Annotated in this window: 106 protein-coding genes (2 of these 106 running past the window's edge); 60 read left to right on the forward strand and 46 right to left on the reverse strand. The window is 71.9% G+C overall.

Features of this window, described 5'->3' with window-relative positions; translation table 11 throughout:
* Positions 1-293 carry the 3' portion of a hypothetical protein gene (locus MKK53_RS11575; RefSeq protein WP_243928844.1) on the forward strand. 151 nt of this gene lie to the left of the window's left edge, so 293 of the gene's 444 nt are visible here — the last part of the coding sequence; its start codon lies beyond the left edge, outside the window; its stop codon occupies positions 291-293.
* Between the two features lie 3 nt (positions 294-296).
* Here the strand turns inward: MKK53_RS11575 and MKK53_RS11580 are convergent, their stop codons facing one another.
* On the reverse strand, positions 297-2,213 hold the full coding sequence (locus tag MKK53_RS11580) for a propionyl-CoA synthetase (RefSeq protein WP_243928845.1): 1,917 nt from the start codon (positions 2,211-2,213) through the stop codon (positions 297-299).
* A 284-nt stretch (positions 2,214-2,497) separates the two neighbouring features.
* Complete coding sequence (locus MKK53_RS11585; protein ID WP_243928846.1) at positions 2,498-2,677, reverse strand: YdcH family protein; 180 nt, start codon at positions 2,675-2,677, stop codon at positions 2,498-2,500.
* A 173-nt stretch (positions 2,678-2,850) separates the two neighbouring features.
* Between MKK53_RS11585 and MKK53_RS11590 the strand changes: the two genes are divergently transcribed.
* The 4 genes from MKK53_RS11590 (at position 2,851) to MKK53_RS11605 (ending at position 5,897) form a co-directional block, all read left to right on the forward strand.
* Positions 2,851-3,069, forward strand: a complete 219-nt coding sequence (locus MKK53_RS11590; protein WP_243928992.1) for a YdcH family protein — start codon at positions 2,851-2,853, stop codon at positions 3,067-3,069.
* 77 nt (positions 3,070-3,146) lie between these two features.
* Positions 3,147-3,641 carry a 5-(carboxyamino)imidazole ribonucleotide mutase gene (gene purE, locus MKK53_RS11595; RefSeq protein ID WP_243928847.1) on the forward strand — a complete coding sequence of 165 codons (495 nt, stop codon included), beginning with the start codon at positions 3,147-3,149 and terminating at the stop codon, positions 3,639-3,641.
* Positions 3,638-4,732 carry a 5-(carboxyamino)imidazole ribonucleotide synthase gene (locus MKK53_RS11600; protein WP_409564314.1) on the forward strand — a complete coding sequence of 365 codons (1,095 nt, stop codon included), beginning with the start codon at positions 3,638-3,640 and terminating at the stop codon, positions 4,730-4,732. The genes purE and MKK53_RS11600 overlap by 4 nt, the downstream gene beginning before the upstream one ends.
* A gap of 292 nt (positions 4,733-5,024) precedes the next feature.
* Positions 5,025-5,897, forward strand: a complete 873-nt coding sequence (locus tag MKK53_RS11605) for a tetratricopeptide repeat protein (protein ID WP_243928849.1) — start codon at positions 5,025-5,027, stop codon at positions 5,895-5,897.
* Positions 5,898-6,030: 133 nt separating this feature from the next.
* Here the strand turns inward: MKK53_RS11605 and MKK53_RS11610 are convergent, their stop codons facing one another.
* From MKK53_RS11610 to MKK53_RS11625, 4 genes are all read right to left on the reverse strand, one after another.
* Entirely contained in the window at positions 6,031-7,185 is a 1,155-nt protein-coding gene (locus MKK53_RS11610) for an acyl-CoA dehydrogenase family protein (protein ID WP_243928850.1), read from the reverse strand.
* A 244-nt stretch (positions 7,186-7,429) separates the two neighbouring features.
* Positions 7,430-8,626, reverse strand: coding sequence for an acyl-CoA dehydrogenase family protein (locus tag MKK53_RS11615; RefSeq protein WP_243928851.1), 1,197 nt, complete (start codon positions 8,624-8,626; stop codon positions 7,430-7,432).
* A gap of 2 nt (positions 8,627-8,628) precedes the next feature.
* Positions 8,629-9,813, reverse strand: coding sequence for an acetyl-CoA C-acyltransferase (locus MKK53_RS11620; protein ID WP_243928852.1), 1,185 nt, complete (start codon positions 9,811-9,813; stop codon positions 8,629-8,631).
* 241 nt (positions 9,814-10,054) lie between these two features.
* On the reverse strand, positions 10,055-12,118 hold the full coding sequence (locus tag MKK53_RS11625; protein ID WP_243928853.1) for a 3-hydroxyacyl-CoA dehydrogenase NAD-binding domain-containing protein: 2,064 nt from the start codon (positions 12,116-12,118) through the stop codon (positions 10,055-10,057).
* Between the two features lie 576 nt (positions 12,119-12,694).
* Here MKK53_RS11625 and MKK53_RS11630 point away from each other — a divergent pair.
* The 3 genes from MKK53_RS11630 to MKK53_RS11640 are packed head-to-tail and all read left to right on the forward strand — an operon-like array spanning position 12,695 to position 15,589.
* Positions 12,695-13,594 carry an NAD(P)H-dependent flavin oxidoreductase gene (locus MKK53_RS11630; RefSeq protein WP_243928993.1) on the forward strand — a complete coding sequence of 300 codons (900 nt, stop codon included), beginning with the start codon at positions 12,695-12,697 and terminating at the stop codon, positions 13,592-13,594.
* Complete coding sequence (locus MKK53_RS11635) at positions 13,591-14,379, forward strand: IclR family transcriptional regulator (protein WP_243928854.1); 789 nt, start codon at positions 13,591-13,593, stop codon at positions 14,377-14,379. The genes MKK53_RS11630 and MKK53_RS11635 overlap by 4 nt, the downstream gene beginning before the upstream one ends.
* Before the next feature lie 10 nt (positions 14,380-14,389).
* Complete coding sequence (locus MKK53_RS11640; RefSeq protein ID WP_243928855.1) at positions 14,390-15,589, forward strand: CaiB/BaiF CoA transferase family protein; 1,200 nt, start codon at positions 14,390-14,392, stop codon at positions 15,587-15,589.
* Positions 15,590-15,776: 187 nt separating this feature from the next.
* On the opposite strand, the gene MKK53_RS11645 is transcribed toward MKK53_RS11640, so the two are convergent.
* Positions 15,777-16,967 carry a complex I NDUFA9 subunit family protein gene (locus tag MKK53_RS11645; RefSeq protein ID WP_243928856.1) on the reverse strand — a complete coding sequence of 397 codons (1,191 nt, stop codon included), beginning with the start codon at positions 16,965-16,967 and terminating at the stop codon, positions 15,777-15,779.
* Between the two features lie 197 nt (positions 16,968-17,164).
* Between MKK53_RS11645 and MKK53_RS11650 the strand changes: the two genes are divergently transcribed.
* Positions 17,165-17,359, forward strand: coding sequence for a hypothetical protein (locus MKK53_RS11650; protein WP_243928857.1), 195 nt, complete (start codon positions 17,165-17,167; stop codon positions 17,357-17,359).
* A gap of 19 nt (positions 17,360-17,378) precedes the next feature.
* On the opposite strand, the gene MKK53_RS11655 is transcribed toward MKK53_RS11650, so the two are convergent.
* From MKK53_RS11655 to MKK53_RS11665, 3 genes are all read right to left on the reverse strand, one after another.
* On the reverse strand, positions 17,379-18,326 hold the full coding sequence (locus MKK53_RS11655) for an MBL fold metallo-hydrolase (protein ID WP_243928858.1): 948 nt from the start codon (positions 18,324-18,326) through the stop codon (positions 17,379-17,381).
* Positions 18,327-18,599: 273 nt separating this feature from the next.
* Positions 18,600-19,766: a murein L,D-transpeptidase family protein gene (locus MKK53_RS11660; protein WP_243928859.1), complete on the reverse strand. Its 1,167-nt coding sequence runs from the start codon at positions 19,764-19,766 to the stop codon at positions 18,600-18,602.
* Positions 19,767-19,862: 96 nt separating this feature from the next.
* Positions 19,863-22,451 (reverse strand): ABC transporter ATP-binding protein, encoded by a 2,589-nt coding sequence (locus MKK53_RS11665; protein ID WP_243928860.1) that lies wholly within the window; start codon positions 22,449-22,451, stop codon positions 19,863-19,865.
* A 299-nt stretch (positions 22,452-22,750) separates the two neighbouring features.
* Here MKK53_RS11665 and MKK53_RS11670 point away from each other — a divergent pair, with 299 nt between their 5' ends.
* The 16 genes from MKK53_RS11670 (at position 22,751) to MKK53_RS11745 (ending at position 37,632) form a co-directional block, all read left to right on the forward strand.
* On the forward strand, positions 22,751-23,359 hold the full coding sequence (locus MKK53_RS11670; protein WP_243928994.1) for a cytochrome c3 family protein: 609 nt from the start codon (positions 22,751-22,753) through the stop codon (positions 23,357-23,359).
* Entirely contained in the window at positions 23,356-26,319 is a 2,964-nt protein-coding gene (locus MKK53_RS11675) for a TAT-variant-translocated molybdopterin oxidoreductase (RefSeq protein ID WP_243928861.1), read from the forward strand. The genes MKK53_RS11670 and MKK53_RS11675 overlap by 4 nt, the downstream gene beginning before the upstream one ends.
* Before the next feature lie 169 nt (positions 26,320-26,488).
* Complete coding sequence (locus tag MKK53_RS11680) at positions 26,489-28,468, forward strand: quinol:electron acceptor oxidoreductase subunit ActD (RefSeq protein ID WP_243928862.1); 1,980 nt, start codon at positions 26,489-26,491, stop codon at positions 28,466-28,468.
* The gene (locus MKK53_RS11685) at positions 28,465-29,001 is read left to right on the forward strand and encodes a c-type cytochrome (protein ID WP_243928863.1); all 537 of its coding nucleotides are present in this window, start codon (positions 28,465-28,467) and stop codon (positions 28,999-29,001) included. The genes MKK53_RS11680 and MKK53_RS11685 overlap by 4 nt, the downstream gene beginning before the upstream one ends.
* Entirely contained in the window at positions 28,998-30,068 is a 1,071-nt protein-coding gene (locus MKK53_RS11690; RefSeq protein WP_243928864.1) for a hypothetical protein, read from the forward strand. Before MKK53_RS11685 ends, MKK53_RS11690 begins: the two co-directional genes overlap by 4 nt.
* Positions 30,065-30,553 carry a hypothetical protein gene (locus tag MKK53_RS11695; protein WP_243928865.1) on the forward strand — a complete coding sequence of 163 codons (489 nt, stop codon included), beginning with the start codon at positions 30,065-30,067 and terminating at the stop codon, positions 30,551-30,553. The genes MKK53_RS11690 and MKK53_RS11695 overlap by 4 nt, the downstream gene beginning before the upstream one ends.
* The gene (coxB, locus tag MKK53_RS11700) at positions 30,550-31,518 is read left to right on the forward strand and encodes a cytochrome c oxidase subunit II (protein ID WP_243928866.1); all 969 of its coding nucleotides are present in this window, start codon (positions 30,550-30,552) and stop codon (positions 31,516-31,518) included. The genes MKK53_RS11695 and coxB overlap by 4 nt, the downstream gene beginning before the upstream one ends.
* Positions 31,515-33,191, forward strand: coding sequence for a cbb3-type cytochrome c oxidase subunit I (locus MKK53_RS11705; RefSeq protein WP_243928867.1), 1,677 nt, complete (start codon positions 31,515-31,517; stop codon positions 33,189-33,191). The genes coxB and MKK53_RS11705 overlap by 4 nt, the downstream gene beginning before the upstream one ends.
* Positions 33,188-33,847 (forward strand): cytochrome c oxidase subunit 3, encoded by a 660-nt coding sequence (locus MKK53_RS11710; RefSeq protein ID WP_243928868.1) that lies wholly within the window; start codon positions 33,188-33,190, stop codon positions 33,845-33,847. The genes MKK53_RS11705 and MKK53_RS11710 overlap by 4 nt, the downstream gene beginning before the upstream one ends.
* A 17-nt stretch (positions 33,848-33,864) precedes the next feature.
* A complete protein-coding gene (locus MKK53_RS11715; protein WP_243928869.1) occupies positions 33,865-34,083 on the forward strand; it encodes a hypothetical protein in 219 nt (72 codons plus the stop codon).
* Positions 34,080-34,619, forward strand: coding sequence for a hypothetical protein (locus tag MKK53_RS11720; RefSeq protein ID WP_243928870.1), 540 nt, complete (start codon positions 34,080-34,082; stop codon positions 34,617-34,619). Before MKK53_RS11715 ends, MKK53_RS11720 begins: the two co-directional genes overlap by 4 nt.
* Entirely contained in the window at positions 34,616-34,924 is a 309-nt protein-coding gene (locus MKK53_RS11725) for an oxidase (protein WP_243928871.1), read from the forward strand. The genes MKK53_RS11720 and MKK53_RS11725 overlap by 4 nt, the downstream gene beginning before the upstream one ends.
* Positions 34,925-34,991: 67 nt before the next feature.
* Positions 34,992-35,789 carry a class II glutamine amidotransferase gene (locus MKK53_RS11730; protein ID WP_243928872.1) on the forward strand — a complete coding sequence of 266 codons (798 nt, stop codon included), beginning with the start codon at positions 34,992-34,994 and terminating at the stop codon, positions 35,787-35,789.
* Between the two features lie 151 nt (positions 35,790-35,940).
* Positions 35,941-36,675: a NepR family anti-sigma factor gene (locus MKK53_RS11735; protein ID WP_243928873.1), complete on the forward strand. Its 735-nt coding sequence runs from the start codon at positions 35,941-35,943 to the stop codon at positions 36,673-36,675.
* Between the two features lie 195 nt (positions 36,676-36,870).
* Positions 36,871-37,284 carry a DUF1236 domain-containing protein gene (locus tag MKK53_RS11740; RefSeq protein WP_243928874.1) on the forward strand — a complete coding sequence of 138 codons (414 nt, stop codon included), beginning with the start codon at positions 36,871-36,873 and terminating at the stop codon, positions 37,282-37,284.
* Positions 37,285-37,362: 78 nt separating this feature from the next.
* Entirely contained in the window at positions 37,363-37,632 is a 270-nt protein-coding gene (locus tag MKK53_RS11745; RefSeq protein WP_243928875.1) for a hypothetical protein, read from the forward strand.
* 30 nt (positions 37,633-37,662) lie between these two features.
* Here MKK53_RS11745 and mscL read toward each other — a convergent pair whose 3' ends face one another.
* From mscL to MKK53_RS11770, 5 genes are all read right to left on the reverse strand, one after another.
* Positions 37,663-38,091 carry a large conductance mechanosensitive channel protein MscL gene (gene mscL, locus MKK53_RS11750; protein WP_243928876.1) on the reverse strand — a complete coding sequence of 143 codons (429 nt, stop codon included), beginning with the start codon at positions 38,089-38,091 and terminating at the stop codon, positions 37,663-37,665.
* Positions 38,092-38,163: 72 nt separating this feature from the next.
* Positions 38,164-39,000, reverse strand: a complete 837-nt coding sequence (locus MKK53_RS11755; RefSeq protein ID WP_243928877.1) for a CDP-alcohol phosphatidyltransferase family protein — start codon at positions 38,998-39,000, stop codon at positions 38,164-38,166.
* 12 nt (positions 39,001-39,012) lie between these two features.
* Positions 39,013-39,723, reverse strand: coding sequence for a phosphatidylserine decarboxylase (locus tag MKK53_RS11760; RefSeq protein WP_243928878.1), 711 nt, complete (start codon positions 39,721-39,723; stop codon positions 39,013-39,015).
* Between the two features lie 61 nt (positions 39,724-39,784).
* Positions 39,785-40,099 (reverse strand): type II toxin-antitoxin system RelE/ParE family toxin, encoded by a 315-nt coding sequence (locus tag MKK53_RS11765; protein ID WP_243928879.1) that lies wholly within the window; start codon positions 40,097-40,099, stop codon positions 39,785-39,787.
* Positions 40,096-40,329 (reverse strand): hypothetical protein, encoded by a 234-nt coding sequence (locus tag MKK53_RS11770; RefSeq protein WP_243928880.1) that lies wholly within the window; start codon positions 40,327-40,329, stop codon positions 40,096-40,098. The genes MKK53_RS11765 and MKK53_RS11770 overlap by 4 nt, the downstream gene beginning before the upstream one ends.
* Positions 40,330-40,390: 61 nt before the next feature.
* On the opposite strand from MKK53_RS11770, the gene MKK53_RS11775 reads away from it, so the two are divergent.
* Positions 40,391-41,287, forward strand: a complete 897-nt coding sequence (locus MKK53_RS11775) for an NAD(P)-dependent oxidoreductase (protein WP_243928881.1) — start codon at positions 40,391-40,393, stop codon at positions 41,285-41,287.
* 16 nt (positions 41,288-41,303) lie between these two features.
* Here MKK53_RS11775 and MKK53_RS11780 read toward each other — a convergent pair whose 3' ends face one another.
* From MKK53_RS11780 to MKK53_RS11800, 5 genes are all read right to left on the reverse strand, one after another.
* A complete protein-coding gene (locus tag MKK53_RS11780) occupies positions 41,304-42,098 on the reverse strand; it encodes an ABC transporter ATP-binding protein (protein ID WP_243928882.1) in 795 nt (264 codons plus the stop codon).
* 5 nt (positions 42,099-42,103) lie between these two features.
* Complete coding sequence (locus tag MKK53_RS11785) at positions 42,104-42,913, reverse strand: ABC transporter permease (RefSeq protein WP_243928883.1); 810 nt, start codon at positions 42,911-42,913, stop codon at positions 42,104-42,106.
* Positions 42,914-42,917: 4 nt separating this feature from the next.
* On the reverse strand, positions 42,918-43,889 hold the full coding sequence (locus tag MKK53_RS11790; protein WP_409564317.1) for an ABC transporter substrate-binding protein: 972 nt from the start codon (positions 43,887-43,889) through the stop codon (positions 42,918-42,920).
* Positions 43,890-44,025: 136 nt separating this feature from the next.
* Complete coding sequence (locus MKK53_RS11795; protein WP_243928885.1) at positions 44,026-45,387, reverse strand: hypothetical protein; 1,362 nt, start codon at positions 45,385-45,387, stop codon at positions 44,026-44,028.
* Positions 45,388-45,469: 82 nt separating this feature from the next.
* Positions 45,470-47,395, reverse strand: a complete 1,926-nt coding sequence (locus tag MKK53_RS11800) for an ABCB family ABC transporter ATP-binding protein/permease (protein WP_243928886.1) — start codon at positions 47,393-47,395, stop codon at positions 45,470-45,472.
* Between the two features lie 306 nt (positions 47,396-47,701).
* On the opposite strand from MKK53_RS11800, the gene MKK53_RS11805 reads away from it, so the two are divergent.
* Positions 47,702-48,541, forward strand: a complete 840-nt coding sequence (locus MKK53_RS11805; protein ID WP_243928887.1) for a DUF3658 domain-containing protein — start codon at positions 47,702-47,704, stop codon at positions 48,539-48,541.
* Here the strand turns inward: MKK53_RS11805 and MKK53_RS11810 are convergent.
* Positions 48,496-49,899: a LysM peptidoglycan-binding domain-containing protein gene (locus tag MKK53_RS11810; RefSeq protein WP_243928888.1), complete on the reverse strand. Its 1,404-nt coding sequence runs from the start codon at positions 49,897-49,899 to the stop codon at positions 48,496-48,498. The two genes, MKK53_RS11805 and MKK53_RS11810, sit on opposite strands and share 46 nt — an antisense overlap.
* Before the next feature lie 229 nt (positions 49,900-50,128).
* Between MKK53_RS11810 and MKK53_RS11815 the strand changes: the two genes are divergently transcribed.
* Both MKK53_RS11815 and MKK53_RS11820 read left to right on the forward strand, forming a co-directional pair.
* Positions 50,129-50,725: a TIGR00730 family Rossman fold protein gene (locus tag MKK53_RS11815; RefSeq protein WP_243928889.1), complete on the forward strand. Its 597-nt coding sequence runs from the start codon at positions 50,129-50,131 to the stop codon at positions 50,723-50,725.
* 225 nt (positions 50,726-50,950) lie between these two features.
* On the forward strand, positions 50,951-54,217 hold the full coding sequence (locus tag MKK53_RS11820) for an autotransporter domain-containing protein (protein WP_243928890.1): 3,267 nt from the start codon (positions 50,951-50,953) through the stop codon (positions 54,215-54,217).
* Between the two features lie 63 nt (positions 54,218-54,280).
* Here the strand turns inward: MKK53_RS11820 and MKK53_RS11825 are convergent, their stop codons facing one another.
* Positions 54,281-55,498, reverse strand: coding sequence for an ABC transporter substrate-binding protein (locus MKK53_RS11825; RefSeq protein WP_243928891.1), 1,218 nt, complete (start codon positions 55,496-55,498; stop codon positions 54,281-54,283).
* 221 nt (positions 55,499-55,719) lie between these two features.
* Between MKK53_RS11825 and MKK53_RS11830 the strand changes: the two genes are divergently transcribed.
* Positions 55,720-57,852, forward strand: a complete 2,133-nt coding sequence (locus MKK53_RS11830; RefSeq protein ID WP_243928892.1) for a molybdopterin-dependent oxidoreductase — start codon at positions 55,720-55,722, stop codon at positions 57,850-57,852.
* Positions 57,853-57,907: 55 nt separating this feature from the next.
* Here the strand turns inward: MKK53_RS11830 and MKK53_RS11835 are convergent, their stop codons facing one another.
* The 5 genes from MKK53_RS11835 to MKK53_RS11855 all read right to left on the reverse strand — a co-directional run bounded on the left by MKK53_RS11835 (position 57,908) and on the right by MKK53_RS11855 (position 63,119).
* The gene (locus MKK53_RS11835; protein ID WP_243928893.1) at positions 57,908-58,798 is read right to left on the reverse strand and encodes a 3-keto-5-aminohexanoate cleavage protein; all 891 of its coding nucleotides are present in this window, start codon (positions 58,796-58,798) and stop codon (positions 57,908-57,910) included.
* 217 nt (positions 58,799-59,015) lie between these two features.
* Positions 59,016-60,014, reverse strand: coding sequence for a nickel/cobalt transporter (locus tag MKK53_RS11840; protein ID WP_243928894.1), 999 nt, complete (start codon positions 60,012-60,014; stop codon positions 59,016-59,018).
* Positions 60,005-60,661 carry a DUF1007 family protein gene (locus MKK53_RS11845; protein ID WP_243928895.1) on the reverse strand — a complete coding sequence of 219 codons (657 nt, stop codon included), beginning with the start codon at positions 60,659-60,661 and terminating at the stop codon, positions 60,005-60,007. The genes MKK53_RS11840 and MKK53_RS11845 overlap by 10 nt, the downstream gene beginning before the upstream one ends.
* 229 nt (positions 60,662-60,890) lie before the next feature.
* Entirely contained in the window at positions 60,891-61,799 is a 909-nt protein-coding gene (locus MKK53_RS11850; protein ID WP_243928896.1) for an amino acid ABC transporter substrate-binding protein, read from the reverse strand.
* Between the two features lie 39 nt (positions 61,800-61,838).
* Positions 61,839-63,119, reverse strand: a complete 1,281-nt coding sequence (locus MKK53_RS11855; RefSeq protein WP_243928897.1) for a dicarboxylate/amino acid:cation symporter — start codon at positions 63,117-63,119, stop codon at positions 61,839-61,841.
* 236 nt (positions 63,120-63,355) lie between these two features.
* Between MKK53_RS11855 and MKK53_RS11860 the strand changes: the two genes are divergently transcribed.
* The 10 genes from MKK53_RS11860 (at position 63,356) to MKK53_RS11905 (ending at position 73,107) form a co-directional block, all read left to right on the forward strand.
* Entirely contained in the window at positions 63,356-64,273 is a 918-nt protein-coding gene (locus MKK53_RS11860; RefSeq protein WP_243928898.1) for a branched-chain amino acid ABC transporter permease, read from the forward strand.
* Positions 64,273-65,670, forward strand: a complete 1,398-nt coding sequence (gene livM / locus MKK53_RS11865) for a high-affinity branched-chain amino acid ABC transporter permease LivM (protein ID WP_243928899.1) — start codon at positions 64,273-64,275, stop codon at positions 65,668-65,670. Before MKK53_RS11860 ends, livM begins: the two co-directional genes overlap by 1 nt.
* The gene (locus MKK53_RS11870) at positions 65,670-66,530 is read left to right on the forward strand and encodes an ABC transporter ATP-binding protein (RefSeq protein WP_243928900.1); all 861 of its coding nucleotides are present in this window, start codon (positions 65,670-65,672) and stop codon (positions 66,528-66,530) included. Before livM ends, MKK53_RS11870 begins: the two co-directional genes overlap by 1 nt.
* A 205-nt stretch (positions 66,531-66,735) precedes the next feature.
* Positions 66,736-67,545: an ABC transporter ATP-binding protein gene (locus tag MKK53_RS11875; protein ID WP_243928901.1), complete on the forward strand. Its 810-nt coding sequence runs from the start codon at positions 66,736-66,738 to the stop codon at positions 67,543-67,545.
* Complete coding sequence (locus MKK53_RS11880; RefSeq protein WP_243928902.1) at positions 67,538-67,885, forward strand: DUF6867 family protein; 348 nt, start codon at positions 67,538-67,540, stop codon at positions 67,883-67,885. The genes MKK53_RS11875 and MKK53_RS11880 overlap by 8 nt, the downstream gene beginning before the upstream one ends.
* A gap of 62 nt (positions 67,886-67,947) precedes the next feature.
* Positions 67,948-69,069, forward strand: coding sequence for a branched-chain amino acid ABC transporter substrate-binding protein (locus MKK53_RS11885; RefSeq protein WP_243928903.1), 1,122 nt, complete (start codon positions 67,948-67,950; stop codon positions 69,067-69,069).
* 382 nt (positions 69,070-69,451) lie between these two features.
* Positions 69,452-70,375: a transporter substrate-binding domain-containing protein gene (locus MKK53_RS11890; protein ID WP_243928904.1), complete on the forward strand. Its 924-nt coding sequence runs from the start codon at positions 69,452-69,454 to the stop codon at positions 70,373-70,375.
* Positions 70,376-70,756: 381 nt separating this feature from the next.
* Positions 70,757-71,479: an amino acid ABC transporter permease gene (locus tag MKK53_RS11895; protein ID WP_243928905.1), complete on the forward strand. Its 723-nt coding sequence runs from the start codon at positions 70,757-70,759 to the stop codon at positions 71,477-71,479.
* Between the two features lie 58 nt (positions 71,480-71,537).
* Positions 71,538-72,230: an amino acid ABC transporter permease gene (locus MKK53_RS11900; RefSeq protein WP_243928906.1), complete on the forward strand. Its 693-nt coding sequence runs from the start codon at positions 71,538-71,540 to the stop codon at positions 72,228-72,230.
* Between the two features lie 148 nt (positions 72,231-72,378).
* Entirely contained in the window at positions 72,379-73,107 is a 729-nt protein-coding gene (locus MKK53_RS11905; protein ID WP_243928995.1) for an amino acid ABC transporter ATP-binding protein, read from the forward strand.
* A 546-nt stretch (positions 73,108-73,653) separates the two neighbouring features.
* Here the strand turns inward: MKK53_RS11905 and MKK53_RS11910 are convergent.
* Positions 73,654-74,676, reverse strand: a complete 1,023-nt coding sequence (locus tag MKK53_RS11910) for a gamma carbonic anhydrase family protein (RefSeq protein WP_243928907.1) — start codon at positions 74,674-74,676, stop codon at positions 73,654-73,656.
* 133 nt (positions 74,677-74,809) lie between these two features.
* Between MKK53_RS11910 and MKK53_RS11915 the strand changes: the two genes are divergently transcribed.
* Positions 74,810-75,283 (forward strand): molybdenum cofactor biosynthesis protein MoaE, encoded by a 474-nt coding sequence (locus MKK53_RS11915; RefSeq protein ID WP_243928908.1) that lies wholly within the window; start codon positions 74,810-74,812, stop codon positions 75,281-75,283.
* A 16-nt stretch (positions 75,284-75,299) separates the two neighbouring features.
* On the opposite strand, the gene MKK53_RS11920 is transcribed toward MKK53_RS11915, so the two are convergent.
* Positions 75,300-75,443 carry a hypothetical protein gene (locus tag MKK53_RS11920; RefSeq protein ID WP_243928909.1) on the reverse strand — a complete coding sequence of 48 codons (144 nt, stop codon included), beginning with the start codon at positions 75,441-75,443 and terminating at the stop codon, positions 75,300-75,302.
* A gap of 125 nt (positions 75,444-75,568) precedes the next feature.
* Here MKK53_RS11920 and MKK53_RS11925 point away from each other — a divergent pair, with 125 nt between their 5' ends.
* The gene (locus MKK53_RS11925; RefSeq protein ID WP_243928910.1) at positions 75,569-76,714 is read left to right on the forward strand and encodes an AI-2E family transporter; all 1,146 of its coding nucleotides are present in this window, start codon (positions 75,569-75,571) and stop codon (positions 76,712-76,714) included.
* 10 nt (positions 76,715-76,724) lie between these two features.
* Here the strand turns inward: MKK53_RS11925 and MKK53_RS11930 are convergent, their stop codons facing one another.
* Positions 76,725-77,954, reverse strand: coding sequence for an amidase (locus tag MKK53_RS11930; RefSeq protein WP_243928911.1), 1,230 nt, complete (start codon positions 77,952-77,954; stop codon positions 76,725-76,727).
* A 131-nt stretch (positions 77,955-78,085) separates the two neighbouring features.
* Between MKK53_RS11930 and MKK53_RS11935 the strand changes: the two genes are divergently transcribed.
* The 8 genes from MKK53_RS11935 (at position 78,086) to MKK53_RS11965 (ending at position 83,596) form a co-directional block, all read left to right on the forward strand.
* Complete coding sequence (locus MKK53_RS11935; protein WP_243928912.1) at positions 78,086-79,108, forward strand: extensin family protein; 1,023 nt, start codon at positions 78,086-78,088, stop codon at positions 79,106-79,108.
* A gap of 28 nt (positions 79,109-79,136) precedes the next feature.
* On the forward strand, positions 79,137-79,268 hold the full coding sequence (locus MKK53_RS25420; RefSeq protein WP_279598974.1) for a hypothetical protein: 132 nt from the start codon (positions 79,137-79,139) through the stop codon (positions 79,266-79,268).
* Between the two features lie 87 nt (positions 79,269-79,355).
* Positions 79,356-79,616, forward strand: a complete 261-nt coding sequence (locus MKK53_RS11940) for a type II toxin-antitoxin system ParD family antitoxin (protein WP_243928913.1) — start codon at positions 79,356-79,358, stop codon at positions 79,614-79,616.
* A complete protein-coding gene (locus MKK53_RS11945; RefSeq protein ID WP_243928914.1) occupies positions 79,609-79,905 on the forward strand; it encodes a type II toxin-antitoxin system RelE/ParE family toxin in 297 nt (98 codons plus the stop codon). Before MKK53_RS11940 ends, MKK53_RS11945 begins: the two co-directional genes overlap by 8 nt.
* 148 nt (positions 79,906-80,053) lie before the next feature.
* Positions 80,054-80,518 carry a hypothetical protein gene (locus MKK53_RS11950; RefSeq protein ID WP_243928915.1) on the forward strand — a complete coding sequence of 155 codons (465 nt, stop codon included), beginning with the start codon at positions 80,054-80,056 and terminating at the stop codon, positions 80,516-80,518.
* 10 nt (positions 80,519-80,528) lie between these two features.
* Positions 80,529-81,200 carry a ribonuclease T2 gene (locus MKK53_RS11955; RefSeq protein WP_243928916.1) on the forward strand — a complete coding sequence of 224 codons (672 nt, stop codon included), beginning with the start codon at positions 80,529-80,531 and terminating at the stop codon, positions 81,198-81,200.
* A gap of 70 nt (positions 81,201-81,270) precedes the next feature.
* A complete protein-coding gene (locus MKK53_RS11960) occupies positions 81,271-82,125 on the forward strand; it encodes a 23S rRNA (adenine(2030)-N(6))-methyltransferase RlmJ (protein WP_243928917.1) in 855 nt (284 codons plus the stop codon).
* A 202-nt stretch (positions 82,126-82,327) separates the two neighbouring features.
* Positions 82,328-83,596, forward strand: coding sequence for an outer membrane beta-barrel protein (locus tag MKK53_RS11965; protein ID WP_243928918.1), 1,269 nt, complete (start codon positions 82,328-82,330; stop codon positions 83,594-83,596).
* Positions 83,597-83,658: 62 nt separating this feature from the next.
* Here MKK53_RS11965 and MKK53_RS11970 read toward each other — a convergent pair whose 3' ends face one another.
* A complete protein-coding gene (locus tag MKK53_RS11970; RefSeq protein WP_243928919.1) occupies positions 83,659-84,192 on the reverse strand; it encodes a GNAT family N-acetyltransferase in 534 nt (177 codons plus the stop codon).
* Positions 84,193-84,408: 216 nt separating this feature from the next.
* Between MKK53_RS11970 and MKK53_RS11975 the strand changes: the two genes are divergently transcribed.
* Positions 84,409-85,947, forward strand: coding sequence for a peptidoglycan DD-metalloendopeptidase family protein (locus tag MKK53_RS11975; RefSeq protein ID WP_243928920.1), 1,539 nt, complete (start codon positions 84,409-84,411; stop codon positions 85,945-85,947).
* 61 nt (positions 85,948-86,008) lie between these two features.
* Here the strand turns inward: MKK53_RS11975 and MKK53_RS11980 are convergent, their stop codons facing one another.
* Positions 86,009-86,419 carry a YidB family protein gene (locus MKK53_RS11980; RefSeq protein ID WP_243928996.1) on the reverse strand — a complete coding sequence of 137 codons (411 nt, stop codon included), beginning with the start codon at positions 86,417-86,419 and terminating at the stop codon, positions 86,009-86,011.
* Between the two features lie 122 nt (positions 86,420-86,541).
* On the opposite strand from MKK53_RS11980, the gene MKK53_RS11985 reads away from it, so the two are divergent.
* Entirely contained in the window at positions 86,542-87,441 is a 900-nt protein-coding gene (locus tag MKK53_RS11985; RefSeq protein ID WP_243928921.1) for an alpha/beta fold hydrolase, read from the forward strand.
* 93 nt (positions 87,442-87,534) lie between these two features.
* Here MKK53_RS11985 and MKK53_RS11990 read toward each other — a convergent pair whose 3' ends face one another.
* Complete coding sequence (locus MKK53_RS11990; RefSeq protein WP_243928922.1) at positions 87,535-88,893, reverse strand: sensor histidine kinase; 1,359 nt, start codon at positions 88,891-88,893, stop codon at positions 87,535-87,537.
* Between the two features lie 4 nt (positions 88,894-88,897).
* Positions 88,898-89,635, reverse strand: a complete 738-nt coding sequence (locus MKK53_RS11995) for a response regulator (protein ID WP_243928923.1) — start codon at positions 89,633-89,635, stop codon at positions 88,898-88,900.
* A 146-nt stretch (positions 89,636-89,781) separates the two neighbouring features.
* Between MKK53_RS11995 and MKK53_RS12000 the strand changes: the two genes are divergently transcribed.
* Positions 89,782-90,831 (forward strand): HpcH/HpaI aldolase/citrate lyase family protein, encoded by a 1,050-nt coding sequence (locus MKK53_RS12000; RefSeq protein WP_243928924.1) that lies wholly within the window; start codon positions 89,782-89,784, stop codon positions 90,829-90,831.
* 235 nt (positions 90,832-91,066) lie between these two features.
* Here the strand turns inward: MKK53_RS12000 and MKK53_RS12005 are convergent, their stop codons facing one another.
* Entirely contained in the window at positions 91,067-91,984 is a 918-nt protein-coding gene (locus tag MKK53_RS12005; RefSeq protein ID WP_243928925.1) for an ROK family protein, read from the reverse strand.
* A complete protein-coding gene (locus MKK53_RS12010; RefSeq protein ID WP_243928926.1) occupies positions 91,984-93,363 on the reverse strand; it encodes a dicarboxylate/amino acid:cation symporter in 1,380 nt (459 codons plus the stop codon). The genes MKK53_RS12005 and MKK53_RS12010 overlap by 1 nt, the downstream gene beginning before the upstream one ends.
* A gap of 246 nt (positions 93,364-93,609) precedes the next feature.
* On the opposite strand from MKK53_RS12010, the gene MKK53_RS12015 reads away from it, so the two are divergent.
* Positions 93,610-94,041 (forward strand): L,D-transpeptidase, encoded by a 432-nt coding sequence (locus MKK53_RS12015; protein WP_243928927.1) that lies wholly within the window; start codon positions 93,610-93,612, stop codon positions 94,039-94,041.
* Between the two features lie 46 nt (positions 94,042-94,087).
* Here MKK53_RS12015 and MKK53_RS12020 read toward each other — a convergent pair whose 3' ends face one another.
* The 3 genes from MKK53_RS12020 to MKK53_RS12030 form a co-directional block, all read right to left on the reverse strand.
* Positions 94,088-95,071, reverse strand: coding sequence for a hypothetical protein (locus MKK53_RS12020; RefSeq protein WP_243928928.1), 984 nt, complete (start codon positions 95,069-95,071; stop codon positions 94,088-94,090).
* A gap of 310 nt (positions 95,072-95,381) precedes the next feature.
* Positions 95,382-95,789: a peptide-methionine (R)-S-oxide reductase MsrB gene (gene msrB / locus MKK53_RS12025; protein WP_243928929.1), complete on the reverse strand. Its 408-nt coding sequence runs from the start codon at positions 95,787-95,789 to the stop codon at positions 95,382-95,384.
* A 44-nt stretch (positions 95,790-95,833) separates the two neighbouring features.
* Positions 95,834-97,015, reverse strand: coding sequence for a YihY/virulence factor BrkB family protein (locus MKK53_RS12030; protein ID WP_243928930.1), 1,182 nt, complete (start codon positions 97,013-97,015; stop codon positions 95,834-95,836).
* Positions 97,016-97,139: 124 nt separating this feature from the next.
* Between MKK53_RS12030 and MKK53_RS12035 the strand changes: the two genes are divergently transcribed.
* From MKK53_RS12035 to MKK53_RS12045, 3 genes are all read left to right on the forward strand, one after another.
* Entirely contained in the window at positions 97,140-98,216 is a 1,077-nt protein-coding gene (locus MKK53_RS12035) for a UV damage endonuclease UvsE (protein ID WP_243928931.1), read from the forward strand.
* Between the two features lie 54 nt (positions 98,217-98,270).
* Positions 98,271-98,822 (forward strand): RBBP9/YdeN family alpha/beta hydrolase, encoded by a 552-nt coding sequence (locus MKK53_RS12040; protein WP_243928932.1) that lies wholly within the window; start codon positions 98,271-98,273, stop codon positions 98,820-98,822.
* Positions 98,823-98,989: 167 nt separating this feature from the next.
* Complete coding sequence (locus MKK53_RS12045) at positions 98,990-99,214, forward strand: hypothetical protein (protein ID WP_238247770.1); 225 nt, start codon at positions 98,990-98,992, stop codon at positions 99,212-99,214.
* 25 nt (positions 99,215-99,239) lie between these two features.
* Here MKK53_RS12045 and gyrA read toward each other — a convergent pair whose 3' ends face one another.
* Entirely contained in the window at positions 99,240-101,957 is a 2,718-nt protein-coding gene (gene gyrA / locus MKK53_RS12050; protein WP_243928933.1) for a DNA gyrase subunit A, read from the reverse strand.
* A gap of 218 nt (positions 101,958-102,175) precedes the next feature.
* A complete protein-coding gene (locus tag MKK53_RS12055) occupies positions 102,176-102,490 on the reverse strand; it encodes a hypothetical protein (RefSeq protein ID WP_243928934.1) in 315 nt (104 codons plus the stop codon).
* Between the two features lie 250 nt (positions 102,491-102,740).
* On the opposite strand from MKK53_RS12055, the gene MKK53_RS12060 reads away from it, so the two are divergent.
* Positions 102,741-103,604, forward strand: a complete 864-nt coding sequence (locus MKK53_RS12060) for a S49 family peptidase (protein WP_243928935.1) — start codon at positions 102,741-102,743, stop codon at positions 103,602-103,604.
* Positions 103,605-103,623: 19 nt separating this feature from the next.
* Here the strand turns inward: MKK53_RS12060 and MKK53_RS12065 are convergent, their stop codons facing one another.
* Complete coding sequence (locus MKK53_RS12065; protein WP_243928936.1) at positions 103,624-104,496, reverse strand: NAD(P)-dependent oxidoreductase; 873 nt, start codon at positions 104,494-104,496, stop codon at positions 103,624-103,626.
* A gap of 103 nt (positions 104,497-104,599) precedes the next feature.
* Between MKK53_RS12065 and MKK53_RS12070 the strand changes: the two genes are divergently transcribed.
* Complete coding sequence (locus MKK53_RS12070; protein WP_243928937.1) at positions 104,600-105,637, forward strand: P1 family peptidase; 1,038 nt, start codon at positions 104,600-104,602, stop codon at positions 105,635-105,637.
* Positions 105,638-105,807: 170 nt separating this feature from the next.
* Here the strand turns inward: MKK53_RS12070 and MKK53_RS12075 are convergent, their stop codons facing one another.
* The 4 genes from MKK53_RS12075 to MKK53_RS12090 all read right to left on the reverse strand — a co-directional run bounded on the left by MKK53_RS12075 (position 105,808) and on the right by MKK53_RS12090 (position 110,402).
* Positions 105,808-106,086, reverse strand: coding sequence for a hypothetical protein (locus MKK53_RS12075; RefSeq protein ID WP_243928938.1), 279 nt, complete (start codon positions 106,084-106,086; stop codon positions 105,808-105,810).
* Entirely contained in the window at positions 106,083-108,452 is a 2,370-nt protein-coding gene (locus MKK53_RS12080) for a PAS domain-containing hybrid sensor histidine kinase/response regulator (RefSeq protein ID WP_243928939.1), read from the reverse strand. The genes MKK53_RS12075 and MKK53_RS12080 overlap by 4 nt, the downstream gene beginning before the upstream one ends.
* Positions 108,453-108,543: 91 nt before the next feature.
* Positions 108,544-109,416, reverse strand: coding sequence for an EamA family transporter RarD (gene rarD, locus MKK53_RS12085; RefSeq protein WP_243928940.1), 873 nt, complete (start codon positions 109,414-109,416; stop codon positions 108,544-108,546).
* Positions 109,417-109,463: 47 nt separating this feature from the next.
* On the reverse strand, positions 109,464-110,402 hold the full coding sequence (locus tag MKK53_RS12090; RefSeq protein WP_243928941.1) for a LysR substrate-binding domain-containing protein: 939 nt from the start codon (positions 110,400-110,402) through the stop codon (positions 109,464-109,466).
* 132 nt (positions 110,403-110,534) lie between these two features.
* Between MKK53_RS12090 and MKK53_RS12095 the strand changes: the two genes are divergently transcribed.
* A protein-coding gene (locus MKK53_RS12095) for an MFS transporter (protein ID WP_243928942.1) crosses the window boundary here: on the forward strand, positions 110,535-111,135 show its 5' portion. The gene runs 704 nt beyond the window's last position; only the first 601 of its 1,305 coding nucleotides appear in the window; it begins with the start codon at positions 110,535-110,537; its stop codon lies off the right edge, out of view.

Below are 111,135 nucleotides of genomic sequence, written 5' to 3' on the forward strand. Positions count from 1 at the left end.
CACCGGTCGATGCCCTCGACGCGGCTTGCGCCCGTCACGATGCCTGCACGCCCGAGGGCGGCCTGCCCTCCCGCGCCTGCAACCTGCGCCTGCTGCGGGAGGCGGAGGCCATCTCCCACGATCCCAGGGCGCCGGAGAAGGAGCGCTCCATGGCCGAGATGATCGCGATGGGCGCGTCGATGATGCCCACGAGCCCCCAGGGTGCGCCGACGGCCACCGGCTCGATCACCGCCGCGCCGGCGCGGGTCCCGGCCACCGTCCTGCGGGACGAGGGTGACGACGACGGGGAGTGAGGCTCACGCCGGGCCGATCCCCCGGTCCTTGAGGCTGTCGCCGATCTCCTCGAGGACCGACGCATCGTCGATGGTGGCCGGCATCGTCCACGGCTCGTCGTCGGCGATGCGCTTCATCGTGGCCCGCAGGATCTTGCCCGAGCGGGTCTTGGGCAGGCGCGGCACGGTGAGCGCCAGCTTGAAGGCGGCCACCGGGCCGATCTCGTCCCGGACCTTGGCGACGAGCTCGCGCTCGATCTCCGCCGGGTCCCGGTCGACCCGGGCCTTCAGCACCACGAAGCCGCAGGGCACCTCCCCCTTCAGCGCGTCGCGGATGCCGATCACCGCGCACTCGGCCACGTCGGGGTGGGAGGCCAGCACCGCCTCCATGCCCCCGGTGGAGAGCCGGTGCCCGGCGACGTTGATGATGTCGTCCGTGCGCCCGAGGACGGTGATGTAGCCGTCCGCATCGATGATCCCGGCATCCGAGGTGTCGTAGTAGCCGGGGAAGGTGGAGAGGTAGCTCTCCCGCATCCGCTGATCGGAGCCCCACAGGGTCGGCAGGCAGCCGGGCGGCAGGGGCAGGCGGATGGCGATGGTGCCCATGGTCCCCGCCGGCACCTCCCTGCCGCCCTCGTCGAGGACGCGGACGTCGTAGCCCGGCATCGGCACGCAGGTGCTGCCGCGCTTCACCGGCAGGAGGCCGAGGCCGATCGGGTTGCCGGCGATCGGCCAGCCGGTCTCCGTCTGCCACCAATGGTCGATGACCGGCCGGTCCAGCACCCGCTCGGCCCAGGCGACGGAATCGGGGTCCGCCCGCTCGCCCGCCAGGAACAGGGAGCGGAACGACGACAGGTCGTGGCCGGCGACGAGGTCCCCCTGCGGATCCTCCTTCTTGATCGCCCGCAGGGCGGTCGGCGCCGTGAACAGGCACACGACCTTGTGCTCGGCCAGCACCCGCCAGAACGCCCCGGCGTCGGGCGTGCCCACCGGCTTGCCCTCGTAGAGCACGCTGGTGCACCCGTGCAGCAGCGGCGCGTAGACGATGTAGCAGTGCCCGACGACCCAGCCGATGTCGGAGGCGCAGAAATAGGTCTCGCCGGGGGCGACGCCGTAGAGGTTCGGCATCGACCACGCCAGAGCCACGAGGTAGCCGCCGGTATCGCGCACCACGCCCTTCGGCTTGCCCGTCGTGCCCGACGTGTAGAGGACGTAGAGCGGGTCGGTGGCGGCCATGCTCACGCAATCGGCCGTGGCGCCTCGCGCCTTCGCGGCGGCGACGGCCTGCGCCCAGTCGTGGTCCCGCGCCGGGTCCATCGCCGCCGTGCCCTGCGGGCGCTGCAGGATCAGGCAGGCGTCGGGCTTGTGCGGCGAGGCGGCGATGGCCGCGTCCAGCAGCGGCTTGTAGGCCACCACCCGGTTCGGCTCGATGCCGCAGGAGGCGGCGAGCACCACCTTCGGCTCCGCATCCTCGATGCGCTTGGCGAGTTCGTTCGCCGCGAAGCCGCCGAACACCACCGAGTGGACCGCCCCGAGCCGGGCGCAGGCGAGCATCCCGAACAGGGCTTCGGGCACCATCGGCATGTACAGCACCACCCGGTCGCCCTTGCCGACGCCGAACTCCGCGAGCACCGCGGCGAGGGTGGACACCTCGTCCCGCAACTCCCCGTAGGTGATGGTCCGCTTGGTGCCGGTGATGGGCGAATCGTGGATGATCGCCGCCTGGTCCCGGCGGGACCCCTCCGCATGCCGGTCGACGGCGTTGTAGCAGGCGTTGAGCCGGGCATCCGGGAACCAGCGGCCGTAGGGGCCGGACGAGGGATCGAAGGCGCGCTCCGGGGCGCGGTCCCAGGCGAGGGCCTCCGCCGCCGCGAGCCAGAACGCGTCCGGGTCGCGCATGGCGGCCGCATGGGTGTCGGCGTAGCGGCTGGGGCTCGTCATCGAATCGGCGTGTCCTCGCGGGCCGCTCTCCGGCGGTTGCGGCAGACTAGCCGATTTCCCAAAGAGGGCGAGGGCGCTTCTCCCCACGGCCCGCCGTCATCGGGCGCGCAGCGAGGCGACCCCCGGAGCCGCCATGGTCTGAGCCGGCCCGCCCCCCCAGGATCGCGTCGCTGCCCCCGCAACGCCGGATGGGATCGGACGATTGCCGAGGGCCGGCGACCGGCCACGAAAAACCGCGCCGTCCGGTGGGGCGGCGCGGTCTGTCGTCGTCTGGGGAGAGGGTGTCAGTGCAACGTGTTGTTGGCTTGCAGCCGGTTCATCTCATCCTTGAGGTGAAGCTTTCGCCGCTTGAGTTCCGCAATTTGCTGGTCGCTCGCCGAGGGCCTGTGGATGGCCTCCTGAATCTCACGCTCGAGGGCTTCGTGCTTGCGGGCGAGTTGGCTCAGATGCGTCTGCAGCGACATGAGGCGAATCTCCTGTCATTGTTCTGACACGGACAGACTGACACAGGTTCGCGGACCTGTCGAAGCGTTTTCGCTGGGCAACCTTTCTCAAGGGTTGGGACCGGCGCTTGCTCCTCGCCGAGGCGTGACGCATGCTTCTGACCTTCGAAGGGTCTTCGGTGTCCCAGGGTGCGATGGCGGCTGAGTCGGGTGAAAACGGTCAGGCCGATCTCGAAGGCGAGTTGGCCCGCCTCCGCGAGGAGCATCGCGACCTCGACGGGGCCATCGGGGCGCTGGAACGCAGCGTCGCCGGGGACCAGCTGCAGATCCAGCGGCTGAAGAAGCGCAAGCTGACCCTGCGCGACCGCATCCACCATATCGAGGACGAGCTGACGCCGGACATCATCGCCTGAGCGGCGTGGTTCGGCGCAATCCCGCCTTGCGGCCCGCGTCCCGCGCGGTTAAGCGCCCTCTTTTGCCGGAACCAAGCATGTCGGCGCCACCCGTCGCGATCATCATGGGCAGCCAGTCCGACTGGGTGACCATGCGCAATGCCGCCGAGACGCTGGATGCGCTCGGGATTGCTTACGATGCCCGCATCGTCTCGGCCCACCGCACGCCGGACCGGCTCGTGGCCTTCGCCAAGGGCGCGCGGGGGGCGGGGTTCAAGGTGGTGATCGCCGGGGCGGGGGGCGCGGCCCACCTGCCGGGCATGGCCGCGGCGATGACCAGCCTGCCGGTCTTCGGCGTGCCCGTCGAATCGAAGGCCCTGTCGGGGCAGGACAGCCTGCTCTCCATCGTGCAGATGCCGGCCGGCGTGCCGGTGGGCACCCTGGCCATCGGCCGGGCCGGCGCCGTCAACGCCGCCCTCCTCGCCGCGGCGGTGCTGGCCCTGTCCGACGAGGCCCTGGCGGGCCGCCTCGACGCATGGCGCGCCGCCCAGAGCGCCGCGGTGGCCGAACGGCCGGAGAACCAGGCCCCGTGACGCACCCAAGGATCGCCCCCGGCTCGGTGCTCGGGATCGTCGGCGGCGGACAGCTCGGCCGCATGATCGCCCTGGCCGCCGCGAATCACGGACTCAAGGTCCACGTCTACGCCCCCGATGCCGACAGCCCGGCCTTCGACGTGGCCGCCCGCACCACCTGCGCCGCCTACGACGACGAGGCGGCGCTCGCCGCCTTCGCGGCCGCCGTCGATGTCGTGACCTACGAGTTCGAGAACATCCCCCGGGCCACCGCCGAGGTGCTGGCCCGGCACGCCCCCCTGCACCCGAACGCCGACGCCCTGGCCACCACCCAGGACCGGCTCTCGGAGAAGGCGTTCATCAACGGGCTCGGCATCCCCACCGCCCCGTTCCAGCCGGTGGACACCCCCGACGACCTCGCCCGCGCCCTGGACGCCATCGGCCTGCCGGCGGTGCTGAAGACCCGCCGGTTCGGCTACGACGGCAAGGGCCAGCGCATCATCCGCGAGCCCGGCGAGGGGGACCGCAACGCGATCTTCGCCGAGTTCGGCGGCGCGCCGCTGATCCTCGAGGGCTTCGTGCCCTTCGAGCGGGAGGTCTCGGTGGTGGCCGCCCGGGCTGCGGACGGCAGCTTCGCCGCCTTCGACCTGTGCGAGAACGAGCACCGGAATCACATCCTCGCCTTCACCCGCGTGCCCGCGCAGGGCGTGTCGCCGGAGACGGCGCAGGAGGCCATCCGCATCGCCCGCAGCATCGCCGACGCCCTCGACTACGTGGGCGTGCTGGCGGTGGAGATGTTCCTGGTGCGCGAGGGCGGCGAGCGGCTGGTCGTCAACGAGATCGCCCCGCGGGTGCACAATTCGGGGCACTGGACCATCGAGGGCGCCCTCACCTCGCAGTTCGAACAGCATGTCCGCGCCGTCTGCGGCTGGCCGCTGGGAAGCCCGGCCCGGGTCGGCGGCCTGCCCTGCGAGATGGAGAACCTGATCGGCGATCAGGTGGAGGCCTGGCGGGCGATCCTGGGCGAGCCCGGCGCCCACCTGCACCTCTACGGCAAGGGCGAGGCCCGCCCCGGCCGCAAGATGGGCCACGTCACCCGGCTCAAGGGCTGAGCCGTCCGGGGGGGGGGGCGACCGCGGCCCCGGCGCCACACCGGACGGGCGTCGGGCCCCGCGCATCGCGTGATTTCGCCCCCCGGCGCCGGGGGCCATACCTTCGCCACATCCCGCCGCTTCCACCGCTCCCATGATCCCCGGATGAGGTGGCGCCGGCCTTAAGCCGGTCTTCACCCTGTTGCGCGATGCGTATCCCGATTCCCCGGGCCGCCGCGCGACCGTCCGGGATGGACGAGACGATGGGGCGGGGCGCCGTGCAGAGGCCGGCGGCTCCGGGGAGTATGGGGCGATGACGCAACGCAACGGGCTCGTTTCGAAGGCCGCGCTGGTCGGCGCGGCGGCGGTCGCGGCTGCGGCGCTGGCCGGCTGCGAGACCGTCGGCAGCGCCGCGGGCGCGCGCCAATACGCGGTGCTGGAGACGGACACGACGGGGGCGACCACGAGCAACATCGCCTCCCTCTCCGAGGTGATCCAGCGCAACCCGTCGGACGCCGCCGCCTACACGACCCGCGGCGCCGCCTATGCCCGCGCCGGCCAGTTCAACGAGGCGATCGGCGACTTCACGAAGGCGATCCAGCTCGATCCGAATTCGGCCTCGGCCTACAACAACCGGGCGCTCGCCCTGCGCCAGACCGGCCGCAACGACGCCGCCGTGCAGGACTTCACGAAGGCGATCAGCGCCGACCCGAATTACGGCCCGGCCTATATCGGCCGCGCCAACGTCGAGCGCGCCCAGGGCAACCTCGACGGCGCCCTCAGCGACCTGAACGTCGCGATCCGCCTCAGCCCGGAATCGGCCGAGGCGTACCATGCCCGCGGCCTCGTCAAGCAGAAGCAGGGGCTCGACAGCCAGGCCATCGCCGACTTCGACGCCGCCATCGACCGCAACCCCTTCGTCTCGGCCCCCTACGCCGCCCGCGGCCAGAGCCTGATCGCCACGAACCAGTATCCGAAGGCCATCGAGGACTACAACGCGGCCCTCAACGTGAACAACAAGGACGCCACGTCCTGGGCCTACCGCGGCCTCGCCTACGAGAAGTCGGGCCAGCGCAAGGAGGCGCTGGACAACTACCAGCGCGCCGCCACCATCGACCCGAGCAACGCGGTGGCCAAGTCCGGCCTGTCGCGGGTGCAGGGCGGGGTCGGGTCGCTGTTCAACTGAGCGTGCGACCGCTGCCGTCATTGCGAGCGTCGCGCAGCGATCCAGCCGGCGCCGCCTTCTCCGGAGAGGGCGCGCCCCGAATCGCTTCGGCTTCGCCTCGCAATGACGGGTGTGGTGGGGGGATGACGGCGGCCTAAGCCGCCAGCAGGCCGTCCTCCGCGTCGGTGAGGGTCCGCAGGTGGTGCGGCGTGTCGCCGAGCTGGGTCGCGATCATCGCCAGCCGCTTGAAGTGGTGGGCACCGAGGTATTCCATCGTCATGCCGATTCCGCCGTGGAGCTGCACCGCCTCCTGGCCGAGGGCGCGGCAGGCGGTGTTGATGCGCACCTTCACCGCCGCCAGGGCCCCGGCGCGGGCGGCGGCATCCTCCGAATCCACCATCATCGCCGCGTAGAGCGCCATCGAGCGGGCCTGTTCCAGCTCGATCAGCATGTCCACCGCCCGGTGCTGGAGCGCCTGGAACGCGCCGATCGCCGTGCCGAACTGCGTGCGGGTCTTCAGGTAATCGACGGTGAGCCGGTGCAGGGTCTCCATCGAGCCCACCGCCTCGGCGGCGAGCGCCGCGATGCCGTGCTCGATCACCCGTTCGAGGAGGGGCAGCCCGCCCTCCGGATCGCCCAGAGCCGCGTCGGCCGGCAGCGCCACGTCCGAGAAGGTCACCTCCGCCGCCCGGCCGCCATCCTGGGTCGGATAGGGCGAGAGGCTCACCCCCGGCGCGTCGGCGGGGACGAGGAACAGGCCGATCCCCCCGCGGTCCCGGCGCTCGCCGGAGACCCGGGCCGAGACCACGATCAGCCCGGCCGAGTCGGCGTTCGGCACGATGGACTTGGCCCCGTTGAGCACGAAGCCGTCGCCGTCACGCCGGGCGGTGGTCGCCACGTCGAACAGGTCGTAGCGCGATTGCCGCTCGGTATGGGCCAGGGTGAGGCGCAGTGCGCCCTCGATCAGGCCGGGGGCGAGGCGGGCCAGCTGCTCCGGGCTCCCCCCAAGGCGCAGGGCCGTGGCGCCGAGCACCAGGGTCGGGAACAGGGGCTCGACCACGAGGTGGCGGCCCACCGCCTCCATCACCAGCATGGTCTCGACCGGACCGCCGCCGAAGCCGCCGGCCTCCTCCGGGAAGGGCAGGCCGAAGATGCCGAGGTCGGCGAACGTCTGCCAGTTCGCGTCGGGGAAGCCGAGCGGCGCCTTGGCATGGGCCTGCCGGGCTTCCAGCGAGGGATAAAGCCCGGCGCAGAGCCGCTCGACGCTGTCGCGCAGGAGCGTCTGGTCCTCGTTCAGGTCGAAATCCATGGTTGCTCTCCTGTGTCGTTCCCTCCCCCGCAGAGGGTACGTTTGCGGGATCCGAGCGCTGACCGCCTGTCCCACCCCTCCCCTTCGTCCTGAGGTGCGGCGAAGCCGCCTCGAAGGAGCCTTCCAGACGTCCCTGCGATCCCTGGAGCCCTCCTTCGAGGCCCGCTGACGCGGGCACCTCAGGATGAGGAAGAGGGTGGGAATGGTCCTTCAATGATCCCCGTCGAGGGCGGGTGGGTCACGGTCACAACCCCAGAATACCCTTGGCGATCACGTTGTGCTGGATCTCGTTCGAGCCGCCGTAGATCGAGACCTTGCGGTTGTTGAAGTAGCTCGGCGCCGCCGCATCGACCCAGTCGAACCCGCCGGGCAGGTCGTTGGCGCCCTCCCCCCGGAGCGGCGCGGCCAGGGCGAAGGGGCCGGCGAGTTCGAGGAGGAGCTCGGTCGCCGCCTGCTGCAGTTGCGAGCCGCGGATCTTCAGGAGCGAGGAGGCCGGATCGGGCTCCACCGAATCGGCCCGGCCCTGCTTGGCGGCCACCCGCATCTGGGTGATCTCCAGGGCCTTCAGCTCCACCTCGACCCCGGCGACGCGGGCGCGGAAGTCCCGGTCGTCCCACATCGTGCCCGCCCCGGCCGGCATCTCCTTCGCGAGGCGCTTGATCCGGGTGATGCGCTCCTTGGTGAGGCCGATCCGGGCGATGCCGGTGCGCTCGTTGGCGAGCAGGAACTTGGCGTAGTCCCAGCCCCTGTTCTCCTCGCCGACGAGGTTCTCCACCGGCACCCGCACCGCGTCGAAGAACACCTCGTTGACCTCGTGCCGGCCCTCCAGGGTGATGATCGGCCGGACGGTGATGCCGGGCGTCTTCATGTCGATCAGCAGGAAGGAGATGCCGCGCTGCTTCTTCGCCGCGAAATCGGTGCGGACCAGACAGAAGATCCAGTCCGCGTGCTGGCCGAGCGTCGTCCAGGTCTTCTGGCCGTCGACCACGTAATGGTCGCCGTCGCGCACCGCCTTGGTCTTGAGGGAGGCGAGGTCGGAGCCGGCGCCGGGCTCGGAGAAGCCCTGGCACCACCAGTCGTCGAGGTTGGCGGCGCGGGGGAGGAAGCGCGCCTTCTGGTCCTGCCGGCCGAAGGTCGCGAGCACGGGCCCGAACATGTAGCAGTTGAACTGCTGCGGCAGGGGCACCGCCGCCTGGAACAGCTCCTCGGTGTAGATGTAGCGCTGGACCGTGGTCCAATCCCGGCCGCCCCATTCCACCGGCCAGTGCGGCACCGCCCAGCCCTTGGCGTTGAGGATGCGCTGGCTGGTGACGATGTCCTCCTTGGAGAGGCCGCGCCCCTCGGAGACCTTCCGGCGGATCTCGGCCGGGATCTTCTCCCGGCAGAAGCTGCGCACCTCGTCGCGGAAGGCGACCTCGTCGGCGGTGAAGCGAAGATCCATGATCAGCCCCCGATCTCGAACAGGCCGGCGCAGCCCTGGCCGCCGGCGACGCACATCGTGACCACGGCGTAGCGCGCCCCCCGGCGGCGCCCTTCGAGCAGGGCGTGGCCGACGAGGCGGGCCCCGGACATGCCGAAGGGGTGGCCGATGGCGATGGCGCCGCCGTTGACGTTCACCCGCGCCGGGTCGATCCCGAGCCGGTCGCGGCAGTAGACCGATTGCGAGGCGAAGGCCTCGTTCAGCTCCCACAGGTCGATGTCGGCGACCCGGAGCCCGTGCCGCTCCAGCAGGCGCGGCACGGCGAGGACCGGGCCGATGCCCATCTCGTCGGGGGCGCAGCCCGCCGAGGCGAAGCCGCGGAACGTGCCGAGCGGCGTCAGCCCCCGCCGGGCGGCCTCGGCGGCGGACATCAGCACGCTGGCCGCCGCGCCGTCGGAGAGCTGGCTGGCATTGCCGGCGGTGACGAAGGCGCCCTCCCCGCGCACGGGCGTGAGCTTGGCAAGGCCGTCGCGCGTGGTGTCGGGGCGGTTGCCCTCGTCCTGCGTCAGGCGGGTCTCCACCGGCCGGGTCTCGCCGGTGGCCTTGTCGGTGACGGCCATGACCGCGCTCATCGGCACGATCTCGTCATCGAACAGCCCGGCCTCCTGCGCGGCCGCCGTGCGACGCTGGCTCTCCAGCGCGAACGCGTCCTGCGCCTCGCGGGAGATGCCGTAGCGCTGCGCCACGAGGTCCGCGGTCTCGATCATCGGCATGGCGATGGCCGGCAGGTGGGCGTCGAGCCACGCGTTCCGGGTCAGCTCCCGCCGGACATGGGGCTGGACGAGGCTGATCGATTCGACGCCCCCCGCCACCGCCACGGGCACGCCATCGAGGACGATCCGCCGGGCGGCGGAGGCGATGGCCTCCAGCCCGGAGGCACAGAACCGCGAGACCGTCACGCCGGCCGACTGCACCGGCAGGCCCGCCACCAGGGCTGCCCGCCGGGCGACGTTGCCCCCCGTGGACCCCTCCGGGTAGCCGCAGCCGAGCACCACCTCCTCCACCGCCTCCGGCTCCAGCCGGGCCCGGTCGAGGGCGGCGCGGATCGCGTGGGCGGCGAGGTCGACCCCGTCCACCCGGTTGAACGCGCCCCGGTGCGCCCGGCCGATGGGCGTGCGGGCGGTGGCAACGATCACCGCGTCGGTCATGCGGGTGTCCTTCCGGTGCGGTCGGCCCGGCGCGTCGGGCCGCGGGGGCGACATCCCATCCTCGGCTTCATCCTGAGGTGCCGGCGCGCAGCGCCGGCCCCGAAGGAGGGCTCCAGGGATCGCGGTGCGCCCTGAAGGCCTCCTTCGAGGCCCGCCGACGCGGGCGACTCAGGATGAGGGCGAGGGTGGGCGGGACCGGGTGCTCCGGTCTGCCGCCCAAGACGACGATGCGCCGCCGCCATCACGCCGCCGCGCCGAAGCACCCGCCCCCGGCGGCGAGGCGGTGGAGGAGCGGCGCGGGCTCCTGGCTCGCGTCGCCGGTCTCGGCGGCGAAGCGGGTGAGGTCGGCGGCGATCCGGGGGAGGCCCACCGTGTCGGCCCAGTGCATCGGGCCGCCCCGCCACGCCGGCCAGTTGTAGCCGTTGATCCAGATCGTATCGATGTCGCCGGGGCGGGCGGCGATGCCCTCCTCCAGGATCCGCGCGCCCTCGTTGACCATCGGGTACATCAGCCGCGCGACGATCTCCTCCGGGGTAAAGCGGCGCCGGGCGATGCCGTGCTCCTCCGCGGTGCGGGCGATCAGCGCCTCCACCTCCGGGTCGCGGGTGCCGGTGCGCGCGCCCTCCGGGTAGACGTAGAAGCCCCGCCCGGTCTTCTGGCCGTAGCGGCCCATCTCGGCGAGGGCGTCGGCGACGGGGGCCCGGCCGCCGAAATCCTTGCGCGAGCGCCAGCCGATGTCGAGGCCGGCGAGGTCGCTCATGGCGAAGGGCCCCATCCGGAAGCCGAAGGCCGTCACCGCCGCGTCGATCTCGTGCGGCAGGGCGCCTTCCAGCAGCAGGCGCTCGCCGGCCCGGCTGCGCTTCTCCAGCATCCGGTTGCCGACGAAGCCGAAGCAGACGCCCACCGCCACGGGCAGCTTGTTCAACCGCCGGGCGAGGTCGATGGCGGTGGCCAGGGCGTCCGGCGCGGTCCTGTCGCCGCGGACCACCTCCACGAGGCGCATGACGTTGGCCGGGCTGAAGAAGTGCATCCCGAGCACGTCCTGCGGCCGGCCCGTCACGGCGGCGATGGCGTTCACGTCGAGGTAGGAGGTGTTGGTGGCCAGGATCGCCCCGGGCTTGGCGATCCGGTCGAGTTCGGTGAAGATCGTGCGCTTGACGCCCATCTCCTCGAAGGCCGCCTCGATCACGATGTCGGCCCCGGCCGCGTGAGCGAGGCCGACCGCGCCGGTGATGCGGCTGATCCGGGCATCCCGCTCCTCCTCCGTGATCGAGCCGCGCTTGGCCGAGCCGGCATAGAGGCCGCGCACCCGGTCGAGCCCCTGCGCCACGGCGCCCTGCTCGGTGTCGATCACCGTCACCGGGATGCCGGCGTTGGCGAAGCACATGGCGATGCCCCCGCCCATCGTGCCGGCGCCGATCACCGCCGCCCGGGCGATCTCCCGGCGGGGCGTGTCCTTGGGCAGGCCCGGCACTTTGGCGGCCCCGCGCTCGGCGAAGAAGGCGTGGCGCATCGCCCGCGAGCGCGGATCCTCCACCAGGGTGCGGAACTCCTCCCGCTCGGCCGCCACCGCCTCGTCGAAGGTGTGGTCGAAGGCCCCGCGCACCGCCCGGACCAGGGCGGCGACGTTGGTCGCGCCGGGGTCCCGCGCCAGGGCCTCGGCGGCCTTCGCCTCGAAGGCGGCGCGGGCCTCCGGCGTGAGGCGCTCGCCCCGGTCGCGGGCCCGGGGCAGATGGCCGGCATCGGCCAGCTCGCGGGCATGGGTCCGGGCGGCCTCGCGCAGGTCGCCGAGTTCCACCTCGTCCACGACGCCGAGTTCCGCGGCCCGGCCGGCGCTCACCGGCTCGCCGGTCAGCATCATCGCGAAGGCGGGCCCGGGGCCGATCAGCCGGGGCAGGCGCTGCGTGCCCCCGGCGCCGGGGATCAGCCCCAGCTTGATCTCCGGCAGGCCGAGCACCGCCCCGGGCGCGGCCAACCGGGCGTGGCAGGCGAGCGCCAGTTCGAGCCCCCCGCCCAGCGCCGCACCGTTGATCGCGGCGACGACCGGCTTCTGCGCCGCATCGAGCCGCGCCAGGATCTCCGGAAGGATCGGGGAGCGCGGCGGTTTGCCGAACTCCGTGATGTCCGCCCCGCCGACGAACAGCTTGCCCTCGGCGGCGATCACCACGGCCCGCACCGCCGGGTCCGCCAGGGCGGCGACCAGGGCGCCATCGAGGGCGGCGCGCAGGTCCGCGCCGAGGGCGTTCACGGGGGGATTCGCCAGGGTGAGGACGGCGATGCCGCCGCCGACGTCGTGCTGGATCACCCTGTCTCCCTCCGTGTTTCGCGATGCAGAATTCAATTCCGCAAAACGAGAAGATGGCCCGCGGGGTCGGAGGGTGTCAAGTGATGGCGGGATGGCCGAGGGCAAGGCCGCTTCCGCAGCATTCCCCTCCCCCCTCTGCGGGGGAGGGTACCCTGCGCAGCAGGGGGGAGAGGGGAGCGCGGCTCCGGACGAGGGAGTGCGTGTCGGGTGGGGCCGTGCCTTGTCCTGCGCCGTCGCTCCCCTCTCCCAACCCCTCCGGGGGCCACCCTCCCCCGCAGGGGGGGAGGGAAATGCCGGCCGCCCCCTCGGCGTGCCGTAACCCAGCTGATCGGGAGAGACGACGCGCTCCGCGGATGGTCGTTCCAACCTGCGGAACGCCTCGTCCGCCCCGGTTTGACAGCTCCATCACCCGCGTGCGATCCCTCCCCGGCTCGGCGGCAAGGCCCCTCGGACCGCCAGGGAGGAGATCGCGTGAGCAGCCCGCCATCCGTGAGCGACGCGGTTCCCTCCCCGGCCGAGGGCCGCCTGCCCCCCGTCCTGCGCGGGCGGCTCGTGCTTCCGGTCATCGCCGCGCCGATGTTCATCGTGTCGGGGCCGGACCTCGTGATCGCCCAGTGCCTCGCGGGGGTGGTCGGCTCGTTCCCGGCCCTGAACGCGCGGCCGCACTCCGTCCTCGACGCGTGGCTGACCCGGATCGCCGGCACGCTCCGCGCGGCGCAGGTCGCCGACCCATCGCGCAGGATCGCGCCCTACGCAGTCAACCAGATCGTCCACGCCTCGAACGACCGGCTCGCCCAGGATGTCGAGACCTGCGTGCGGCACGAGGTGCCGATCATCATCACCAGCCTGCGGGCGCCCGATGCGGTGATCAAGCCGGTCCATGCCTATGGCGGGGTGGTGTTCCACGACGTGGTCTCGGTGCGCCACGCCGAGAAGGCCCTGGAGGCGGGGGTGGATGGGCTGATCCTCGTCTGCGCCGGGGCCGGCGGCCACGCGGGGACGCTCTCGCCCTTCGCCCTGGTCTCGGAGGTGCGCCGCTTCTACGACGGGCCGATCATCCTGTCGGGGGCCATCGCCACGGGCTCGGCCATCCTGGCCGCCCAGGCCATGGGCGCCGACCTCGCCTATATGGGCACCCGCTTCATCGCCACGCAGGAGGCCAACGCCGCCCCCGGCTACCGGGAGATGATCGCCGGCTCGTCCGCGGCGGACATCCTCTACACGCCCTGCTTCACCGGGGTGCCGGGCAACTACCTGACCCCGAGCATCCGCGCCGCCGGCCTCGACCCCGACGCCCTGCCCGAGCGGGACAAGACGGCGATGAATTTCGGCGGCGGCGACACGGTGAAGGCGTGGCGCGACGTCTGGGGCGCCGGTCAGGGCGTCGGCAGCATCGACGACGTGCCGAAGACCGCCGACCTCGTGGCCCGCCTCGCGCGGGACTACGCGCGGGCGAAGGCCCGGCTGGCGGGATGAGTGACCCCGCCGCCGAGGCGGCCGGGGAGGACCGGCACTTCGTCACCGCCCTGGCCCGGGGCCTGTCCGTGCTGGCCTGCTTCGGGCCGGGGCGGACGAGCCTCGCCAACCAGGACATCGCCGAGAGCTGCGGCCTGCCGCGCTCGACCGTCTCCCGGCTGACCCACACCCTGACCCGGCTGGGCTACCTGCAGCACCTGCCGGAATCCGGCCGCTACCGCCTCGGCACGGCGACCATCGCCCTCGCCTCGGCGGCGCTGGGCGGGCTCGACGTGCGGGCCATCGCCCGGCCGGCCCTGCGGGCGGTGGCGGAGGCGGCCAACGCCTCGGTGGGGCTCGGCGTGCGCGACGGGCTCAGCATGCGCTACGTCGATTGCCACCGGGGGCCGGCGGCCATCGCCCTCAACCTCGACACCGGCTCGCGGATCTCGCTGGCCCGCAGCGCCATGGGCCGGGCCTACGTCGCCGTCTGCCCCGAGCGGGAGCGCGAGCGGATCTACGAGGACCTGAAGGCCCTCGACCCCGTGGCGTGGCCCGGCCTGCGCGCCGGCCTCGACCGGGCGGTGGCAGAGCACCGGGAGACCGGCTGCTGCACCTCGTTCGGGGAGTGGCAGGAGACGGTCTCGGCCATCGCCGTCGGCTTCGATCCCGGCGGGGGGCTACCGGTGATGTCGGTGAATTGCGGCGCGCCCTCGGTGATCACCGATGCGCGCTTCCTGCTGGAGGTGGCCCGGCCGCGCCTGATCGAGGCCGTGCGCGGCCTCGACGGCGTGATGGGCGCATGAGGGTTCCGCCATGACGTTCGACCCCGACGACCTCCCCCTCGCGGGCCTGCGCGTCCTCGACCTGTCCCGGGTGCTCGCCGGCCCCTGGTGCGCCCAGGTGCTGGGGGACCTCGGCGCCGACGTCGTCAAGGTGGAGCACCCGGAGCGGGGCGACGACACCCGCGACTGGGGCGTGCGGACCACCCCGGGCAACACCTCGTATTTCGACAGCGTGAACCGCAACAAGCGCTCCATCGGCGTCGACCTCGCCGACCCGGAGGGGCTCGCGCTGGTGAAGGCCCTGGCCCGCGAGAGCGACGTGCTGGTGCAGAACTTCAAGACCGGCGGCGCCGACCGGCTCGGGCTCGGCTATGCCGCCCTCGCGGCGGAGAACCCACGGCTGATCTACTGCTCCGTCTCCGGCTACGCCTCGGACGGGTCGGAGGCGACGCGGCCGGGCTACGACCTCGTGGTGCAGGGCGAATCGGGCGTCATGGCCCTCAACGGCGAGCAGGATGGCCCGCCCCTGAAGTTCGGCGTCGCGGCGGTGGATCTGTTCACCGGGCAATACGCCGCCCAGGCGGTGCTGGCGGCCCTCTACCAGCGGGAGCGGACCGGCAAGGGGCGCAGGATCGACCTCGCCCTGTTCGACAGCGGCGTGTCGCTCACCTCCTATTACGGGCTCGAATCCCTGGCGCAGGGGTTCGATTCCCTCCGCTACGGCAACTCGCACCCCTCCATCGTCCCCTACGGCGTGTTCGCGGCGGGGGACGGGCCGGTGGTCATCACCGTCGGTAACAACGCGCAGTACCGGCGCTTCTGCGAGCAGGTGCTGGAGCGGCCGGACCTCTGCGCCGACCCGCGCTTCGCCACCAACCTCGACCGGTCGAAGAACCGGGCGGCCTTCGTGCCGGTGCTGGACGCCGAACTCGCCAAGTGGACCCGTCACGCCCTCATCGCGCGGCTGCGGCAGGCGGGCATCCCTTGCGGCGAGGTGGCGGGCCTGCGGGAGGCGCTGCTGGGCGAGCGGGCGCGGGAGGCCGGGCTGATCGTCGGCGAGGCCGAGGGGGGCCGGGTCATCGCCCCGGTCTACCGCCTCGACGGGCAGCGGATACCGGTGCGTCGGATGCCGCCCGCCCTCGGCGGCTCGACCGCGGAGATTCTGGAGGAACGGTTGGGCCTCGGGGCGGCCGAGTGCGAGGCGCTGAAGGCGAAGGCCGTGGTGCGGTAAGCGCGTCCACCGTCGGTGCGGGGCGTGGCGACAACCGTCCCACCCACCTCCTCACCCCGAGGTGCCGGAGCGCAGCGGAGGCCTCCTTAGAGGCCGCTGCGCGGCACCTCAGGATGAGGGGGAGTGAGGGGAGGTCTCGGCTTTCCGGTCAGACACCCGGGATGAGGAGGCGGGGAGAAGGCGGCCCCTACTTCCGCGTCCCCCAGCGGGCGCCCATTTGGCTGCTGCCGGCGTCGGCGCCGATGGCCGGGCCGGCGGCCCGATCCGGGCGGTGGGTGGAGGGGGCGGCCATCGGGGTCGGCGCGATCATGTCCGGCACGCCGGCCTGGGCCTCGGTGCCCCTGCCGTCGGCGAACTGGCCCGCCTTGCGGAAGGTCCAGAGGTAGCCCGGCACCACGGCCTCGGCGGCGGTCGGCACGATGCCGAGGGCCTCGAAGCTGCGCCCCTCCGCCTTGGCCGCGTCGGAGACGACGTTGTCGGTCTGGAGCAGGACCACCTGGTCGCGGGTGAGCTTCAGGGCGTCGGGGAGCATGCCGAGCGTCAGGGTGTCGACGATCTCGAGGACCCGGGCCTGGATCTTCGCCAGGGGCAGGGGCAGGTCGAGGACGAGGCGGCTGCGCTGGATCGTCTTCAGCATGTAGCGCACGAGGTGGTCGAGGGTCGCCACCTCCGGGCCGCCGAGCTCGTAGACCCGGCCGCCGGGGACCTTGCCGTCCACCGCCCGGGCGATGGCCTCGGCCACGTCGCCGACGAAGACCGGCTGGAACCGGGTCTGCGCCCCGGCCAGCGGCAGCACCGGCAGGGAGCGGGCGAGGCCGGCGAAGCGGTTGAAGAAGCTGTCGCCCGGCCCGAAGATCAGGGACGGCCGCATGATGATCGCGTCCGGGCAGGCGGCGAGCACGTGGCGCTCGCCCTCCGCCTTGGTGCGGGCATAGGCCGAGGGCGAGGCCGCGTCGGCGCCGATGGCGGAGACCTGGATCATCCGGGCGCCCGCCGCCGCGGCGGCCCGGGCGATGGCCCCGGCCCCCTCGGCCTGGAGCCGGCCGAAGCGCTGCGGCCCGCTCTCCTGCAGGATGCCGACGAGGTTGATCACCACGTCCGACCGCTCGACGGCGCGGGTGATCGATTCGGCGTAGCGCAGGTTCGCCTGGACGGCCACGATCTGGCCCACCTTGCCCAGGGGCTGGAGGAACAGGGCGAGGTCGGGCCGCCGCACCGCGACGCGGATCCGGTAGCCGCGCTTGGCGAGCGCCCGCACCACGTGGCGGCCGAGGAAGCCGGACCCGCCGAAGATCGTCACGAGTTGCGTGTCGGGGCGACGCGCCGGCCCGGCGGGCGTCTCGTGCTGCGGGTCGAGCTGCAAATCCTGGCCGGTCATCACCGTGGTCTCGGGCTCCTCGCGGTGCGGGATGGCATCGCCTCGCGCCTCCTTAGCCCAACCGGGCGCCGCATGGGAGGGGCGCGGGCCACACGCGGATGCGTGAACGGGGAATGGCCGCCGGCCCGGAACGGCGGGGCGGCATGTGCATTTCCTCCGCTCTCGTCCGGTCGGCCGGGCGGCGTGCGAGGGATGCGATGATAGTCGGAATGCTCGGCTCGGCGGTGATCGCCGTGTTCGGCCTGCTCGTGGCCCTGGGGCTCGTCGGCCACCCCATCGACCAGCAGGCCGTCTCGCCCTACGGGTGGAGCATCCTCACCATCGGGGCGGCCCTGTTCGTGCTGTTCGCCTTCCGGCGCCTGCAGCGCGGCCGGCGGAAGCGGGCGGCCTGAGGGACGCCGCGCGCGGGGGTCAGGCGGCCCGGGCGCGGCGTCGGCGCAGGACGCCCGGGGCCGGGCACGGGGCGTCCGGACGGTCCGCCAGGACGGGCTGCTGCCCGCCGACCACGACGCTCTGCCGCTCCCGGGCGATGAAGGCGCCCGGCATGGCGGCCTGGAGGTCGGCCTCGATCTCGCGCAGCATCGTGTCCGAATGGGCGGGGTGCAGGTGGATGATGGCGAGCGCCTTCACCCCCGCCGCACGGGCGAGCTCCACGCCCTTCTGCCACGTCGAGTGGCCCCAGCCGCGGCAGGTCGGATACTCGCCGTCGGTGAACATGCCGTCATAGACCATCAGGTCGGCGCCGGAGACGAACTCGGCCAGGGCCGGGTCCGGCCAGGGGTCCCGGTGCTCGATGTCGCTGATCAGGCAGAGGCGCCGGCCGCCGTGCTCGAAGCGGTAGCCGACCGAGCCCTGCGGGTGGTTGAGGAGCATCGTGTCGACCCGGGCGCCGTCCTCGAAGACGAGGGGCTGGCCCGCCTCGAACCCGTGGTGGTTGAAGGTGCAGCAGAGATCGTCGAGGGCGATGGGGAAGAGCGGCGGGGAGAACAGCCGGCCGAGGGCCGCCCCGGCCGATTCGCCGCCGAGGTTGCCGCACCAGGTGTTGATGGTGCGGCTGCAATCCAGAACCGCCGGCTTGAAGAACGGCAGGCCCGCCGTGTGGTCGAGGTGGAGGTGGCTGAAGAGGAGATCGACCTCGCGGGGCAGATCCGTCCGGTGATTCTGGCCCATGTTGTAGAGGCCGGAGCCGGCATCGACGACAAAGAGGCGCTCGCCGCAGCGCACTTCCATGCACGGGGTGTTGCCGCCGAACTCGGCGTATTGCGGCCCGCTGACCGGAGTCGACCCACGCACGCCCCAGAACCTGAGGACGAGGTCGTCGTTCGCTGTGCCCGGAAGCGGCACGGGATCCTGGGACATGATGATCACGGGGCTTCGGACGGATTTTCCCGACCGTTCAAGATCGGATTTCCGTCGTCGTTCCAGAGAAAACGGGCGAAGTCGGCGGACGAATGGAACAGGAGTACCGTTTCGTCCCGCACGGACAATGAATTGGGGAATGCAACCGCGCCGTGATGTGCGGGCGCACACACGGGGCCGGACCCCGCATCCCGTCGCCCACGGGCCGGCGATGCCGCCCGGGCCGGGGGCTAAAGCTTTGCCGGAGCGTGTTTTCCCGGGGGGGCGCGCGGCTCAGAACGGCGCCGCCGAGGCGAGGGGGCCGGGCGGCGTCCGCGCCCCGGGATCCCGGCCGATTCCGTCGCGCAGGAGTTGCGGCAGGCTGTCGGCGTAGCGGGTCTGGAGCGGATCGGACAGGAGGGCGAGGGAATCGCGGCGGCGCGCATAGGCCGGCACGAAAGCCGCCTGGACCGGCGCGGGCACGGCCTTGGAGGCGAGCCAGACGGCCCAGACCTCCTCGGGGACGGGGGACGGACGGCGGCGGGCGGGCACCACGACCACCTCCTGCGCGGCGAAGGCCAGGGCCTCCGGGCGGCTGATGTCGCCCACCGTCCCGCCCCGCGACACGTAGGACGCCCAGAAGGCGTTCTGGCCCCCGTCGGAATAGGTGGTGCGCACGGCCTGGATCCCCTCGCTCGCCAGGGTGGCGATCCGTGCCTCCTCGATGGCGTGGCGGGTGACGTAGGCGGCCTCGCGCTTCGGATCCTTCGAGGGGGCGAAGGCGTAGCGGCCCGCCGCCACCGAGACCTGCGGCTCCTCGCCCGTCGCCTCGAACCGGTCCGAGCCTTCCTTCAGGTTCTGCCAGAAGGCGAAGTTCGGGTCGGCCCGGTGCCGGGCGAGGTTCTCCGCGGTCATGCGGAACGGGTAGGACTGGAACTGGAAGGCCGCCTGCCCACCCGCCAGGGCCTCGCGGGCGATGGCGTAGATCTCCTCCACCGTCCCGTTCGTCATGGCGAAGCAGCCCATGGACGAGCAGATGCCGTGCACCATGATCGCCGAGCCGGAGCTGCCGTGCGACCGGTCGTACTCGTTCGGATAGCCGACGTCGAAGGACAGGTGGTAGTGCGAGTTCGGGTTCATCTGCCGGCGCGCGACCGTATAGAACCCCTCCGGCACCTGCCGGTCGCCGTTGCGGCGCTTGGGGCCGAGCTGGCCGGACCAGCGGCAGATCGGGAAGGCCTTGATGAAGACGTAGCCCTTGGGCCCGCGCTTCCACACTTCGAGCTCGGAGTCGCGTTTGTAGGCGCGGAACACCACCGGCGCCGCGGCGGTGGTGCCCTTGGCCGCCATTAGCGCCAGGGTCCCCGCCGGGATCGGGGCCTGGGCCTTGTCCTGCGCCGCCGCGGCGGAGCCGAGGGCGAGGAGGACGAGGCCGGCGGCGAGGGATCTCCGGAGGGGCATGGATCGGGGGGTGGGATCCTGGGGGGCGATGCGCCGCCACCGCAACAGCATCATGCTTAACTGACCGTAAAGCGCGGGTTTCTCCGTGGCCCTCCTTTACGGCGTGCTCAAGGCCGGCTCGGGGACGGGGGCGGCCACCTGCGGCACGACGGTGCTGTTCTCCACGGCGATCACCGCGTCGAACGGGTCCGGCGACGCGGGCAGCGCGCTACCGTGCAGGCAGACGATCAGCCCCCGCCCCGCGCGGGAGCGGCGCAGGCCCGCGAGCCGCGCGTCGAAATCCTCCGGCTGCCGGGCCTCCAGCACCGCCATGACGAGGATGTCCGGATCGCGGGCGAGGCAGCGGACGAGTTCGATGCCGATGCGGTCCCGGGCGCCGACCGCATTGTCCGACAGGGTGCCCCCGCCCTGGGGATCGACGGGGCTGTCGAGGCCGAGGCGGTAGACCGCCGCCTCCAGCCCCTCGTCGGCAAGGAAGCGCCGGAGCAGCGCCCGCACCCGCGGCTCGGCATTGGCCTCGCCGAGGCTCACCCGGCCGAACAGCAGGTTCTCCTCCAGGCTCGCGGCGGGGTTGATCCGGGCCGGGTCGTGGAACTCGACGGCGCCGGCCAGGTGCGACGGCAGCATCCGGGCGAAGGAGCGCCGGGCCTGGAGCAGGCGCTCCTCGAAGGCCGCGTCGATGAGGCCGAAGCGGTGGCGCGTCTCGCTGTAGCGCAGGGCGAGGCCGATCAGACGCTTGCGGTCGCGCTGGCCCGCCGGCCCCCGCCGCAGGGCGCCCGCCGCGGGCAGGCGGACCACGAGGTCCTCGAAATAGCCCCGCTCGGCGGCCGGGAACAGCGAGTAGGCGTCGAAGAGCGGGTGGTCGTTGGGCAGTTCCGAGAAGATCTCGACGGTCATCCGCGCCACCGTCAGGCCGATCTCGGTGAGGGCCCGCACGAGGTCCTCGGCCTCCAGCACGGCGCGCATGTAGGGGTGGCGGGCGAGCCGCGCCGGGGCGAAGGCGCCCCCGACCGGGGTGCCGAACAGGATGTTCTCGCCCACGCTCGCTTGGTGGTTGTAGAGGGTGGGGTCGAACGGCTCCACGAGGCGGCCGGCGCCTTCGTGGGCGAGCGCCGCCTGCATCCCCCGCCGGGCGGCGACGATGGCGGCGGCGAGGGCGGGGTCCGCCTCCGGGTCGAGCCGCCCTTCGAGGCCGCGGGCGTAGACGAAGCCGTCGAGGCCGGTGAGGCGGCACAGGCCGATGAGGGCGATGTCGTCGGGGGCCTCGGACGGGCCGGTCCCGTAGAGCAGGTTCTGGCGCAGGCTCCCCTGCACGAGCACCGCCTCGCCCCCGGCGAAGGCGATCCGTTTCGCGCGCTGCGCCGGGTCGAGGGCGGCGAAGTCCTCCCCGTCGTAGGTGACTGCGCCGGCGGTGGGCTCGATCTGCCCGGCGAGCACCGCCGCCAGCACCCGGGCGCCGCTGCCCCGCCCTCCGGTGATCGCCACGTGGCCGGGCATCGTCACCGCCACGTCGACGCGGGCCAGCCGCTCGCCCGTTCCGGGGTCGAAGGCGCCGACCTCCCTGGTCGCGAGGGTCCCCGCCCGGGGGAAGGGCCGCAGCGGCCGGGACGCGGTGGGGCTTGGCCGGCCGCCGCCGCGGCCTTCGAGGACCGTCATGGTGCGGGCGATCTCGCGCATCCGCGGCCGGAGGGCCTGCCGGCCGAGCCAGAGCCGCACGCTCGCCCCGACGAGCCATGCGGCGACGCCGAAAGCCCCCGCCGCGGCGGCCAGGGCGGCCGGCTCGACCGGGGTGGCCGGCGGATGGCCGGGGCCGCCCGAGCGCCACAGGGCGATCCCGATGGCCAGGGCGGGCAGGATCGCCGCCAGCGCGACGGCCGGGGCGCGGGCATAGGCGAGGCGGGCTTCGGCGCGGGCGATCTTGGCCCGGCTGGCGGCGACGCGGGCGGTGATCCGGGACACTTCGAGGGCCCCCGCCCCGTGGTTGCGCACCGCGGGCAGGCGGCGGATCAGGTCCGTCAGCCCGGCCTCGACCCGCGCATCGGTGCGCGTCCGCAGCTCCTGCCGCTCCCGGGCGCGGCGGAGGATCAGGGCGTCGGCGAGGCCCGTGGCCGCCAGGCCGATGGCCGCCGCCGGCACCAGCCGCGGCGCGGCGAGCGCGGCGAAGGCCAGGGATTGCAACACGGCGACCAGGGCCAGGACCGGCACGACGATGCCCGCCGAGAGCAGGCGCTCGCTGCGGCTCAGCACGTCGCTGAGCAGGCGGGCGAGGCCGCGGATGTCGTCCCGGGCGCCGGCCGGCGCGGCGATGATCCCCCGGATCACCCGCCCGCGCACGGCGTCCGCGGTGCGGTTCTGGGCGCGGAAGCACAGGGCCGCCACCAGCCAGCCGAGGCCGGCGAGCGCCACGGCGCAGGCGGCGATGCCGAGGAAACCCGCCAGCTCGAGATCGATCGGCCGCAGGCCCATCCCCGGCGCGAGCACCCGCTCGCCCTCCGGCAGGGCGACGGCGAGGCGCAGGAACCGCACCCGCGTCGCCTCGTCCTGCAGCATCACCCCGATCAGGTCCCGCAGGCACAGGAGCGTCAGGGCGCAGAGCGGCGTGCCGACGACCACGGCGAGGGCCGTCGCGGTGGCGTGCAGGCGCCGGGCGGTGCGCCAGGTGAGGACGAGGGGATCGGTTTCCATCGGGCCTTCGGAGCGGGGGCGACGGAGGCTTTTACACCGTTTCGGCTGGCACCGTGCGACCCCGGTCCCTCCCCCACCCCCCGCGAATGGGGAGGGGGAGGCCCGCGTCGGGCACGTTTGGCCGCAGCCGCAGGGCTGGCCCGCCCCTGGAACGGCTCTACCTTCGCTGCATCGCGAACGGCAGCGGTTCGGCGATTGGGAGGACGGGTGTGAACGGGAACGCCGACGACCGGCCATCGGGCTTCGGGACGGCGCAGCTCTTCTCGCCCGGCGCCGACGCCATCTACCGCCTCGTCTTGATGACCCTCGCCTCCTGCCTCGTCGCCCTGCCGGTGCTGGCGGCCGGCATCGTCCGGTCGAACTACGTGACCGGGGTGGGGATCGCCCCGAGCCAGCCCCTCCCCTTCAGCCACAAGCACCATGCCGGCGAACTCGGGATCGATTGCCGCTACTGCCACACCAGCGTGGAGAAGGAGGCGAGCGCGGGCATCCCCCCCACCCATACCTGCATGACCTGCCATTCGCAGATCTGGACCGGCTCGGACATGCTGAAGCCGGTGCGCGACAGCTACACCGAGGACAAGCCCCTGGTGTGGAAGCGGCTGAACAAGCTGCCGGGCTACGTCTACTTCAACCACTCGGTCCACGTGACCAAGGGGGTCGGCTGCTCCAGCTGCCACGGCGACGTGACCTCGATGCAGATGACCTACCGGGCCAACGCCTTCGAGATGCAGTTCTGCCTCGATTGCCACCGGGCGCCCGAGAAGAACCTGCGCCCGCCCGCCGAGATCTGGAACATGGAGTGGAAGCCCCCGGCCGATCAGGCCAGCCTGGGTCCCACCCTCGCGGCGCGCTACCACGTCCGTGGCGGCGAGCGCCTCACCGAATGCGGGATCTGCCACCGATGACAGGTACGCCCGATCTCCCGGCCCTGCGGGCGCGCCTCCAGGGCGGCGACGGTCCGCGTTTCTGGCGCAGCCTCGACGCCGTGGCCGATTCGGACGAGTTCCGCGCCTATCTGGCGGTGGAGTTCCCGGCCGCCTCGCGCCTCGCCGCGCAGCCAGGGCGGCGGGGCTTCCTGAAGCTGATGGCCGCGTCCTTCGCCCTCGGGGGGCTCACCGCCTGCGGGGCCGACGGGCGCGACTACGAGGTGCCCTACGTCAACGAGCCCGAGCGGATCGTGCCCGGCGCCCCCCTGTCCTACGCGTCGAGCGCCCTGTTCGACGGCTTCGGCAACGGCATCCTCGTCACCACCCGCAACGGCCGGCCCCTCAAGGTCGAGGGCAACCCCGACCACCCCTGGAGCCGCGGCGGCACCGACGTGCTGGCCCAGGCCTCCATCCTCGGCCTCTACGATCCGTTCCGCAGCCAGGCGGTGCAGCATCTCGGCCGCCCGGCCTCCTGGGCGGCCTTCAACGGCGCCATGGCCGCGCAGACGGCGGCGTGGCGGGCCGCCTCCGGCAGGGGCGTCGCCCTGCTCACCGGCCCCGTGACCTCCCCGACGCTGGCGGCCGGGCTCGCCCGGTGGCGCGAGGCCTACCCGGAGGCGCGGTGGTTCACCAACTCGACCCGCGACGGGCTCCTCGAGGGCGCCCGCCGCGCCTATGGCCGCCCGGTGGAGACGCTCCCCGATTTCGGCAGGGCCCGGGCCATCGTTTCCCTCGACGGCGACTTCCTCGACCTCGGGCCGGGGCAGGTCGGCCTGTCGCGCCGCTGGAGCGATGCCCGCCGGGCGGCCCTGGCGGAGGGGCGCCTGCTCCCCCTCTACTCGGCCGCGCCCACCCCCGGCCTGACCAGCGCCAAGGCGGACGACGCCGTGCCCGTCCCCGCCGGCAGGCTGGAGGAGCTCGCCCGGGCGATGCTCGCCGCCGCCGGGGGCGGGGCCGCGCCCGCCGGAGACGATCCGGCCGGGCGATGGGCAGGCCGGGCCTGGGCGGCGCTGGGGCAGGCCCGCGGCGCGGGGATCGTCACGGCCGGGCTCGCCGCGAGCCCGGACCTGCACGCCCTGGTCCACCGCCTCAACGGCGCCCTGGGCAATACCGGCGCGACCCTGCACCATGTGGCGCCCGCCGCCGAGGCCGGCGCCGGGTCCCTGGCCGACCTCGCCGGGGCGATCGACCGGGGCGAGGTCCAGGCGCTGATCGTGCTCGGCGCCAACCCGGTCTACGACGCGCCCGGCGCCCTCCGCTTCGCCGCGCGGATGGAGCGCGTCCCGCTCAAGATCCATGCGGGGCTCTACTACGACGAGACCGGCGCCCATGCGGACTGGCACCTGCCCCTCGCCCACCCCCTCGAATCCTGGGGCGACGTGCGCTCCCTCGACGGGACGGTGGGGCTGATCCAGCCGACCGTGGCGCCGTTCTACAACGGCCACACCCCGCCGGAGGTGCTGGCCTTTCTCGCCGGCGCGGACGAGGGGACCGACGCCCTCGGCCTGCTCAAGCGCCGCTGGCGCCGGGAGGGCGAGGACGACGCGGCCTTCGACGGGCGCTTCGCGGAGGCCCTGCGGAAGGGCTTCTTCGCCGACGGCGCCGCCCCGGCGGAGGCCGTGACCCTCACCGGCGTCCCGCCGACCCCTCCCGCCCCCGTCCCCGCTCCGGCGGGGGGGATCGAGCTGGCGTTCCGGCCGGACGGCACCCTCTACGACGGGACCCATGCCGACCTCGCGTGGCTCCAGGAGCTGCCCAAGCCCCTGATCAAGGTGGTGTGGGAGAACGTCGTGGCCGTGAGCCCCGCCCTCGCCGCGAGGGAGGGGCTGGCCAACGGCGACCTCGTGCGGATCGAGGCGGAGGGGCGCAGCCTCACCGGGCCGGCCTGGATCCTGCCCGGGCAGGCCGAGACCACCGTGACCCTGAGCCTCGGCTACGGGCGGGACGTGCCCGACCACCTCTCCCGCGGCCTCGGCTACGATGCCGGCCTCCTCCGCCCGGTGGACACGCCCTGGCATCTGGCCGGCGCGCGCCTCGTGCGCACCGGGGAGACCCGGATGCCGGCCACCACCCAGCACCTCGGCGCCCTGCCCGACGACGCGGAGGGCCGCGCGATCATCCGCCGCCAGGTCGTCGGCGCGGCGCCGGTGGGCGACCCCACGGATGCGGCCCCGGCCCCCTCGTTCTATCCCCCGCCGGACTCGCAGGACCGCTGGACCGCGGCACAATGGGGCATGGCGATCGACCTCGACACCTGCACCGGCTGCAACGCCTGCGTCACCGCCTGCCAGGCGGAGAACAACATCCCCGTGGTCGGCCGCGAGGAGGTGGCGCGGGGCCGCTGGCTCGGCTGGATCCGGATCGACCGCTACTACGAGGGCGACCCGGAGGCCCCGGCGACCCATTTCCAGCCGGTGCCCTGCATGCATTGCGAGGCGGCGCCGTGCGAACTCGGTTGCCCGGTCGAGGCGACGCTGCACGACAGCGAGGGGCTGAACCTGCAGGTCTACAACCGCTGCGTCGGGACCCGGACCTGCCAGAGCTACTGCCCCTACAAGGTCAGGCGGTTCAACTACCTCGACTATTCCGGCGGGATGCCCCCCGTGACCCAGCAGCAGCGCAACCCCGAGGTGAGCGTGCGCGCCCGCGGCGTGATGGAGAAGTGCACCTACTGCATCCAGCGCATCGCCACGGCCCGGATCGACTCGGCCAAGGACGCCCATGCCCCGATCCCCGACGGCACGGTGGAGACCGCCTGCCAGGGCGCCTGCCCGACGCGGGCGATCAGCTTCGGCAACGTCGCCGACCCGCAGAGCGAGGTCTCCGCGGCCAAGCGCGACCCGCGCAACTACTCCCTGCTCGGCCACCTCAACACCAAGCCGCGCACCACCTACCTCGCCGGGCTCGCCCCCGCCGGACGGGAGGGGAAGCGCCCATGAGTGCGCGTTGCCCCCCTCGGCCGGCCGGCCCGGCTGCAACGCCGCCCCTCTTTCGGTCTCGACCTCATCCTGAGGCCTCCGCTGCGCTCCGGCACCTCAGGATGAGGGACAGGGTGGGAGACGTGTCCATGACGGCCGCTCGGCCCCCGGCGGGCGGGAGGCTAGAGGCATGATCCGCGAGGCCGCCCCCGCGATCCGCCCCCGCGAGGACATGCGCTCCGTCGGCGAGGCCGTCAGCGCCATCGCCCTCACCCACCCGGCCGGCCGCCGCTGGTGGATCGCCTTCGCCGGGGCGACGGCGCTGCTCGGGCTGTTCGCCTTCACCCTCGCCTACCTGCTCTACGAAGGCGTCGGGATCTGGGACAACAACAACGCCGTCGTCTGGGCGCTGGACATCGCCAGCTACGACTGGTGGATCGGCGTGGCCTGCGGCAGCCTTCTGGTCTCCGGCATCCTGCTGCTGCTCGGCGCGGAGTGGCGCGGGCCGGTCAACCGCATCGCCGAGACCGTGGCCCTGCTCGCCACCGCCGCGGCCGGGCTCTACCCGATCATCCACCTCGGGCGGCCGTGGTTCTTCTACTGGAACCTGCCCTACCCCAACACCTTCGGGCTCTGGCCGCAGTTCCGCTCGCCGCTCCTGTGGGACGCCATCGACATCGTGTCGTTCCTCGTGGTGACCCTGAGCCTCTGGTATATCGGCCTCCTGCCCGATCTCGCCTGCCTGCGCGACCGGGCCCATGCGGAGGCGGCCCGGCAGACCGAGGCGGTGGCGCCGACCCGCCGGATCGCCCAGTTCCGGGCGCAGGCCTACGGGGTCGCGTCATCGGGCTGGCGGGGCTCGGCCGCCCACTGGCAGATCTGGGGGCAGGCCTACCGGATCGTCGCCCTGCTCGGCGTCCTCCTCGTCGTCTCCGTGCAGACCGGCGCCTCGGTGATGCTGGCCGGCTCGGTCATGCCGGGCTGGCACGGCACCCTGATGCCGGTGAGCTTCCTGATCCACGCGGTGCTCTCCGGCGTCGGCGTCACGGCGGCCCTCGTGGTGCTGGTGCGGGGCGTCTACGCCCTCGACGGGCTCGTCACCGACCGCCACCTCGACGCGCTGGCCCGGTTGATGCTCTGCCTCGGCTGCGCCAGCGCCTATTGTTACGGCGCCGAGTTCTTCGACACCCTCCTCAACGGCGATTCCGGCGGGCGGGCCGTGCTGGTCCGCCGGATGGAGGGGGGGCACGCCCTCGCCTTCTGGATGGCGGTGCTGGGCCTCGTCCTGCCGCCGCAGCTGTTCTGGTCGGGGCGGGCGCGGCGCTCGCCCCTGGCCCTGGCCGCCGCGGGGCTCCTCGTCGCCGTGGGGGCCTATGCCGACCACATGATGATCCTCGTCGTCACCCTCACCCAGGATTTCCTGCCCTCGTCCCGCCTGCCCTATTCCGTGGACCTGTGGGGTGTCGCCACCTTCGTCGGGTCCGTCGGCCTGTTCCTGACCCTCGTCCTGCTGTTCGTGCGCTACCTGCCGCCGGTCTCGATCACCGCGATCCGGCGCCTCGTCCCCGCCGGATCGTCCGGCGAGTCGGCGGCGCCCCGCCGGAAGGACGAGGCCGAGCGGGAGGCGCCGCTCTGGGGCGTGGCCGCCACCTTCCCCACCGAGGCGGAGCTCGCCGCCGCCCTCCAGGCCCTGTCACCCCTGCGGGGGCGGGTCCGGCTGGACGGCTACGGGCCGGTGCCGATGCCCCGCACCCTGCGGGCCCTCGGCCTCGAGGGCCGCTCGATCCTGCCCTACGCCCTGGCCGGGGCCCTGGGCGGCGGGGCCGCCTTCTACGGCATGTGCATCTACGCCACCGCCTACGACTACGTGTTCCTGATCGGCGGGCGGCCGCGCTTCTCCTGGCCCTCCTTCGTGGTGCCGAGCGTGTCCTTCGCGATGCTCACCGGGTGCCTCGCCGTGCACGCCGCCCTGCTGTGGCTGAACCGCCTGCCGCGCCTGAACCACCCGGCCTTCAACATCCCCGGGTTCCTGCGGGCCTCCGACGACCGGTTCTTCCTGGCCGCGGAGCTGCCGGAGGACGGCACAGACCTCGCCCGGGTGGAGCGCCGCCTCGCCGGGCTGCCCCCCGGGGGCGGACGGCCCCTCGCCACGGCGAGGATCCCGCGATGATCCGGCCCCCCTTCCTCCCCGCCCTCCTGATGCTCCTGCCGCTCTGTGCCTGCGGCGAGGCGAACATGGACGAGCAGGCCAAGGCCCGGACCTGGGACAAGAACCCGTTCTTTCCCAAGGAGACGACCATGCGCCACCCGGTCGCCGGCACCGTCCCCCGGCGCGACCCCGCCCGCCCGGTGCCCCAGCCCGCGACCATCACCGCCGACCTCGTCGCCCAGGGAAGGGAGCGCTACGCCGTGTTCTGCACCCCCTGCCACGGCCAGGACGGACAGGGCGCGGGCATGATCGTGGCCCGGGGGTTCGCCCATGCCGGGAACCTCACCTCGGACCGCCTCCGGGAGGCGGGGGCGCGGCAGATCTACGACGCGATCTCCGACGGCTACCGCAGCATGTTCGGCATGGCGCAGATGATCCCCCCGGCGGATCGCTGGGCCATCGTCGCCTATGTCCGCGCCCTCCAGGCCAGCCGGGACGTGCCGGTCGCCTCCCTGTCCGAGGCCGACAGGGCCAAGCTGGAATCGGCCCGATGAGGCTGCCCCTCCTCGCCCTCCTCGGCGCCGGTGCCCTCGCCCTGGCGGTCCTCTCGGCCGGGATGCGCGGGGCGGCGGGCTCCTGCCTCGCGGCGTGGCTGGTCCTGCTGGCGCTGCCGGTGGGCGCCCTGCCGATCACCGTGGTGGCCGAGCGGTTCGGCCGGAAGGTTCGCGAGCGCGGCGGCATCGAGATGCTCTCCGCCCTGCGCCGCCTGATGACGCTGATGCCCGCCGCCGCCCTGATCGGCCTGCCGGTCCTGGCGGCGGGCCCGCTGCTCTACCCGTGGGTCGGCCAAGCGCCGCGCACGCCGATGGCGGCATGGTGGTTCACGCAGCCGTTCTTCCTGGCCCGGTGCGTCGCCTACCTCGCCGTCTGGACGTGGCTGTGCTGGCGCTTCGCCCGGCCCTTCGACGAGCCCGGCGAGGGCCGCACCGTGCCGGCGGTGGCCCTGCATGCGGTGGTCGGCACCCTGTTCGCCATCGACGTGGTGGCCGCCCTCGACCCCCGCCTCGATTCGGCGATCCTCGGCCTGCTGCTGATGACCGCGTGGAGCGGCCTCGCCTTCGCCGCCGCGATCCTCCTCGCCTTCGAGGAGCCGGAGCCCATCGGCCGCGGCCGGGCCGTGCCGGGGCGGGGGCGGCTCATCCCCCTCGTCGTGCTGCTCGGCCTCTGGGCCTACATGCACTTCCTCCAGGCGCTGATCGTCTGGTCGGCCAACCTGCCGCCGGAGGTGGCGTGGTATGCCGCCCGCGGCGGCTGGACCGGCCGGGCGCTGGCGATCGTCGCCGGCCTCGTGGCGGGCTTGGCCGGGCTTGCGACCCTGCGCCCCGGCCGCGAGATCACCCGGGCGCTGGCGGGCGCCGCCGTCCTCGTCCATGCCCTGGAGATGTTCTGGCTCGTCACCCCGGCCCTGCGGGACCGTTTCGCCCTCCGCTGGTCCGACGCCCTCGCCGCCCTGGCCGTGGCCTGCCTCGCCGCCCTGCTGCATCCCCTCGTGGCGGGCCGTCTCACCCGCCACGCCCCGTCGCGGCCCCGTCCGCGGCGCCTCCCGGAGCGCACCCGATGAGCGGCGGGCGGTCCTCCGCCGGGCTCGTGCCGGCCATGCTGGCGGCCCTGGCCCTGCGCGCCAGCGGCCTCGTGCCCCGCCGGGGCGGGACGCGCGGCGGCGGCGCGGACTCCGGGGAGCCGAAGGGTCCGGGCCACGAGACCCGCGACGTGAACGTGCGCAACACCGCCCTCGTCATGGGCGGCCTCGCCCTCTCGGCCGTGGCGGTGGTCGGCGGCATGGTGCTCCTGATGAACCTCTTCGCCGCGCGCCAGCGGGCCGCCCTGCCCGGCCTGACGCCGCAGCAGACGGCCCGCCTCGTCCCGCCGCCGCCGAACCTCCAGCCGGATCCCTACGAGGACCTCGCCCGGCAGCGCGACGGCGCCCGCGCGGCCCTCGACGGCTACGGCTACCTCAATCCGGCCCATGACCGCGCCCGCGTCCCCATCGACCGGGCGATGGAGCTCGTCGTCGGGCGCTCCCTGGACGGAGGCGCCCCGCGATGACCCCCGACCATCCCGCCCTCCAGCTCTGGCCGGTGGCCGCCTCGGCCACCGCCGTCGAGACCGACCAGCTGATCCTCGCCTTCACGGTCCTCACCCTCGTCCTGACCGTGCCGGTCTTCCTGGCGATCACGTGGTTCGCCCTGCGCTACCGGGAGGGGTCGGACGCGAACCGGGAGCCCTCGGGCATCCGGTCGAACCTCATCGAGATCAGCTGGATGCTCGTCCCGTTCCTGCTCACCCTGGTGTTCTTCGCCTGGGGGGCGCGGCTGTTCGTGGACTCGAGGAACCCGCCCCCCGACTCGATGGTGATCGAGGCGGTGGGCCGGCAATGGATGTGGAAGTTCCAGCATCCCACCGGCCAGGCCGAGATCAACGACCTGCACCTGCCGATCGGCCAGCCGATCAAGATGCACATCATCAGCCAGGACGTGATCCACGCCCTCTACCTGCCCGCCGTGCGGATGCAGGTCGCCGCCCTGCCGGACCGCTACACCGAGATGTGGTTCAAGGCCGACAAGGTCGGCACCTTCCACCTCTATTGCTCCGAATATTGCGGCACCGACCATTCGGTGATGGGCGGCAAGGTGACCTTCATGAACCCCGGCGACTACCAGGACTGGCTGGTCCATGCCGGGGCGGAGCAGGGCAAGGTCGCCGCCGGCCGCGCCCTCTACCAGGCCTATGGCTGCGCCGCCTGCCACGAGCCCGGTTCGCCGGTGGGGGCTCCGGGCCTCGCCGGCCTCTACGGCAGCCGGGTGAGGCTCGCCGACGGCCGCACCGTCGTGGCCGACAACGGGTGGCTGCGCCAGAAGATCCTGAACCCCAACGGCGACAGGCTCGCCGGCGGGGGCAAGCAGGTGATGCCGAGCTTCGCCGGGCTGATCCCGGAGGACGAGCTCGGCCGGCTCATCGACTTCATCAAGGCCTATCCCGGGCCCGGCCAATCCGCAGAGGCGACACGATGAGCGCATCGGGCACCATCGAGGGCGCGGCGGGCCGGGAGCCGCACGCCCCAGAGGCCACGCTCGGGCGCAAGCCCGATTACCTCCACGCCGAATCGACCCTGCGCTCGTGGTTCCTGACCACGGACCACAAGCGCATCGCGATCCTCTACCTCATCTCCATCACCGGCTTCTTCGTGATCGGGGCGCTGGCGGCGGGCGTGGTGCGGCTGGCGCTGGTCGTGCCCAACGGCGCGATCATGGCCAACGACACCTACAACAAGGCCTTCACCATCCACGGCGTCGTGATGGTGTGGTTCTTCCTGATCCCCTCGATCCCGGCGACCTTCGGCAACTTCCTGATCCCGCTGATGATCGGGGCCAAGGATCTCGCCTTCCCCAAGCTCAACCTGACGAGCTGGTACGTGTTCATGACCGGGGCGCTGTTCACCCTGGCCTCGGTGGTGCTCGGCGGCGTCGACACCGGCTGGACCTTCTACGCCCCCCTCTCCACCGCCTTCTCGAACACCTGGGTGCTGCCGGCCTTGATCGGCGTGACCATCGTCGGCTTCTCCTCGATCCTCACGGGGCTGAACTTCGTCGTGACGATCCACACCATGCGCGCCCCCGGCATGACGTGGTTCAAGCTGCCGATCTTCGTCTGGACGCACTACGCCACCAGCCTGATCTTCCTGCTGGCCACGCCGGTGATCACCACGGCGCTGATCCTGCTCATCGCCGAGCGCGGCTTCCACGTGGGCGTGTTCGACCCCGCCTATGGCGGAGACCCGGTGCTGTTCCAGCACCTGTTCTGGTTCTACTCGCACCCGGCCGTGTACATCATGGTGCTGCCGGGGATGGGGGTGATCTCCGAGATCGTCCCGGCCTTCGCCCGCAAGAAGCTGTTCGGCTACCGCTTCGTCGCCTACGCCTCGATCGGGCTCGCCTCGGTGACGTTCTTCGTGTGGGGCCACCACATGTTCGTGAACGGCCAGAGCGACCTGGCGAGCCTCGTGTTCTCGTCGCTCTCCTTCGCCGTGGCGGTGCCCTCGGCGGTGAAGGTCTACAACTGGACCGCGACGATCCATAAGGGCAGCCTGCGCCTCGACACGCCGATGCTCTACGCCATGGGCTATATCGGCCTGTTCGTGCTGGGCGGGCTGACGGGGCTCTACCTCGCGACGCTCGCCATCAACCAGCATGTCCACGCCACCTACTTCGTCGTGGCCCACTTCCACTACATCATGGTCGGCGGCACGGTGCTCGCCTTCCTCGGCGGGCTGCACTTCTGGTGGCCGAAGTTCACGGGGCGGATGTACAGCGAGCCGTGGGGGCGGGTCTCGGCCGTGCTCATCTTCCTCGGCTTCAACGTGACCTTCTTCCCGCAATTCATCCTGGGCTATCTCGGGATGCCCCGGCGCTACGCGACCTATCCGCCGGAATTCCAGCTGCTCAACGTGCTGTCCTCGGCCGGGGCGACGATCCTGGCGGCGGGCTACATCTTCCCGATGCTCTACCTCGTCTACTCCCTGTGGTTCGGCCGGAAGGCGGCCGCCAACCCCTGGGACGCGAAGGGCCTCGAATGGGAGACCTCGTCCCCGCCGCCGACCCTCAATTTCGTGAGCCCGCCCGAGGTGCCGCGCGTCCCCTACGACTACCCGATCCAGGCCCAGGAAAGCTCGGACCAGCACCGATGAGCGAGGGGCTTGCCGAGGGCGTGGGCGTCGCCCGCGTCCACCATTTCGAGACGGTGGCGCAGCAGCGCGAGGCGACCACCCTCGGCATCTGGGCGTGGCTGATCACCGAGCTGCTGCTGTTCTCGGCGCTGTTCCTCGTGGCGCTGATCACCCGCATCACGCATCCCGAGGCGACGGTGGCGGCGGCCCGCCACCTCAAGTTCTGGATCGGCGCCACCAACACCGTGGTGCTGATCTGCTCCAGCCTCACCATGTCCATGGCGATCGCGTTCTCGCGGATGGGATGGCAGCGGGCGATGGTGCGGGCCATGCTCGCCACGGCGGCGCTCGGCAGCCTGTTCCTCGTTCTCAAGGGCTACGAATACTACGCCGACTACGAGGAGCACATGATGCCGTTCCTCTCGGGCCGGCCCTTCGCCCTGGCCGAGACCCCGGCCGCGCGGCTGTTCGTGAACCTCTACTACGTGGCGACGGTCCTGCACGCGGTGCACCTGCTCACCGGCATCGCCCTGCTGCTGGGCATGACCTGGATGGCGGCCAAGGCCGGCTTCCTCTCCCGGCACCAGAACTGGATCGAGGTCTACGGCCTCTACTGGCACTTCATCGACCTCGTCTGGATCCTGGCTTTCCCGATCTTGTATGTCGTCAACCGGTAACGGGGGCGATTCGGGGGATGTCGAAGAAGCCGGGAGGCCGCTTCCGGGGGGGCGGCCAGAGCCAGCGCGACCGTTGGTTCGGGCTCGAGGCGGAGGACGACTTCGATGCGTTTCGCCGCTGGTGGCACCGGGTGGGCAAGGACGAGGCCGGAGGGCGGGATCTCGACTCCACGGAGCAGGCCCGGGCCGAGTACGGGGCGTGGGTCACATCGGGCAGGAATCGTGTAAGGTCATGAGCATGGCGACGGCGCAGTACGACGGGGGCAGTTTCGCGTCCTCCGACGAGGATCGGATGATCGCTCTCCTGCGCGACGTCCGGGACGCCGCGGCCCCGCCCTCGGTGGAGGAGATCGCCCGGGTCCTCGCCACCACATTGTCCTTCCGCCTGCGCAATGCCGCCGCCCTGGCTCTGGCGGATCTCGGCGGTCGCGAGGGGAGCGAGTGGATCGGAGCGGTCCTCGGCCGGCCCGACGTGGCGCCCCAGTCCGGAACCCTCCTCTTCGCCCTCGACGAACTCGGGGGCCGCCTGCCCTTCGAGAGCCTCGTCAACATCGTCCGGCACGGCTCCTTCGAGGGACGCTCCGAGGCGCTCAACCTGCTCGACGCCGGCCGGGTGGCCTCCGCCGATCCCGCGGCGCATCGCCGGGCCCTGGAAGATCTCGCATCCATCGCCGTCGGCGCGGATCACGCCGCCGCCGAGGTCGCCCGGGAGGCGCTGGCCATCCTGTCGGCGGCATCGGGCGGGCCGGACGCATCGGAGCATCGACGGTGAACCCCCTCGCCTCCCTCAGCCCCGACGACCGCGCCCTGCTGAGGCGGCGCCTGCGCACCCCCGTCCTGACCTTCCTGGCCCTGCTCGGGCTGCTCGCCGTCAACGTGACCCTGGGGGCCACCCTGCCCTTCGCCCATGTCTGGGCCGTGGAACTCGCCGTGGTCGGCCTGATGGTGGCGATCATCCTCCTCGTCTCCATGGAGGTGCGGAAGGAGCCGCCGCTGATCCGCCTGTTCGCCTGCCTCGGCTTCTTCTGGGTCTGCATCCTGATCGGCATGACCCTGACCGATTTCCTCGCCCGCTGAATTGTGTTGTTCGCGCCGGCCGCGGCGCTTACACGGCGAACCTCCCTCCGCAACCAAGCCCTGTCCGATGTGCGAACTGCTCGGCATGAGCGCCAACGTGCCGACCGACATCCGCTTCTCCTTCGCCGGCCTCGCCCGCCGGGGCGGCGAAACCGGTCCGCACGCGGACGGCTGGGGAATCAGCTTCTACGAGGGGCGCACCACCCGCAGCTTCCACGAGCCCGAGCCCAGCTCCCGCTCGCAGCTCGCCCGGCTGCTCCGGGACATGCCGATCAAGAGCTGCATCGTCCTCGGCCATGTCCGCCGGGCGAACCGCGGGCGCGTCAGCCTGGAGAACACCCACCCGTTCTCCCGGGAGCTCTGGGGCCGGCGCTGGACCTTCGCCCATAACGGCCAGCTCAAGGGCGTGAAGCGCTGGGCGCTCGGCGCCTTCACCCCCATCGGCACCACCGACAGCGAGCACGCCTTCTGCTGGATGCTCGGCCGGCTCCAGGCGCGCTTTCGCACCCTGCCCCGGCCCGCCACCCTGGACAGGGCGGTGGCCGACCTCTGCGCCCAATTGCACGGGCTCGGCGTCTTCAACATGCTGATGTCCGACAGCCGGACCCTCTACGCCCATTGCGGCAAGCGCCTCTGCTACCTCACCCGCCGCTCGCCCTTCGGCAAGGCGACGCTGATCGACGAGGACTGGACCATCGACTTCGCCCGGGAGACCACCGACCGGGACGTGGTCACCGTCGTCGCCACCCAGGCCCTGACCCGCGACGAAAGCTGGACCGTGGTCGAGCGCGGCGACATGCTCACCCTGCGCGAGGGCGAGGTTCGGGTGTTGACGGGAGGCCACGCTTCCGCGACTGCGACCTGAGCGAGGGTGCATGCGCCGGCCCGATGCGCTACAACCGGGGCAACCAGGTGCGCAAAGGTCGGTCGTTCACGCTCTCACCGGCCCTCAACCGCGCCGCTCGACCGCTCTGGACCGGCGGTCGAGTCATGACAAGCTGACGAGTGCGACGAGCATGACCCGCGACGACTCCGCCGTCCTGCACGCGCAGGAGGGTTCCTCGAACGACCGCCCGAACCTGTCGTCCTCGATCCGGACGCATCTCGGCGAGCACCTGCGCACTGCCTATGACCGGCTCAGCGAGGACTCGATGCCGGTCCGCTTCGCCGAGCTGATCGACAAGCTCGAGGCGGCGCTCCGCGCCCGGGGCGAGGCGATCGAGCCCGAATTCCGGGACGGGCTCCTGGCGGCGGTGCCGAGCCTGCGCGCCTTCGCCCTGTCGCTGACCTCGAACCCGGCCCGGTCGGACGACCTCGTGCAGGACACCCTGCTCAAGGGGTGGCAGCACCGCGCCCGGTTCCAGCCGGGCACGAACCTGAACGCGTGGCTGTTCACGATCCTGCGCAACATCTTCTACTCCGATCACCGCAAGCGGGTCCGCGAGGTCGAGGACCAGGACGGCTCCTACGCCGCCCGCCTCGCCACCGCCCCGCATCAGGGCGACCGGCTCGACGTGGAGGACCTTCAGTCGGCCCTGGCCAAGCTGCCGCCGGACCAGCGCGAGGCCCTGGTGCTGGTGGGCGCCGAGGGCGTCTCCTACGAGGAGGCCGCCACGATCATGGGGTGCAAGGTCGGCACGGTGAAGAGCCGCGTCAGCCGCGCCCGCGGCCGCCTCGCCGAGCTGCTGGGCTACGATGAGGAAGACCTCGGCTCCGACCGGTTCATCCAGTCGGCGATGCCGGACGCCTGAATCCGGGGGCCCGGAGGGCGGCGCCCCGCGCCGGCCCCCTGGGCTTCGCCCTGCGAGGGCACCAGAGGACTCGTCCTTTGGAAACCATGATTCGGCGCGCCAAAAATCGATGCATCCGATTCCGGGGATGGGGCGTTGTTTGCCCGAGCTTCGCTGCGACCATGCGGCGGAACGACACGGAAACGGAGCATCCGTATGAACGTCAAGATCCTTCTGGCCTCCTCGGCCCTCGCCCTCTCGCTGCCGCTCGCCGCCCAGGCGCAGGGCACCATCCCGGGCGCCGAGCGTGGCGCGGCTGCCGGCTCCGATGCCGCCGGCCCGATCGGTGGCATCGTCGGCGGCGCGATCGGCGCGGCCACGGGCACCGTGGGCGGCATCCTGGGCGTCGACATGGCCCCGCGCTTCCGCAGCTACGTCCGCGAGCGCAACGTCCGCTCGTACGATTACGATGGCCGCGTGGCCGTCGGCACCACCCTGCCGGGTTCGGGCGTGACCTACTACGACGTGCCGAGCGAGTACCGGGTGCAGCCGGGCTACCGCTACACCGTCGTCAACGACCGTCCGGTGCTGGTGGACCGCGGCCACCGCATCGTCGAGGTGATCGACTAAGTCTCACGGGCATCCCGAGGGTGCCCCGGGGCCCCGGAGTCGAAGGGCTCCGGGGCCCCTTCTCATTGGGGGACGACAATGGCCGACAACCCGACCGATGGCGGTCCGGTCCTGCCCGAGCCGGTGCGGGACCATCTGGGCCAGCAGCTGCGCGGAGCGCTGCCCGCCGTGGAGGCGCCGCGCTTCCTGGGCGACGAGCCCCCGGTGCCCGAGACCTTCGAGCCTCAGCTCCGGCGCCTGGAGACCCGCCTCAAGACCCACGAGGAAGGCACCGAGGCCGTGGAAGAGGCCCTCGACCGCATCCTCGACGCCTTCGGGGTGAAGCCCGGCGAGGCGAAGGAGGGCTGAGCCCCTTCGCCCGCGCCGAGGGCCGTGCGGTCAGACCTTCGGCTTGGCCGCGAGGATGTCGCGGATCTCGCCCAGGAGCTTCACGTCGGCCGGCAGCTCGGCGACGGGTTCGGGCTTCTTCTCCTCGGCAATCTGCAGGCGGTTCATCGCCCGGATGACGAGGAACAGCACGAACGCGACGATCATGAAGTTCAGCGAGACGGTGATGAACTGGCCGTAGCCCAGCACCGCCCCCTGCTTCTTGGCCTCGGCATAGGCGAGCCCGGTCTGCACCTTGGAGGACAGGGGCAGGTAGTAGTTCGAGAAATCGAGCCCGCCGGTCACCGCGCCGATCGCCGGCATGAACAGGTCCTGCACCGCCGAGGTGACGATCGCCCCGAAGGCCGCGCCGATGATCACGCCGACCGCGAGATCGACCACGTTGCCCCGCAGGGCGAATTTCTTGAATTCCTCGAGCACCCGATTCCCCCTTGCCGTCCTCGCTGCGAGCGTGCCGCAAGCGCCATGCCGGGGGGAACCGGGGCGGCGCCGCTATCCACCGTCGGTTGCGGATACGGCCCTGTCGTCGCCCGTGGCCTGCGCGGCCTTGTGACGGCGACGGTACTGGGCGGCGCCCACGGGGATGGTGACGAGGTAGGTGGCGCTCACCGCCACCAGCGCCTCGAACGGGTAGCTGATGAGGATGCCGAAGGCCGCCACGCCCAAAAGGAAGATCGGCAGCACGAGGCCCCGGGGCACGCGCTTGCCCATGGTCTTGCCGGAGAAGGTCGGCACCGTGGAGACGACGAGGAGGGCGATGCACAGCACGTAGACCAGCACCGCCGGCGCGGCCCAGGCATCGAAGGTAAGACCCAGGAAGTGCAGGTAGAGCGGCAGCATCGCCGTCAGCGCCCCGGCCGGGGCCGGCATGCCGACGAAGAAGTCCTTCTTCCATTCGGGCCGGGAGGGGTCGTCCAGCATCGCGTTGAACCGGGCGAGGCGCAGGCCCATGGCGATGGCGAAGATCAGGGCGATGATCCAGCCCAGCGACTTCAGGTGGAACAGCACGAAGCCGTAGAGGATCAGCGCCGGGGCGCAGCCGAAGTTGACGAAGTCGGCCAGGGAATCGAGCTCCGCGCCGAAGCGGGAGGTGCCCTTCAGCAGCCGCGCCACGCGCCCGTCGATCCCGTCGAGCACCCCGGCCGCCACCACGGAGATGACGGCGGGCTCGAACTTGCCTTCGAAGGCCAGCCGGATCGCCGTCAGCCCGAGGCAGAGTGCCATCAGGGTGATCATGTTGGGGGCGATCATCCGGAACGGCACCGGCTTGAACCGGCGCGGGCGCGGCTCGTTCGGGTCCGGCGCGAAGGGCGGGAACAGATCGTCCACGGCAGGCACCCCTCAGATCCGGCGGAAGCTGCGCGCGGGGCCGCCGCCGAGGTCGGCCAGCACGGTCTCGCCCGCCACCGCCTTCTGCCCGAGGCCGACGAGCACGCTGGCCCCGGCCGGCAGGTAGACATCGACCCGGGAGCCGAACCGGATTAGCCCGAACCGGTCGCCGGCCGCGAGGGTGTCGCCGGCCGAGACGAAGCCGACGATCCGCCGGGCCACCAGGCCGGCGATCTGCACCACGCCGATGCGCTTGGCCGCGCCGCCATGCGTCGTCTCGACCACGAGCCCGTTGCGCTCGTTGTCGTCGCTGGCCTTGTCGAGTTCGGCGTTGAGGAACAGGCCCGGCGTGTAGTGGATCTGCCCGATCCGCCCCGCCACCGGCATCCGGTTCACGTGGCAGTCGAACACGTTCATGAACACCGAGACGCGCAGCGTCGGCACCTGCGGCAGGTCGAGCTCGGGCGGGGGCAGGACGGTGGCGATGAGGTTCACCCGCCCGTCGGCCGGCGACACCACCAGCCCGTCGCCCACCGGCACGACCCGCTCGGGATCGCGGAAGAAGTAGCAGACCCACAGCGTCAGGATCAGGAAGATCCAGCCGAAGAACTGGGAAAAGTAGCCGGCGAGCACCGTGAGGACGATGCCGATCAGGATGAAGGGGTACCCCTCCTTGTGGATCGGCACCAGCGTCCGCCGGATCGTCTCGATGAGGTCGGTCATGCTGTGGGGGCTCGGGGGAAGCGGATCTCTGCCGGGCGGATGGCAGTCCGCCGGGCCGGCGTCAACTTTCGGGGGGCGGGCGTGGCGCGGCATCGGGCATCGAGACCGGATCGCGGGCCGCATGGCGCAGGGCGATGACGACGACCGCGTCCTCCGCGATCTGGTAGAACAGCAGATACGAGTAAGGTCTGACGACGATGCGGCGCAGCCGTGGCGAACTCGTCAGCGTGCCGCAGCGCGGCTGATCCGCCAAACGGTCGAGCACCGCGTCCAACCGGTTTCGGACATTGGCGGCGCCCGAGGGGGATATGTCCGCGATGCCGGCCAGGATCGCGTCGATCTCGGTCAGGGCATCCGGAGTAAAGCGAAGCTTCACCGCCCGTATTTCGCCCAGACCGCCTGGACTTGCTCGTCCGTGGCAAACTCCCCGCGTGCCGCTTGAGCGAGGGAGGGGGCGAGGTCCGCCTCCTCCTCCGGCGTCAGCCGATACACGGCCCCGGCCTCGTCATCGCCCGCGAGCTGAAGCAGCACGCGGGCGAAATCGTCCTGCATGTCGTCGGGGAGCGCGCGGACGCGCGCGATGGCTCGTTCCAGAAGCTCGGTCATGGCGGCATTATGCACGGGGCGGGGTCGGACAGAAGCGATTCCCGCTCCAAGCAGGCGCCCCATGACCACTGACATCGCATTCCTCGGCCTCGGCGCGATGGGCGCGCCGATCGCCCGGCACCTCGCGGCCAAGCGCGACCCGGGGCAGACCGTCACGGCGGTGGATGCCGACCCCGCGCGGCTCGCCGGGCTCGCCGGGCCGGGCCTCGTCGCCACCACCGACCGGGCTGGGCTCGACGGGGCGCAGGTGCTGTTCCTCTGCCTGCCCGACGGGGACGTGGTCGAGGCGGTGCTGTTCGGACCGGAGGGGGGCGCCGCGCGCCTCGCGCCGGACGCCATCGTGGTCGATCTCAGCACGACGACCCATGCCGACGCCTTGCGCATCGGCCGAACCCTGGAGTCGGGCGGGCGGCGCTTCCTCGACGCGCCGATCTCCGGAGCGCCGGCCGGCGCCGAGGCCGGGACGCTCACCGTGATGTGCGGCGGCGACGGGGAGGTGTTCGCGGTCGTGCGCCCGCTCCTCGACCGGTTCGGCGCCACGGTCCTGCACATGGGACCGACGGGGGCGGGCCAGCTCACCAAGACGGTCAACAACGTGCTCTACGACATCCACATCGCGGCGCTGGCCGAGGTGCTGCCCATGGCGGTGGCGATGGGGCTCGATCCGGCGAAGCTCGGGCAGGTCGTCACCACCGGCACCAGCCGCAGCTACGCCTCGCAGTACTTCGTGCCCCGCATCCTCAAGGGCGAGTTCGACGAGGGCTACCCCCTCGGCAAGGCCTACAAGGACCTCGTCAGCGCCGCCCACGTCGCCGCCGAGCACGGCTTCCCCCTCCCCGTCACGGCGGCGGCCACCGCGACCTACCAGACGGCGCTGCGCCAGGGCCACGGCGACCGCGACAAGGGCGCGATGGTGCTGCCGTTCGAGGCGCTGCTGGGGGTGAAGGTGCGGGGGTGAGGCCGGGGCCTTCCCCTCAATCCACCGCCGGGGCGTGCAACTCCGCATCGGTGAAGCGAGCCTGCTCCTCCATGACCAGTTGGCCGAGCTCGCGCTTGATCGCGTTGAATTCGGCGCTCGCCGGATCGCGCGGGCGGGGCATCGGGACCGTGACGTCGCGTTTGATGCGGCCGGGGCGGTAAGTCATCACCAGGATGCGGTCGGCGAGGTAGATCGCCTCCTCGATGGAGTGGGTGACGAAGACGATGGTCTTGCGGTCCTCGGCCCAGATCCGCAGCAGCTCGTCCTGCAGGGTTCGCCGGGTCAGCGCGTCGAGGGCGCCGAAGGGCTCGTCCATCAGCATGACGGGCGGGTCGAGGGCGAGGATGCGGGCGATGGCCACCCGCTGGCGCATCCCGCCGGAGAGGTCCTTCGGGTAGCGGGTGCGGAAGTCGGCGAGGCCGAGCTTGTCGGTGATCCGCGCCACCGTCGCCTCGGCCTGCGCCTTCGGCACGCCCTTCACGTCGAGGCCGAAGCGGATGTTGTCCTCGACGCTCATCCACGGGAACAGGGCGTATTCCTGGAACACCATGCCCCGGTCCGGCCCCGGCTCCCGCACCGGCCTGCCGCCGACGCTGATGGTCCCCGCGCTCAGCGGGGTGAACCCCGCCATGGCGTTGAGCAGGGTGGACTTGCCGCAGCCCGAGGGGCCGAGCAGGCACAGGAACTGCCCCTCCGGCACGGTGGCGGTGATGTCCTGCAGGGCGGGCACCCCCGCGGCTCCGCTGCCGAACACCTTGACGGCATTCGTGACGACGATCTCTGCGGACATCGCGATCAGCGCTCCAGGCCGCGGTGCCAGCGCAGCAGGTGGTCGTTCAGGCGGCTCATGGCGCCGTCGATGATCAGGCCCAGGATGCCGATGGTCAGCATCCCGCCGATGATCTTGTCGGACCACATGTATTCCCGCGCCTCGAGGATGCGGTAGCCGAGCCCGTCCGACACCGCGATCATCTCGGCGACGATCACCACGATGAAGGCCGTGCCGATGCCGATCCGCATCCCGGCGAGCACGAACGGGCTCGCCGCCGGCAGGATCACCCGGCGGAACATCGTCCAGCGTCCGGCCCCGAGGTTGCGGGCGGCGCGGATGTAGATCGAATCCACCTGCCGCACCCCGGCGATGGTGTTCACCAGCACCGGGAAGAACGTGCCGAGGGCGATCAGGAACAGGGCCGGCGGGTTGCCGAGCCCGAACCAGACGATGGCGAGCGGGATATAGGCGATGGGCGGGATCGGCCGCAGCACCTGCAACAGCGGGTTGAACAGGCTGTAGAGCCCATCGCTGGTGCCGAGCATCAGGCCGATCGGCACGGCGAGCCCGGCGCCCAGCGCGAAGCCCGCCAGCACCCGCCCGAGGCTGGAGACCGCATCGTGCGGCATCTCGCCGGAGAACAGCCAGGAGAGGTAGCTCTCCTGCCCCGGATCGTAGGGCAAGGCGGGCTGGAGGCCCGCCCACCACTTCACCGCCACCGCCGAGGGCGGGGGCAGCACCACGGGGGAGACCGCGCCGGTGCGGCTCAGGACCTCCCAGAGGAGGAGCAGCCCCAGCGGGACCAGGACGCCGCGGAAGGACGAGAGCGTCATCGGCTCACTCGACCTTCAGGTCGGCCTTGGCCTTGTCCAGAAGGTCGAGCTTCACCCACTCGGCGTCGGATTTCGGCGGGTTCTGCATCTTCCCCAGGCCGTACTTCATCATGGTGTCGGTGGTGGTCTGCATGTGCCCGGCGGGCATGGCGTAGGTGTAGCTGGCGTTGGCCATGCCATCGCGAAAATCCTGGCTGGACAGCTGGCCCTTGAACACCTGCTCGCGGACGTATTTCTCCGCCAGCGCCGGATCGTCGATGAACGCCTTCGTGGCGGCCACGAACACCTTCAGCACCTTGGCGGCCACCTCCGGGCGCTCGGCGTACATCTTCTCGGTCATCACCAGGGGGCGCACCGGCTTGCCGATGGGCGTGTCGTAGGGCTTCACCAGCTCGACGCCCCAGCCGGCGCTGATCGCCTGCGTCGATTGCGGCTCGGACTGGCAGATCACGTCGACGTATTTCTGCGCCAGCGCCTGGTTCAGGTCGGCGTAGTTGTTGAAGTAGGTCAGCTGCACGTCCTTCCCGGGCCGCTCGGACCAGGTCATCCCGTGCTTGTCGAGTTCGGCGAGCAGCATCAGGTCCTGGGTGCCGCCGCGGACGGTGGCGACCTTCAGGCCCTTGAGGTCGGCGGCGGACTTGGCCGGCAGGTCCGGCCGCTTGAGGATGCGCACCCCGCCGTCGGCGAAGCCGGCCACCACCAGGAGCTTCACCCCGTTGCCGCGGGCGGCCACCGCCCCGTCGCCGCCGGAGGCGGCGATGTCGATCTGGTCCACCGCCATGGCGGGGTAGATGTCCGCGCCCTTGGCGAACTGGCGCTCGTCGATCTTGAGGCCGAATTTCGGGGCGATCTCCTTCATGTAGGAGATGGCGCCGTAATGGGCGAACTTGAGGTTGCCGAGGCGCACCACGTCCTCGGCGCGGGCCGGGGCGGCGAGCGCCACGGCGGCGACGCAGGCCGCCAGCAGATGTCTGATCACGAAACTTCTCCCCGGGGACAGGTGTTCGTCCAGCCGGCCTTCTTCGTGGGCCGTGCCTGTCAGGGGTATATCGCTTCGCGCGCCGAGTTAATCCCGCCCGCGGGCCTTTCCGGTGATGTGGGAGGAAAACCTCCTACGGCGCCGCCCCCACCGGCGTGCCGGGGCATCCCAGATGCGCCGGGTTGGTGGACACCACCCCCGCGTTGCAGCCGGGCTTGGTCCCCACGAAGAGCGGCGTGCCCGGTGCGCCGGCCGGCGCGAGGAAGCCGATGGGCCGGGTGGCGCCGCCGAGGTGATGCGGGTTCGTGGTCACGATGTCGGCGGCGGGGCCCCGTGCGGCCCCCGCATAGAGGGCGACCTCGGCCGGGGACGTCCGGGCGCTGAGCGCCACCCCGACCGGCGCGGTGGCGCAGTGCCGAAAGCCGGGATCGACCGTGACGATCCCGGCATTGCAGCCCGTCGCCATGCCGACATAGAGGGGCGTGCCCGCGGCGTGGGCCGCCTCCGGCGCGGGGGCGACCACGTGCGGCGCCTGTTGCGCGCCCTGCCCGGTCAGGGCGGTGCGGAGGGCCGCCATGCCGTGCGTGACGTCGTCCAGGGTGCCGACCAGGGTGTAGCAGGTATAGGCGTGGTCGCCCGCCGGGATGGGGCCGGTGCGGAAGACGCAGTTCCACTTCACCGTCGCGTTGCCGGCGCCGGCCAGGGTCGAGAAATCGAAGCGACCGTAGCCGCCGTCAGAGCCCTTCTGCGGCAGGTCGGGGCTGTAGACGCCCATCGCCCGCGATCCGTCCGGCGTCGCCAGGATCACCGGGCGGGTCTGCTCCCCCGCGACCTGCGAGAGGGGCGCCAGGGCACCGCTGGCCGGATCGAAGCTCCAGAACTTCGAGAAGTCCGGCGGCATGTAGGCCGTCAGCGCTTCGAAGGTGGCCATCGCGTGGGGCTGCGCGGTGGTGAAGGTGGCCCGGTAGGCGATGGCGTTGGCGACGCCCCCGGCGCCGAGGGTGACGCGCTTCGTCAGCACGTCGTCCGATCGGGACGAGGCATAGGGCCCCGCGCCCTTCGGGCAGGAGCCCGCCTTCTCCCCCGGGCGCATCCAGTAGGCCATCTGCGCCCGGGTCTCCAGCGAGCCGGGGCCGAGCGTGAGGCCGGTGAGCAGGGTGGTGCTCCGGGGGCCCGCCGCATCGGCATTGCCGCCGGCCTCGGTGGGGTTGAGGCATTCGCCGTAGCCGTCGAACGAGGCCGCCGACTGCAATTCGCGGCCGTGATCGTGGGCGTTGATGAACTGCGTGCCGCCCCAGGTCAGGCTGTCGATGGCCCCGGCGGTGCGGCGGGAGATGCCCACGACGATGGCCGAGCCCTGGAAGGGCCGGCTGATCGTGGCCCGCCCGTCCGGCTCCGGCCAGGCGATGCCGGGCGCATCCTCGGCCGTGGCGGGGCCGGCGGTCGCCAGGATCGCGGCGACGCCGACGAGGGGGAGCAGTCTCAAGGCCATCATGCCGGCTCGAACACCCCTCGCGGCTCGCGTGTTCCCTCCGCGGATGGCGCGGGCGGGACGGCGGGCGGCGACCCGCCCGCCCTCACTCGGCCGGAACCGCCTCGCTCCGCCGCTCCGGCAGGGGGGCCCCGGCGGGAAGCTCGCTCCCGTCCGCGGCGCGGGCCAGCACCTCCCGGGCGGCGTCGGCCTCGCGCTGGCGGGCCCAGAGGGCGGCGTAGATCCCGCCCCGGTCGAGCAGCTCCCCATGGGTGCCGCGCTCGGCGATGACGCCCCGGTCGAGGACGAGGATCGCGTCGGCATTGACAACCGTCGAGAGCCGGTGGGCGATGACCAGCGTCGTGCGGCCCTGCGCCACCCTGTCCAGGGCGTCCTGGATCTCGGCCTCCGTGAACGAGTCGAGCGCCGAGGTCGCCTCGTCGAGGACGAGGATCGGCGGGCCCTTCAGGATGGTGCGGGCGATGGCCACGCGCTGCTTCTCGCCCCCCGAGAGCTTCAGCCCGCGCTCGCCGACCGGCGTCTCGTAGCCCTCCGGCAGGCCGGAGATGAAGCGGTCGATCTGGGCGAGGCTCGCCGCCTCGCGCAGCTCCTCCTCGCTGGCCTCGGGCCGGCCGTAGCGGATGTTGTAGCCGATCGTGTCGTTGAACAGCACCGTGTCCTGGGGGACCATGCCGATGGCCGCCCGCAGGGATTCCTGCGTCACCGTGGCGATGTCCTGCCCGTCGATGGAGATCCGGCCGGATTGCGGCTCGTAGAACCGGAACAGCAGGCGGGACAGGGTCGACTTGCCCGCCCCCGAGGGGCCGACGATGGCCACCGTCTGGCCGGGCTTCACCTCGAACGAGACCCCGCGCAGGATCGGCCGCTCCGGCGTGTAGGCGAAGCGCACGTCCTCGAACCGCACCGTGCCCCCTGGGACGGCGAGGGGCTTCGCCCCCGGCCTGTCGGCGATCTCGGGGTTCTGCCCGAGGATGCGGAACATGTCGTCGATGTCGATGAGCGCCTGTTTGATCTCCCGGTAGATCATGCCCATGAAGTTCAGGGGCATCGAGAGCTGCACCAGCATGGTGTTGGCGAGCACGAAGCCGCCGATCGTCGTGCGCCCGGCCAGGATGTCCCGCGCGGCGAGCCACATCACCGCCGTCATGCCCGCGGTGAAGATCGCCGCCTGGCCGGCATTGAGCACGGCCAGCGACACGTAGGTCTGCGTCGAGGCCTTCTCGTATTTCGCCATCGACAGGTCGTAGCGCGCGGTCTCGCGCGCCTCCGCGCCGAAATACTTCACCGTCTCGTAGTTGAGCAGTGAATCGACGGCCTTGGTGTTGGCGTCGGTGTCGGACGAATTCATCCGGCGGCGGATGGCGATCCGCCACTCGGTCGCCTTGTAGGTGTAGCCGAGATAGGCCGCCACGGTGAGCAGCGCGGTGAGCGCGTAGAGCCAGTCGAACTCGTAGGCGAGGATGCCGAGCACCAGGGCGAACTCGACGATGGTCGGCACCAGGGTCAGCACCATCAGGCGCGACAGGTCCTCGATGCCCGAGCGCCCCCGCTCCAGCACGCGGGTGAGGCCTCCGGTCTTGCGCTCCAGATGGAAGCGCAGGGACAGGGCGTGCATGTGCGTGAAGGTCAGCAGGGCGAGGCGGCGCACCGCGTGCATCGCCACCTTGGCGAACAGCCCGTCCCGGACCTGCGTCAGCAGCGCCATGGCGATCCGCGACAGGCCGTAGAGGCCGATGAGCAGCATCGGCGCGGCCACGAGGCCCGCCGGCACGCCGTTCTCGTGCCCGCCCACCGCCGCCACGAGGGCGTCGGTCGCCCACTTGAAGGTGAAGGGCGTCACCATCGTCGCCACCTTGGCGACGAGGAGCAGCCCGAAGGCGATGAAGACCCGCCGCTGCAGGTCCGGCCGGCCGTGCGGCCACAGGTGCGGCCACAGGCGGCGGTAGGTTGCGATCAGGCCGGGGCGTGCGGGCGGGGGCGTCCCGGCCGGGGGCGCGGTGTCGTCGGGCATGGGGAGGGTTCGATCGGTGGGATTAACCTGCATATAGGTCCGTGCGGCCCCGGGCGGCACCCCGGGGCGGTGCGGGGCGGGCATGAGCCGGCCGGCTCCGCCGCTGGCACCGGGCCGGCGCCGCGACGCCCCGTCCGCCCCGAACCGGCTGGCCGGCGGCCCGGGCCCCGAGCCGGAGCGACCCGGCCGGGCCGCTGTCACCAAACGTTACACACGTGGTCCTTTGGATCACATCGCAGCCACGCCGCGGCGCGACGATGCCCCGGTCCGTGACCCGGATCGGCGCGCGACGATGGAGGATGGGACATGCGGGGCGTCGCCGAGACCGTCCACGTGATGGCTGGGGTGAGCAGTGCGGAGACCATCCGCGATGCCCTCCGGTCGCAGGGCTGCGATGCGCGCGTCATCGGGCTTCCGAGCGGCCTGAACGTCGGCCCGATCGATCCGCCGGACCCGGATGTCCGCCAGAGGTGGATCAGGACCGTCCTGCGCTGCGATCCCCGCGACGATTGCCGGGAGCCGGAGGAGCCCTGGGCCGAGGCCACGTCGCCCGCCGTGCATCCCGTCTACTGGGTCTGCATGAGCGACGCCGCCGAGCAGGCCAGCTTCCTGGAATTCGCGTTCCGCATGGCCGGCCGCCCGTTCGACATCATCGACGCGACCGGCCTCGCCGTCGTCACGCGGGACGGCATCCGGAGGCCCTGGTCCCTCGGGATGATGCGCCGGGAGGACATCGTCGCCTCCGGCCTGAAGGACAGGCGGCGCGTCCTCCCGCGCGCCGAGTGCGAGGCCGCCGCGGCCACCTGGGCGCAGCTGAGGAGGGAGAATGCCCCACTCCGCGTCGTCCGGGACGGCCACCTGGTCTCGGCCCCGCTGACGCAGTTCGACGCCGCCCTCACCTCTCAGGCCAGGGCCGACTGGGAGGTCGCCGCCAGGGTGATCGGGCGCACCCTGCACCACCTGTCCGCCGCGCTGGACCCGCCGGGCCAGGGGGTAAGCGACATCGTCCTGTTCGGGCGCCTCCAGTCGCTCGGGGATGCGGGCGACCTCGCAATCAGGGGGCCCGGGCCGGGATTGCGCGACTACGAGGTTCGCCTCCCCTACCCCCGTCGGTCGTTGGGCAGCACGAAGAGCTGGCCCGGATAGATCAGGTCGGGATTGCGGATCTGCGTCTGGTTGGCGTCGTAGATCACCGTGTAGCGTTCGCCGCGGCCGTAGGTGCGCTTGCTGATCTGCCACAGGCTGTCGCCGCGGATGATCCGGGCGGTGGCGATCTCCGGCACGAACACCGCGCCGGATGCGGCCAGGCCCCGGCCCGTGCCGGGCATGGCCTGCCGGGTGGCCGCCATCGGCCCGTCGGCCTTCGCGGTGGAGGTGGCGTCCGCCGCCGCCGGCCCTGGGCCGCCCGCCCGGCCTGAGGCGGCGGGGGGCGTGGCGCCGCCCGTCCCCACGGCGTCCTGGCCGGATCGCGGCGAGGGCCGTCCCGCGGCCGCCTCGGCGACCTGCCGCGGCATCGCGAACGGCACCTCGGCGCGGTGGCGCACCTGCCCGGACCTGGGGTCGATCTCGTCGATCCGCACCTGATACTGGCCCCCGGCGACGCCGCGGCCGATGGTGAAGGTCACGCGCCCGTCCGGGCCGACCTTGCCCGGGGCGATCAGCGTGTCGTTGAGGTAGAGCCGCACCTCGGCGCCCGGCTTGCCGGCGCCCGTCACGAACAGCCGCCCGCCGGGCTCGGCATCGACGCTGACGATCCGCGCCGGCACCTCCGTCGCGCCGGACGGAGCCTGCGCCGCTCCCGCGCCCGTCCCCTGCCCCGCCGTGCCCGCGATGGCGGAGGGCGTCTCCGGTAGGCCGGGCTGCGAGAGCACCACGGTCGGCGCATCGGGGGACGTCAGCGCCACGAGGGGGCGGGTGTCGCCCTTGGGCGAGACCGAGACGGCCACGCTCTGCGGCGAGCGGGTCTCCTGCCCGTCCGCGGTGCGCGAGCGCAGGACGATCTCGCTGGCGCCCTTGGGCAGGGGCGGCGGGACGATGGCGAACTGGCCGTTCGGGTCGGCCAGGGCCCGGGCGACGGGCTTGCCGTCGACCAGCATCTCCACGACCGTGTTCGGCTTGCCCCGTCCGGCGACCACCGCGTCGCCGTTGGGCTCGATGCGGACGATGTCGAAACGCGGCGCATCGGCGGGCTCGGCCGCCTTGCCGCTCTCCTTGCCGGCGCTCTCCTCGCTAACGCCCTTCTGGCCCACGCCACCCTTGTCAGCACCCTCGCGGGCTGCGCCGTCGCCGGCCGCGCCCCTGTCGGCGGCGTCGCCCCGGCCTGCGCCCTTGCCGGCATCCCCGCTCGCCGGGCCGGCGGGCGCGGGGGCCGTGCTGCCCGCCTCCGGCCCGTCCCGCTGCGGCAGTCCGCCACCCCAATACAGGGCGGTCACGATCCCGAGCCCGGCCAGGAGGCCGGCGAGCGCCAGGACGATTCCGTGCCGCACCCGCCCCGTCGTCACCACGATCGCCTCCCCGCCGCCCCGCACTCAAGGGACGAAAACTCGAAACTTCGCGGACCTCCTCGTGGAAACCCGTCGACTGCGGCGCCTATAATACCGTACATGGGCCGGGCACCAAGCCGCCCCGTCCCCGAGACGGGCAAATCGCGCGGGAATTCAGCACTTTGCTGCGGTCTGCGCCCGATGCGGGACTTCCGGGGCGGCCCCCACGACGCGCGAAGGAGGGCGCCGGATGGCCCTGGTGAGGACGGTCTGTGTCTATTGCGGCTCCGGGTTCGGCCGGAATCCCGCCTTCCGCGAGGCGGCGGAGGTGCTGGGCACCGCCCTGGCGAAGGCCGGGATGTCGCTGGTCTATGGCGGCGGCGACGTCGGCCTGATGGGGGCCGTGGCCCGCGCCGTCCTCGAAGGCGGCGGCCACGTCACCGGCATCATCCCCGACTTCCTCCAGGCCCGCGAGAACATGCTGGAGGCGGTGAACGAGACCATCGTCGTGCCGGACATGCACACCCGCAAGCGCCTGATGTTCGAGCGCTCGGACGCCTTCGTGACCCTGCCGGGCGGCATCGGCACCCTGGAGGAGCTGGTGGAGCAGCTCACCTGGGCGCAGCTCGGGCGGCACAGGAAGCCGGTCGTGCTGGTCTCGGTCGATGAGTTCTGGGCCCCGCTCCTCGGCCTGTTCGACCACATGCGCGATCACGGGTTCATCCGCGACGGGCTCGACCTCAGCTACCTCGTCACGCCGGACGCGCAGGGCGTCGTGCCGCTCCTCCAGGCCGCCGGCCGGGAGGCGGACGAGCGCGCGGAGGCGTTCGTCACCACGCGCATGTGACGGCCTCCCCCGGCGCCTCAGGCCGAGGGCGGCACGCGCGTGGCCCCGCCCTCGGCCTCCCGGCAAGCATTGCGGCTCTATAACTTTAGTCGGCTCAAGCAACTGGATGTTGCCGCAAGATCACGCCGCGATCGGAATCAATTTATGACTGAATTATGACAGCATCACCAGCGTAGGCCTTTGTTAGAGACCCGCCATCAGGGGACCAGCCGGTGGGGGACGACAATGGACTTCAAGCAGAGTGTCTCGCTCGCCGCGCTCGCCCTGGCGGCGTTCGGCGTGCCGGCCGCACAGGCCCAGACGGTCAACACCACGCCGTCCAACGTCAACGTGCTCAACCTGCTGAGCCCGTTCCTGGGCCTGAACGGCACGGAGGTCGGCCGGCAGACGCTGCAGCTCAACCTGTCGCAGGCCATCGCCCAGAACCAGGGCGCCTCGGTGGCGGACCAGCAGAAGGCGATCAGCGACAAGGCGCTGCCGGGCAGCGCGGCCTTCGCCACCACCATCACCCTCGCCGACGGCACGCGGGTGACCCTCGGCCCGGCGGACAACCTCGCGGGCGGCCTGCCGCTCCAGGCGGCCCAGAGCGCGGGCGGCCTCAACCCCCTGCAGCCGGTGGGCGGCCTCGGGCCCCAGCTCGGCGCGATCTACCAGGCCGGCATCCGCGCCAGCACCGGCACGTCCGGCCCCCTGGCCGCCACCTTCAACCTGCTGAACCGGGCCTACTCGGTGTTCAGCGCCGATCTCGGCGTGGCGAAGAACTACTTCGCCAACGGGGCCGCCACCAACCCGAGCACCACCCCCGCCGGCTACGTCCCGGTCGCGGCCGTGGCGCCCGCGGGCTACACCCTGCCGACCTCGTCCTACACCATCCCCACGGGCTCCCCCGCCGGCGCGGCCGGCGCCACCGGCACCCTGCCGAACCGCTACGACAGCGTCCTCGACCTCGCCTACAACGTGCGCAACACGCAGGGCGGGCAGGACGTCTACGGCTCGTCGCGGCCGATCCAGGTGGCCCAGAGCCGGTACAACGTGTTCGATCCGACGGCGCTGAACGGCATCGCCACCAACCCGTCCTTCCCGAGCGGCCACACGCAGTACGCCTTTACCGACGGCTACCTGCTCGCCATGCTGGTGCCGCAGCAGTACCAGAACATGGTGCTGCGGGCGTCGGACTACGCCAACGACCGCATCGTGCTGGGCGTCCACTACCCCCTCGACATCATCGCCTCGCGGGCCTTCTCGGCCTACGACCTCGCGCAGGCCTTCACGAACCCGGCCTACATCGCCACCGCCGCGACCACCGGCACGGCGATCAACATGCCGGCCCTGTTCACCGCGGCCCAGGCCGAACTGCAGAGCTACCTCTCGGCCCAGTGCGGCAACACCGTCGCCGCCTGCGCCGCGGGTTCGGCCAACACCGCGAACAACCCCTACATCCCCTCCGCGGCCAACCAGGCGCTCTACCAGTCGCGCATGACCTACGGCCTGCCGACCCTGAGCTTCGCCCAGGCGCCCCGGGAGCAGGCCCCGTCCGGCGGCCCCGACGCCTCGATCCTGCTGGCGACGCTCTACGGCGGCTCGACCGCCGCGGCCAAGACCCTCGCCCCGTCCGGCGGCCTCTACGGCCAGCTCTCGACCGGGACGATCAACCAGATCCTGGTGAACACCGAGAGCAACGCGCTCGCGGCGTTCTACGGCTCGGCCCTGAGCTACTGGGCCCGGCTCGACCTCTATTCGGCCGCCGGCTATTTCGGGAACGTCACCGGCACCCTGACGATGGACCCCACCGACCGGCTCACCACCGGGGCGAGCATCGGCGACGGCGGCGCGCTCTCCGCCAACGGCACGATCGGCGGCGCGGTGATCGTGAACGCGGGCGGCGTCCTCGGCGGCACCGGCACGGTCGGCGGCCTCGCGGCCCTCTCCGGCGGCACGGTGGCGCCGGGCAACTCCATCGGCACCCTGACGGTGGCGGGGAACGCCACCTTCGCCCCGGGCTCGGTCTATCAGGTCGAGGCCAACGCCGCCGGCCAGTCCGACCGGCTGGCGGTGACGGGCGCCGCCACCCTGGCGGGGGGCACGGTGCAGGTGCTGGCCCAGGCCGGCACCTACGACCCGCGCACCCGGTACGCGATCCTCAACGCGGCCGGGGGCGTCTCCGGGCAGTTCGCGGGCGTCACCTCGAACTTCGCCTTCCTCACCCCGACCCTGCGCTACCAGCCGACCGAGGTCGACCTGACGCTGACGCGCAACGACGTGGCGTTCTCGTCCCTCGCCACCACCCGCAACGCCGCCGCCGCGGCCAACGCCATCCAGGCGGCCGGGCCGGGGCTCGCGGCCTACAACGCCACCGTCGGCCTCTCGACCCCGGAGGCCCAGGGCGCTTTCCGGGCGCTGTCGGGGGACATCCACGGCTCGACGGTGTCCTCGTCCTACGAGACCGCCTTCTTCGTCCGCGAGGCGATCCTCGACCGGCTGCGCTGGGGCACCACCCCCGGCGCCGCCTCGGGGCTGAACTTCGGCACCCTCCCCGCCGCCTACACCGCCGACCTGCCCTCCCGCCGGCCGCTGATCTCCGCGGTGCCGATGCAGACCCTCGATCCGACCGTGGTCGGCGTCTGGGGCCAGGGCTTCGGCGCCTTCGGCAGCGCCTCGGGCGGGAACGCGTTGGGCCTCGACCGGACGTTGGCCGGCTTCGCCGCGGGCCTCGACGTGCGGCTGCCGAGCGGGATCAAGCTCGGCGTGGTCGGCGGCTACACCGAGAACACCCTCGACACGAGCGGCCGGTTCGAGTCGGCGAGCGTGACGAGCGGCTTCGGCGGCGTCTACGGCGGCTATGAGCTCGGGCCGGTCTCGGTGCGGCTCGGCGCGGTCTACGCGGACGAGGCGCTGCGCACCCGGCGGACGGTGAGCTTCCCCGGCGTGGCCGACACCCCGACCGGCCGCTACGGCGGCTATACGGTGCAGGGCTTCGGCGAGGTCGGCTACCGGTTCGTCCTGGGCCAGCCGGCCCCGGCGGTGCTGGTGTCGAAGGGCGCGGCGGTGACGCCGGTCCAGCCGGCGCTGACCTACCTCGAGCCCTTCGTCGGCGGCGCCTATGTCGGCATCCACCGGGACGGCTTCGCCGAGACCGGCGGCGTGGCGGCCCTGCGCGGCCTGACCCGGGACTACGACCTCGGCGCCCTGACGGCGGGCGTGCGCGGCCAGACCGCCTTCGACCTCGGCCTCGGCCTGCCCCTCTCGGCCCACGCCCTGCTGGGCTACCGCAGGGCCTTCGGGGACGTGGTGCCGAAGGCGCTCCTGTCCTTCGGCACCGGCCCGGCCTTCCTGTCGGCGGGCGTGCCGATCGACCGGGATGCGGTGGTGGCGGAGGTCGGCCTCGATCTCGCGGTCGCCCCGAACGCGACGCTGGGCGTGGCCTATACCGGCCAGACCGGCCCGCGGGCGCAGGACCAGGCGGTGAAGGGGAACTTCACCTACCGGTTCTGATCACGCCGCGACGTCACCCTCAACACCCCCTCCCCCGCAGAGGGGGGAGGGATTTCACGGCCGCTACTTCGCGATCATCGGGCACCCGCCCTCGCTCATCGGGCGGAAGGCCTGGTCGGCGGGGATGGTCTCCAGCACCTTGTACAGGTCCCACTCGCCCTTCGATTCGGAGGGCGCCTTGGCCTCGAACAGGTACATCGGGTGGATCTTGCGCCCGTCGGGGCGGATCGTGCCCTTGCCGAAGAGCGGGTCGTCGGTGGGGATCTCCTTCATCTTGGCGACCACCGCCGCCCCGTCCTTGGCCGAGTGCAGGGCCTCCACCGCCTTCAGGTAGTGGAGCGTGCTGGCGTAGACGCCGGCTTGGTACGATGTCGGCTTCTTGCCCGGCATCTGCGTCTCGAACCGGGCGGCGAAGGCGCGGGTGGCGTCGGTCATGTCCCAGTAGAACGAGGCGGTGAACTGCAGGCCCTGGGCGACCTCCAGCCCGAGGGAATGGACGTCGGTGATGGCGATGAGCAGCGCGGCGAGCTGTTGCCCGCCCTGGCGGATGCCGAACTCGTGGGCCTGCTTGATGGCGTTGGCGGCGTCGAGCCCCGCATCGGCGAGCCCGATCACCTGCGCCCCCGAGGCCTGGGCCTGGAGCAGGAACGAGGAGAAGTCCGGGTTCGGGAACGGCGTGCGCACCCCGCCGACCACCTTGCCGCCGTTCTTCTCCACCACCGCCTTGGTGTCGCGCTCCAGCGCCAGCCCGAAGGCGTAGTCGGCGGTGATGAAGTACCAGCTCTTGCCGCCGCGCTTCAGCAGCGCCTTGCCGGTGCCGTTGGCGAGCGCCGCCGTGTCGTAGGTCCAGTGGACGGTGTTGGGCGTGCAGGCCGGGCCGGTGAGGTCGGCGGTGCCGCCGCCGGAATTCACGAACGCCTTGTTCTTCTCCTTGGTGATCTGCGCGATGGCGAGCGCCACCGAGGAGGTCGGAACGTCGAAGATCGCATCGACCCCGTCGCGGTCGTACCATTGCCGGGCGATGGAGGCGCCGACATCGGGCTTGTTCTGGTGGTCGGCGGCGATGACCTCGACCTTCAGCCCGTGCTCGGCCGGCTTGAAATCCTCCACCGCCATCCGCGCGGCCACCACCGCACCCTCGCCGGTGGAATCGAAGTAGACGCCGGAGCGGTCGTTCAGCACGCCGATCTTCACCGGCGCGAGGTCGGCGGCCCGTGAGGGCGCGGCACTGAACGCGCCGAGCACGGCGAGCGCCCCCGCGGCGAGGTGGCGAACCGGCATGTCTTCCTCCCTGTGGCGTCCGCGCGCCCGCCGCGTTCGGGGCGGCCGGTTGCGCGGGACGCGGCAGAGTAGCCGCCCCGCCCCGGGCTGGATACGGCCCGGGCGAGAGGAAGCGGGCCAAGCGTCACGGGGCACTTCAGGGGCGGTTGCCGGGTGCGCCGGCGGCGTGCATGATGCCCTTCAATAAGTCCAATTCAAAAAAACAAGACAGGGAGTGCGATATGCTGGAAGAGGCGACGACCCGGCTCGGTGCGTGCCCGCACGACTGCCCCGATACATGCTCGATGATCTATTCCGTCGAGGCGGGGAAGCTCACGGGCGTGCGCGGCAACCCCGACCACCCGATGACCCGGGGCGCCCTCTGCACGAAGGTCAAGGACTTCGACCGGCACCACTACAACCCCGACCGGGTGCTCTACCCGATGCGCCGCAGCGGTCCGAAGGGCAGCGGTCAGTTCGCGCGGATCACCTGGGAGGAGGCGCTGGACGAGATCCACCGCCGCTTCACCGCGGTGATCGACACCCACGGGGCCGAGGCGATCCTGCCCTACAACTACCTCGGCAACGAGGGCGTGGTGCAGGGGCTCACCGTCGGCGACGCCTTCTTCAACCGCCTGGGCGCCACCGTCGCGGAGAAGACCTTCTGCGGCTCCGGCTCGTGCACGGCGTGGCTCCTCACCGTGGGCCCGACCAACGGCACCGACCCGATGAGCTTCGCCCATTCGAAGTACATCGTGATCTGGGGCTGCAACTCCGTCTCCACCAACATCCACCACTGGCACGTGGTGAAGCAGGCCCAGCGCGAGGGCGCCAAGGTGGTGGTGATCGACCCCTACCGCTCCCGCACCGCCAAGGAGGCCGACTGGCACCTGATGCCGAAGCCCGGCACGGACGGGGCGCTGGCCATGGCGCTGATCCACGTCATCATCGCCGAGGGGCTGACCGACGACGACTACATCGCCCGCCACACGGTGGGCTTCGCCGAGCTCAAGGCGCGCGCGGCCGCCTTCACCCCCGAATACGCGCAGGACGTCTGCGGCATCCCCGCCGACGACATCCGGCGATTGGCGCGGGAATACGCCACCACCCGCAACGCGGCGCTCCGGCCCGGCGTCGCCGTAGAGCGCAGCGCGGGCGGGGCCCAGGCCCTGCGGGCGATCTTCTCCCTCCCGGCCCTCACCGGCTCGTGGAAGGATCCCGGCGGCGGCGTCTACCAGATGCCGCTCTGGGAGTTCCCCGTGCACTGGGACCGGGTCTGCCGGCCGGACCTGATCCCCGAGGGGACGCGGGCCCTGAACGTGCTCAAGCTCGGGGAGATCCTCACCGGCGAGGCGGGGATCGACCCCGGCATCCACGCCCTGATGGTCTACAACGCCAACCCGGTCTCGAACTCCACCGAGACCGCCCGGATCAAGCGCGGCCTCGCCCGGGAGGACCTGTTCACCGTCGTCAGCGAGCATTTCGTCACCGACACGGCCCGCTACGCCGACATCCTGCTCCCGGCCACGATGGCGGCCGAGCACGACGACATGATGTTCTCCTGGGGGCACTTCTTCTTCACCCTGAACCAGAAGGCGATCGAGCCGCCGGGCGAGACGGTCTCCAACGCCGAGCTGTTCCGGCGGATGGCCACGCGCTTCGGGTTCACCGAGCCGCAATTCGCCATGGGCGAGGCGGAGCTGATGGAGTGGTACCTCGACTGGGACAGCCCCAAGCTCGGCGGCATCGGCATGGACCACTTCCGCCGGCACGGCTGGTACCGCCTGGACATCGGCGATCCGGCCACCCGCACCCCCCATGCGGAGGGGAACTTCCCGACGCCCTCGGGCAAGTGCGAGTTCTACTCCGAGACGGCGGCGACCACCGGCAACTTCGTCGCCCCGCCCTTCCGGCAGATGTACGAGCAGCGCCAGGGCGGCGAGCCCCTCGACCCCCTGCCCGGTTACGTTCCGGCCAACGAGAGCCCGGCCACCAACCCGGCCCAGGCGGAGCGCTACCCGCTCAACATCGTCTCCCCCAAGAGCCACGGCTTCCTCAATTCGCAATACGCGAACGAGCCGCACAAGATCGCCGCGCAGGGCGGGCAGGCGATCCTGATCAACCCCCGCGACGCGCAGACCCGGGAGATCACCGAGGGGGCGCTGGTGAAGGTGTTCAACGACCGCGGCGCCTTCCACGGCCAGGCCAAGGTCACCGACGACGTGCCGCCGGGCATGGTGGTGGCCTCGCTGGGCTACTGGCACTCCCTGAACCGCGACGGGGCGGTGAACGTGATCAGCGCGTCCACCTACGGCGGCATGGGCCACTCCCCGACCTTCAGCGACAACCTCGTCCAGGTCGGGCTGGCGCAGTAGGGGCCGGGGCGTCTCGCCCTCCCCCGCAGAGGCGGGGGGGGGAGCGCGCGGCCGGCTATCCGCCCAACCCCAGGATCCCCCGCGCCTCGGCGGGGGTGGCGGGGGTGCGGTCGAGGTGGGCGAGGAGGCTCACCGCCTTCTCGACCAGGGCCGCGTTGCCCGGCGCGAGCTGCCCGCGGGACAGGTAGAGGTTGTCCTCCAGCCCGACCCGGACATGGCCGCCCATCCCGGCGGCCACCGCCAGGATGGGGAACTCCGCCCGGCCGATGCCGAAGGCGGACCAGATCGCGCCCTCCGGCAACCGCGCCCGCAGGGCGACCAGGGTCTCGGGCGTGGCCGGCGCCCCCCAGGGGATGCCGAGGCAGAGCTGGAACATCGGCGGCCGGGCGAGGTGCCCCTCGGCGATGAGGTGCCGGGCCAGTTCGATATGGCCGAGGTCGAACACCTCGATCTCCGGCCTTGCCCCCGCCGCGCGGATGGCCTGCGCCATCGCCCGCAGGTGGGCCGGGGTGTTGAGGAACAGGTGCTCGCCGAAGTTCATCGTGGCGATGTCGAGGGTGCAGACCTCCGGCCGCAGGGCGGTGACGTGCCGGGTGCGCGCCTCCGGGGTGACGAAGGTGGTGCCCGGCCCCGCCACGGCGGGGTCCGCCTCGCCGGGCACGAAGCGCCCGCCCGCGCCGGTGGTGAGGTTCAGGATGACCTCGGCGTTCTTCTCGCGGATGCGCTCCACCACTTCCCGGTAGAGGGCGAGCGCCATGCTCGGCGCGCCGGTCTCGGGGTCGCGGACGTGGATGTGGACGATGGCCGCCCCCGCGGCGGCGGCCTCCAGTGCCGAGGCGGCGATGGCCGCGGGGCTCACCGGGACGGCGGGGTTCTTCCTCGGGGTGTCGAAGGAGCCCGTGAGCGCGCAGGTGATGATCGTCCTGTCGGCCGCGTCATGCGCCATGTCCCGTCCTCCCGGTGTTTCCGGGAGAGTGGCACGGCGGCGGGCCGCCCGGCCAGAGCGCCGCCGGCCGGAATGGAGACCGGTTCGACGGGGAGGCGCGTCGCGACGGGGGGCTAGACCATTGTCTGTAATCCATGGATCACAGACAATGGTCTAATCTCTTGTCTTTCGTGCATTTTCTTGCGCCGAACCGGCATCCACTTCGGCGGAAAACGCTCTAGCCGCCGACCCCGGTGGCGAGACCGGCGAGCATCGCCACCCCGAGCACCAGCACGAAGGCGGCGGCCAGGAGTTCGAGGCCGCCCACCGCGAGCGCCCCGGCCTGCCCGCGCCCGCCGGCCAGGGCCAGGGCGGCGCGCTTGGCGAAGACCGCCAGGGCGGCGAGGGCCGAGGTGGTGATCGCCGTGCCCGCCGCCATCGCCAGCACCGCGAGCACGCCCGCGGAGGGCACGCCCTGCGACAGGGCGAAGACCAGCACCAGCACCGCCCCGGCGCAGGGCCGCGAGCCCGCGGCGAGGACGATCCCCAGCCGCTCGCGCCAGGATTCGGCCTCCGCGGCGCGGGCGTCGGGCATGTGCGCGCAGCCCGGCCCGCAGGCGCCGGCCGGGGCGCCGGCCATGGCGAGCTGCCCGGCCTTGCGCCAGGTGAGGGCGAGGCCCGCGGCGGCCACGAGGGCGAAGCTCGCCGTCTCGATCACCGTGCCCGCGCGGGTCATCGCGGCGGCGGTGGCATTCAGGGCGAGGCTGCCGACGCCCACCAGCGCCATCGCGACGAGGGCCTGGAGCAGGGCGGCGCAGGCGCTGAGGGCGCAGCCCCGCCGGAAGGCGCGCTCGCCGGCCAGGATGTAGCCCGCGATCACCGCCTTGCCGTGGCCCGGCCCGGCGGCGTGGAACACCCCGTAGGCGAAGGCGAGGCCGACCAGCGGCGTCCAGTCGCCCCCGCCCTTCAGGGCCGAGACGGCGGCGTTCATCGCCTTGGAGAAGCTCGCCTGGAGGGCCAGGATCAGCCCCCCGAGGCCGGTGGCGGAGGGGGCCGCCTCGCGGAAGCCGATGCCGAAGGGCGAGCGCGGCGGCGGGCTCGCGATCCCCGGTGTGATCATCCACGCCAGCAGGGCGACGAGCAGCGCCGCCAGGGCGACGGCGCCCGCCATCAGGGCGAGGCGCCGGGGCAGGCGCGAGGCGGGCGCCGCGGGGGCGAGCTCGATCCCTACGGACACGCCACGATCACCCGGTTGGCGAACTGCTCGCCGAAATTGGAGGCGGCGGTCAGCGCCTCGAAGAACGCCTCGCTCATGCCGGCCTTGGCGTCGGCCACCTTCGCACCGTCGCCCTTCGGCCGGGTGACGGTGGCGGTGCAGCCCGGGGGCGCGCCCGAAAGGGTCACGGCGTCGGCCCCCTCGGCGAAGCCGAACGAGACGAAGTAGGTCGGGTCGTAGACCTCCAGGGCCGCCACGCCCCGGCCCGGCGCCGCCGGCGTCTTCAGGGGCAGGAGGAAGCTCAGGGTCAGGGCGTTGCCCTCCATCCGCATCCCCGGCTCCTTCGGGTCGGCGAAGGCCTGCTCCTTGCCGGCGACCTTAAGCTTGGTGAAGTAGCCGAACTCGGCGAGGTTCTCGGTGTTCGTCGCCGCCAGCCCGGCCAGTTCGGCGGGGGTGAGCTTGCCGTCCTTGTCGGCGTCGAGCCCCTGGGTGACGTAGGACGAGTATTCCGGATCGAACGCCCAGGAATGGCGCACGCCCGTCACCTTGCCTTCCGCGTAGACCACCTGCGCCTTGGCGGTGACCCAGACGTGGGGATGCGCCTGGGCGGCGCCCGCCGCGCAGCAGGCGGCGGCGATGAGGAGGCTGCGGAGGGCGGCGGTCGACATGGGCGGCACGCTCGCGGCTTCTGGTAAGCGAAGGGTGAACGCGGGCGTTGTCGGCGGGAGGTGGGGCGAAAGCGAGGCGCCGCGCGCGCGTCCCTCCCCCCTCTGCGGGGGAGGATGGCCCCCGAAGGGGGGCGGGAGAGGGGCGCCGCGACGGCCCCGGATGGGACGCCCGGCGCGACCTTTCCGGACGCGTCGCCCCCTCCCTGGTAGAGGGGGACGGAACGGCGGTTCACTCCCCCGCGTCCAACCCCATCAGCTGGAAGCTCACCCGCAGGTCGTCGGACATCGGCACGTCGAGGCGCTCGCCGTTCGGCAGGCGCCTGAGGAACCAGCGCTCGTAGGTCCAGCGCAGCTCGCGGGATTCGGCGAGCCGGGTGAACGTGGCCGCGACCAGGGCGGCCATCTCCGGGTCGTCCTTGCGGAACATGATGCCGTAGGGCTCGTAGGAGAGCTTGTCCGGCAGCACCGTGTAGGACGGCCCGTCCGCCGGATCGGTGGCGATCAGCCCGTAGAGCAGGATGTCGTCCAGGGCGAAGGCGTCGGCCTTGCCCTCCTTCACCATGGCGAAGGAGGCGGCATGGTCCGGGGCGGTGACCACCTGGGCCGCGATCTTCAGGCGGGCGAGGAGGTCGCGCAGGATCCCCTCGTTGGTGGTGCCGGAGGTGACGACCACCGTCCGGCCCGCGAGGTCCCGATAGGAGGCGACCGGAGACCCCTTCCGCACCAGGAGCTTCGTGGCGCTGATGAAGTCCACGGGCGAGAAGGCGACCTGCCGGCGCCGTGCGGCGTTGGCGGTGGTCGAGCCGCATTCGAGGTCGACCTTGCCGCCGGCGACGGCGGCGATGCGGGTGTCGGGGGTCACGGGCTCGTAGCGCACCTTGAGGGGCCGGCCGATCGCCTTCTGGACGTCCTCCACCACCTCGCCGCACAGGTCGATGGCGTAGCCCACCACCCGCGGCGTGCCGTCCGCGCGCTTGCCCTCCACGAAGGAGAACGGGATCGAGCTTTCCCGGTAGCCGATCACGATCTCCCCGCGCCCGGCGGCGCTCTTGAGGGTGCCGGTCAGCACCTCCACCGCCCGGGCCGGGCCGGCGGCGCAGAGCGCGAGGACGACGAGGGGGGCGACCCGCAGCGACATCGATATGGCTCTCAAGGGCATCGCCCTCCCCTCCCCGCCCTATTCCGCCGGCGCGGCGGCGGCGCCGACATGGTCGAGGCGCTGGTCGGACAGGGTGAGCTGCCCCTCCCACTTCGCCACGGCGACGGTGGCGATGCTGTTGCCGAGCACGTTGGTCGCCGAGCGGCCCATGTCGAGGAACTGGTCGATGCCGATGATCAGCAGCAGGCCCGCCTCGGGGATGTTGAACTGCGTCAGCGTCGCCGAGATCACCACCAGGGAGGCCCGCGGCACCCCGGCCATGCCCTTCGAGGTGACCATCAGCAGGAGCAGCATGGTGAGCTGCTGCGCCCAGGTGAGCGGGATGTTGTAGGCCTGCGCGATGAACATCACCGCGAAGGTGCAGTACATCATCGAGCCGTCGAGGTTGAACGAGTAGCCCATCGGCAGCACGAACGAGGTGATCTTGTTCGGCACGCCGAAGGTCTCGAGGTTCGAGAGCAGCTTCGGGTAGGCCGCCTCGCTCGACGCGGTGGAGAAGGCGAGGACGAACGGCTCCTTGATGAGGTTGACGAGCCGGCTGATTCCCCCGGTCCCGACCAGCAGGGCGCCCACCGCCAGCAGCAGGATCCACAGGCAGAACAACCCGGAATAGAACATCAGCATGAACTTGCCGTAGGTGACGAGCACGCCGATGCCCTGGGTGGTGATCGTCGCCGCGATGGCGGCGAAGACCGCCACGGGGGCGAACATCATCACGTAGCCCGTGACCTTGAGCATCACGTCGGCGATCCCCTCGATCCCCTTGGCGAGGAACTGGCCCTTCTCGCCGAGCGCCGCCAGCGCCACGCCGAAGAAGATCGAGAACACCACGATCTGCAGGATCTCGTTGTTGGCCATCGCCTCCACCGCGCTCTTGGGCACGAGGTGCGCGACGAACTCCTTCAGGGAGAGGGAGGCCGCCTTCAGGCCGGTGCCCGTCCCGGCCTCGGGCAGGGGCAGGTTCAGGTTGTGGCCGGGCTGGAGCATGTTCACCAGCACGAGGCCCAGCATCAGCGAGCAGAACGAGGCGCCCACGAACCACAGCAGCGCCTTGCCGCCGACCCGGCCGACGGCGGCCGTGTCGCCCATATGCGCGATGCCGACGACCAGGGTCGAGAACACCAGCGGCGCGATGATCATCTTGATCAGCCGCAGGAAGATGTCGGAGACCAGCGCGATATACCCGGCGATCTCCTTGGCCGTCTGCGGATCGGGCCATGTGATGCTGCAGGCGTAGCCGACGGCGATGCCGAGCACCATGCCGATGAAGATCAGGGTGGTGAGTCGCGAACCGGACATTGATGTCCCTCCCCGCATCCACACGGGATGATTGTACAATTTCTACCGTTCACGTGAGGCACGAATCGCGCCACGTGCAAGCCCGCCCCCTGTGTTCCGGCCGTGAAGACAACGGTTTTGTGTCAACAGCCGGTGGGGCCGAAAGCTGTGGCGCGACGGCCACGCCTGCGGTACGGGACTTGCGGACCTGCCGGAGGAGGTGTGCCCGCACACCGGGGTCCCAAGCGGACGGATGCATGGACGTCTTCGTACAGCAGCTCATCAACGGCCTGACGCTCGGCTCGATCTACGGCCTGATCGCGATCGGCTACACGATGGTCTTCGGCATCATCGGCATGGTGAACTTCGCTCACGGCGACGTCTTCATGGTCTCCTGCTTCATCTCGCTGATCGTGTTCCTGCTGCTCACGACGTGGCTCGGCATCTCCTCCATCGCGCTGGCCTTCCTCGTGGTGCTGGTGGTGGCGATGGCGCTCACCGCCCTGTGGGGCTGGGCGATCGAGCGGGTGGCCTACCGGCCGCTACGCGGCTCGTTCCGGCTGGCGCCGCTGATCTCGGCCATCGGCGTGTCGATCTTCCTGTCGAACTTCGTGCAGGTGGTGCAGGGGGCGCGCAACAAGTCGATGCCGCCGGTCCTGTCGGGGGGCGTCACCCTGTTCGAGCGGGACGGCTACGCGGTGTTCCTCTCCTACAAGCAGTGCCTCATCATGGCGGTGACGGCGGTGCTGCTCACCGGCTTCTGGTACCTCGTCCAGCGCACGCCCTTCGGCCGCGCCCAGCGCGCCTGCGAGCAGGACCGCAAGATGGCCGCCCTGCTCGGCATCGACGTGGACCGGACGATCTCCCTCACCTTCGTGCTCGGCGCCGCCCTCGCGGCGGTCGCGGGGGTGCTCTACGTGATGTATTACGGCGTGGTGTCGTTCTCGGACGGGTTCGTTCCCGGCGTGAAGGCCTTCACGGCGGCGGTGCTCGGGGGCATCGGCTCCCTGCCCGGCGCGGTGCTCGGCGGGCTGATCATCGGCCTGATCGAGACCTTCTGGTCGGCCTATTTCTCCATCGAGTACAAGGACGTGGCCGCCTTCTCGATCCTGGCGATCGTGCTCATCTTCATGCCCTCGGGGATCCTCGGGCGGCCCGAGGTCGAGAAGGTCTGATGACCCGCCCCGTCACCGACGCCCTCCCGGCGAGCGCGATGGCCGGCATCCTGCGCGACGCCGCCCTCTACGCCCTCGTCGCCTTCGGCCTGTGCGTGCCGCTGATCGCCTACCGGGCCGATCCGGGGCCGGGCAGCGACCTCGTCCTCGTACCCCGCTGGGGTCTGGTGGCGATCCTGTGCGCGGCGGTGTTCGGCTTGCGCCTGCTCCAGCGGCTGGTCCTGCTGCGGAGGGACGCCCGCCGGGCGCTGGCCCCCTCCCCCGCCCAGGCCACCGAGGCGGTGGGTGGCGAGCCCGATGCCGGGCAGGCGGTGTCGAAGCTCGGCCTGCGGGCCTTCGTGGCGGTGGCCCTCACCCTGCCGGTGCTGGCGGTGCTCGCCACGGGCGACCTCGCCTCGTCGCGTTACTGGATCGACCTCGGCATCCTGATCCTCACCTACGTGATGCTCGGCTGGGGGCTGAACATCGTGGTCGGCCTCGCCGGCCTGCTCGACCTCGGCTACGTCGCCTTCTACGCGGTCGGCGCCTATTCCTACGCCCTGCTGTCGACCACCTTCGGCCTATCCTTCTGGGTGTGCCTGCCGCTCGCCGGCCTGTTCGCCGGCCTGTGGGGGATGCTGCTCGGCTTTCCGGTCCTGCGCCTGCGGGGCGACTACCTCGCCATCGTGACGCTGGCCTTCGGCGAGATCATCCGCCTCGTGCTGATCAACTGGACGGACGTGACCGGCGGCGCGGCGGGCGTGTCCTCGATCCCCCGGGCGACCTTCTTCGGCATCCCCTTCTCGCCGGACGAGGACGGGTTCGCGGCGAAGTTCGGCCTCGAATACGATTCGATGCACCGGGTGGTGTTCCTCTACTACCTGATCCTCGTGCTGGCGCTGATCACCAACCTCGTCACCCTGCGCCTGCGGCGCCTGCCCATCGGCCGGGCCTGGGAGGCCCTGCGCGAGGACGAGATCGCCTGCCGCTCGCTGGGAATCGACACCACGGCGACGAAGCTCACCGCCTTCGCCCTCGGGGCGGCCTTCGGCGGCATCGCCGGCTCGTTCTTCGCCGTGCGGCAGGGCTTCATCTCGCCGGAGAGCTTCACCTTCCTGGAGAGCGCGATCATCCTGGCGATCGTCGTGCTCGGCGGCATGGGCAGCCAGTTCGGCGTCGCCATCGCGGCGGTGGCGATGGTGGCCGGCCCCGAGATGCTGCGCAACCTCGGCGGGCTGAAGGCCGTGTTCGGCGAGGGGTTCGACCCCAGCGAGTACCGGCTGCTGCTGTTCGGCCTCGCCATGGTGGCGATGATGGTCTGGCGGCCCCGGGGGCTGATCTCGGTGCGGATGCCCTCCGTCACGCTGGGGAAGCGCCGGGCGATCTCCGGAGCCCACGTGAGCGAGGGGCACGGCTGATGGCGCCCCCCGTCCTCAAGGTCGATCACCTGACCATGCGCTTCGGCGGCCTCACCGCCATCGCCGACCTGTCCTTCGAGGCCCGGGCGGGGGACATCACGGCGCTGATCGGCCCGAACGGGGCCGGCAAGACCACCGTGTTCAACTGCATCACCGGCTTCTACAAGCCGACCGAGGGCATGCTGACCCTCACCCACCGGGACGGCCACACGCACCTGCTGGAGCGCCTGCCGAACCACAGGGTGAACGGCACGGCCCGGGTGGCGCGCACCTTCCAGAACATCCGCCTGTTCCCCGGCATGACGGTGCTGGAGAACCTGCTGGTCGCCCAGCACAAGGCCCTGATGCGGGCCTCCGGCTACACCGTGCTCGGGCTCCTCGGCTTCAAGGTCTTCCGGGACGCGGAGGCCGCTGCCATCGAGAAGGCCAAGGGGTGGCTGGCGCGGATCGACCTCCTGGACCGGGCCGACGAGCCGGCGGGCGGCCTGCCCTACGGGGCGCAGCGCCGCCTGGAGATCGCCCGGGCGATGTGCACCGATCCGGTGCTGCTCTGCCTGGACGAGCCCGCCGCCGGCCTGAACCCGCGGGAATCCCTCGAACTGAACGCCCTGCTCCGGCACATCCGCGACCGCGAGGGCACCTCGGTGCTGCTGATCGAGCACGACATGTCGGTGGTGATGGAGATCTCCGACCACATCGTGGTGCTCGACTACGGCAAGAAGATCGCCGACGGCACGCCGGAGGAGATCCGCACCAACCCGAGCGTCATCGCCGCCTATCTCGGCGTCGAGGACGAGGAGGTGGAGGCGGTGGAGGCCGAGGTCGGCCTGTCCCTGCCGCATGAGGGCGCGCCGGCATGAGGGCCTTGCCGAAAACTCCGCTTCATTCCACTCACGACCTCATCCTGAGCGGACCCACCATGCCGCCCCATCTTTGCGAGCGCAGCGAAGCCATCCAGGGATCCGCCACCGTCTTGAGACGTCCCGCTGCCCTGGATTGCTTCGCTGACGCTCGCAAAGACGGGGGTGGTCTTCGCCTGTCCGGCCCGATTCCGAGGACGAAAAGGTGAGCGTCGCCGGCATCAACGTGCTCGTGGAGGAGACCCGGGCGATCCAGGCCGGGGGCAGGCCGCCGCTCCTCTCGGTGCGCGGCGTCTCGACCTATTACGGCAGCGTCGCCGCCCTGAAGGGCGTCGACCTCGACGTCGGCGAGGGCGAGATCGTCACGCTGATCGGCGCCAACGGGGCCGGCAAGTCCACCCTGATGATGACCGTGTTCGGCGCGCCCCAGGCCCGCTCGGGGACCATCACCTACGAGGGGCGGGACATCACCCGGGTGCCGACCCACGCCATCGCCCGGCTCGGCATCGCCCAGTCGCCCGAGGGCCGGCGGGTCTTCCCGCGGATGACCGTCCACGAGAACCTGCAGATGGGCGCGGCCCTGCACGAGGGCCGGTTCTTCGCCGAGGACCTCGCCAAGGTGGTGACGCTGTTCCCCCGCGTCGGCGAGCGGCTGCACCAGCGCGCCGGCACCATGTCCGGGGGCGAGCAGCAGATGCTGGCCATCGCCCGCGCCCTGATGAGCCGGCCGAAGCTGCTGCTGCTGGACGAGCCGTCGCTGGGCCTCGCGCCGCTGGTGGTGAAGGGCATCTTCGACGCGATCCGCCGCCTCAACCGGGAGGACGGGATGACCATCTTCCTCGTGGAGCAGAACGCCTACCACGCCCTCAAGCTCGCCCACCGGGGCTACGTGCTGGTCAACGGGCGCATCACCCTGAGCGGCACCGGCCGCGAACTCCTGGACGACCCCTCCGTGAAGGCGGCCTATCTCGAAGGCGGCCACGCCGCCCCGGCGGCGGGGGGCGGGCATGCTTGACGGCCTGCTCTTCGAGGAAGGCTCGGTGTGGCTGTTCCTCCTCGTCACGGTGGTGATGGGCGGCTGGGCCGGCTGGATGGCGGCCAGGGGCATCGCCAAGGGCTGGCGCCCGTACTGGCATTGCCTGCCGGCCCTGCTGCTCGTGGCGGCGGCGGTGCGCTTCATCCACTTCGCCCTGTTCGGCGGGACGCTGCTCTCGGCCCATTACTACGCCGTGGACGCCCTGGTGGTGCTGCTGATCGGCTCGGCGGGCTTCCGCGCGACGCGCACCCGCCAGATGACGAGCCAGTACCGCTGGCTCTATGAGAAGACTTCGCCGCTGACCTGGCGCACGCGCTGAGTCGGAGCGTTCGGCATCTCGGTTCGCCCGGCTGTTCCGGGTGCAAGCAGGGGACTATGGCGATGCGATCGGTACTTCTGGCGGGCCTCGCGCTCGGCGTCCTGGCCTCCGGCCCCGCCCTAGCGCAGGTCAAGATCGGCGTCGGCGCGCCGATCACCGGCAACAGCGCCGCCTTCGGCGCCCAGCTCAAGAACGGCACCGCCCAGGCGGTCGAGGACTTCAACAAGGCCGGCGGCATCATCGGCCAGAAGGTCGAGATGGTGGCGGGCGACGACGCCTCCGACCCCAAGCAGGGCGTCTCGGTCGCCAACAAGTTCGCCTCCGACAAGGTGAAGTTCGTCGTCGGGCACTTCAACTCGGGCGTCTCGATCCCGGCCTCCGACGTCTACGCCGACGCCAACATCGTCGAGATCACCCCCGCCTCGACCAACGTGAAGTTCACCGAGCGCGGCCTGTGGAACACCTTCCGCACCTGCGGCCGGGACGACCAGCAGGGCGCGGTGGCGGGCGATTACCTCTCCACCAAGTTCAAGGGCAAGAAGGTCGCCTTCGTCCACGACAAGACGCCCTACGGCAAGGGGCTGGCCGACGAGACCCTGAAGGCGTTCAAGGCCAAGGGCGGCAAGGAGACCCTGTACGAGGGCGTCAACCCGGGCGAGAAAGACTATTCGGCCCTCGTCTCCAAGTTGAAGCAGAACGGCGTCGACGTGGTCTATTTCGGCGGCTACTACACCGAGGCCGGGCTGATCCTCCGGCAGATGCGCGACCAGGGCCTGAAGGCGCCGATGATGGGCGGCGACGGCATGGTCGACCGGGAGCTGGTCTCCATCGCCGGCCCCGCCGCCGAGGGCACCCTGACCACCTTCCCGCCGGACGCGCGCAAGAACCCCGCCGCCAAGGACGCCGTCGCCGCGTTCAAGGCCAAGGGCATCGATCCGGAGGCCTACACCCTCTACGCCTACGCCGCGGCGCAGATCTTCAAGCAGGCGGCCGAGGGCGCCAAGTCCCTCGACGGCAAGAAGGTCGCCGCCTTCATGCGCGAGGGCAAGCCGTTCCAGACCGTGCTCGGCCCGATCTCCTTCGATAAGAAGGGCGACATTACCAAGCCGGACTACGTGATCTACGAGTGGAAGAAGGGCGCCGACGGTCAGATCGGCTATGCGGGCAACGAACTGACGCAATAAACGCCAGGCATGACTTCGGGGAAGCCGTCTTGCCGCATGGCGGGGCGGCTTCTCGCGTTGCGAAAGACGTAAAATCGTCATCGAGACCTGTGGGGGGGCCGGTCTCGCCCGGTGCACGGCCCCGGAAAACGTGCAAGATGCCCCCGCACGGGCGCTCAGCCCGGCTCCGAGTGTGGGCGAGGCGCGGAGGATGGCTCCCGGTGGATCACGGCGGTGCGAGGGGGCCGGGCTCGGGCCCGGAAGGCCGCGCCCGCCATCCGGTCTCCGTTCTCCAGCTTGGCCATTCCGGCATCAACGTTGCAAAGGCGTCGCCCGAGCGGGCGGGCCTGCACCCGACACCGCCTGCCGACCGCGTTCGGCCAGACCCAGGAGTTCCGTACCGATGCAGTTCGTTCTCGCTCGCCGTGGCGTCGCCGCGGCGCTCGGCCTCAGCCTCGCCGTGGCCCCCCTCGCGGCCGGCGCCGAGGATCTGACCGGCACCCTGAAGAAGGTGAAGGATTCCGGCGCCATCACCATCGGCTACCGCGATTCCTCCGTGCCGTTCTCCTACCTCGGCGGCGACGAGAAGCCCGTCGGCTACGCCATGGACATCTGCTACAAGATCGCCGACGCGGTGAAGGCCAAGCTCGGCCTGCCGAAGCTCGACGTGAAGCTCAACCCGGTCACCTCCGCCACCCGCATCCCGCTGATGGCCAACGGCACGATCGACCTCGAATGCGGGTCGACCACCAACAACGCCGACCGCCAGAAGCAGGTGGGCTTCACCAACAGCCACTTCCTCACCGCGACGCGGTTCGTCTCGAAGAAGTCGGCCAACCTGCACACGATCGAGGACCTGAAGGGCAAGACCGTCGTGTCGACCTCGGGGACCACCAACATCCGGCAGATCAACGAGGCCAACACCGAGAAGAAGCTCGGCCTGACGATCCTGCCCGCCAAGGACCATGCCGAGGCGTTCCTGATGGTCGAGACCGGCCGCGCCGTCGCCTTCGTGATGGACGACGTGCTCCTCGCCTCCCTCGTCGCCTCCTCGAAGGACCCGGCGGCCTACGAGATCTCGAAGGAAGCCCTCTCGAAGCCCGAGCCCTACGGCATCATGCTGCGCAAGGACGACGCGCCCTTCAAGCAGGTGGCGGACGAGGCCACCGCCAAGCTCTACACCAGCCCCGAGGGCAAGGCGCTCTACGACAAGTGGTTCACGCAGCCCATCCCGCCGCGCAACATCAACCTCAACCTGCCGATGAGCGACGAGATGAAGAAGCAGTTCACCAAGCCGATCGACAGCGCCGACCCGGCTGCCTACTGAGCCTTCGCCCCTGAACAGGCGCCCCGCGGCACGATCCGCGGGGCGCCACGCTCCGATCGGGGACCGTTCGGGTTTTCTCGACCACGCTCGAAGTCGGGCCGAACACCACTTTCGCGCCACCCGCACCCTCATCCTGGGTGTCCGACCGAAGGCCACCTTTGCCCCCCCCAGAGCCTCATCCTGAGGTGCGGCGAGAGCCGCCTCGAAGGAGGGTTCCAGGGATCGCGCGGTGGGCTGGAGCCCTCCTTCGTGGCCCCCTTCGCGGGCACCTCAGGATGAGGGTGCGGGCGGGACGACACTGATTTTCCGGCCAGGCTCCCGCGAGGGGAGCCAGGGTGGAACACCTTCTGTAAGACGGCCTCTTTTGGTAGAAGTGTCGCGATGAACTACAATTGGAACTGGAGCATCTTCTTCGAACCCTCGCCCGAGGGGACGGGGACCTACGCGGACATGCTCCTGTCCGGCCTGTACTGGACGGTCGTCACCGCCCTCTGCGCCTGGGTGATCGCGTTCACCCTCGGCTCGCTCATGGGCGTGCTGCGCACCCTGCCGAGCCGGACGGCCAACGCCATCGGCACGACCTATGTCGAGATCTTCCGCAACGTCCCCCTGCTGGTGCAGATGTTCCTCTGGTACTTCGTGCTGCCGGAAATCCTGCCCCGGGGCATCGGCGACGCGGTCAAGCAGATGCCGGACGCGCCGTTCTACACGGCGGTGGTGTGCCTGGGCTTCTTCACCGCCTCCCGCGTGGCCGAGCAGGTGCGGGCCGGCATCCAGGCCCTGCCCCGCGGCCAGCGGATGGCGGCCACGGCCATGGGCTTCACCACGGCGCAGACCTACCGCTACGTCCTGCTGCCCAACGCCTACCGCATCATCCTGCCGCCGATGACCTCCGAGTTCCTGAACAACCTCAAGAACACGTCGGTGGCCCTCACCATCGGCCTCCTGGAGCTGACCGGCCGGGCGCGCTCGATGCAGGAATTCTCCTTCCAGGTGTTCGAGGCCTTCACCGCCGCGACGATCCTCTACGTGGCCATCAACCTCGTGGTCGTCGTCTGCGCGAGCGTGCTCGAACGCTCCGTCGCCATCCCCGGGCAGCGCTGACCGCCCCACCCCCGCTGCAACCTGCCGCCCCCGAGGCGGCGACCGCGCGCAGGCCGAGATGCTCTCGAACTTCGATTTCTCCGTCATCCTCACCGCCCTGCCCTACCTGTTCGGGACGGGCATGGTCTTCACCCTCTCGCTCACCGCCATGGCGGCGGTGGGGGGCGTGATCCTCGGCACGCTGCTGGCGATGGCCCGGCTCTCGGGCATCCCCGGCGTCTGGCACCTCGCCAAGGGCTACGTGGAGCTGTGCCGCTCCCTGCCCCTCGTGCTGGTGATCTTCTGGTTCTACTTCCTCGTGCCGTATATCGGCGCCTACGTGACCGGCGCGGCGACGCCGATCCAGGTCGGCGCCTTCCCCTCGGCGCTGATCACCTTCATGGCCTTCGAGGCGGCCTACTTCGCCGAGATCATGCGCGCGGGCATCCAGTCGGTTCCCAAGGGGCAGACCGCCGCCGCCTCGGCGCTGGGCATGAATTACTGGCAGACCATGGGCCACGTCGTCCTGCCCCAGGCCTTCCGCAACATGCTGCCCCTTCTGCTGACGCAGACCATCGTGCTCTTTCAGGACACGTCCCTGGTCTACGTGCTGTCCCTCACGGATTTCATGGGCGCGGCCTCGAAGGTCGCCCAGCGCGACGGGCGCCTCGTCGAGATGTATATCTTCGCGGCCGTCGTCTACTTCGCGATCTGTTTCTCCGCCTCCCTCCTGGTGCGTCGCCTGCAGCGTCGCGTCGCCATCATCCGCTGATCAGGGGACCCATCCCATGACCTCCTCCCCGATGCCGGCTCCGACCGCCAAGCAACCCGCCGTCGATTCCGACCACGCCCCGAAGGATGCGGGCCTCCAGGCGGGCGGCCTGATCTCCGGCGCGCCCAAGGCCGTCGCCGGCGAGACGATGATCGCCATCGACGCCATCAGCAAATGGTACGGCGATTTCCAGGTGCTGACGAACTGCACCACCCGGGTCGCCAAGGGCGAGGTGGTGGTGGTCTGCGGCCCCTCCGGCTCGGGCAAGTCGACCCTGATCAAGTGCGTCAACGCCCTCGAGCCCTTCCAGAAGGGCCAGATCACGGTGGCGGGCACCAAGGTGCTCGACAAGTCCACCAACCTGCCGAAGCTGCGCTCCCGGGTCGGCATGGTGTTCCAGCATTTCGAGCTGTTCCCGCACCTGACGATCACCGACAACCTCACCATCGCCCAGCGCAAGGTGCTGGGCCGGGGGGCCGAGGATGCCAAGAAGCGCGGCCTCGACCTCCTCGCCCGGGTCGGGCTCGGCGCCCACGCCCACAAGTTCCCGGGCCAGCTCTCCGGCGGCCAGCAGCAGCGCGTGGCCATCGCCCGGGCGCTCGCCATGAACCCGGTGGTGATGCTGTTCGACGAGCCCACCTCGGCCCTGGACCCGGAGATGGTCGGCGAGGTGCTGGACGTGATGGTCGAGCTCGCCAAGGAGGGCATGACCATGATGGTGGTGACCCACGAGATGGGCTTCGCCCGCAAGGTCGCCGACCGGGTGATCTTCATGGACCGGGGCGAGATCGTGGAGGACGCCACGAAGGACGAGTTCTTCGGCAGCCCCCGCTCCGAGCGGGCGCAGACCTTCCTGTCGAAGATCCTGCAGCACTGAGCGGGCGCCCGACGCCGCCGTCGGGCGTCCCCGCCGTCATCCCGCGCCCTCTCCGTCATCGCGAGCGCAGCGAAGCGACCCAGGGCGGCGGGCGATGTGCGGATGTGGCGCCGCTGGATTGCTTCGCTTCGCTCGCAATGACGGCGGTGGTGGGCGGGCGGCCCTCCTCCGTCGTCGCGGGCTCATGCCGTCAGCCGCGCGCCTTCACCGTCATCCGCGCATCCCCGCCGTCATCGCGCGCCCTCTCCGTCATCGCGAGCGCAGCGAAGCGACCCAGGGCGGCGGGCGGTGTTCGGATGTGGCGCCGCTGGATTGCTTCGCTTCGCTCGCAATGACGGCGGTGGGGGGTGGGCGGCGCCCCCCGTCGTCGCGGGCCCACGCTCAGCCCCGCGCTTTTTCCATCATCCGCGTCCCCGCCGTCATCCCGCGCCCTCTCCGTCATCGCGAGCGCAGCGAAGCGACCCAGGGCGGCGGGCGGTGTGCGGATGGGGCGCCGCCGGATTGCTTCGCGGCGCGCGCAGTGACGGCGGCGGGTGCGATGAGAACCTACCCCGCCATCTCCTCCTGCGCGGCGCGGTACTCGCGCCCGTGCTGGCAATAGCCCTCGACGATGCGCAGCATCATCGCCCGGCGGTCGGCGTCGAGGGGGGCGAGGATCCGGGCCGGGCGGCCGCCCCAGAGATGGCCGGAATCGAGGATCTGGCCGGGATCGGTGGTCGAGCCGGCGGCGAGCATCACGTCGTCGGCGATCAGCGTGCCCGGCGCCACCGCGGCACCGATGCCGATGAGCGTCCGGGCGCCGATCCGGCAATCGGCGATGCGGACATTGTGGGCGATCGTGGTGTCCCGGCCGATCACCACGCCCTCGCCCCGCGTGCGGATGACCGTGTTGTCCTGGATGTTGGTGTCGGCGCCGATGACGATGGGGCCGGCCTCCGCCTCAAGGGCGCAGCAGAACAGCACGCTCGCCCCGGCCCCCAGGCCCACCCGCCCCCGGAGCCGGGCGGTGCGGGCCACGAACACGTCCGGGTCGATGTCCGAGGGCGGCTCGCCCTCCGGCCCGATCCCCTCGGCGCTGCGCTCGCGCAGACGCTCGGCCCGGTCGGCGGCCTCGCCCGGCGCGACGGGGCGCACGGGTCTGGCGGGGCTGCCGGCATAGGCGAAGCCCCCCTCCAGCGCCGAGCGGGGGAAGACGGTGGCGCCCGCCTCGATCACCGCGCCGTCGCCGATGGTGGACCCGTCGAGGATCACCACGTCGTCCTCGATCACCACGTCGGAGCCGATCGTGCAGGCGTGCAGCACGCTGTTGCGCCCCACCGTCACCCGGTCGCCGCAGGTGGTGCCCTGGCTGAAGGTCGCGATATGCACCGTCGAGCGGTGACCGAGCCAGAACCGGTCCCCGAGGGTGACCGGCTGCCCGTCCGCCCGGATCACCGCCGCGTCCCCGAGCCAGGCCTGGTCGCCGATCGTCGCCGCGCCGATCACGGTGCTGCCGCGCCCGCACCAGACCGGGCGGCTCGCGAAGCGCGGCGCCTCGGCCCCGTAAGGCAGCGTCATCTCTGGGTTCATCGCTGCCTCGCGCCTCGCGCCTCTGCGGCCCAGGGGGCCGGTGCCGTCACCCGCCCCTCCGTGCCATATAGGGCACGGCCGAGACAGTCGGGCGCAAGGCCCGGCGCCCCGGGGGAGCAACATGGAGAGCCCGATGCGCGACGAGAGGGTCTCGATCCAGGCCGAACCCTTCGACGTCGCCGCGGAGATCGCCCGCATTGAGGCCGACTTCGCCGGACGGGTCGGGGCGGTCGTCACCTTCTCCGGTCTGTGCCGGGACGAGGCCGGGCGCCTCGCGGCCCTCGAACTCGAACATTACCCCGGCATGGCCGAGGCGGAGATCGCGCGGGTGGTGGCAGAGGCCGCCGCCCGCTGGCCGCTCCAGGCGGTGCGGGTCATCCACCGGCACGGGAAGATCGCCCCCGGCGACGGCATCGTCCTCGTGGTGACGGCCTCCGGCCACCGGATCGCGGCCTTCGAGGCGGCGAGCTTCCTGATGGACTACCTCAAGACGAGGGCGCCGTTCTGGAAGCGCGAGCACCTCGCCGACGGCACGACCGGCGGCTGGGTGGAGGCCACCGCCGCCGACGACACGGCGGCGGGCCGGTGGGAGGGCGCCGGGCGGTGAGGCCCCGCCCCCCGTGTCAGATGAGGGCGGTGAGGATCAGGGCGACGGCGCCGCCGGCGATGGCGAGGCCCATGAGCACGATGCTGCTCAGCTGATCGCGCTGGTCGACGTTGTCCCCCGGGGCGAGGCGGTTGAGCCGGGTGCTGCCGTGGTTGTCCATGTGGGTGTCCTCTTGCGTCGGGCCTGAACGGTCTCAACGCGCGTCCGCCGATTTCGTCCCTGGGGGTTGACCGGGGAGCCGCCGCGTCGTTCGGAGGGGCGCCCCCGGGGCCCGCAGGACACCCAATGACCGAATCGAAGCTCGACGCCCTCAGGGGACCGGTCGGTCCATGGCGGGGCGCGGCGCCGCTCGCCGGCTCCGGCATCGCCGTGATCTGCTTCACCGCCGCCCTCGCCCTCGCCTGGATGTCGTCGGGCACGTTGCTCCTCATCTTCGCCGGGATGCTGCTCGGGGTGTTCCTCGACGGCCTGACCCGGGCGCTCGGCCATGTCCTGCCCATCCCGCGCGGCCTGCGCCTCGCCCTGGCGAGCGTCGCGGTGGCATTGCTCGCCATGAGTTTCGCCACCTATGGCGGCGCGACCATCGCCCAGCAGGGGCGCGACCTCGGCGGCACGATCAAAACGCAGGCCGATTCGGTGAACGGCTGGCTCTCGAACCACGGGATCGACGTACCGCTCCTCAATTCACCCAAGGAGGACGGCCGCTCCGGGCGGGAGCCGGGCCAGCAGGAGGGCGGCCTCGGCGGCCTCGCCTCGGGCCTGCTCAAGAGCTCGGGCTCGGTGCTGTCGAGCGCGAGCAGCGTCCTCGGGCCGGCCACCGCGGTGGTGCTCGGCCTCGTGGACGCGGTCGGCAACCTGATGGTGATCGTGTTCCTGGGGGTGGCCTTCGCCGCCGACCCGGCGAGCTACCGGGACGGGAGCCTGCGCTTCGTGCCCCCCGCCAAGCGCGCCCGGGCCGGGAAGGTGCTCGACGGGGCCGGCGAGACCCTGCGCCACTGGCTGTTCGGCCAGTTGCTCACCATGACGGCGATCTTCCTGTTCACCTGGGCGGGGCTGTCCTTCCTGGGGATCGGCGGCGCGCTGATCCTCGGCCTCCAAGCCGGGCTGCTGGCCTTCGTGCCGACCGTGGGGCCGCTGGTGGCGGGCCTCGTGATCCTCCTGGCCGCCCTCGCCTCCGGGCCGAAGGCCCTGCTCGGGGCCCTCGGCGTCTACCTCGCGGTGCAGTGCCTGGAGAGCTACGGGCTGACGCCGTTCATCCAGAAGCGGGCGCTGGACATCCCTCCGGCGACGATCTTCGCCGGGCAGCTCATCCTGGGCGTGATCTTCGGCCTCTGGGGCATCGCGCTGGCGCTGCCCCTCCTGGCGGTGATCAAGGTGCTGCTGGAGCAGCTCTACGTCGAGGACACCCTCGGCGAGCACCCGGGGGATTGAGGCCCGCGCCTCACCCCCGCAGCGCGCCCTCGATCGACCGGGCCACGGCCAGCGCCTGACCGTCGCCGCCGAAGCGGCCGATGACCTGCACGCCCACCGGCAACCCGTCGCCGGGGACCGGCACGTTCACGCAGGGCACGCCCATCAGCGTCCAGAGCCGGTTGAAGCGCGGGTCGCCCGTGGAGGCGAGCGTCTCCGGCGCCGGGCCCGGTGCCGAGAAGGTGAGGATCGCATCGACCTCGCCGAACAGGTCCTTCAGCACCCGGCGGGCGCGGTGGGCGTGGCGGCGGGCGTCGTCGTAGGCGGCGGGGGCGATGGCGTCGCCGCCGTCCAGCACACCGCGCACCAGCGGCGGCAGGGCGTCCCGGTGGTGGCGGTACTCCCAGCCCAGCGCCTGCCGGCCCTCGAAATCCTGGATGAAGCGGTGCCGCTCCCAGGCCTCCGCCAACTCCTGCGGGAGCGTCAGGTCCGTCAGGCGAGCGCCCGCCCGCTCGGCCGCGGTCCGGGCGCGGGCCAGGGCCGCCTCGGCGGCGGGTTCGGGGGCCTCGGCGAAGTCCTGCCGGACCACGGCGATGCGCGGGCCCGCGGCCGCCCCGATGTCGATCCCGTCCCGGCCGGTGATCGCCGCCAGGGCGAAGGCGAGGTCGCCGACCCCCGCCGCGAACAGGCCGACCGTGTCGAGGGCCCAGGAGAAGGTCTTCACGCCCACCGTGGGGATCAGCCGGAACGAGGGCTTGATCGCCGCGCAGCCGCAATAGCTCGCGGGCCGGATCACCGAGCCCGCCGTCTGGGTGCCGAGGGCCAGGGGCAGCATCCCCGCCCCGACCGCGGCGGCCGAGCCCGCCGAGGAACCGCCGGGCGTGTGGCCGGGATCGTGCGGATTGCGGGTCTCAGTGGGGTCGGAGCTGGCGAAGGCGGTGGTGGTGGTCTTGGCGAGCGCCACGGCGCCCCGCTCCTTCAGGCGGGCGACCACGGCGGCGTCGGCCCGGGGGCGCCAGCCCTCGTAGATCGTGGAGCCGAGCTGCGTCGGCAGGGTCGCGGTGTCGATGATGTCCTTGATGCCGACCGCGATGCCGGAGAGCGGCCCCTCCTGCGGAATCGCGGGGTCGGGGTCGAGGGCGACGAAGGCGCCGATGCCAGGGTCCCTCGCGGCGATGGCCTCCCGGCAGAGGTCGATGGCGCCGGCCGGCGTGAGGGAGCCGGCACTGATGCGGGCACGGAGATCGAGGATCGAGAGCATCGCCCATTTGGTCGGCCAGGGCGTGCTCCTGTCAACTGCAGGGGAAGCGGGCCTCGTCCGGGACACGCCGCCGGGAAAAGCCGAAACGGCCTTGACGATCCGTTTACGGGATCGGGTGCAACGTCCGGTTCATGCGGCGTAGCGTTCTCGCGTTCTCGGCCATTGCCCTGTTCGGGGCGGCCCTCACGGCCTGCTCGGTCAACCGGTTCGAGCGGCGTGAGCCGTGGCGCGACCAGGCGGAGCAGGTGTGCCTCGCCAAGAAGTTGGTCCAGCAGACCGAGTTCATCACCCCGGCGGCGGCCATCGACGGCCCCGGCCCCTGCGGCATGCAGCAGCCCTTCCGGGTGACGCGGCTCGGCAACGGCTCCGTGCTCCTGAAGCAGCGCATGACCCTCGGCTGCCCGGCGCTCGCCGAGGCGGAGGCGTGGCTCGCCGACACGATCCAGCCGGCGGCCGAGCTGTATTTCGGCGTGGCCGTGGCCGAGATCAACGCGGGCACCTATTCCTGCCGCGGGCGCAACAACCAGCCGGGCGCCAAGCTCTCCGAGCACGGCTTCGGCAATGCGGTCGACGTGATGTCGTTCAAGCTCGCGGACGGCCACGTCATCACCGTCAAGGGCGGCTGGCGGGGCACCGAGGCCGAGCAGGGCTTCCTGCGCGAGGTCTTCCTGGGGGCCTGCCAGCGGTTCACGACCGTGCTGGCGCCGGGTTCCAACGTGTTCCACTACGACCACATCCACGTTGACCTCGCCCGGCACGACCCCCGCGGCCTGCGCCGGATCTGCCAGCCGCTGATCAAGTTCACGCCGCAGCTCGGTGGTGACGGCCCGCGGGCCCTCGCGAGGCCCCTTCCCCCCGCCCGCCAGCCCGCCCCGCCGCAGGCTCCGGTGGATATCGAGGAGGACGACCCCTACGGCGTCTCGCCGATGTCGCGGGCATCGGGCACGAGCCAGGTCGCCCGGGCGCCGGCCCGGGGCGCCGGACAGGTGCCCTCCGCCTACACGTCGGTGCAGCCCCGTCAGGACTTCGTGCCCCGGGCCGCCCCCCGCCCGGCGCCCCGGGCCGTGGCCGCCGCGCCGGCGGAGACGGGGGAGGATTCCGGCGAGCCGCTGCAGCTCGGCGCCCCGCCTTCGGTGGACGGTCCGATCTACTGATCCGCCGGGCGCGCCCTATACCGTCTGCATGCGACGTCTCATGCTCGGCGGCTTCATCGCCGCACTCTTCGTTGGAATCCTGCTGATCGGCCTGATGTGGACGAAGGCGACGCCCGTCGTGCCCTCGACGCCGCCCGACTCGGCCTCGACGCCTCGCTGAGGCGGCGGGGCGCCGCCGGCCCTGGGTCGTGTTGCCCCCAGACGGACTATCACTTTATGATAGCCCGTTCCGGTTGCCGGAGGATCCATGCCGTCGAGCTACACCCTGGGCTCCCATTACGAACGGTTCGTCCGTGAGCTGGTCGCGAGCGGGCGTTACGCGTCGGCGAGCGAGGTGATGCGCGACGGCCTGCGCTTGGTCGAGGAGCGGGAGCAGATCCGCGCCGCCAAGCTCGATGCCCTGCGCCGAGACATCCGGGAGGGGTTGGACAGCGGCGCCCTCGAAACGCTCGACATGGCGGCGATCAAGGCCGAGGGCCGGCGTCGCGCGGCAGCGGGGGATGAGTAGGATTCGTCGGTACGGGCGGGCGAAAGACGACCTGCTCGACCTCTGGACGTACATCGCCCAGGACGACATCGCCGCCGCCGACCGGATGCTCGACCGGATCGAGGCGAAGCTCGAACTGGTCGCGGACCGGCCGCGCCTCGGCCGCGAGATGCCGGAACTGGCCGAGGACCTGCGCAGCGTCACCGTGGGCAACTACGTCCTGTTCTATCGCCCGGTCCCCGACGGCATCGCCCTCGTTCGCGTCCTGAGCCGCTACGTCGATCTCGACCACGCCGAATTCGATTCCTGAACGCGTGGGCGCGGCCCGCCCGACCCGTCCCCCGCCACCGTGGCCCCCGCGCCGCACCGCCCCGGCAAACCGCCACCATCGGCGCGCGGCGGCTTGACTGGCGGCGCGGCCGGCCCATCGTTCCCGCATGCTTGTTCGGACCCCCGCCATGCGCCCCATCCTCCGCCGCGCCGGCCTCGGCCTCGCGCTCGGCCTGACCGTCGCCGGAGCGGCCCAGGCCCGCTCCGCCCGCGAGGACGTGGAGCCCGCCGAGGAGCGGGTCTTCCCCTTCGACGCGCAGATCCCCGGCTGCCAGGACCCGGACGTGCTGGAGAAGGTCTCCACGAACTTCGCCGAGAAGGAGGCCAAGTTCTGGAACTCCTCCATGACCATCGTCTCCTTCGACCAGATCGAGCGAACGGCGTGGCGCCCCTGGGGGCTCGACACCTATCCGCGCCGGTTCTGCACCGCCGTGGCGACCACGTCGGACGGCCTGCGCCGCAAGGTGGATTATTCCGTGCGCGAGAGCCTCGGCATCATCGGCTCGACCTGGGGTGTGGAGTTCTGCGTCCACGGGCTCGACCGGGACCTCTCCTACGCCTACGCCACGGCCTGCCGGATGGCCCGGCCGTAAGAGGACGACCATGAGCGCACGCGCGGCCTGCGCCGGCCTCGGCCTGCTGGCGGCTCTGGCCGCCGCCTGTCCCGCCGCCGCGCAGGATTACGGTGGGTTCAGCCGCCGGGGCACGCCCGGCGACTTCGATTTCTACGTCCTCGCCCTGTCCTGGTCGCCGACCTTCTGCGGCGGCGAGGGCGCGCGCCGCGACGAGGCACAATGCACGCCCGGCCGGGGCCTCGGCTTCGTCCTCCACGGGCTGTGGCCGCAATATGCCCACGGCTATCCGCAGGATTGCTCCGCGGTGCAGCGCCCCATCACCCGCCAGGCGATGGAGGCGGCGGGGCAGGTCTATCCGAGCGAGGGCCTCGCCCGTCACGAATGGCGCAAGCACGGCACCTGCTCCGGCCTGGACCCCGCCGCCTACTTCGCGGCGGCGAAGGACGCCCGGCTGGCGGTGACGATCCCCGACGGGCTGAAGGCCGGCGGGCAGGACCTGGCGCCGATCGACATCGCCCGGCAGTTCGTCGCGGCCAACCGCGGCCTGCGTCCGGACATGATGGCGGTGGCCTGCGCCCGGGGCCGGCTCACCGAGGTGCGGTTCTGCTTCGCCAAGGACCTGCGGAGCTTCACCCCGTGTCCCGAGGTCGCCCGCGGCAATTGCCGGGCGCCGGAGATCACCCTCGACGCCGCGCGCTAGGGCCGCGTCCGCGAAAAAATCCGCCGACCGGTGCTGGACCGGCGCCGCCGGATCCGCTTGAGCGTGTCGGATGAATTACCGACACGCCTTCCACGCGGGCAACCATGCCGACGTGCTCAAGCACCTCGTGCTGGCCCGCGTGCTCGCCCACCTCTGCCTCAAGGACAAGCCGTTCCGGGCGCTCGACGCCTTCGCCGGCCTCGGCGTCTACGACCTCGACGCCGACGAATCCCGGCGCACCGGGGAGTGGCACGAGGGCTGGGGCCGGCTCGCCGCGCCGTTCCCGGACCCGGTGGAGGCCCTGCTGGCGCCGTACCGGGCGGCGGTCGCCGCCGCGCGGGAGCGGCACGGTCCCCACGCCTATCCCGGATCCCCGGCGGTGATCCGCGAGTTCCTGCGGCCGGGCGACCGCGGCGTCTTCGTGGAGTTGCACCCCCAGGACGCCGCCCTGCTGAAGGACCGCTACACCAGCGACACCCGGACGAAGGTGCTCCACCTCGACGGCTGGACGGCGGTCAACGCGCAGATCCCGCCCCCCGAGCGCCGGGGCCTCGTGCTGATCGACCCGCCCTACGAGGTTCCGGGGGAGGTGGACCGCCTCGGCGCGCACCTGCTGAAGGCGGTGGCGAAATGGCCGACCGGGATCTTCCTGGCGTGGTACCCGGTCAAGGATGCGGCGGCCATCGACCGGATGGCGGCGGAACTCGATGCCGGCCTCGGCCGCCCGGCCCTGCGCCTCGACCTGCTGATCGAGCGGCCCGACGATCCGACCCGGCTCGCGGGGAGCGGCCTCGTCGTCGTCAACCCGCCCTGGCGCCTCGCCGAGGAGGCGCTGGTCTTCCTGCCGGCCCTCGCCGAGCGGCTCGCCCGAACGGGATATGGTGGTTTTCGCTGCGATCCCCTCGGCAAGATTGATGCGGCCTGAGCGAATTCAGTTCGATACCGCAGGTTGCAAGCATTCGTTTACATCTTCGTAGATGTGGCCTTCGGGCCACAGCCATTAGTCGAACGTTACGGCGGCGCGAGATTTGCTCAAAAAAGGGGCAATTGCCATTTCTTTGCTTTTGTGTGGTCAAGCACATGATGGCAGCTTGACCGTGGAATTTTCGAACCGGGCGGCGAGACACATGGCGAAGCGTTCAACTCTGGCGGGGCTGGCGGCCGCGCTGCTCTCCTCCACGGCTGTCCTCGCCGCCGATCTCGCGGCACCTGCGCCGGTGCCGGCCCCGGCCGAGCCCTGCAAGGCGACGCTGATCGGCCCGGCCTTCAACGGCGTGATCAAGGCCAACCCGAACCCGACCTGCTTCGCGGCGGGTCCGCTCGGCGACATCTACGTCGGCGGCGCGCTGACCGGCTACGGTTACGTGCAGAGCAACCCGTTCTCGAACTTCGCCACCCCGGCCGCCCCGAACGAGCGGGACCGTTCCGCCCGGTTCGACTTCTCGAACCTCCAGGGCTGGATCCAGAAGCCCGAGGGCATGTTCCAGTTCTTCGTTCAGGGCGGCGGCTACGCCATCCCGGGCCTCGGCGTGGCGAATGTCGGCTCCATCGCGCAGACCGACCTGCTGTTCACGCCCCTGCCGGTCGCCTTCGGCAAGATCCAGTTCACTGACCAATGGTCGCTCCAGGGCGGCCGCATGCCGACCCTCATCGGCTCCGAGGCGCCCTTCACCTTCCAGAACCTGAACATCAACCGCGGCCTGCTGTTCGCGCAGGAGAACGTGATCAACCAGGGCGTCCAGCTGAACTGGGCCGATGGCCCGTGGTCGGTCTCCGTGGCCGGGACCGACGGGTTCTTCGCCGGCGACATCACATGGTTCACCGGCAGCGTCGCCTACAAGATCGACGACTCGAACACGGTCGGCGTCAACGGCGGCCTCAACCTCGGCAGCCAGAACGTCTTCGCCCGCAGCGCCCGTTACCAGTTCGCCACGCCGGTCTTCCAGCAGAACAGCGGCATCTTCAACATCAACTACACCTACTCGAACGGCCCGTGGATCGTCACGCCGTACTTCCAGTTCACGAACGTCGAGGCCGACCCCCGCGCCGGCATCTTCAACAGCGCCTCGACGTATGGCGGCGCGCTGCTGGCGGCCTATTCCTTCACCGACAACTTCTCCCTCGCCGGCCGCGTGGAGTACGAGGAGCAGTCCGGCGTGCGCGGCTCGGGCACCACGAGCCTCCTCTACGGTGCGGGCAGCAACGCCTTCTCCTTCACCATCACGCCGACCTTCACCTGGGACCGGTACTTCCTGCGGGTGGAATACGCCCACGTCGAACTCGGCGGCATCACCCGCGGCAGCCTCGCCGACGGCACCCTGGGCTCCGGCTTCGGCCGCGACGGCAACAAGACCTCGCAGGACCGCTACATGGTGGAGACCGGCATCACCTTCTGATCGCCGACGCGACCGCGACGACGAAACCCCGGGCCGATGGTCCGGGGTTTTGTCGTTCGGGCTCATGCGCGGACGAGGCAGAGCAGGCGCCGGCCGGGGCGGTGGCCCTCCTCGCCCGTATCCGCGAAACCGAGCTTGCGCAGGAGCCCCCAGGAGGCGGTGTTCGCCGGGCGGCACTCCGCCACCAGGGTGCGGGCGGGAAAGCGCCGGACGAGCAGGCCGACGAGGGCCGCGACCGCTTCGAAGGCGAAGCCGCGCCCCCGCGCCGCGCCGCCGACCCAGTAGCCGATCTCGATGGCGCCCTGCCCCCGCAGGTGTGCGCCCACCACGCCGACGAGGGCCGCCCCGCCCTCCCCCCGGGTCCAGACCCCGAGGAAACGGTCGCCGTCCCGGTTGCCGCCGCGGATCAGGTCCCTGGCATCGTCCAGGGTGAAGGGATCGGGCAGGAAATCGACCGCGCCGGTGATCGCCGGATCGTCGGTGAGGTGGCGCAGGGCGCAGGCATCCTCCGGCCGCAGGGCACCGATCGCCAGCCGTTCGGTCTCGAGGCGGGGCAGGTCGGCGAGGCTGTCGCGCTGCAAGGACAGGTTGAACATCGCATCGATGTGGGGTGCAGGCCGACGCCGGGAAGGCGCGGCCCCGGCCCGGCCGTGACGGCGGGCTCCGATCGTTCCCGCCCCCTGTGGCGAGACCCCCCGCCCGAGGGTGAATCGGGCGTTTCCGGGCCGTCTCTATGGTGAACAGGAACGGTTGCTTAACCTGAATCCGGCTTCATGACGGCATCAGGTAGCGTTGTGCTGACGGGTGCGTCGATGCGGGTGCGTGGAGCGGTCAGAGGGTTTCGGACGCTGTCCCGCGTCGCCCTCGTCGGGATCATCGGTGGCGGTGCGGCGGCGTGTTCGTCCGACGCGTCGCGACTGAACAGCCCGTTCACCAATCCGTTTTCGGAGCCTGCCGCCACCGGCAGCCTCCCGGATGACGACGTGAAGCCGGTGGCCCCCCTGCGGACCGGGCGGATCCAGTCCGAGGCCCTCGGGGCGCCCGGCGCGGGCCGGCCGGCTCCGGTGGCGAGCACGCTGCCGCCGCCCGCCGCCGCCTCGCCCACGCGGGTCGCCTCCGTCGGCTCGACCGGATGGAGTGCCCAGGGCGGCACCCGCATCACGGTCTCGAAGAACGACAGCCTGAACCAGATGGCGACCCGCTACGGCGTGCCCGCCGCGGCGATCCTGCAGGCCAACGGCCTCACCAGCGCCAGCCAAGTGACCCCCGGGCGCGAGCTGGTGATCCCCGCCTACAACGCCGTCTCCGGCCTCAACCCCTCCGCCGCCGCCATGACCGCCCGCCCCGCGCGCGCCGTCGAGGAGAAGCGCGAGGATGCCAAGGTGCTCGAGGCCAAGCAGGCCCGCGAGCGGGATGCCAGGGCTCAGGAAGCCAAGGCCCAGGAAGCCAAGGCTCAGGAGACCAAGGCGCAGGAGGCCAAGCGCCTCGCCGCCAGGGAGAAGGAGGCCAAGGAGGCCCGTGAGAAGGAGGCCCGCGAGGCCAAGGCCCAGGAGGCCAAGGACCTCGCCACCCGGAAGGCTGCGGAGGCCAAGGCCGCCGAGGAGAAGGCGCGCAAGCTCGCCGCGGTGAAGGACTCCGACAAGAAGCACGTCCGCCCCGGCCAGACGGTGAAGACCGCCGACGCCAAGGCCGACAAGGCCGAGAAGGCCCGCGACGAGGCCAAGGAGGCCGCCAAGACCGCGGCCAAGGCCGAGGCGGTCCAGAAGCTCGCCGAAGCCAAGGCGGCCCGTGACGCCGCCAACGACGCGGCCAGGGAGACGGCCAAGCAGGCTGCCGCCGAGAAGGCCGCCAAGGCCGACGTGGCGAAGGCCGACGTGGCGAAGGCCGAGACCGCCAAGGCATCGGCCAAGGCCGAGGTCGCCAAGGCCGAGCCGGCCAAGGCCGAGCCCGCGGCCACCGGCTCCGTGGCGGCGCAGGCCAGTGCCGACAACTTCCGCTGGCCGGCGAAGGGCCGGGTGATCGCCGGCTACGGCGCATCGGGCAACGAGGGCATCAACATCGCCCTGCCCGAGGGCACGCCGGTCAAGGCCGCCGAGGACGGAACCGTCGCCTATGCCGGCTCCGACGTGAAGGGATACGGCAAGCTGGTGCTGGTGCGGCACTCCAACGGCTACGTCTCGGCCTACGCCCACAACGGCGAGTTGGACGTGAAGCCCGGCGACAAGGTCAAGCGCGGCCAGACCATCGCCAAGTCCGGCGCGTCCGGCAACGTGACCTCGCCGCAGCTGCACTTCGAGATCCGCAAGAGCGGCGCCCCGGTGGACCCGATGTCCCAGCTCGCCAGCAACTGAGCGGAACCGGCCCCTCATCCCATGGCGGCCCCCCCGGGGCCGCCATGGGCGTTTTGCGGCGTCAGCCGGCGGCCTTGCCCACCACCTGCGTGCTGGAGAAGACCGGCTGCGGCGTGAGGCGACCGCCCTCGCTGGCCCCCGCCACCGTCGCGGGCAGGAACTCGGCCAGGGCCGTGCCCAGGCGCTCCCGGGACAGGGAGAGATCCCGGGCCATGCCCTCGGCGACGGGCTCCGGCAGGCAGGCCTCGATCGCCCCGGCGGGCACCGGGCGCGGATCCCGGCCCTGCAACCACGTATCCACCTCCGACCCGTGGCCGTTCTCCCGCAGGCGGTCGAGGAACCCGGCGAGGCCGCCGGGGTAGAACTTCGCGAACGCCATGGGGATGTTCTGGCCGCCCACCTCCGCGATGGTCCGTTCCGTCGCCGCCGCGAGGTCGCCGAGCACGTTCTTCACCCCGTCCATGAGCCCCATCGTCACCCGTCTCCCACGCCAAGAATCACCGCCTAGGTCGGGCGCTGGACAGGGCCGGCAAGCCTGTGCGACGCGAAAGGCCTGCGATCCCGCGGGGGATCGGCCGGGAGGAGCGAGTGGACATGGCCGAAGCCGGTGCCCCGAAGCACGTCCGCGCGGGCGTCCTCGACATCGCCTACTGGGAGACGGGGCCGACGGACGGGCCGCCCGCGATCCTGCTCCACGGCTTCCCCTACGACGTCCACGCCTGCCTGCCCGCGGCGGAACGGCTCGCCGCGGACGGCGTGCGCTGCCTCGTGCCGTCCCTGCGCGGCTACGGGCCGACCCGCTTCCTCGACCCCGCCACGCCCCGCTCCGGCGAGCAGGCGGCCCTCGGCGCCGACCTCCTCGCCTTCCTCGACGCCCTCGGGATCGGGCAGGCGGTGCTCGCCGGCTACGATTGGGGCGGTCGCGCGGCCTGCGTGGTCGCGGCCCTGTGGCCCGAGCGGGCGCGGGGGCTGGTCTCCTGCGGCAGCGGATACAACCTGCACGACGTGGCCCGGTCCCAGCGCCCGGCCGCGCCCGAGGCCGAATGCCGGCTCTGGTACCAATATTACTTCCACACGGAGCGCGGCCGCGCGGGGCTGACGGAGAACCGGGCCGGGATCGCCGGGCTGCTCTGGCGGCAATGGTCGCCGCACTGGGAGTTCGACGCGGCGACGCTCGCCCGCACCGCCGCCTCCTTCGACAACCCGGACTTCGTGGAGGTGGTGATCCACTCCTACCGGGTCCGCTACGGGGTGGTGCCCGGCGATCCCGCCTATGCGGCGATCGAGGAGCGCCTGGCCGCGCAGCCGCGGATCGGCGTGCCGACCATCGTCCTCGAAGGCAGCGACGGCGGCGTGTTCCCGCCGACCTCCGACGACGGCGATGCCGGGCGCTTCAGCGGCCCCTACCGCTACCGCCGCGTGCCGCGCGTCGGCCACAACGTCCCCCAGGAGGCGCCGGAGGCGTTCGCGGAGGCGGTGCGGCGCCTGATCTGAACGGGGCTCCGCGGCGCGACGAGGTACGGGCGACACCGGGGGCGCCCGTCGCCCCCGCCCCGCTCGGCGCGCCCCTCGCCGGGGGCGACCGCCTCAGCCGGCCGTCCGCGGCAGGGTGAGCGTGAAGCAGGCGCCACCCAGGCGCCCGGGGCAGACGGCGATGGTGCCGCCATGGGCCTCGGCGATCTGCCGGGCGATGGCGAGGCCGAGGCCGCTGCCGCCCGTGCGGCGGTTGCGGGACCCCTCGATCCGGTAGAACGGGCTGAAGATCGCCGCCGCCTCGGCGGTGCCGACCCCGGGGCCGTCATCCTCCACCCTGAGGCTGCACGTCCCGGCCCCCGCCTCCACGGCGAGCTCGACCCGGCCGCGGCCGAACTTCACCGCGTTGTCCAACAGGTTGGCGATCACCCGGCGCAGGGCCACCGCATCCCCCGGCACGCTCGCCTCGGCCACCTCCTCCCCCACCAGGGTGACGGGCTGGCCCAGGGCCGAGCGCTCCGCCGCCTCCACCGCCGCGAGGTCGGCGAGGTCGACCCGCCCCCGGATCTGCGAGACGGTGGTGCCGCGGGCGAAGGCGAGGGAGGTCTCGATCAGGTCGGTCATCCCGTCGATGTCGGCGGCCATGCGGGCGCGGCCCTGCGCGTCCGGCCAGGATTCGGCGCGCAGGCGCAGCCGCGTCAGGTAGGTCTTGAGGTCGTGCGAGATGGCGCCGATCAGGAACGAGCGTTCCTGCAGCAGGGCCGCCACACGCTCCTGCATGGCATGGACCGACCGGGCGAGGCGCTGGACGTCCGGCGCCCCCGAGACCGGGACGGGGCCCTGGGGGGGCGAACCGTCGAAGGCCTCGGCCGTCGCGCTCAGCCGGCGCAGGGGCCGCATCTCCCGCTGCGCCCCGAGGAGGGCGAGCCCCGCCACGGCGATGCCGAGGATGCCGATCCACAGGCCCGGGGCCAGCCCGAACAGCTGCAGGGTGATGGGCCGCGGCGTGTCCAGCTCGTCGAGGACGAGGACGTGGCCGTCCGCGAGGCGGGCGACGATCCGCACGGGGCGCCACCCCGTGCCCGCGCTCTCCCCGTCGGCATAGGCGCGCAGACCGTCGTCGCGTCCCGGATCCGCCCGCGGCATCACCTCCGAGAAGGCACGCAGCATCGCCTCCGCCCGGGGCATCCGCCGCATCCCGGCCTCCTCCGGGGGCACGGCGTCCTGGATCGTCGCCCTCAGGCGGATGCCGCTCACCGCGCGCAGGATGGTGGGCCGCAGGTCCGGCCCGGTGCGGGTCACGAGGTCGATCACCCCCGCCGCCTGCTCCAGCCGGGGATAGGGTGCGGCCTGCGTGGCGTGGACGTTCGTGCGCTCGATCCGCCCGATGGTGACGGCGGCGACGATCACCGCGCCGAGGGCGGCCATGAGGATCAGCATGATCCGGCCGAGGAGGCCGATGCGGCTCAGCATCGGATCAGGCCGGGCGGACGGGGGCGGCCAGGATGTAGCCGGCGTTGCGCACCGTCTTGATGAGCGCGGAGGCGCCGCTGCCGCCCTCGTCCAGGCGCTTGCGCAGGCGGCTGACCTGAACGTCGATGGTCCGGTCGAAGACGTCGGCGACGCGCCCCCGCGTCCAGTCGAGGAGCTGGTCGCGGGAGAGGACCCGCTGCGGCCGCGTGACGAAGCACATCAGCAGGTCGAACTCGGCGCTGGTCAGGCTGACCTCCCGCGCCCCCGCGCCCTCCGCCGCGGCGTGGACCGAGCGGGCCGCCGGATCGACCACGAGGTCGGCCACCCGCAGGCGCTCCTGCGGCGTCGCTTCCTCGGGGGAGCCCCCACCCCTAGTCCGCCGCAGCACCGCCCGGATCCGGGCCAGCAGCACCCGCGGGTTGAACGGCTTCGACACGTAGTCGTCCGCCCCCATCTCCAGGCCGAGCACCCGGTCGATGTCCTCGTCCTTGGCGGTCAGCATCACGATGGGCGGGCCACCGCTCTCGCGCAGGCGGCGGCAGATCGACAGGCCGTCCTCCCCCGGCAGCATCCAGTCGAGCACGATCAGGTCCGGCGCCGGCCCCTGCGCGAGCCGCCGGTCCAGGGCGGCGCCCCCGTCGAGGCTCTCGACGCGGAAACCCTCCCCCTCCAGAAATCCGCCGAGCAGCGCCCGGATCTCGGGATCGTCCTCGACGATGGCGAGCGTGATGCCCTCGTTCATGGGCGGGAGAATAGGCCCCCCCGGCCCGACCGCAACGGTGGAAGGGCCGAGGACACAAAACGTTACAGGACGAAAGCACGCCTTTACCTGAACGGCCCGAGTGCCATAACGCCAGGACGAGGAACGCCAGAGCCGAAGGCCAGCCGATGAAATTGCCCCGCCGCTTCTTCCAGCCCCTCGCCACCGGCGCGCCGGCCCCCTTCCGGGACCTGCCGGTGAAGCTGGAGCGGATGATCCACTTCGTGCCGCCCCACAACGACAAGGTCCGCGCTCGGGTGCCGGAACTCGCCGGCACCGTCGATGTGGTGCTCGGCAACCTCGAGGACGCGGTGCCCGCCGACCAGAAGGAGGCCGCGCGCAAGGGCTTCGTGGCCATGGCCCAGGCCACGGACTTCGCCGCCACCGGCACGGGCCTCTGGACCCGGATCAACGCCCTGAATTCCCCGTGGATTCTGGACGACCTGTTCACCATCGTGGCGGAGGTCGGCGACAAGCTCGACGTCGTGATGGTGCCCAAGGTCGAGGGGCCGTGGGACATCCACTACATCGACCAGCTTCTCGCCCAGCTCGAGGCGCGGCACGGGGTGACGAAGCCGATCCTCGTCCACGCCATCCTCGAGACCGCCGAGGGCGTCGCCAACGTCGATGCCATCGCCTGCGCCTCGCCGCGGATGCACGGCATGAGCCTCGGCCCGGCCGACCTCGCGGCCTCGCGGGGCATGAAGACCACCCGTGTCGGCGGCGGCCATCCGGATTACCGGGTCATCGCCGACCCGGCCGGCGACGCACCCCGCGCCAGCGCCCAACAGGACCTGTGGCACTACACCATCGCCCGCATGGTCGATGCCTGCATGGCGAACGGCATCAAGGCCTTCTACGGCCCGTTCGGCGACTTCTCCGATCTGGCGGCCTGCGAGGTGCAGTTCCGCAACGCCTTCCTGATGGGCTGCGCCGGGGCCTGGACGCTGCATCCGAGCCAGGTGGCGCTGGCCAAGAAGGTCTTCGCCCCCGATCCCGCCGAGGTCTCCTTCGCGGCCCGCATCGTCGCCGCCATGCCCGACGGCACCGGTGCCGTGATGCTCGACGGCAAGATGCAGGACGACGCCACCTGGAAGCAGGCCAAGGTCATCGTCGACCTCGCCAAGCTCGTGGCCGCCAAGGACCCTGAGCTGGCGAAGGTCTACGACCTGGGCTGAGGCGGGGCCGCCAGCATCCCCTCTCCCTGCTGGCGGGGAGAGGGCTGCGACGACCCTGTCGTCGTCGCAGCGAGGCGGCAGCCGATGGTGAGGGGGGCGCCGGATGAGCCTCTTGCGGGGAGCCCCCTCACCGTCGCTCCGGCTTCGCCTCCGCTTCCCGTTTGCACGACGAGGTGCAAACGGGCCTCTCCCCGCAGGCGGGGAGAGGGGAGCCCGCACCCCGGAGCACCCTCTTTCACACCGTCTCGGTGCCCCACAGCCACGCCGCCCCGCGCACGCCGGAATCGTCGCCGTGCAGGCTGGCGCGGACGGGGGTGTCGAACGCGTCGGAGAAGATGTGCGGGCGCATGGCGTCCGGCAGGCCGGCGATCAGCTCGGGGATGCGCGAGAGCCCGCCCCCGACCACGATCACGTCCGGATCGAGGACGTTCACCACCTGCGCCGCCGCGCGGCCGAGGCGGTCGAGATGAAGCGCCAGGGTCTCCCGCGCCGCCGCGTCGCCGCCGCGTGCGGCCGTCACCACGGCCTCGGCGGTCGGCGTGCCGCCGTGGCGCCGGGCGTGGTCGGCGGCGAGCGAGGGGCCCGAGACCCAGGTCTCGACGCAGCCCCGCCGGCCGCAATAGCAGGCCGGGCCCGGCCGCTCGTCGTCGCCTGGGCCGGGCAGCGGGCCGTGGCCCCATTCCCCGGCGATGCCGTTGCGGCCGGCATGGAGCCGCCCCTCGATGGCGAGGCCGGAGCCGACGCCCGTGCCGAGGATGATAGCCCAGACCACCCGGGCCCCCGCCCCCGCCCCGTCCGTCGCCTCGGAGACGGCGAGGCAGTCGGCATCGTTGGCGATCCGCACCGGGCGGCCGAGCCGCGCGGCGAGGTCGGCCCCGAACGGGCGGCCGTTCAGCCAGTGGGAGTTGGCGTTGCGCACGAGGCCGGTGGCGGGCGACAGGCTGCCCGGCATGCCGATGCCGACGCTGCACCCGCGCCCCGCCTGCCCCTCCAGGCGCAGGACGAGGTCGGCCACGGCCCCGAGGGTGGCGCCGTAATCGCCCCGCGGGGCCGGCACGCGGGCCTCGGCGAGGCGACGTCCGCCGTGGTCGAGGACGACCCCGGCGATCTTCGTGCCGCCGAGGTCGATGCCGAGCCGGGCCTCCGGACGCATCACTCGGCCGCGGCGACCTTGGGATCGGTGCGCATCGGGGCGGGGGTGTTGTCCGTCACCGCGGTGCCGATGGCGATCGGGTTGGCCATCACCTCGTTGAGCTTGTCGCGGTCCAGCTCGCCCTCCCACCGGGCGACGACCACGCAGGCGACGCCGTTGCCCACGAGGTTGGTGAGCGCCCGGCACTCGGACATGAACTTGTCGATGCCGAGCACCAGGGTCATCGCGGCGACCGGGACCGGGTTGTTCGGGATGGCCGAAAGGGTCGCCGCCAGGGTGATGAAGCCCGCCCCCGTGACGCCCGAGGCGCCCTTCGAGGTCAGCATCGCCACGAGGATGATCGTCGCGTACTGGCCGATCGACAGGTCCGCCCCCACCGCCTGCGCGAGGAAGAGGGTGGTGAGCGTCATGTAGATGTTGGTGCCGTCGAGGTTGAACGAGTACCCGGTCGGCACCACGAGGCCGACGACCGAGTCCGATGCGCCGAGGCGGCGCATCTTGGTCATCATGTGCGGCAGCACCGTCTCGGAGGAGGAGGTGCCGAGCACGATCAGGAGCTCGTCCTTGATGAAGGCCAGGAACTTCAGGATCGAGAAGCCGGCCATCCGCGCGATGGTGCCGAGGACCACGAGCACGAAGAGCAGCGAGGTCAGGTAGAACGTCGCCACCAGCTGGCCGAGGTCGTAGACCTTCTGGATGCCGTACTCGCCGATGGTGAAGGCCATGGCGCCGAAGGCGCCGAGCGGCGCCAGCTTCACGATGATGCCGATGATGCGGAAGAAGATCTGCCCGGCGGTGTCGATGGCGCTGGCGACGCCGGCGGCCTTCTCGCCCAGGCCGGTGACGACGCAGCCGGTCAGGATCGAGACGAGCAGCACCTGCAGCAGGTCGCCGGTGGCGAAGGCGTCGAAGAAGCTCTTCGGGATCAGCGCCATGATGTGGGCGACGGTGGAGTCCGCGGCGGCCTTGCTCGCGTAGGTCGCGACCTTGCTCGCATCGAGCTTCGACGGGTCGGCATGGAAGCCGGCGCCCGGCTGGATCACCTCACCCACGAAGATGCCGATGAGCAGCGCGAGGGTGGACACGACCTCGAAGTAGACGAGCGCCTTGAGACCGACCCGGCCGACCTTCTTCAGGTCGCCGATCGAGGCGATGCCGTGGACGATGGTGCAGAAGATGATGGGCGCGATCATCATCTTGATGAGCGCGATGAACGCGTCGCCGAGCCATTTCAGCGACTTGCCGGTGGCCGGATCGTACCAGCCCAGCAGGATGCCGAGGGCGATCGCGATCAGCACCTGAATATAGAGCACCTTGTACCACGGCTCTTTCGGAGCGGTGACCGTGCCTCCCCCCGTCGCGTGGATCGCCTGGGCCATTGTCTCTACCTCTCGCGCGATCCTTCGCGCCTCCCCCGGGCCGGCACGCTATCCGGCTTTCCCGGGCTTCTCAACGCCGTCTCCGTAGTCCCACCCAAGTCCGGCATGACAAATTCCTGTCGATCCCGGACTTCCCACAGTCTTCACGGCCGCGCCGATCGGTCAGGTTGTATCCGGGCCGCGCGGAGCCGCGACCGCGCCGGATCGCGCCGCGGCGGCCCCAGCGACAGCCCCCGGTGACCGCCCTTGTCGAGGACATCCCATCTCCGCGCCGGCCTGCTCGGCGCCGCCCTGGCCTGCGCCCTGCCGGCCCTCCCCGCGACGGCGGGCGTCGTCGCCCGGATCGACCAGTCGCACCAGCGCATGCAGGTCTATGTCGATGGGATGCCGGCCTATGAATGGCCGGTCTCGACCGCCCGGCGGGGCTTCGTCACCCCGACCGGCGCCTACCGGGTCGGGCGCATGGCCACGATGTGGCGCTCGCGCAAATATCACGGCTCGCCGATGCCGCACGCCATGTTCTTCCGCGGCGGCTATGCCATCCACGGGACCTATGCCACCGGCGCCCTCGGGCGGCGGGCGAGCCATGGCTGCATCCGCCTCTCGCCCGGCCATGCGGCGACGCTCTTCAGCCTCGCCCGGAATTACGGTGGGGCGGCGGTGGTCATCCGGAACTGACGGTCCGGCGCGTCCCCGCGCCGGACCCGACCCGTTCGCCGGGCTCTCAGCCCTGGGTCTGGGTGCGGCGGGGGCGCACCGTCCAGCGCTCGAACACCGCGCCCGGATCCTCCTGCTTCTCGGCCTGGGCCGGGTTCTGGTGGATCGCCGCGCCGAGTGCCGCGGACAGGCTCTCGATCACGTCGTCGATCCGCGCGTCGCCGTGGACGGCCTCGGCCGGGGTCCCGACCGCGGCGGCGGGGGTCTGCTCGGCCCGATGCTCGGCATGGGGCGCGACCTCGCGCGGCTCCTCGGCCGGGCTGGGCTCGTGCCGCTCCGGCTCGGGCGCCGGGGCCTCCGCCACGGCGGGGGCCGGCGCGGGGGCGGGGGGCACGGGGGCGGGCGCGAGGATCTCCGGCTCGGGGGCCGGGCGCGGGGCCTCGGGGAGCGGCGTGGTGGCGGTGGCCGGGCGGCGCAGGGCCCCCGCGAGGCCGTCCATGGCCTCGGTCGAGCGCGTGGGCGAGCCGTAGCGGCCGAAGCCGAAGCGCGGCTCGATCAGGTCGAGCACCGCGTCGAGGGCGGCGTTGCTCAGGGACATCTCGCCCACCGCCGGGACGCCCTGGATCGCGAGGGCGGCGCGATCGAAGGCGGGCTCGCTCGTCACCTCCCGGCCGAACCACGTGGGCGCGGGGAAGGCGGCGGCCTGGTCCTCGTCGTCGAAGGTGATGCTCGCCAGATCGAGGGCGCCGGGGGACACGTAACGGTCGATGACGATCTCCCGGCCGCCGGCGGCCAGGGTCGTGCGGTCGTAGGCGGCCTTGCCGGGGCAGACGTCGAGGAGGGCGTCACCGTGGGCGCGCGGCACGTCCGTGCGCTCCTCGACCCCGTTGTTCACGAGGACGAGCTGACAGGCCTGCCCGTCCACCCGGACGAAGGAGTTGCGGCCGCCCTGCGGGGCGAAATGGCCCTCGGTGATCCGGCTGCTCCCCCGCTCCTTGCGGATGAGGCGGACGAGGGCCGGCGCGACGAGGAACCTGCGGATTGTGCTCATGGCTTGCTTCACTCCTCACGCCCGGTCCGGCGATACGCCTGGAAACGACCGATTGGTCCGGTCACCTTCGACGCACCGAGTTGAGGGCAAGTCGAGCGAACGGAAAGGTGGGTCTCGAACTTCACGCCGCGGCGGAGAACTCGGACCGGACTGTACCTCTCCGTCACTCACGATTGACGACAACCCCAGTGTGTAGAGCGACTACGCATAATGACGCCGAAATCAAGTCCGGAGGGCGGTGGCGGGCGGGGGGCGGGGCGGTCTTTCCCCATGATCCCCGCTCCGCGGGCCGGTTTGCCGGCCGGTCCCGTCAGGCCGGTTCGAAGGCCATGGCGGCGCCGTTCATGCAGTAGCGCAGGCCGGTCGGGGCCGGGCCGTCCTCGAAGACGTGGCCGAGATGCCCCTTGCAGCGGGCGCAGTGGACCTCCGTGCGGACCATGCCGAAGCTGCGGTCGCGGGTCGTCTCCACCGCCCCTTCGAGGGGGGCGAAGAAGCTCGGCCAGCCGGTGCCGGACTCGTACTTGGTGCCCTGCTCGAACAGGGGCTGGCCGCAGCCGGCGCAGGCGAAGGTGCCGGCCCGCTTCTCGGCCAGCAGGCAGGACGTGCCCGCCCGCTCGGTGCCGTGCTCGCGCAGCACCCGGTACTGGTCGGCGCTGAGGCGGGAGCGCCACTCGTCGTCGCTGAGGGCCTCGGGGGTGGCGGTGGTGCTGTCGGACATGGGATTCTCCTTCCCCGCCCATATAGGGAGCGCCCCGTCCCGCGTCAGGCCGGCGCCCCCACCGTGTCCGCCATCCGCGCCCGGCGAACGCCCAGCGGCAGGGGCATGCCGGTGGTGGTGTCGCGCCCGGTCTGGTGCTCGATCTCGGCGTTGATCTCCCCGCCGACGAGGACAATCGTCGAGGAGATCCAGATCCAGGTCATGAAGCCGATCACCGCTCCGAGGGACCCGTAGGTCTCGTTGTAGGTGCCGAAGTTCGACACGTACCAAGAGAAGAGCAGGGAGGCGACGAGCCAGAGCAGACCCGCCACGAGGCTGCCGACCCCGACCCAGCGCCAGCGGGCATGCTCCCGGCTCGGGCCGAAGCGGTAGAGGACCGACAGCGCCCCGAGGATCACGAGGAGCAGGCCCGGCCAGCGCAGGGCCGCGATCAGCCACGCCTCGGCGCCGAGGCCGAGGAAGTTGAACACCACCGGCACCACGACGATGGCGTTGAGGGCGATGACGATGAAGATCAGCGCCCCGACCGTGAAGGTGAGGGAGCGCAGGTTGAGCATGAAGAAGTTGCGCTTCTCTTCCTCCTCGTAGACCACGTTCAGCGCATCGAACATCGCCTTCATGGCGGCGTTCGCGCTCCAGATCGAGATCAGCAGGCTGGTGAAGAAGGTGAGCCCCAGGGTGCCGCTGGGCTTGGAGGCGATGCGCTTCACCTGATCGCCGACGATCTCCACCGCCCCCGTCGGCAGCACCGCGTGGAGCTGGGCGAGGTGGTCGTTGATCACGCTGGCGTCGGCGAACAGGCCGTAGAGCGTGACGAGGGCGGCGATGCCGGGGAACAGGGAGAGCAGGGTGTAGAAGGTCACGCCCGCGGCCACCGCCAGCACCCGGTCCTTCACGAATTCCAGGTAGACGCGGACGGCGATGTCCCGCCACCCGGCGGCGGGGATCTCCGCCGGGTGGTCGGCGTGCCGGCCGCGCTCCGGCTGGGTCGCCGCGATGAGCCGGGCGGCGTGGCCCTCGATGGAGCGCGCCCCGCCCGAGCCGTTGGTCTTGCGCGTCGTCTGCCGCGCCGGCTCCGGCTCTCGGCCGGGTGTCGCGGGGGGCGCGCCCGCGCCCCGGCGGGGCTGGGCGACCGTCAGGGCGACGAGGGCCGTCCCGAGCATCAGGATCCACAGGGTCGAGGCGGGGTCGGGCGATCCGCTCGGGCGGGAGGGAGGCGTCGGCATCGGGGATCGTGTCGGGGAGGGCGTGAGCGGTATTGCCACGCTCTGTCAGCGCAAACGTCGGCCCCGCCCGCCCGTTCCGAGACTCCGCCGCGCGACCGAACACGCTGTGGCGCGTTGTGCCGGAATGCCCAGCCAAGCCGCCCCGCATCCCCGCCTCGGATTCTGCTGCACCTTCGTCCTCGACGAGCCGCCGGGGACCCATGCCACCCTCAAGGCGGCGCGCGAGGCGACCCGCGTCATGAACCTGACTACGGTGACCATGGCCCACCTCGGCAAGCTGGACCCCGCCGCCCGGCGGGAGAAGCTGACCGGGGTGGTGACCCACAACCTCGCCGCCCTCGCCCGGCAGATCGCCTGGGTCGGCGCCCGCCCGCCCCTGGAGCGGCTGCTCCGGATGGGGAGCAACGTCCTGCCCGGCTACACCCACTCGTCGGTGCAGGCCCTCTACGCCGAGCCGGAGCTGCGCGCGGCCGTGGAGGCCGGGCTGGCGGAGGCCGGGGCCCTGGCCCGGCGGCTCGGGGTCCGCCTCAGCTTCCACCCCGGCCCGTTCTGCCTGCTGGCGAGCCGCAACCCGGCGGCCATCGGGAACGGCCTGTCCGAGCTCGACTACCACGCCGAACTGTTCGGGCTGATGGGCTACGGCGGCGGGTGGCACCCGCACGGCGCCCACATCAACATCCATGTGGGCGCGGGCGACCCCGGCGTCGCCGGCTTCCGGGAGACCCTGCCCCGGGCGAGCCGGATGGCCCGGGACCTCGTGACGGTGGAGAACGACGAGAACCTGTTCGGCCTCGACGAGGTGCTGCGCCTGGCCGACCTCGTGCCGGTCGTCTTGGACCTGCACCACCATTGGGTGGAGAGCGGCGGCTCCTACATCGAGCCGGACGATGCGCGGATCGCCCGGGTGATCGCCTCCTGGCGCGGGGTGCGGCCGGTGGCCCATATCAGCGTCTCGCGGGAGGCGGTCGCCGCCGGTTGCGACGCCGCACGCCTGCCTGACTTCCCCGCCCTGCGCGAAGCCGGGCACTCCGTCCGCGACCTCGCCGCCCATTCCGACCTGATGTGGAACCGGGCGGTGAACGACCTCGTGGCCCGCCACCTCGCCTGGGCGGATTTCGAGATCGAGGCCAAGGCCAAGAACCTCGCCTCCATGCAGATCGCCGCGCACATCCTGTCCCTGACGGAGGCGGAGGCCGCGTGAGGGCGGGGGGGCGAGGCTTGCGCGGCGGCCCGAGCCTGCTCTAGGCATCGGGGGATGAAGACTGCCGATTGTGACATCCTGATCGTGCCCGGGCTCGGGGGGTCCGAAGAGGGCCATTGGCAGGCGCGCTGGGCCGGCCGCCTCCCCACGGCCCGGATCGTCGCGCAGGACGATTGGCACGCCCCGACCCCCACGGAATGGTGCGGGCAGGTGGCTGCGGCGGTGCGGCAGGCCACCCGGCCGGTGATCCTGATCGCCCACAGCCTCGGCGTCGTCGCCTGCGTGGAGGCCGTGCCGCTCTTCCCCGAGGGCGTGGTGCGCGGCGCCCTGTTCGTGGCCTTCCCCGACGTGGAGGAGGCGGCGGGTCTGCCGGATTCGGTGCGCACCTTCGCCCCGGTGCCGCGCGATCCCCTGCCCTTCCCGTCCCTGCTCGTGGCGAGCCGCACCGACCCCCACTGCTCCTACGACCGCGCCGATGACTTCGCCCATGCCTGGGGGGCGCTCACCGTGGATGCGGGCGAATCGGGGCACATCAACGTCGCCAGCGGCCACGGGCCCTGGCCCGAGGGGCTGATGCGCCTCGCCGGGTTCCTGAGGGGGCTGTGACGGGTCGGTCCCCGCGGCGGGCCCGTCCGAGGGCCGGCAGTCATCCCCGCGGTCCGGGCACGGCGCCGCTCCGGCGTTTGATCGGACGGCGTTAACTCCGCGTTTACCCTCGGCGCGTCGAGTGTGGCCTGGGGTGGCGCGCTGCCGTCCCACCCCCGGAGAAACCCGTGACGCGCAAAGACCTCCTCGCCCGCCTCGAAGCGGTCCAGGCCGCCCTCGGCCCCCGGGCCAACAAGACCTTCAACTCGTCGCTGTTCAACGACGCGGCCCTGCTCAAGCGGATCGAAGCCTTCGAGGCCCAGGTCGGCGAACCGGAGAAGGCCAAGGTCGCCGACTATACCGGCAACATGTTCTCCCGCATCGCCAACCGGCGGGCGGCCGCCGGACGCTGACGCGCCCGGCGGGAAGGAGGGAGGATCAGGCCACCTCGGCCTCGCCCTCCCCTTCCTCCTCGCCCTCGATGTGCTCCACCGAGACCACCTTCTCGGTCTTGTCGGTGTTGAACACGGTCACGCCCTGCGAGGCGCGGCCGACGATGCGGATGTCGTCCACCGGCACCCGGATGAGCTGGCCGCCGTTCGTGACCAGCATGATCTGGTCCGAGGCCTCCACCGGGAACGAGGCCACGAGGTGGCCGTTGCGGGCGTTGACCCGCATGGCGGTGATGCCCTTTCCGCCCCGGCCCGAGGTCCGGTACTCGAACGACGAGGATCGCTTGCCGTAGCCGCGCTCGGAGATGGTGAGCACGTACTGCTCGGCCGCCCCCATCTCGTGATAGCGGTCGAGGGAGATCGACGCGGCCTCGGCGCCCTCCTCCGGCTCCTCGCCCCCCTCCTCGACTTCGCCGGTCACGGCCCGGCGCATCTTCAGGTAGCCGGCCCGCTCCTCGGCGCTGGCGTCGAAGGCGTTGAGGATGGTCATCGAGATCACCCGGTCGCCCTCGCCGAGGTTGATGCCGCGCACGCCGGTCGAGTCGCGGCCCTTGAACACGCGGACATCCTCGACGGGGAAGCGGATGCACTGGCCCAGCGCCGTGGTCAGCAGCACGTTCTGGTCCGGGCGGCAGATCTCCACATGGACGATGTGGTCGCCCTCATCGAGCTTCATGGCGATCTTGCCGTTGCGGTTCACCGTGGTGAAGTCCGACAGCTTGTTGCGCCGCACCGACCCGGAGGCGGTGGCGAACATCACGTCCAGGGTCTCCCAGGACGCCTCGTCCTCCGGCAGCGGCATGATCGTGGTGATGCGCTCGGCGGTGTTCTGCAATTGCAGGATGTTCACCAGTGCCTTGCCGCGGGCGTTCGGCGCGGCCATCGGCAGGCGCCACACCTTCTCCTTGTAGGCTTGGCCCTGGCTGGAGAAGAACAGCACCGGCGTGTGGGTGTTGGCCACGAACAGCCGGGTGACGAAATCCTCGTCACGGGTGGCCATGCCCGAGCGGCCCTTGCCGCCCCGGCGCTGCGACCGGTAGGTCGAGAGCGGCACGCGCTTCACGTAGCCCGCATGGGACACGGTGACGACCATGTCCTCGCGCTGGATCAGGTCCTCGTCGTCCACGCTCGAATCGTAGTCGACGATCTCGGTGAGGCGCGGCGTGGCGAACTGCTCGCGCACCTCGATGAGTTCGTTCTTGACGATGGTCTGGATGCGCACCCGGGAGCGCAGGATGTCGAGGTAGTCGGCGATCTCGTCGGCGAGCTTCTTCAGCTCGTCCCCGACCTCGTCCCGCCCGAGGGCGGTGAGGCGCTGGAGGCGCAGGTCCAGGATCGCCCGGGCCTGGGTCTCGGACAGGCGGTAGGTGCCGTCCTCGGCCACCCGGTGGCGGGGGTCGTCCACCAGGGCGATGAGGGGGGCGATGTCGTGCGCCGGCCAGTCGCGGGCCATCAGCGCCTCGCGGGCGGTGTTCGGGTCCGGCGAGGTGCGGATCAGGCGGATCACCTCGTCGATGTTGGCCACCGCGATGGCGAGGCCGCACAGGACGTGGGCGCGCTCGCGGGCCTTGCCGAGGAGGAACTTGGTGCGGCGGGAGACGACCTCCTCGCGGAAGTCCACGAAGGCCTCGAGCAGGTCCTTCAGGTTCATCAGCTCCGGCCGCCCCCCGTTGAGGGCGACCATGTTGCAGCCGAAGGAGGATTGCAGGGGCGTGAACCGGTAGAGCTGGTTCAGCACCACCTCCGCCATGGCGTCGCGCTTGATCTCGACCACGATCCGCATGCCGCTGCGGTCCGACTCGTCGCGCAGGTCCGAGATGCCCTCGACCCGCTTGTCCTTGACCAGCTCCGCGATCTTCTCGACCAGAGTCGCCTTGTTCACCTGATACGGGATCTCGGTGAAGATCAGCGCCTCGCGCTCCTTGCGCAACTCCTCCACATGCGACTTCGCCCGCATGATCACCGAGCCGCGCCCGGTCGTGTAGGCCAGCCGCGTGCCGGCCCGGCCGAGGATCATGCCGCCGGTGGGGAAATCCGGGCCGGGGACGATGTCGTTCAGCTGCTCGATGGTCAGACCCGGATCGTCGATGAGGGCGACGCAGGCGTCGATCAGCTCGCCGAGGTTGTGCGGCGGGATGTTGGTCGCCATGCCGACGGCGATGCCGCCCGCCCCGTTGACCAGGAGGTTCGGGAAGCGCGCCGGGAGGACGAGGGGCTCCTCCCGCGATTCGTCGTAGTTCGGCCCGAAGTCGACGGTGTTCTTGTCGATGTCGGCGAGGAGGGCGATGGCCGGCTTGGCCAGGCGCGACTCGGTGTAGCGCATGGCGGCCGGCGGATCGCCGTCCACCGAGCCGAAATTGCCCTGCCCGTCGATGAGCATCAGGCGCATCGAGAAGTCCTGGGCCATGCGGACCAGGGCGTCGTAGATCGATTGGTCGCCGTGCGGATGGTAGAGGCCGATCACGTCGCCGACGATGCGGGCCGACTTGACGTACTTGCGCTCGGGCAGGTGCCCGGACTCGAAGGCCGAGTAGAGGATGCGGCGGTGCACGGGCTTCAGCCCGTCGCGGGCATCCGGCAGCGCCCGGCTCACGATCACGCTCATGGCGTAATCGAGGTAGGAGCGGCGCATCTCGTCGGTGATGGAAACGGGGCGGATGTCGCTGGCGGGCGGCGGGGCGCCCGTCGGATCGGTCTCGGCCAAGTTGTGCGTCCGTCTGTATCCCGGCCTGGGGCGGGGCCGGCGGCGGCGGGGGAGCCTGCCGGGGCTGCGTCAGGCACTGCTGCGGAAGTGCAGTGATATCAGACGTTTGGTTAAGGGCTTTCGCGTGCGCGCGCAAGAGTTCACGTGCGCGCAGAGGGGTCTGCGCGCAGGCTGGGTCACGCCCCGGCGGACCGTGCCGGGGCGTGGTGTTTTGTGGCTCAGTAGAAGAAGGCCGGGCCGCGGCGGTAGTGGCGGTGGCCCCAGTGACGGCGGTAGCCGTAATGGCGGCGGAAGCCGTAGTGCCGACGGAACCCGTAATGGCGACGGAAGCCGTAGGGGCGGTAGCCGTAATGGCGGCGATACCCGTAGCCGCCATAGTACTGGACCTGCTGCACGGCAGCGGCAGGGGCGCTCTCGGCGGCGGCCATCGGCACCGGAAGCGGGGCGGCGCGGACCGGGCCGGCGGTCGGGCCGATGAAGAAGGCGGCAAGCAGGATCAGGATCGGCCAGCGCGGCAGTCTGATGGAGCGCATCGTGTCGTCGTCCTCCCGGTGTCGGAAACGGCCCGCGGAATCGTCGGGTCCGTGGCGAGGAACGGCGGGAGACGGGAAACGGTTCGATTGTTCCTGTCTAGGTTGCTTCGGCAACTACGCAGACGGTTCACAGACCGTAAGTTCCCGGCGCGGCACGGGGGCGCCCACCCTTGCGGCGGCGGACTGTAGTCCCATTATGCTCCCCGTCCGACCGCGATCCCCCAACGTCCAGAGGCCGAGTCCAGAGTCCATGCCCGCGCTGTCAGAACGTCTCCGCGCCCTGTTGCCGGGTCGCCTGCGGAACCGCCGCCCCCGCGTCGCCGTGGTGCGCCTGTCGGGGACGATAGGCGCGGTGTCCCCCCTGCGGCCGGGGCTCTCCATCGCCTCGGTGGCGGGCAGCCTGGAGCGGGCCTTCTCCCTGCCGGGGGTGAAGGCGGTCGCCCTGGTCATCAACTCCCCCGGCGGATCGCCCGCGCAGTCGCACCTGATCCACCGCCGCATCCGCGCCCTCGCCCAGGAGAAGGCGCTGCCGGTCGTCGCCTTCGTCGAGGATGTGGCGGCCTCGGGCGGCTACATGATCGCCTGCGCCGCCGACGAGATCGTCGCGGACCCGACCTCCATCGTCGGGTCGATCGGCGTGGTCTCGGCGGGGTTCGGCTTCCCCGGCCTGCTCGAGAAGCTCGGCATCGAGCGCCGGGTCCACACCATCGGCGAGTCGAAGGCGATGCTCGATCCGTTCCGCCCGGAGGACCCGGCCGACGTCGCCCGCCTGAAGCGCATCCAGGCGGATGTGCAGGGCCTGTTCACCGAGCTGGTCTCCGCACGCCGGCCCGGCCTCGCGGAGGGCGAGAACCTGTTCACCGGCGCCGTCTGGACCGGGCGGCAGGCGCTGCCCCTCGGCCTCGTGGACGCCATCGGCGACCTGCGCGCGACCATGCGGGCGCGGTTCGGCGAGAAGGTCGACCTGGTGCTGATCGCCGAGGCCCGGGGCGGCTTCCTCAGCCGCATCCTGCGCCGGGGGCCGCCGGGCGGGATCGGCGGGGTGGCGTCCCTCCCCGCCGAGGCCATGGCCGCCCTGGAGGAGCGGGCGGCCTTCGCCCGCTACGGCCTGTAGGGCCCGGCCGGTCCCGCCCTCAGGTCCGGCCGCTGCGCCGGGCCGACACCTCGGCCAGGGCGGAGAGGTCCTTCTCCCCGTCGCCGTGGCTCATCGCCTCGATCAGCCCGTCGCGGAGCACGCTGGCGAAGGGCATCGGCACCCCCGCCGCCTCGGCCGCCTGCAGGGCGAGGCGGATGTCCTTGGCGCCGAGCCGCAGGCCGAAGCCGGGCGGCTCGTAGCGGGAGGCGGCGATGGAGGCGCCGTAGTTCTTGTAGACCGGGGCGGCGAAGATCGTGTTCGTCATCAGGTCGAGGAAGTCGGCCCCCGTCACGTCATGCTTCTCGGTGAAGGCGCAGGCCTCGCCCATCGCCTCGATGGCGGCGATCAACATGAAGTTGCCGGCGAGCTTGACCGCGTTCGCCCGTTTCGGCTCCTCCCCATAGCGCCATGTGCGGGCGCCCATGGCGTCGAGGATCGGGGCGGCCGCGCCGATGGCCGCGTCGGGGCCGGCCACGACGATGTTGAGCTTGCCCGCCGCCGCCACGTCCGGCCGCCCGAAGACCGGCGCGGAGACGTAGGGGACGCCCGCCCGCCCGTGGATGGCCGTCAGCCGCTCGGCGAGGGCGACGGAGATGGTGCTCATGCCGAGATGCACGCCGGGACGGCCCGCGCCGCCGTCGAGGAGGCCCCCCGAGACGAGCACGGATTCGAGCGCCGCATCGTCGGCGAGCATGGTGATCGCGGCGTCGCCGCCGAAGGCCTCCGCCGCGCTGCCCACGGGGGTGACGCCGGGGATGCCCTGCGCCGCCTCCGGCGAGCGGTTCCAGGCCCGGACGGTGTGGCCCTCCTGCGCGAGGCGGGCGGCCATCCCGCGGCCCATGCGCCCCATCCCGATGAACCCGACATCCATGTGCGTCTCCTGGGCTGACCGACCGGAAGATGGGACCCGCCGGCCCCACGGGAAGTGCGCCCGCCCGTTCCGGCCGGCGCCGGATCGTGGCAGGCTCGCGGGCATGAGCGAATCCCGGCCGCACGGCCTCCTCACCGACATCGCCGGAATCCGGGTCGGCCACGCCCAGGACCTCGCGGTGCGCAGCGGCGTCACCGCCATCCTGTTCGACCGGCCGGCGGTGGCCTCCGTGGACGTGCGCGGCGGCGGCCCGGGGACCCGGGAGACCGACCTCCTCGACCCCGAGCGCACGGTGGAGGCCATCGACGCCCTGGTCCTCTCGGGCGGATCGGCCTTCGGCCTCGACGCCGCCGCCGGGGTGACGGGCTGGCTCGCGGCCCAGGGGCGGGGCTTCCCCGTGGGGGGAATGCGCGTCCCCATCGTGCCCGCGGCGATCCTGTTCGACCTCCTCAACGGCGGCGACAAGGAGTGGGGCGCCGACCCGCCCTACCGCGCCCTCGGCCGCCGGGCCGCGGAGGCGGCGGGCCCGGATTTCGCCCTCGGCTCGGTCGGGGCCGGGACGGGGGCCCGCACGGCGACCCTGAAGGGCGGGGTCGGCTCGGCCTCTGCCCCGGTGCCGGGGACGGCCTTCCGCATCGCCGCCCTGGTGGCGGTGAACGCCTTCGGCAGCGCGGTGGTCGGCGAGGGGCCGCATTTCTGGGCGGCGCCCTTCGAGGTGGCGGACGAATTCGGCGGCCTCGGCCCGCCTGCCCGCGTGCCGGAGGAGGCCCACGCCTTCCCGGCCCGGATCGCGGCGGGCTCCGCCACGACCCTCGCCGTGGTGGCCACCGACGCGACCCTCACCAAGGCCCAGTGCCGCCGCCTCGCGGTCGCCGCGCAGGATGGCCTCGCCCGCGCCCTGGTCCCCGCCCACACGCCGCTGGACGGCGACCTCGTCTTCGCCGCCGCGACGGGCGCCCTGCCCCTCGCCGACCCGGTGGGCGACGTCGCCCGCCTCGGCCATGCGGCGGCCCGGGTCCTCGCCCGGGCCATCGCCATCGGGGTGTTCGCCGCGACGGGCCTGCCGGGCGTCGCGCCCTCCCCGCCCGGGGCGCTGGAGGGCCTGCCCCCGGCGTGGCGCGACCTGTTCGGGCGGGGCTGACCGCGCGGGTGGGGGCGCCCCACTCCCCGCCTCATCCCCGGCGGCCGACCGGACGGGGCCCGAGGCCCATGACCGCGCGCGCCGCGCGGCGATCCGGGGACGCGCCACGTTCTGGGACGGGCGAGAGCCCCGACCGCGGTGCCTGCCGACGGCGTGGGACGGAGGCGGGCCTAGACCGCGTCCTTGGCGTCCGCCAGCAGCTCGGCGAGGCCCTTGTCCACCTCGGCGGCGAGCATCGCCCGCTCGGCGTCGGTGAGGTCCCCGGCCCAGCCCTTGCCGCCGAAACCTTCCGTGCAGCGCGCCCGCTCGGAGGCGATGTAGGCCTCCGTCTCCTCGGGCCGCGTCCGCATGGCGTGGACGAGGCCGAACCACGCGGCCCGTTCCACCACCGCGAGCCGCGCCCGCAGGCGGATCGCCACCGCCTTGTCCGGATCGACCGTGTCGCTCATCCGTCCTTCTCCGCCAATTGATCGATCAGGCCCTGCAACCGGCCGGGCACGGTGTCCGGCGTGGACCGGGCGTAGAGCACCCGCAACTGCCGGCCGATCTCGGCGAGGCTCAGCGACCCCTTCGAGATCACCCGGTCGGCCTGCGCCCCGAGGCTCACCTTCTCGGCCGGGGTGATCTCCTTGGCCGTCAGCACCACCACCGGGGTGTCGCCGTCCGGCCGGGAGCGCAGGGCGCGCAGGAAGCTGAACCCGTCCATCTCCGGCATCATCAGGTCGAGGAGGATCAGGTTCGGCCGGCTGCGGTCGTAATGCTCCAGGGCGATGCGCCCGTTCTCGGCCTCGTCCACGCTCCAGCCCTCGCGGGTGAGGGAGCGGCGCAGGCGCTCGCGCCCGTCCTCGTCGTCGTCCACCACGAGGACCCGCGCCTCGGCCGGCGCCTTGGGCCGGTAGCGCTCCATCAGGCCCTTCAGGCGGTCCCAGTCGATGGGTTTCACGAAGTAGTCGGTGGCCCCCAGCGCCTGGCCCAGGCCCTGCTCGGCCACCACCGAGGTCATGATGACCGGCGTGCCGGCCAGATCCGGATCGTTGCGCACGGCGTGCAACACCGCCCACCCGTCCATGCGCGGCATCTCCACGTCGAGGAGGATCGCCCGCGGCTTCAGGGCCCGCGCCAGGGTGAGCCCCGCCCGGCCGTCCGCGGCGGTGCGGACGTGGAAGCCCTCCCGCTCGAGGAAGCGCTGCAGCAGCTCCCGCGCGGCGGGATCGTCGTCCACGAGGAGCACCGTGTCGTGGTGCAGCACGTCCTGCGGATCGTAGGCCTCGACGGGCGCCAGATCGTCGCCCGGATCGTCCTCCTCGACGAGGACGGAGGGGATCCGCATGGTGAAGGTCGCGCCCCGGCCGGGCTCGCTCTCGACGCCGATGTCGCCGCCCATCGTGCGGCAGAAGGCGCGGGTGATGGCCAGGCCCAGCCCGGTGCCCCCGAACTGCCGGGTGGTCGAGTCGTCGGCTTGGACGAAGCGCTGGAACAGCCGCCCCATCTGCTCCTGCGTCAGCCCGATCCCGGTATCGGCCACGGCGAAGGACAACCAGTCGGCCCCCTCCTCGAGGTGGCGGCGCACGGTGAGGGTGATGGTGCCGTTCTCGGTGAACTTGGCCGCGTTGCCCACGAGGTTGAGCAGGCACTGGCGGATCTTGGTCTGGTCCTGGTGCATCGCGCCGAGGTCGGCCTCCGCATCGAGGACGAAGCGGTTGGCCTTCTTCTCCACCAGGGAGCCGGTGGCATCGGAGACGTCCTGCAGGAGGTCGGCGACGGTGAAGGTCTCCGCCGAGGCGGTGACCCGCCCCGCCTCGATCTTCGAGATGTCCAGCACGTCGTTGATGAGGGAGAGCAGGTGGCGCGCCGCCGATTCGATCTTGCGCAGGTCCGGCAGCAGGGCCGCTTGGCCGATATCCTCCAGCTCCTCCCCCAGCATCTCCGAATAGCCGATCACCGCCGAAAGCGGGGTGCGCAGCTCGTGGCTCATGTTGGCGATGAACTGGCTCTTGGCCCGGTTCGCCGCCTCCGCGGCCTGGCGGGCCCGCTCGGCCTCGGCCTCGGCCTCCTTGCGCTCGGTGATGTCCGTATGGGTGCCGACCCATTCGCGCAGGGACCCGTCCGGCGCGAAGACGGGGACGCCCCGGGCCTCCATGTAGCGCCACGCCCCGTCGTGCCGGCGCAGACGGTGGGTGATCGCGTAGGGGGTCCGCTCCTCCACCGAGCGCGCCCAGGCCTCGGCGATCTCCGCCCGGTCGTCGGGATGGATCGCCTCGATCCAACCCCAGCCCTGGAAGCTCTCCTCGGTCTGTCCGGTATAGGCGCCCCAGCGCGGCTGAGGCGGCACGAGCTCGCCCTCCGCATTGGTGTTCCAGATCACCGCCGCCGAGGCATCGACCAGCGCCCGGAACCGCTCCTCCGAATGGCGCAGCCGCTCCTCGGTCACCCGGCGGCGGGAGATGTCGGTGTTGGTGCCGTACCAGCGCAGGATCGTCCCGTCCGGGGCCCGGAACGGCATCGCCTGGGAGAGGAACCAGCGGTACTCCCCGTCCGCGCCAAGGAGGGGGAAGGTGTCCTCCCACGGCACGCCGGCCTCGATGGCGAGGCGGTAGCGCACCTCGACGGCGGCGATGTGGTCCGGGTGGTGGACGTCCCGCCAGCCCCAGCCCTGCATCCGGTCGAGGGTGGTGCCGGTATAGGCGTACCAGCGGGCATTGTACCAGACGATGTGGCCGTCGGCCCTGGCGATCCAGGCGAGCTGGGGGAGCGTGTCCGCGAGGTTGCGGAAATCGTCGTCGGTGACGGCATCGCCGCCCACAGGTTCGCTCATCGGCTCCGCCGGTCCTGGGTCATCATGAAGGTAGGGCGCGGGTTCGGGAAGTCAGGGAGGGGGCCCGTGCGGGGGGACCGCGCCGGACCCCTCACGCGCCCTGGGCCGCCGCCCGCGCCGCGACCCGCCGGCCGCGCAGGGCATCGAGGGTGTAGAGGGCGAGGCCGAGCCAGATCAGCCCGAACATCGCCGCCCGGTGCGGTTCCACATGCTCCCCGAAGACGAGGATACTGAGGAGCAGCAGGCAGGTGGGGGCGACGTATTGCAGGAGGCCGAGGGTCGTCAGGCGCAGCCGCACCGCCGCGGCGGCGAACCAGATCAACGGCAGCGCCGTGGTCAGCCCCGTGAGCATCAGCAGCCCGAGCCGGTGCGGATCGGCCGGCAGGAACGGCTCGGGCGTGAGGATCAGCCATGCCACCGCCACCGGCAGGAGCAGCAGCGTCTCGGCGAGGAAGCCCACCAGCGCATCGACGGCCACGATCTTCCGCATCAGCCCGTAGAGCGCGAAGGAGGTGGCGAGCGCCAGGGACATCAGCGGCAGGTCGCCCGCCCAGGCCACCGCCACCGCCACCCCCGCCGCCGCGATGCCGATCGCCACGGCCTGGAACGGCCGCATCCGCTCCCCGAGGATGACCCGGCCCAGCGCCACGTTCATCAGCGGGTTGATGTAGTAGCCGAGGCTCGCATCGAGCAGGTGCCCCCGGTCGATGGCGATGAGGTAGAGCAGCCAGTTCGCGCCGATGAACAGGGCCGACAGGATGAGGAGCCCGTGCTTGCGCGTGAGCGGGTGCGGCAGCCTCAGGCGCTTGCGCCACGCCAGCGCCAGCAGGCCGGCGAATAGGGTGGACCACACGATGCGCTCGGCCAGGATGTACCAGGGGCTGAAGCCGCCGAGCAGCCGGAAGTGCAGGGGGACGACGAGGCCCCAGCTCAGATAGGCGGCGAGCGCGTAGACGAGGCCCACGGCGTTTCCCTCATCCGATTCGCGATCACGGAACCGGCCGGGCGTCTCTAGCCGAGGCCGGCGCGCGCCGTCAGCCCGGCTGGCGCAAAGCTGCCATCCGGGCGCTCCTCCTCCAGGATCCAGTCCCGGAAGCGGCGGATGCCGGGGGCGTCGTCGTCGCGGGCGCGCCAGCACAGGAAGTGCAGGTCCCGCCGGATGCCGTCGCACCGGCCGCCGCCGAGCCGCACCAGATCCCCGGACGCGACCTCCCCTTGGGCGAAGCGCAGGCTCTCCAGGGCGACGCCGAGCCCCTGCACCGCCGCCGAGATGACGAGCGATCCCCGGTCGAAGGACGGGGCGCCCCGGGCCTTCGGCGGGGTCAGCCCGTTATGGGCGAACCAATCCGCCCAACGCACGGGGCTGAAGGAGGATTCGAGGAAGGTGAGCCGGGCCATCGCCTCCGGCGCGAGGTCGGCCGCCTCCCGCGCCAGTTCCGGCCGGCACAGGGCGGCGATCTCCTCCGGCCCCAGCGTCTCCACCCGCAGCCCCGCCCCCCGCGGCGGGTGCCCATAGGCGATCAGCACGTCGATCTCCGGGTGCCGCATGAGGTCGAGGGGCTCGGCGCCCGAGGAGACGCGGATCGCGATGGCCGGGTTGGCCTCCACGAAGCCCGGCAGGCGAGGCCCCAGCCACTTGGTGGCGAAGCTCGGCGTGCAGTGGACCGCCAGCGCCGCCCCCTCGGCCGGCATCAGTTCGGCGCAGGCCGCCTCGATCCCGTCGAAGGCCCGGGACAGGCCGGCGAGCAGGCGCTCCCCGTCCGGGGTGAGGTTGGCTTGGCGGTTCTCCCGCCGGAACAGCGCCCGGCCCAGATGCCGCTCCAGGGCGCGGACCTGATGGCTGACCGCCGAGGGGGTCAGGCACAGCTCCTCGCTCGCCCGGGCGAAGCTGCCGAGCCGCGCCGCGGCCTCGAAGGCCCGGAGGGAGGGGAAGCTCGGGATCCGCCGCATGCCACATCCGTGAATTCAATTCACCAATCGGTGAAAATTCATCGTTTGTCAAAGCCCACGGGAAGGCGGAAAAATACTTCCCATGCCGCGGAGACGGCAGCTTCAGAACCAACATTTGGGGAGAAACCAGGAATGGCACAGGGAGTCGTCACTCTCGCCGGACCCGTCATCGACGAGGCGACACAGGTCTACCGCAAGGTGACGTGGCGCCTCGTGCCGTTCCTGTTCGCCTGCTACGTCGCGGCCTATCTCGACCGCGTCAACGTCGGCTTCGCCAAGCTTCAGATGCTCAGCGACCTGCAGTTCAGCGAGACCATCTACGGCCTCGGCGCCGGAATCTTCTTCATCGGTTACTTCCTGTTCGAGGTGCCGAGCAACATGATCCTGCACAAGGTCGGTGCCCGGGTGTGGATCGCCCGCGTGATGATCAGCTGGGCGCTGATCTCGGGGGCGATGATGTTCGTCACCAGCCCGACCGTGTTCTACGTCCTGCGCTTCCTGCTCGGCGTGGCGGAGGCGGGGCTGTTCCCGGGGGTGATCCTCTACCTCACCTACTGGTACCCGTCCGAGCGCCGGGGCGGCATCATCGCCATGTTCATGACCGGCATCCCGATCGCCGGGCTGATCGGCGGGCCGGTCTCCGGCTGGATCATGAACACGTTCTCCGGCGCGCACGGCCTGGCCGGCTGGCAGTGGCTGTTCCTCATCGAGGCGCTGCCCTCGCTGATCCTCG

It is taken from the genome of Methylobacterium sp. J-076 (assembly GCF_022829405.1).
Lineage (GTDB): Bacteria > Pseudomonadota > Alphaproteobacteria > Rhizobiales > Beijerinckiaceae > Methylobacterium.

Coding starts and splice junctions, on each gene's coding strand:
- MKK53_RS11580 (WP_243928845.1), bottom strand. CDS start 2,213: ATGACGAGCCCCAGCCGCTACGCCGACACCCATGCGGCCGCCATGCGC.
- MKK53_RS11585 (WP_243928846.1), bottom strand. CDS start 2,677: ATGTCGCTGCAGACGCATCTGAGCCAACTCGCCCGCAAGCACGAAGCC.
- MKK53_RS11590 (WP_243928992.1), top strand. CDS start 2,851: ATGGCGGCTGAGTCGGGTGAAAACGGTCAGGCCGATCTCGAAGGCGAG.
- purE (WP_243928847.1), top strand. CDS start 3,147: ATGTCGGCGCCACCCGTCGCGATCATCATGGGCAGCCAGTCCGACTGG.
- MKK53_RS11605 (WP_243928849.1), top strand. CDS start 5,025: ATGACGCAACGCAACGGGCTCGTTTCGAAGGCCGCGCTGGTCGGCGCG.
- MKK53_RS11610 (WP_243928850.1), bottom strand. CDS start 7,185: ATGGATTTCGACCTGAACGAGGACCAGACGCTCCTGCGCGACAGCGTC.
- MKK53_RS11615 (WP_243928851.1), bottom strand. CDS start 8,626: ATGGATCTTCGCTTCACCGCCGACGAGGTCGCCTTCCGCGACGAGGTG.
- MKK53_RS11620 (WP_243928852.1), bottom strand. CDS start 9,813: ATGACCGACGCGGTGATCGTTGCCACCGCCCGCACGCCCATCGGCCGG.
- MKK53_RS11630 (WP_243928993.1), top strand. CDS start 12,695: ATGTTCATCGTGTCGGGGCCGGACCTCGTGATCGCCCAGTGCCTCGCG.
- MKK53_RS11635 (WP_243928854.1), top strand. CDS start 13,591: ATGAGTGACCCCGCCGCCGAGGCGGCCGGGGAGGACCGGCACTTCGTC.
- MKK53_RS11640 (WP_243928855.1), top strand. CDS start 14,390: ATGACGTTCGACCCCGACGACCTCCCCCTCGCGGGCCTGCGCGTCCTC.
- MKK53_RS11645 (WP_243928856.1), bottom strand. CDS start 16,967: ATGACCGGCCAGGATTTGCAGCTCGACCCGCAGCACGAGACGCCCGCC.
- MKK53_RS11650 (WP_243928857.1), top strand. CDS start 17,165: ATGATAGTCGGAATGCTCGGCTCGGCGGTGATCGCCGTGTTCGGCCTG.
- MKK53_RS11655 (WP_243928858.1), bottom strand. CDS start 18,326: ATGTCCCAGGATCCCGTGCCGCTTCCGGGCACAGCGAACGACGACCTC.
- MKK53_RS11660 (WP_243928859.1), bottom strand. CDS start 19,766: ATGCCCCTCCGGAGATCCCTCGCCGCCGGCCTCGTCCTCCTCGCCCTC.
- MKK53_RS11665 (WP_243928860.1), bottom strand. CDS start 22,451: ATGGAAACCGATCCCCTCGTCCTCACCTGGCGCACCGCCCGGCGCCTG.
- MKK53_RS11670 (WP_243928994.1), top strand. CDS start 22,751: ATGACCCTCGCCTCCTGCCTCGTCGCCCTGCCGGTGCTGGCGGCCGGC.
- MKK53_RS11675 (WP_243928861.1), top strand. CDS start 23,356: ATGACAGGTACGCCCGATCTCCCGGCCCTGCGGGCGCGCCTCCAGGGC.
- MKK53_RS11680 (WP_243928862.1), top strand. CDS start 26,489: ATGATCCGCGAGGCCGCCCCCGCGATCCGCCCCCGCGAGGACATGCGC.
- MKK53_RS11685 (WP_243928863.1), top strand. CDS start 28,465: ATGATCCGGCCCCCCTTCCTCCCCGCCCTCCTGATGCTCCTGCCGCTC.
- MKK53_RS11690 (WP_243928864.1), top strand. CDS start 28,998: ATGAGGCTGCCCCTCCTCGCCCTCCTCGGCGCCGGTGCCCTCGCCCTG.
- MKK53_RS11695 (WP_243928865.1), top strand. CDS start 30,065: ATGAGCGGCGGGCGGTCCTCCGCCGGGCTCGTGCCGGCCATGCTGGCG.
- coxB (WP_243928866.1), top strand. CDS start 30,550: ATGACCCCCGACCATCCCGCCCTCCAGCTCTGGCCGGTGGCCGCCTCG.
- MKK53_RS11705 (WP_243928867.1), top strand. CDS start 31,515: ATGAGCGCATCGGGCACCATCGAGGGCGCGGCGGGCCGGGAGCCGCAC.
- MKK53_RS11710 (WP_243928868.1), top strand. CDS start 33,188: ATGAGCGAGGGGCTTGCCGAGGGCGTGGGCGTCGCCCGCGTCCACCAT.
- MKK53_RS11715 (WP_243928869.1), top strand. CDS start 33,865: ATGTCGAAGAAGCCGGGAGGCCGCTTCCGGGGGGGCGGCCAGAGCCAG.
- MKK53_RS11720 (WP_243928870.1), top strand. CDS start 34,080: ATGAGCATGGCGACGGCGCAGTACGACGGGGGCAGTTTCGCGTCCTCC.
- MKK53_RS11730 (WP_243928872.1), top strand. CDS start 34,992: ATGTGCGAACTGCTCGGCATGAGCGCCAACGTGCCGACCGACATCCGC.
- MKK53_RS11735 (WP_243928873.1), top strand. CDS start 35,941: ATGACCCGCGACGACTCCGCCGTCCTGCACGCGCAGGAGGGTTCCTCG.
- MKK53_RS11740 (WP_243928874.1), top strand. CDS start 36,871: ATGAACGTCAAGATCCTTCTGGCCTCCTCGGCCCTCGCCCTCTCGCTG.
- MKK53_RS11745 (WP_243928875.1), top strand. CDS start 37,363: ATGGCCGACAACCCGACCGATGGCGGTCCGGTCCTGCCCGAGCCGGTG.
- MKK53_RS11760 (WP_243928878.1), bottom strand. CDS start 39,723: ATGACCGACCTCATCGAGACGATCCGGCGGACGCTGGTGCCGATCCAC.
- MKK53_RS11770 (WP_243928880.1), bottom strand. CDS start 40,329: ATGACCGAGCTTCTGGAACGAGCCATCGCGCGCGTCCGCGCGCTCCCC.
- MKK53_RS11775 (WP_243928881.1), top strand. CDS start 40,391: ATGACCACTGACATCGCATTCCTCGGCCTCGGCGCGATGGGCGCGCCG.
- MKK53_RS11780 (WP_243928882.1), bottom strand. CDS start 42,098: ATGTCCGCAGAGATCGTCGTCACGAATGCCGTCAAGGTGTTCGGCAGC.
- MKK53_RS11785 (WP_243928883.1), bottom strand. CDS start 42,913: ATGACGCTCTCGTCCTTCCGCGGCGTCCTGGTCCCGCTGGGGCTGCTC.
- MKK53_RS11795 (WP_243928885.1), bottom strand. CDS start 45,387: ATGATGGCCTTGAGACTGCTCCCCCTCGTCGGCGTCGCCGCGATCCTG.
- MKK53_RS11800 (WP_243928886.1), bottom strand. CDS start 47,395: ATGCCCGACGACACCGCGCCCCCGGCCGGGACGCCCCCGCCCGCACGC.
- MKK53_RS11805 (WP_243928887.1), top strand. CDS start 47,702: ATGCGGGGCGTCGCCGAGACCGTCCACGTGATGGCTGGGGTGAGCAGT.
- MKK53_RS11815 (WP_243928889.1), top strand. CDS start 50,129: ATGGCCCTGGTGAGGACGGTCTGTGTCTATTGCGGCTCCGGGTTCGGC.
- MKK53_RS11820 (WP_243928890.1), top strand. CDS start 50,951: ATGGACTTCAAGCAGAGTGTCTCGCTCGCCGCGCTCGCCCTGGCGGCG.
- MKK53_RS11825 (WP_243928891.1), bottom strand. CDS start 55,498: ATGCCGGTTCGCCACCTCGCCGCGGGGGCGCTCGCCGTGCTCGGCGCG.
- MKK53_RS11830 (WP_243928892.1), top strand. CDS start 55,720: ATGCTGGAAGAGGCGACGACCCGGCTCGGTGCGTGCCCGCACGACTGC.
- MKK53_RS11835 (WP_243928893.1), bottom strand. CDS start 58,798: ATGGCGCATGACGCGGCCGACAGGACGATCATCACCTGCGCGCTCACG.
- MKK53_RS11845 (WP_243928895.1), bottom strand. CDS start 60,661: ATGTCGACCGCCGCCCTCCGCAGCCTCCTCATCGCCGCCGCCTGCTGC.
- MKK53_RS11850 (WP_243928896.1), bottom strand. CDS start 61,799: ATGTCGCTGCGGGTCGCCCCCCTCGTCGTCCTCGCGCTCTGCGCCGCC.
- MKK53_RS11855 (WP_243928897.1), bottom strand. CDS start 63,119: ATGTCCGGTTCGCGACTCACCACCCTGATCTTCATCGGCATGGTGCTC.
- MKK53_RS11860 (WP_243928898.1), top strand. CDS start 63,356: ATGGACGTCTTCGTACAGCAGCTCATCAACGGCCTGACGCTCGGCTCG.
- livM (WP_243928899.1), top strand. CDS start 64,273: ATGACCCGCCCCGTCACCGACGCCCTCCCGGCGAGCGCGATGGCCGGC.
- MKK53_RS11870 (WP_243928900.1), top strand. CDS start 65,670: ATGGCGCCCCCCGTCCTCAAGGTCGATCACCTGACCATGCGCTTCGGC.
- MKK53_RS11880 (WP_243928902.1), top strand. CDS start 67,538: ATGCTTGACGGCCTGCTCTTCGAGGAAGGCTCGGTGTGGCTGTTCCTC.
- MKK53_RS11885 (WP_243928903.1), top strand. CDS start 67,948: ATGCGATCGGTACTTCTGGCGGGCCTCGCGCTCGGCGTCCTGGCCTCC.
- MKK53_RS11890 (WP_243928904.1), top strand. CDS start 69,452: ATGCAGTTCGTTCTCGCTCGCCGTGGCGTCGCCGCGGCGCTCGGCCTC.
- MKK53_RS11895 (WP_243928905.1), top strand. CDS start 70,757: ATGAACTACAATTGGAACTGGAGCATCTTCTTCGAACCCTCGCCCGAG.
- MKK53_RS11900 (WP_243928906.1), top strand. CDS start 71,538: ATGCTCTCGAACTTCGATTTCTCCGTCATCCTCACCGCCCTGCCCTAC.
- MKK53_RS11905 (WP_243928995.1), top strand. CDS start 72,379: ATGATCGCCATCGACGCCATCAGCAAATGGTACGGCGATTTCCAGGTG.
- MKK53_RS11910 (WP_243928907.1), bottom strand. CDS start 74,676: ATGAACCCAGAGATGACGCTGCCTTACGGGGCCGAGGCGCCGCGCTTC.
- MKK53_RS11915 (WP_243928908.1), top strand. CDS start 74,810: ATGCGCGACGAGAGGGTCTCGATCCAGGCCGAACCCTTCGACGTCGCC.
- MKK53_RS11920 (WP_243928909.1), bottom strand. CDS start 75,443: ATGGACAACCACGGCAGCACCCGGCTCAACCGCCTCGCCCCGGGGGAC.
- MKK53_RS11925 (WP_243928910.1), top strand. CDS start 75,569: ATGACCGAATCGAAGCTCGACGCCCTCAGGGGACCGGTCGGTCCATGG.
- MKK53_RS11930 (WP_243928911.1), bottom strand. CDS start 77,954: ATGCTCTCGATCCTCGATCTCCGTGCCCGCATCAGTGCCGGCTCCCTC.
- MKK53_RS11935 (WP_243928912.1), top strand. CDS start 78,086: ATGCGGCGTAGCGTTCTCGCGTTCTCGGCCATTGCCCTGTTCGGGGCG.
- MKK53_RS25420 (WP_279598974.1), top strand. CDS start 79,137: ATGCGACGTCTCATGCTCGGCGGCTTCATCGCCGCACTCTTCGTTGGA.
- MKK53_RS11940 (WP_243928913.1), top strand. CDS start 79,356: ATGCCGTCGAGCTACACCCTGGGCTCCCATTACGAACGGTTCGTCCGT.
- MKK53_RS11945 (WP_243928914.1), top strand. CDS start 79,609: ATGAGTAGGATTCGTCGGTACGGGCGGGCGAAAGACGACCTGCTCGAC.
- MKK53_RS11950 (WP_243928915.1), top strand. CDS start 80,054: ATGCGCCCCATCCTCCGCCGCGCCGGCCTCGGCCTCGCGCTCGGCCTG.
- MKK53_RS11955 (WP_243928916.1), top strand. CDS start 80,529: ATGAGCGCACGCGCGGCCTGCGCCGGCCTCGGCCTGCTGGCGGCTCTG.
- MKK53_RS11960 (WP_243928917.1), top strand. CDS start 81,271: ATGAATTACCGACACGCCTTCCACGCGGGCAACCATGCCGACGTGCTC.
- MKK53_RS11965 (WP_243928918.1), top strand. CDS start 82,328: ATGGCGAAGCGTTCAACTCTGGCGGGGCTGGCGGCCGCGCTGCTCTCC.
- MKK53_RS11970 (WP_243928919.1), bottom strand. CDS start 84,192: ATGTTCAACCTGTCCTTGCAGCGCGACAGCCTCGCCGACCTGCCCCGC.
- MKK53_RS11975 (WP_243928920.1), top strand. CDS start 84,409: ATGCGGGTGCGTGGAGCGGTCAGAGGGTTTCGGACGCTGTCCCGCGTC.
- MKK53_RS11980 (WP_243928996.1), bottom strand. CDS start 86,419: ATGGGGCTCATGGACGGGGTGAAGAACGTGCTCGGCGACCTCGCGGCG.
- MKK53_RS11985 (WP_243928921.1), top strand. CDS start 86,542: ATGGCCGAAGCCGGTGCCCCGAAGCACGTCCGCGCGGGCGTCCTCGAC.
- MKK53_RS11990 (WP_243928922.1), bottom strand. CDS start 88,893: ATGCTGAGCCGCATCGGCCTCCTCGGCCGGATCATGCTGATCCTCATG.
- MKK53_RS11995 (WP_243928923.1), bottom strand. CDS start 89,635: ATGAACGAGGGCATCACGCTCGCCATCGTCGAGGACGATCCCGAGATC.
- MKK53_RS12000 (WP_243928924.1), top strand. CDS start 89,782: ATGAAATTGCCCCGCCGCTTCTTCCAGCCCCTCGCCACCGGCGCGCCG.
- MKK53_RS12005 (WP_243928925.1), bottom strand. CDS start 91,984: ATGCGTCCGGAGGCCCGGCTCGGCATCGACCTCGGCGGCACGAAGATC.
- MKK53_RS12010 (WP_243928926.1), bottom strand. CDS start 93,363: ATGGCCCAGGCGATCCACGCGACGGGGGGAGGCACGGTCACCGCTCCG.
- MKK53_RS12020 (WP_243928928.1), bottom strand. CDS start 95,071: ATGAGCACAATCCGCAGGTTCCTCGTCGCGCCGGCCCTCGTCCGCCTC.
- msrB (WP_243928929.1), bottom strand. CDS start 95,789: ATGTCCGACAGCACCACCGCCACCCCCGAGGCCCTCAGCGACGACGAG.
- MKK53_RS12030 (WP_243928930.1), bottom strand. CDS start 97,015: ATGCCGACGCCTCCCTCCCGCCCGAGCGGATCGCCCGACCCCGCCTCG.
- MKK53_RS12035 (WP_243928931.1), top strand. CDS start 97,140: ATGCCCAGCCAAGCCGCCCCGCATCCCCGCCTCGGATTCTGCTGCACC.
- MKK53_RS12040 (WP_243928932.1), top strand. CDS start 98,271: ATGAAGACTGCCGATTGTGACATCCTGATCGTGCCCGGGCTCGGGGGG.
- MKK53_RS12055 (WP_243928934.1), bottom strand. CDS start 102,490: ATGCGCTCCATCAGACTGCCGCGCTGGCCGATCCTGATCCTGCTTGCC.
- MKK53_RS12060 (WP_243928935.1), top strand. CDS start 102,741: ATGCCCGCGCTGTCAGAACGTCTCCGCGCCCTGTTGCCGGGTCGCCTG.
- MKK53_RS12065 (WP_243928936.1), bottom strand. CDS start 104,496: ATGGATGTCGGGTTCATCGGGATGGGGCGCATGGGCCGCGGGATGGCC.
- MKK53_RS12070 (WP_243928937.1), top strand. CDS start 104,600: ATGAGCGAATCCCGGCCGCACGGCCTCCTCACCGACATCGCCGGAATC.
- MKK53_RS12075 (WP_243928938.1), bottom strand. CDS start 106,086: ATGAGCGACACGGTCGATCCGGACAAGGCGGTGGCGATCCGCCTGCGG.
- MKK53_RS12080 (WP_243928939.1), bottom strand. CDS start 108,452: ATGAGCGAACCTGTGGGCGGCGATGCCGTCACCGACGACGATTTCCGC.
- MKK53_RS12090 (WP_243928941.1), bottom strand. CDS start 110,402: ATGCGGCGGATCCCGAGCTTCCCCTCCCTCCGGGCCTTCGAGGCCGCG.